The organism is Corynebacterium timonense (assembly GCF_900105305.1).
In the GTDB taxonomy this organism is placed as follows: domain Bacteria; phylum Actinomycetota; class Actinomycetes; order Mycobacteriales; family Mycobacteriaceae; genus Corynebacterium; species Corynebacterium timonense.
The window spans coordinates 1139275-1254617 of record NZ_LT629765.1; the positions used below are offsets into that span (position 1 = coordinate 1139275).

General features: G+C 66.7%; 95 protein-coding genes, 1 tRNA gene and 4 pseudogenes (2 of these 100 only partly in view). 30 read left to right on the forward strand and 70 right to left on the reverse strand.

The genetic code is table 11. The features are described 5' to 3' along the window. The 3 genes in view from BLT81_RS05430 to BLT81_RS05440 are tightly spaced (at most 11 nt apart) and all read left to right on the forward strand, a layout consistent with a single transcriptional unit that may run on beyond the window. Nucleotides 1-683, forward strand: the 3' portion of a protein-coding gene (locus BLT81_RS05430; RefSeq protein ID WP_019194978.1) for an anchored repeat-type ABC transporter permease subunit. It extends 166 nt beyond the left edge of the window; the window shows 683 of its 849 coding nt (coding positions 167-849); the start codon falls outside the window, past its left edge; its stop codon occupies nucleotides 681-683. After that, nucleotides 680-2023: a choice-of-anchor M domain-containing protein gene (locus BLT81_RS05435; RefSeq protein ID WP_083337251.1), complete on the forward strand. Its 1344-nt coding sequence runs from the start codon at nucleotides 680-682 to the stop codon at nucleotides 2021-2023. Before BLT81_RS05430 ends, BLT81_RS05435 begins: the two co-directional genes overlap by 4 nt. Nucleotides 2024-2034: 11 nt before the next feature. Next, nucleotides 2035-3150 carry an isochorismate synthase gene (locus BLT81_RS05440; protein ID WP_019194980.1) on the forward strand — a complete coding sequence of 372 codons (1116 nt, stop codon included), beginning with the start codon at nucleotides 2035-2037 and terminating at the stop codon, nucleotides 3148-3150. Here BLT81_RS05440 and BLT81_RS05445 read toward each other — a convergent pair. From BLT81_RS05445 to BLT81_RS05500, 12 genes are all read right to left on the reverse strand, one after another. After that, a complete protein-coding gene (locus BLT81_RS05445; RefSeq protein ID WP_081583008.1) occupies nucleotides 3147-3938 on the reverse strand; it encodes a fumarylacetoacetate hydrolase family protein in 792 nt (263 codons plus the stop codon). The genes BLT81_RS05440 and BLT81_RS05445 overlap by 4 nt on opposite strands. A gap of 27 nt (nucleotides 3939-3965) precedes the next feature. After that, nucleotides 3966-4529: an exonuclease domain-containing protein gene (locus BLT81_RS05450; RefSeq protein ID WP_019194982.1), complete on the reverse strand. Its 564-nt coding sequence runs from the start codon at nucleotides 4527-4529 to the stop codon at nucleotides 3966-3968. Beyond that, a complete protein-coding gene (locus BLT81_RS05455) occupies nucleotides 4530-6392 on the reverse strand; it encodes a DUF294 nucleotidyltransferase-like domain-containing protein (RefSeq protein WP_019194983.1) in 1863 nt (620 codons plus the stop codon). A gap of 39 nt (nucleotides 6393-6431) precedes the next feature. Next, on the reverse strand, nucleotides 6432-7895 hold the full coding sequence (locus BLT81_RS05460; protein WP_231286685.1) for a cell wall-binding repeat-containing protein: 1464 nt from the start codon (nucleotides 7893-7895) through the stop codon (nucleotides 6432-6434). A 95-nt stretch (nucleotides 7896-7990) separates the two neighbouring features. After that, on the reverse strand, nucleotides 7991-9007 hold the full coding sequence (locus tag BLT81_RS05465; protein ID WP_019194985.1) for a 3-isopropylmalate dehydrogenase: 1017 nt from the start codon (nucleotides 9005-9007) through the stop codon (nucleotides 7991-7993). A 199-nt stretch (nucleotides 9008-9206) separates the two neighbouring features. After that, entirely contained in the window at nucleotides 9207-10790 is a 1584-nt protein-coding gene (gene serA, locus BLT81_RS05470; protein ID WP_019194986.1) for a phosphoglycerate dehydrogenase, read from the reverse strand. A 108-nt stretch (nucleotides 10791-10898) separates the two neighbouring features. Then, complete coding sequence (locus tag BLT81_RS05475; RefSeq protein ID WP_019194987.1) at nucleotides 10899-11747, reverse strand: hypothetical protein; 849 nt, start codon at nucleotides 11745-11747, stop codon at nucleotides 10899-10901. Then, a complete protein-coding gene (locus BLT81_RS05480) occupies nucleotides 11734-13572 on the reverse strand; it encodes a DUF262 domain-containing protein (protein ID WP_019194988.1) in 1839 nt (612 codons plus the stop codon). Before BLT81_RS05480 ends, BLT81_RS05475 begins: the two co-directional genes overlap by 14 nt. A gap of 21 nt (nucleotides 13573-13593) precedes the next feature. After that, a complete protein-coding gene (locus tag BLT81_RS05485; RefSeq protein WP_040421797.1) occupies nucleotides 13594-14499 on the reverse strand; it encodes a cation diffusion facilitator family transporter in 906 nt (301 codons plus the stop codon). 318 nt (nucleotides 14500-14817) lie between these two features. Next, a complete protein-coding gene (gene ilvC, locus BLT81_RS05490) occupies nucleotides 14818-15834 on the reverse strand; it encodes a ketol-acid reductoisomerase (protein WP_019194990.1) in 1017 nt (338 codons plus the stop codon). 132 nt (nucleotides 15835-15966) lie between these two features. Next, nucleotides 15967-16485, reverse strand: coding sequence for an acetolactate synthase small subunit (gene ilvN / locus BLT81_RS05495; RefSeq protein WP_019194991.1), 519 nt, complete (start codon nucleotides 16483-16485; stop codon nucleotides 15967-15969). A gap of 3 nt (nucleotides 16486-16488) precedes the next feature. After that, nucleotides 16489-18345, reverse strand: a complete 1857-nt coding sequence (locus BLT81_RS05500; RefSeq protein ID WP_019194992.1) for an acetolactate synthase large subunit — start codon at nucleotides 18343-18345, stop codon at nucleotides 16489-16491. 240 nt (nucleotides 18346-18585) lie between these two features. Here BLT81_RS05500 and BLT81_RS13070 point away from each other — a divergent pair, with 240 nt between their 5' ends. Genes BLT81_RS13070 through ilvD form a run of 3 tightly spaced genes read left to right on the forward strand, consistent with a single transcriptional unit; the run spans nucleotide 18586 to nucleotide 22663 of the window. Then, on the forward strand, nucleotides 18586-20259 hold the full coding sequence (locus BLT81_RS13070; protein ID WP_019194993.1) for a mechanosensitive ion channel domain-containing protein: 1674 nt from the start codon (nucleotides 18586-18588) through the stop codon (nucleotides 20257-20259). A 28-nt stretch (nucleotides 20260-20287) separates the two neighbouring features. Then, complete coding sequence (locus BLT81_RS05510; RefSeq protein ID WP_019194994.1) at nucleotides 20288-20821, forward strand: PH domain-containing protein; 534 nt, start codon at nucleotides 20288-20290, stop codon at nucleotides 20819-20821. 3 nt (nucleotides 20822-20824) lie between these two features. Beyond that, the gene (ilvD, locus tag BLT81_RS05515; protein ID WP_040421800.1) at nucleotides 20825-22663 is read left to right on the forward strand and encodes a dihydroxy-acid dehydratase; all 1839 of its coding nucleotides are present in this window, start codon (nucleotides 20825-20827) and stop codon (nucleotides 22661-22663) included. Between the two features lie 18 nt (nucleotides 22664-22681). Here ilvD and BLT81_RS05520 read toward each other — a convergent pair whose 3' ends face one another. Further along, nucleotides 22682-23488, reverse strand: a complete 807-nt coding sequence (locus tag BLT81_RS05520; protein ID WP_019194996.1) for a DoxX family protein — start codon at nucleotides 23486-23488, stop codon at nucleotides 22682-22684. A gap of 164 nt (nucleotides 23489-23652) precedes the next feature. On the opposite strand from BLT81_RS05520, the gene BLT81_RS05525 reads away from it, so the two are divergent. After that, on the forward strand, nucleotides 23653-25065 hold the full coding sequence (locus tag BLT81_RS05525; protein ID WP_019194997.1) for a YkvI family membrane protein: 1413 nt from the start codon (nucleotides 23653-23655) through the stop codon (nucleotides 25063-25065). A 66-nt stretch (nucleotides 25066-25131) separates the two neighbouring features. Here BLT81_RS05525 and gatB read toward each other — a convergent pair whose 3' ends face one another. The 5 genes from gatB to gatC all read right to left on the reverse strand — a co-directional run bounded on the left by gatB (nucleotide 25132) and on the right by gatC (nucleotide 30248). Next, complete coding sequence (gatB, locus tag BLT81_RS05530) at nucleotides 25132-26631, reverse strand: Asp-tRNA(Asn)/Glu-tRNA(Gln) amidotransferase subunit GatB (protein ID WP_019194998.1); 1500 nt, start codon at nucleotides 26629-26631, stop codon at nucleotides 25132-25134. A 70-nt stretch (nucleotides 26632-26701) separates the two neighbouring features. Further along, nucleotides 26702-27325 carry a GNAT family N-acetyltransferase gene (locus BLT81_RS05535; RefSeq protein ID WP_231286686.1) on the reverse strand — a complete coding sequence of 208 codons (624 nt, stop codon included), beginning with the start codon at nucleotides 27323-27325 and terminating at the stop codon, nucleotides 26702-26704. A gap of 43 nt (nucleotides 27326-27368) precedes the next feature. Next, nucleotides 27369-28400 carry an ATP-dependent 6-phosphofructokinase gene (locus BLT81_RS05540; protein WP_019195000.1) on the reverse strand — a complete coding sequence of 344 codons (1032 nt, stop codon included), beginning with the start codon at nucleotides 28398-28400 and terminating at the stop codon, nucleotides 27369-27371. Nucleotides 28401-28438: 38 nt separating this feature from the next. Next, nucleotides 28439-29938 (reverse strand): Asp-tRNA(Asn)/Glu-tRNA(Gln) amidotransferase subunit GatA, encoded by a 1500-nt coding sequence (gene gatA, locus BLT81_RS05545; protein WP_019195001.1) that lies wholly within the window; start codon nucleotides 29936-29938, stop codon nucleotides 28439-28441. A 1-nt stretch (nucleotide 29939) separates the two neighbouring features. Next, a complete protein-coding gene (gatC, locus tag BLT81_RS05550; RefSeq protein ID WP_019195002.1) occupies nucleotides 29940-30248 on the reverse strand; it encodes an Asp-tRNA(Asn)/Glu-tRNA(Gln) amidotransferase subunit GatC in 309 nt (102 codons plus the stop codon). 126 nt (nucleotides 30249-30374) lie between these two features. Between gatC and BLT81_RS05555 the strand changes: the two genes are divergently transcribed. Genes BLT81_RS05555 through BLT81_RS05570 form a run of 4 tightly spaced genes read left to right on the forward strand, consistent with a single transcriptional unit; the run spans nucleotide 30375 to nucleotide 32909 of the window. Continuing rightward, nucleotides 30375-31043, forward strand: coding sequence for an ACT domain-containing protein (locus tag BLT81_RS05555; protein WP_019195003.1), 669 nt, complete (start codon nucleotides 30375-30377; stop codon nucleotides 31041-31043). Nucleotides 31044-31087: 44 nt separating this feature from the next. Beyond that, entirely contained in the window at nucleotides 31088-31624 is a 537-nt protein-coding gene (locus BLT81_RS05560; protein ID WP_019195004.1) for a winged helix-turn-helix domain-containing protein, read from the forward strand. Beyond that, nucleotides 31624-32643 carry a serine hydrolase domain-containing protein gene (locus BLT81_RS05565; RefSeq protein ID WP_019195005.1) on the forward strand — a complete coding sequence of 340 codons (1020 nt, stop codon included), beginning with the start codon at nucleotides 31624-31626 and terminating at the stop codon, nucleotides 32641-32643. Before BLT81_RS05560 ends, BLT81_RS05565 begins: the two co-directional genes overlap by 1 nt. Continuing rightward, complete coding sequence (locus tag BLT81_RS05570; protein ID WP_019195006.1) at nucleotides 32643-32909, forward strand: hypothetical protein; 267 nt, start codon at nucleotides 32643-32645, stop codon at nucleotides 32907-32909. Before BLT81_RS05565 ends, BLT81_RS05570 begins: the two co-directional genes overlap by 1 nt. On the opposite strand, the gene ligA is transcribed toward BLT81_RS05570, so the two are convergent. After that, nucleotides 32878-34926, reverse strand: a complete 2049-nt coding sequence (gene ligA, locus BLT81_RS05575) for an NAD-dependent DNA ligase LigA (protein WP_081583009.1) — start codon at nucleotides 34924-34926, stop codon at nucleotides 32878-32880. The two genes, BLT81_RS05570 and ligA, sit on opposite strands and share 32 nt — an antisense overlap. 40 nt (nucleotides 34927-34966) lie before the next feature. Between ligA and BLT81_RS05580 the strand changes: the two genes are divergently transcribed. Beyond that, entirely contained in the window at nucleotides 34967-35638 is a 672-nt protein-coding gene (locus BLT81_RS05580) for a 3'-5' exonuclease (protein WP_019195008.1), read from the forward strand. Nucleotides 35639-35644: 6 nt separating this feature from the next. Here the strand turns inward: BLT81_RS05580 and BLT81_RS05585 are convergent, their stop codons facing one another. Together BLT81_RS05585 and mnmA are read right to left on the reverse strand one after the other, a co-directional pair. Beyond that, nucleotides 35645-36493, reverse strand: coding sequence for a uroporphyrinogen decarboxylase/cobalamine-independent methonine synthase family protein (locus tag BLT81_RS05585; RefSeq protein ID WP_019195009.1), 849 nt, complete (start codon nucleotides 36491-36493; stop codon nucleotides 35645-35647). Nucleotides 36494-36504: 11 nt separating this feature from the next. Beyond that, nucleotides 36505-37584, reverse strand: coding sequence for a tRNA 2-thiouridine(34) synthase MnmA (gene mnmA, locus BLT81_RS05590; protein ID WP_040421801.1), 1080 nt, complete (start codon nucleotides 37582-37584; stop codon nucleotides 36505-36507). Nucleotides 37585-37609: 25 nt separating this feature from the next. Between mnmA and BLT81_RS05595 the strand changes: the two genes are divergently transcribed. Further along, the gene (locus BLT81_RS05595) at nucleotides 37610-38386 is read left to right on the forward strand and encodes a spermidine synthase (RefSeq protein WP_019195011.1); all 777 of its coding nucleotides are present in this window, start codon (nucleotides 37610-37612) and stop codon (nucleotides 38384-38386) included. Here BLT81_RS05595 and BLT81_RS05600 read toward each other — a convergent pair. Both BLT81_RS05600 and BLT81_RS05605 read right to left on the reverse strand, forming a co-directional pair. Further along, nucleotides 38298-40853, reverse strand: a complete 2556-nt coding sequence (locus BLT81_RS05600) for a bifunctional lysylphosphatidylglycerol flippase/synthetase MprF (protein ID WP_019195012.1) — start codon at nucleotides 40851-40853, stop codon at nucleotides 38298-38300. The two genes, BLT81_RS05595 and BLT81_RS05600, sit on opposite strands and share 89 nt — an antisense overlap. Next, nucleotides 40850-41998, reverse strand: a complete 1149-nt coding sequence (locus BLT81_RS05605) for an alpha/beta hydrolase (RefSeq protein WP_231908968.1) — start codon at nucleotides 41996-41998, stop codon at nucleotides 40850-40852. The genes BLT81_RS05600 and BLT81_RS05605 overlap by 4 nt, the downstream gene beginning before the upstream one ends. Before the next feature lie 88 nt (nucleotides 41999-42086). Here BLT81_RS05605 and BLT81_RS05610 point away from each other — a divergent pair, with 88 nt between their 5' ends. Then, nucleotides 42087-42716, forward strand: a complete 630-nt coding sequence (locus tag BLT81_RS05610) for an esterase/lipase family protein (protein ID WP_019195014.1) — start codon at nucleotides 42087-42089, stop codon at nucleotides 42714-42716. 11 nt (nucleotides 42717-42727) lie between these two features. On the opposite strand, the gene BLT81_RS05615 is transcribed toward BLT81_RS05610, so the two are convergent. From BLT81_RS05615 to BLT81_RS05635, 5 genes are all read right to left on the reverse strand, one after another. After that, a complete protein-coding gene (locus tag BLT81_RS05615) occupies nucleotides 42728-43768 on the reverse strand; it encodes a glycoside hydrolase family 25 protein (protein WP_019195015.1) in 1041 nt (346 codons plus the stop codon). A gap of 64 nt (nucleotides 43769-43832) precedes the next feature. Beyond that, the gene (locus BLT81_RS05620) at nucleotides 43833-45032 is read right to left on the reverse strand and encodes a cysteine desulfurase family protein (RefSeq protein ID WP_019195016.1); all 1200 of its coding nucleotides are present in this window, start codon (nucleotides 45030-45032) and stop codon (nucleotides 43833-43835) included. A 304-nt stretch (nucleotides 45033-45336) separates the two neighbouring features. After that, nucleotides 45337-46488: a THUMP-like domain-containing protein gene (locus BLT81_RS05625; RefSeq protein WP_019195017.1), complete on the reverse strand. Its 1152-nt coding sequence runs from the start codon at nucleotides 46486-46488 to the stop codon at nucleotides 45337-45339. Further along, on the reverse strand, nucleotides 46478-47305 hold the full coding sequence (locus tag BLT81_RS05630) for an NUDIX hydrolase (RefSeq protein ID WP_019195018.1): 828 nt from the start codon (nucleotides 47303-47305) through the stop codon (nucleotides 46478-46480). Before BLT81_RS05630 ends, BLT81_RS05625 begins: the two co-directional genes overlap by 11 nt. 55 nt (nucleotides 47306-47360) lie before the next feature. Next, nucleotides 47361-48260 (reverse strand): ABC transporter ATP-binding protein, encoded by a 900-nt coding sequence (locus BLT81_RS05635; RefSeq protein ID WP_040421804.1) that lies wholly within the window; start codon nucleotides 48258-48260, stop codon nucleotides 47361-47363. Between the two features lie 137 nt (nucleotides 48261-48397). Here BLT81_RS05635 and BLT81_RS05640 point away from each other — a divergent pair, with 137 nt between their 5' ends. Both BLT81_RS05640 and glgB read left to right on the forward strand, forming a co-directional pair. Beyond that, nucleotides 48398-50428: a maltotransferase domain-containing protein gene (locus BLT81_RS05640; protein WP_019195020.1), complete on the forward strand. Its 2031-nt coding sequence runs from the start codon at nucleotides 48398-48400 to the stop codon at nucleotides 50426-50428. 67 nt (nucleotides 50429-50495) lie between these two features. Next, nucleotides 50496-52691, forward strand: coding sequence for a 1,4-alpha-glucan branching protein GlgB (gene glgB / locus BLT81_RS05645; RefSeq protein WP_019195021.1), 2196 nt, complete (start codon nucleotides 50496-50498; stop codon nucleotides 52689-52691). Here glgB and BLT81_RS05650 read toward each other — a convergent pair. From BLT81_RS05650 to BLT81_RS05725, 15 genes and pseudogenes are all read right to left on the reverse strand, one after another. Beyond that, a complete protein-coding gene (locus BLT81_RS05650; protein ID WP_019195022.1) occupies nucleotides 52688-53548 on the reverse strand; it encodes a tetratricopeptide repeat protein in 861 nt (286 codons plus the stop codon). The genes glgB and BLT81_RS05650 overlap by 4 nt on opposite strands. Nucleotides 53549-53553: 5 nt before the next feature. Beyond that, on the reverse strand, nucleotides 53554-53862 hold the full coding sequence (locus BLT81_RS05655) for a thiamine-binding protein (protein ID WP_019195023.1): 309 nt from the start codon (nucleotides 53860-53862) through the stop codon (nucleotides 53554-53556). 10 nt (nucleotides 53863-53872) lie between these two features. Beyond that, nucleotides 53873-54160: a hypothetical protein gene (locus BLT81_RS05660; RefSeq protein WP_019195024.1), complete on the reverse strand. Its 288-nt coding sequence runs from the start codon at nucleotides 54158-54160 to the stop codon at nucleotides 53873-53875. 3 nt (nucleotides 54161-54163) lie between these two features. After that, a complete protein-coding gene (gene nucS, locus BLT81_RS05665; protein ID WP_019195025.1) occupies nucleotides 54164-54856 on the reverse strand; it encodes an endonuclease NucS in 693 nt (230 codons plus the stop codon). Between the two features lie 29 nt (nucleotides 54857-54885). Then, a complete protein-coding gene (locus BLT81_RS05670; RefSeq protein ID WP_155860892.1) occupies nucleotides 54886-55350 on the reverse strand; it encodes a DUF2550 domain-containing protein in 465 nt (154 codons plus the stop codon). A 245-nt stretch (nucleotides 55351-55595) separates the two neighbouring features. Continuing rightward, nucleotides 55596-56883 (reverse strand): annotated as a pseudogene (locus BLT81_RS05675) (IS3 family transposase). Nucleotides 56884-57040: 157 nt separating this feature from the next. Then, nucleotides 57041-57412, reverse strand: a complete 372-nt coding sequence (locus tag BLT81_RS05685) for a F0F1 ATP synthase subunit epsilon (RefSeq protein WP_019195027.1) — start codon at nucleotides 57410-57412, stop codon at nucleotides 57041-57043. 10 nt (nucleotides 57413-57422) lie between these two features. Next, nucleotides 57423-58898 (reverse strand): F0F1 ATP synthase subunit beta, encoded by a 1476-nt coding sequence (atpD, locus tag BLT81_RS05690; RefSeq protein ID WP_019195028.1) that lies wholly within the window; start codon nucleotides 58896-58898, stop codon nucleotides 57423-57425. 3 nt (nucleotides 58899-58901) lie between these two features. Then, nucleotides 58902-59876, reverse strand: a complete 975-nt coding sequence (locus BLT81_RS05695; protein WP_019195029.1) for a F0F1 ATP synthase subunit gamma — start codon at nucleotides 59874-59876, stop codon at nucleotides 58902-58904. 48 nt (nucleotides 59877-59924) lie between these two features. Continuing rightward, complete coding sequence (gene atpA / locus BLT81_RS05700; protein ID WP_040421805.1) at nucleotides 59925-61592, reverse strand: F0F1 ATP synthase subunit alpha; 1668 nt, start codon at nucleotides 61590-61592, stop codon at nucleotides 59925-59927. Between the two features lie 8 nt (nucleotides 61593-61600). Then, nucleotides 61601-62434 carry a F0F1 ATP synthase subunit delta gene (locus BLT81_RS05705; RefSeq protein WP_040421807.1) on the reverse strand — a complete coding sequence of 278 codons (834 nt, stop codon included), beginning with the start codon at nucleotides 62432-62434 and terminating at the stop codon, nucleotides 61601-61603. Nucleotides 62435-62439: 5 nt separating this feature from the next. Next, a complete protein-coding gene (locus tag BLT81_RS05710) occupies nucleotides 62440-63009 on the reverse strand; it encodes a F0F1 ATP synthase subunit B (protein WP_019195032.1) in 570 nt (189 codons plus the stop codon). 47 nt (nucleotides 63010-63056) lie between these two features. Further along, nucleotides 63057-63302 carry an ATP synthase F0 subunit C gene (locus BLT81_RS05715; RefSeq protein ID WP_019195033.1) on the reverse strand — a complete coding sequence of 82 codons (246 nt, stop codon included), beginning with the start codon at nucleotides 63300-63302 and terminating at the stop codon, nucleotides 63057-63059. Nucleotides 63303-63410: 108 nt separating this feature from the next. Next, on the reverse strand, nucleotides 63411-64205 hold the full coding sequence (gene atpB / locus BLT81_RS05720) for a F0F1 ATP synthase subunit A (RefSeq protein WP_019195034.1): 795 nt from the start codon (nucleotides 64203-64205) through the stop codon (nucleotides 63411-63413). Nucleotides 64206-64493: 288 nt separating this feature from the next. Then, the gene (locus tag BLT81_RS05725; RefSeq protein WP_040421854.1) at nucleotides 64494-64871 is read right to left on the reverse strand and encodes a hypothetical protein; all 378 of its coding nucleotides are present in this window, start codon (nucleotides 64869-64871) and stop codon (nucleotides 64494-64496) included. A gap of 207 nt (nucleotides 64872-65078) precedes the next feature. Here BLT81_RS05725 and BLT81_RS05730 point away from each other — a divergent pair, with 207 nt between their 5' ends. Then, nucleotides 65079-65744, forward strand: a complete 666-nt coding sequence (locus BLT81_RS05730) for an SDR family oxidoreductase (RefSeq protein WP_019195036.1) — start codon at nucleotides 65079-65081, stop codon at nucleotides 65742-65744. Here BLT81_RS05730 and BLT81_RS05735 read toward each other — a convergent pair. The 5 genes from BLT81_RS05735 to rho are packed head-to-tail and all read right to left on the reverse strand — an operon-like array spanning nucleotide 65741 to nucleotide 71428. Beyond that, nucleotides 65741-66904: an MraY family glycosyltransferase gene (locus tag BLT81_RS05735; RefSeq protein ID WP_019195037.1), complete on the reverse strand. Its 1164-nt coding sequence runs from the start codon at nucleotides 66902-66904 to the stop codon at nucleotides 65741-65743. The genes BLT81_RS05730 and BLT81_RS05735 overlap by 4 nt on opposite strands. Then, a complete protein-coding gene (locus tag BLT81_RS05740; RefSeq protein WP_019195038.1) occupies nucleotides 66905-67564 on the reverse strand; it encodes an L-threonylcarbamoyladenylate synthase in 660 nt (219 codons plus the stop codon). A gap of 30 nt (nucleotides 67565-67594) precedes the next feature. Continuing rightward, a complete protein-coding gene (gene prmC, locus BLT81_RS05745) occupies nucleotides 67595-68446 on the reverse strand; it encodes a peptide chain release factor N(5)-glutamine methyltransferase (RefSeq protein WP_019195039.1) in 852 nt (283 codons plus the stop codon). Beyond that, nucleotides 68433-69527, reverse strand: coding sequence for a peptide chain release factor 1 (prfA, locus tag BLT81_RS05750; protein WP_019195040.1), 1095 nt, complete (start codon nucleotides 69525-69527; stop codon nucleotides 68433-68435). The genes prmC and prfA overlap by 14 nt, the downstream gene beginning before the upstream one ends. Next, nucleotides 69527-71428 carry a transcription termination factor Rho gene (gene rho, locus BLT81_RS05755; protein WP_019195041.1) on the reverse strand — a complete coding sequence of 634 codons (1902 nt, stop codon included), beginning with the start codon at nucleotides 71426-71428 and terminating at the stop codon, nucleotides 69527-69529. Before rho ends, prfA begins: the two co-directional genes overlap by 1 nt. Before the next feature lie 397 nt (nucleotides 71429-71825). Here rho and BLT81_RS05760 point away from each other — a divergent pair, with 397 nt between their 5' ends. Next, complete coding sequence (locus BLT81_RS05760) at nucleotides 71826-73613, forward strand: long-chain fatty-acid--CoA ligase (protein WP_019195042.1); 1788 nt, start codon at nucleotides 71826-71828, stop codon at nucleotides 73611-73613. On the opposite strand, the gene thrB is transcribed toward BLT81_RS05760, so the two are convergent. The 4 genes from thrB to argS all read right to left on the reverse strand — a co-directional run bounded on the left by thrB (nucleotide 73610) and on the right by argS (nucleotide 79015). Beyond that, on the reverse strand, nucleotides 73610-74539 hold the full coding sequence (gene thrB / locus BLT81_RS05765; protein ID WP_019195043.1) for a homoserine kinase: 930 nt from the start codon (nucleotides 74537-74539) through the stop codon (nucleotides 73610-73612). The two genes, BLT81_RS05760 and thrB, sit on opposite strands and share 4 nt — an antisense overlap. Further along, nucleotides 74540-75892, reverse strand: a complete 1353-nt coding sequence (locus tag BLT81_RS05770) for a homoserine dehydrogenase (protein ID WP_019195044.1) — start codon at nucleotides 75890-75892, stop codon at nucleotides 74540-74542. It abuts the gene before it with no gap. A 127-nt stretch (nucleotides 75893-76019) separates the two neighbouring features. Next, nucleotides 76020-77357, reverse strand: coding sequence for a diaminopimelate decarboxylase (gene lysA, locus BLT81_RS05775; protein WP_019195045.1), 1338 nt, complete (start codon nucleotides 77355-77357; stop codon nucleotides 76020-76022). A gap of 5 nt (nucleotides 77358-77362) precedes the next feature. Next, on the reverse strand, nucleotides 77363-79015 hold the full coding sequence (argS, locus tag BLT81_RS05780) for an arginine--tRNA ligase (protein ID WP_019195046.1): 1653 nt from the start codon (nucleotides 79013-79015) through the stop codon (nucleotides 77363-77365). A 145-nt stretch (nucleotides 79016-79160) separates the two neighbouring features. Here argS and BLT81_RS05785 point away from each other — a divergent pair, with 145 nt between their 5' ends. From BLT81_RS05785 to BLT81_RS05805, 5 genes are all read left to right on the forward strand, one after another. Further along, complete coding sequence (locus BLT81_RS05785) at nucleotides 79161-79946, forward strand: (Fe-S)-binding protein (RefSeq protein WP_019195047.1); 786 nt, start codon at nucleotides 79161-79163, stop codon at nucleotides 79944-79946. A 5-nt stretch (nucleotides 79947-79951) separates the two neighbouring features. Then, nucleotides 79952-81460 (forward strand): LutB/LldF family L-lactate oxidation iron-sulfur protein, encoded by a 1509-nt coding sequence (locus BLT81_RS05790; RefSeq protein ID WP_040421856.1) that lies wholly within the window; start codon nucleotides 79952-79954, stop codon nucleotides 81458-81460. Between the two features lies 1 nt (nucleotide 81461). Beyond that, nucleotides 81462-82094, forward strand: a complete 633-nt coding sequence (locus tag BLT81_RS05795; protein WP_019195049.1) for a LutC/YkgG family protein — start codon at nucleotides 81462-81464, stop codon at nucleotides 82092-82094. A gap of 155 nt (nucleotides 82095-82249) precedes the next feature. Beyond that, nucleotides 82250-83863 (forward strand): alpha/beta fold hydrolase, encoded by a 1614-nt coding sequence (locus BLT81_RS05800; protein ID WP_019195050.1) that lies wholly within the window; start codon nucleotides 82250-82252, stop codon nucleotides 83861-83863. Between the two features lie 80 nt (nucleotides 83864-83943). Then, nucleotides 83944-84017 (forward strand) — tRNA-Arg (locus tag BLT81_RS05805). 274 nt (nucleotides 84018-84291) lie between these two features. Here BLT81_RS05805 and BLT81_RS13075 read toward each other — a convergent pair. From BLT81_RS13075 to BLT81_RS05865, 15 genes and pseudogenes are all read right to left on the reverse strand, one after another. Beyond that, the gene (locus BLT81_RS13075) at nucleotides 84292-84690 is read right to left on the reverse strand and encodes a transposase (RefSeq protein WP_231908970.1); all 399 of its coding nucleotides are present in this window, start codon (nucleotides 84688-84690) and stop codon (nucleotides 84292-84294) included. Nucleotides 84691-84826: 136 nt separating this feature from the next. Further along, a pseudogene (locus tag BLT81_RS13255) lies at nucleotides 84827-84913 on the reverse strand (transposase); the annotation flags it as partial. Then, on the reverse strand, nucleotides 84889-85158 hold the full coding sequence (locus BLT81_RS13080) for a transposase (RefSeq protein ID WP_269457059.1): 270 nt from the start codon (nucleotides 85156-85158) through the stop codon (nucleotides 84889-84891). The pseudogene BLT81_RS13255 and the gene BLT81_RS13080, both read right to left, overlap by 25 nt. A 95-nt stretch (nucleotides 85159-85253) precedes the next feature. Continuing rightward, on the reverse strand, nucleotides 85254-86492 hold the full coding sequence (locus BLT81_RS05815) for an IS256 family transposase (protein ID WP_083337246.1): 1239 nt from the start codon (nucleotides 86490-86492) through the stop codon (nucleotides 85254-85256). A 104-nt stretch (nucleotides 86493-86596) separates the two neighbouring features. After that, nucleotides 86597-86823 (reverse strand): annotated as a pseudogene (locus tag BLT81_RS12635) (transposase); the annotation flags it as partial. A 169-nt stretch (nucleotides 86824-86992) separates the two neighbouring features. Beyond that, nucleotides 86993-87661, reverse strand: coding sequence for an ATP-binding protein (locus BLT81_RS05820; protein ID WP_083337252.1), 669 nt, complete (start codon nucleotides 87659-87661; stop codon nucleotides 86993-86995). Continuing rightward, nucleotides 87658-88864, reverse strand: a pseudogene (locus BLT81_RS05825) (IS3 family transposase). The gene BLT81_RS05820 and the pseudogene BLT81_RS05825 overlap by 4 nt, the downstream one beginning before the upstream one ends. A 217-nt stretch (nucleotides 88865-89081) precedes the next feature. After that, entirely contained in the window at nucleotides 89082-90722 is a 1641-nt protein-coding gene (istA, locus tag BLT81_RS05830) for an IS21 family transposase (protein WP_083337253.1), read from the reverse strand. Nucleotides 90723-91041: 319 nt separating this feature from the next. Then, entirely contained in the window at nucleotides 91042-91644 is a 603-nt protein-coding gene (locus tag BLT81_RS05835; RefSeq protein ID WP_019194027.1) for a cadmium resistance transporter, read from the reverse strand. Beyond that, nucleotides 91641-92000, reverse strand: coding sequence for a Cd(II)/Pb(II)-sensing metalloregulatory transcriptional regulator CmtR (cmtR, locus tag BLT81_RS05840; protein WP_019194028.1), 360 nt, complete (start codon nucleotides 91998-92000; stop codon nucleotides 91641-91643). Before cmtR ends, BLT81_RS05835 begins: the two co-directional genes overlap by 4 nt. A gap of 177 nt (nucleotides 92001-92177) precedes the next feature. Continuing rightward, entirely contained in the window at nucleotides 92178-92972 is a 795-nt protein-coding gene (locus BLT81_RS13345) for a MarR family winged helix-turn-helix transcriptional regulator (protein ID WP_407918954.1), read from the reverse strand. Between the two features lie 31 nt (nucleotides 92973-93003). Next, complete coding sequence (locus tag BLT81_RS05850; protein ID WP_019194029.1) at nucleotides 93004-95664, reverse strand: AAA family ATPase; 2661 nt, start codon at nucleotides 95662-95664, stop codon at nucleotides 93004-93006. A 3-nt stretch (nucleotides 95665-95667) separates the two neighbouring features. After that, nucleotides 95668-96801 (reverse strand): metallophosphoesterase family protein, encoded by a 1134-nt coding sequence (locus BLT81_RS05855; RefSeq protein ID WP_019194030.1) that lies wholly within the window; start codon nucleotides 96799-96801, stop codon nucleotides 95668-95670. Between the two features lie 35 nt (nucleotides 96802-96836). Next, a complete protein-coding gene (locus BLT81_RS05860) occupies nucleotides 96837-97643 on the reverse strand; it encodes an SWIM zinc finger family protein (RefSeq protein WP_019194031.1) in 807 nt (268 codons plus the stop codon). Then, on the reverse strand, nucleotides 97643-100609 hold the full coding sequence (locus BLT81_RS05865) for a DEAD/DEAH box helicase (RefSeq protein ID WP_019194032.1): 2967 nt from the start codon (nucleotides 100607-100609) through the stop codon (nucleotides 97643-97645). The genes BLT81_RS05860 and BLT81_RS05865 overlap by 1 nt, the downstream gene beginning before the upstream one ends. 103 nt (nucleotides 100610-100712) lie before the next feature. Between BLT81_RS05865 and putP the strand changes: the two genes are divergently transcribed. Genes putP through BLT81_RS05880 form a run of 3 tightly spaced genes read left to right on the forward strand, consistent with a single transcriptional unit; the run spans nucleotide 100713 to nucleotide 103449 of the window. Further along, nucleotides 100713-102311, forward strand: coding sequence for a sodium/proline symporter PutP (putP, locus tag BLT81_RS05870; RefSeq protein WP_019194033.1), 1599 nt, complete (start codon nucleotides 100713-100715; stop codon nucleotides 102309-102311). 6 nt (nucleotides 102312-102317) lie between these two features. After that, nucleotides 102318-102953, forward strand: a complete 636-nt coding sequence (locus tag BLT81_RS05875; protein WP_019194034.1) for a GmrSD restriction endonuclease domain-containing protein — start codon at nucleotides 102318-102320, stop codon at nucleotides 102951-102953. A gap of 10 nt (nucleotides 102954-102963) precedes the next feature. Continuing rightward, nucleotides 102964-103449, forward strand: coding sequence for a hypothetical protein (locus tag BLT81_RS05880; protein ID WP_019194035.1), 486 nt, complete (start codon nucleotides 102964-102966; stop codon nucleotides 103447-103449). A 978-nt stretch (nucleotides 103450-104427) separates the two neighbouring features. Here BLT81_RS05880 and BLT81_RS05885 read toward each other — a convergent pair. Beyond that, nucleotides 104428-105252: a trypsin-like serine protease gene (locus BLT81_RS05885; RefSeq protein WP_019194036.1), complete on the reverse strand. Its 825-nt coding sequence runs from the start codon at nucleotides 105250-105252 to the stop codon at nucleotides 104428-104430. Nucleotides 105253-105295: 43 nt separating this feature from the next. After that, nucleotides 105296-107314, reverse strand: a complete 2019-nt coding sequence (locus BLT81_RS05890; protein ID WP_019194037.1) for a DEAD/DEAH box helicase — start codon at nucleotides 107312-107314, stop codon at nucleotides 105296-105298. Nucleotides 107315-107447: 133 nt separating this feature from the next. On the opposite strand from BLT81_RS05890, the gene BLT81_RS05895 reads away from it, so the two are divergent. From BLT81_RS05895 to BLT81_RS05910, 4 genes are all read left to right on the forward strand, one after another. Continuing rightward, entirely contained in the window at nucleotides 107448-108797 is a 1350-nt protein-coding gene (locus BLT81_RS05895) for a CitMHS family transporter (RefSeq protein ID WP_019194038.1), read from the forward strand. Nucleotides 108798-108846: 49 nt separating this feature from the next. After that, nucleotides 108847-109254, forward strand: coding sequence for a (deoxy)nucleoside triphosphate pyrophosphohydrolase (locus BLT81_RS05900; RefSeq protein ID WP_040421248.1), 408 nt, complete (start codon nucleotides 108847-108849; stop codon nucleotides 109252-109254). Continuing rightward, nucleotides 109244-112369 (forward strand): DUF3427 domain-containing protein, encoded by a 3126-nt coding sequence (locus tag BLT81_RS05905; protein ID WP_019194040.1) that lies wholly within the window; start codon nucleotides 109244-109246, stop codon nucleotides 112367-112369. The genes BLT81_RS05900 and BLT81_RS05905 overlap by 11 nt, the downstream gene beginning before the upstream one ends. Nucleotides 112370-112539: 170 nt before the next feature. Then, nucleotides 112540-114561 (forward strand): bifunctional metallophosphatase/5'-nucleotidase, encoded by a 2022-nt coding sequence (locus tag BLT81_RS05910; RefSeq protein WP_019194041.1) that lies wholly within the window; start codon nucleotides 112540-112542, stop codon nucleotides 114559-114561. On the opposite strand, the gene BLT81_RS05915 is transcribed toward BLT81_RS05910, so the two are convergent. After that, nucleotides 114558-115343 carry the 3' portion of an ATP-binding cassette domain-containing protein gene (locus BLT81_RS05915; RefSeq protein WP_019194042.1) on the reverse strand. 363 nt of this gene lie beyond the right edge of the window, so 786 of the gene's 1149 nt are visible here — the last part of the coding sequence; its start codon lies beyond the right edge, outside the window — the gene reads right to left on this strand; the stop codon is at nucleotides 114558-114560. The two genes, BLT81_RS05910 and BLT81_RS05915, sit on opposite strands and share 4 nt — an antisense overlap.

The window sequence follows — 115343 nt, forward strand, 5'->3', positions numbered from 1 at the left end:
TCTTCCCCGGGATCGCGATCGCTTTCGCCCTCGAGGTGTCCATCCTGGCGGGCGGGGCCGTCGCCGGTGCGACGGTGGCGCTGCTCATCGCCGTGTTTTCCCAACGCCGCCGGGTGAAAGAAGACACGCTCATCGGCATCTTCTTCGCCGCCTCCTTCGCCCTCGGTCTGGTCATCATCTCGCGGGTGCAGGGCTACACCGGTTCGCTAACCAGCATCCTTTTCGGCTCCATCACGGGCGTGTCCGAGGCCGATATTCTGGTGGCCTTCGTCGTCGGGGTGGGCGTCGTCACGCTGCTCATCGCCCTGACCCCGCAGCTGACCGCCCTGGCCCTCGACCGCGAAACCGCGCGGGCGATGAACCTGCCTGTCTTGCTGCTCGATGTGATCCTCTATTTGGCTGTGACGGCCGCGGTGGTGATCTCGCTGCGCACCATCGGCAACATCCTCGTGCTTGCGCTGCTCATCACACCGGCCGCTACCGCGCGGCTGCTCACCAACCGACTGCCGTCGATGATGGCGCTCGCCGCCCTCATCGGCGTCGGCGGGTCTGTGCTCGGGCTGTATCTGTCCTGGGCCCTCGATGCGCCGGCCGGCGCGACGATCGTGCTCACCTTGACCGCCGTCTTTCTGCTCACCTGGGTTGCCAACCCCGTCCGATTCCGATCGAAAGTACCCGCATGAAACGACTCGCTTCCGTACTCCTCGCCACATCTTTCGCCGTCTCTCCCCTGCTTATGGCCCCGCCGTCCTTTGCCGCCGAGTCAACGGTGTGCGACACGGCCGTCGACGTCGGCCACATTATCCGCAACGGGCACCAGGACCTGCGCCCCCAGCCGAACGGCACCGTCGTCGTGCGTGACGAAGGCACCGACCGCGCCTCGGGCACCTTCTCCTTCGCGGTGCCGGAGTCAACGCACCGGAAGATCCCCGACTCCGCCCTGCCCTCACCCATGTACTTCCTGAGCGCCACGCAGGCGCCCGATCTGCCGTGGTTCGGGTTTTCTGCCGAAGAGATCGACACCACCGCGACGGTCTCCTTCGCCTCCGTGGAAGGCCCCGGGCGCGTCCTCGCGTGGACCTCCTCTCTCGGCGAGACGACGAAGGTTCTGCTCGACAGCGCCTCGCCGAGCTCCAGGATCGACCTCAACGTACGCCAGCACCTCCACGTCAACTGGGGCTTCACCGAGCCAGGCGCCTACTCCGTCACGTTTGAGGTTGCCTTCGGCGGCCACACCGACACCCTGACCACGCTGTTCCTCGTCGGCGACAAGACCCTCGCTGAGGCAGACGGGGGCAGCGTCACCGTCAGGTGCGTGGAGCAGGACACACTCCCCCCGAGCACCGGCGCATCTCGCCCCGACGAGATCGCCCGCAGCCTCAACGGCATCACCAGGGAATTCACCGCGCTGGATAAGGCATGGGGTGGCTTTACCTCCCAGGTGCTCAAGGAGATCTACCCCTCGACGACCGCGACAGCGCCCTCAACGGCGCCCACCCAGGCGCGGCGCGCCCCCGCCGGGGAGCCCACGAGCCAGTCCGGCCGCGCTCCGGCCGCACCGGCGAGCGGGCAGGCGCAGTCTGCCGGCGCACCTGCCCGCGCGGCGTCCACGGCGAACGGGGCCGGCGGTAATACGGCCAGCGGGAACGGGGCCAGCGGGAATACGGCCAGCAACGCTAAACCTGCGTCCAACGCGGCGAAGCCCGCTGCGAAGCCCGCCGCGTCCCAGGCCACCGCGGCCGCCCCCTCTACCGCGGAGCCCATCCCCGACGCCCCCCAGGCGCAGGGGCAGGCCCCGCCCAGCCGGTGGCCTACGCCGCGCCGGACACCGAGACCACCGCGGCCGCCGCGTGGCGCCAGGGCCCGTGGTGGTCCGGCCTGGTCATGGGGCTTGGCATCTCGTCCCTCTTCGCGGGCGTGCTGTTCTTCTTCAGCGCCCGCCGGGTGCTCGCCCACCTCAACGACCGCGGCTGACAGCCGCCAAGCTGAGAGCCCGATTAGGCACAACCGCGTCGGCGGGTAAGATTTGCCTCCATGCGCGCGAACCGACCAACCACCGCCCCGGACTTCTTGTTGTCCCGGGCGCACGGCTCGGTACGCACCCAGGGGCGCCGGGGCACCTTCACGGATTCCTGGGCCGCCATCGACGCGCTGAAGAGCGGCGCCGTCGAGATGGTCGTCGGCGCACTGCCCTTTGACGCCGACGCCCCCGCCGCCCTCACCGTGCCGGAGCGCATCATCTGCGAGCCCGGGCCGCTCGAGCCCCCTGCGTACTACAGGTTCGGCGAGGGGGCGCGCCTGCACGCCGTCGTGTCCGGGCTCGACCCGGAGCGCGGCGAGCACCTGCGCCGCGTCGAGGCGGCGATAGGCACCATCCGCGAGTCCACGCTGGAAAAGGTCGTGCTCGCCCGCGCCGTCGACATCGCCTTTGATCCGCCGGTCGACCCCCTTCTCGTGGCCGCCCGTCTCATCGACAACTCCTCCAACAAAGACGGCTTCATCGCCGACCTCAGCCCCGCCGGGCGCAACTCCGTGCTCGTCGGCTCCTCCCCCGAGGTACTGGTCCGGCGCTCGGGGGACATCGTCAGCGCCTACCCGCTGGCGGGCTCCGCGCCGCGTCACCCAGACCCTGCCGAGGACGCCGCGCGCGGTGAGCACCTCGCCGCGTCCGCGAAAGACCTGCGGGAGCACGCGTTCGTCGTGGAGCATTTGCGGCAGACGCTCGCCCCGCTCTGCAGCGAGCTTGCGATCCCCGGCACGCCGGAGCTGACCAAGACGAATGAGATGTGGCATTTGGCCACTCCGGTCGTCGGCACGCTTCGCGCGCCGCTGTCGGCGCTGGATCTGGCCGTGCGCGTGCACCCGACGCCCGCGATCTGCGGGACTCCCACGCACGCGGCGGAAACCCTCATCGGCACCGCCGAGTCCGACCGAGGCTTCTACGCAGGTGCGGTCGGCTACACGTCGCGCTCGGGCGATGGGGAGTACATGGTGGCCATCCGCTGCGCCGAGGTTAACGCGGAGGGCACGGCGGCGCGCGCGTGGGCGGGCGGCGGCCTCGTCGCAGACTCCGACCCCCAGGCCGAGCTCGACGAAACGACGGCCAAGCTGCGCACCATCATGCGCGCGCTCGGCCTGGACGCGCCCTAAGCGCGCTCGATCGGGTTGCCCAACGAACCGATACCCGGGATCTCCACCTCAATGTAGTCCCCCGGAACCATCTCCGCGGTCCCGGCCGGGGAACCCGTGCAGATCACGTCGCCCGGCAGCAAGGTGAACGAGGAGGAGATGAACTCGATGATCTCTCCGAGGTTCATGATCATCTGGTTTGAGTTGGAGTCCTGCTTGGTCTCGGTCACGCCGTCGTGCGTGAGGTGAGCCTTGATCGGAGTGTTGGTGAAATCGAACTTCTCCAGGTCCGTCTCGATCCACGGCCCCAGCGGGCAGAAGGTATCGATGCCCTTTCCGCGGGCCCACTGACCGTCGGCGAACTGCAGGTCACGGGAGGAAACGTCGTTGACGACGGTCACCCCGCGCACGACCGACTTCCAGTCCTTGGCCTTGACGTTCTTGCAGGGGGTGCCGATGACAAGCGCCATCTCTCCCTCGAACTCAACCTTGGTGGCGAACTCCGGGATGCGGATCGGCGCCTCGGGGCCGATGACCGATGTCGGCGGCTTAAGAAACAGCGTCGGCGGCAGGTGCTCAGCGGACTGCTTGAACACCTCCGCGACGTGGTCCGCGTAGTTCCGGCCGATGGCCACAACCTTCGAGGGCAGCATCGGCGCCAAGAGCCGCACCTCGTCGAGCCGCCACTCCTTGCCGGTGTATTCGGGCTCCGTAAACGGGGTGCCGGAGATGGCCTTCGCGGTGGTAGCTTCTTCGTCGATAACGGCGAAGGTCATACCTTCGGGTGTTGCAATTCGTCCAAAGCGCATGGGGCACAGCTTACCCGCAACATACCGCTACGACGCGGTGAGCGCGAGGTAGAGCTCCGCGCAGGCAATCGCATCCGTCACCGCGTCGTGGTTGCGGTAGGCGGGCAGCCCGTAGCGCTCGCGCACCCGGGCGAGTCGCAGATCCTCCCCTCGGGGGTACGTGCCCATGCGCTCCATGTGCCGCCGCTCGAGAGCAAAGGTATCGACCACCTCCGCGGGGTGGAACCTCCGGCGCACCCCGAGGGCGCGCCGGAGCGCGTGGCTGATAAACCCAGTCTCCATCTGCGCGAAGTGCGCGAGGAGGTAGCGGCCGTCGAGGGCGCGCTGGAGCTCCTCGAGGATGACCGCGAGGTCAACGCCCCGGGCGGCGATGTCCTGGTCCGTCACCCCGTGCAGGGTGGCGGAATCCCCCACCTGCGCGCCCGCGACGAGGAAGTCGCGCGCCCCCGACAAGTCGATGACGCGGTTGGTCACAGGCACCCACCCCACGGCGACGAGCTGGTCGCGGCCCGGTGTGAGCCCGGTCGTTTCCACGTCGACCGCAAGCAGGTGGCCCTGCGTGAGCTCGCGCGGGCGGCGTCGGCCAAACATCTACACGGCCCTCACGGGATACGCGCTGGTCAGCGCGGATTGCAGCGACTTGATCACGCCGAAGGCGTCGCGCAGGGCGTCGCGGTCGCGGCTGGGCAGCTGCTTCGGGTCGATGCGGTAGTCGGGGCGCTCACCCGCGCGCAGCTGGCGGGCTTGGTGGCGCAGAGCCAGGGTGGACAAGTACTCGTACGCGCCGATGAGGTCCTCCGCGCCCCGCGTCGACAGGCTGTCCCCCGCCGCTGCTCGCATCCGCCCGAGTGTGTCCACCTCCTCAACGCCGGCGACGATGGCATAGAGGCGCGCCATCTGCACGACGGCCGCGGTGCCACCCTTTTTCACGTCGAGGGTGGAGGCGTAGTCACCGCTGCGCTCGACAACGAAGCCGCGGAACAGCCCCAGCGGCGGCTCGCGGCGCGTGGCTAGCGCGGCGAGGTGGGTGTGCAGGCGTGTCGAGCCGCGCGCGGCCGCCACGGCGTTGGTGTGCACGCGCTGCGCCAAAAAAGCGTCGCCGGCGATGCACCGGAAATCGAAAAAGACCTGGGTGTGCAACAGCGCATCCGGCTCGGGGGCTGTGATCCAGCCGTTGAAGGTGCGGTTCCACTCCGATTCCGTCATCCGCCACTGGGGGTTCATGGCCATCATCTCGCCCGGGCACAGCGCTTGCCCCGCCGCCGCCAGTCCCGTGCAGACGAACTCGCTGAGCTGCGCGAAGTACCGCGCCTGCTCGGGGTGGGCGGCAGGATCGTACGCGTCGTCAAGGATGAGCGCGTTGTCCTGGTCGGAGGCCGGGCCCATCTCCCGGCGCGCCTGCGAGCCCACCGCGACGAAGGCGAAGGGGACGGGGGCGGGCCCGTATTTCTCGGTGGCCAGGGTGACGAGCCGGCGGGCGATGTTGTCGGCGATGCTGGTCAGTAGCCTCTGCGCCTCGGCTGCCCAGGCGCCGCGTTCGAGGAAGCGCGCCGCGACTGCGGCCGCGCGCACAAAGGCGCCCTCGAGTTCGTCCTCGTCGGCTCGGTCCACCGCGCCGGCGAGGTAGATCGGGTCGTTGTGCAGCGGGCGCATGATGTCGGCGCTGCTGGCGACGCCCATGATCCCCTCCGGCCCCTCGACCGGCAAGTGGTTGAAGCCGAGCTCGCTCATGATGAGCATCGCCTCGAACACCATCGTGTCGGCGCTGATCGTGCGCACGGGGGATGTCGTCACCTCGGCGACCGGCCGCTCGGGATCATACAGCTGCGCCACGACGCGCGAGCGCAGGTCGCGGTCTGTGAGGATCCCCGTCTCCCCCTCTGCCTCCACGAGAATGTAGGACGAACGGTTGGCCACCATCGCCCGCGCCGCGTCCGCAATGCTTGCCGACGCCTGAATCACCGCCGCCGGCCGGCCCGCCACGAGCTCCCCCATCGGCGTGCGCAACACGTTCGCCGCAGGGTTGTCCTCGCGCAGCTCGTTGGCGACAGCCCGGATGCGCCGCGACTGCGAGGCGAAGTAGCGCTCGCTGTCCGGGTGCGCCGCGACGAGTTCGACGAACGCCTCGCGCGGGAGCATGAGCAGGACGGAGTCCTCCACGGCTTCCATGGTGTAGCGGGAGGTGGGGGCGTCGACAAGCGTGCTGTAGCCAAAGTTGCGCCCGGCGTCTCTGCGGTCGAGGAGGGTTCCCTCGCCGTCCATGACGTCGACGGCGCCGGAGCGGATGATGTAGAGCGTGTCGTTGACCTCGCCCGCGGAAATGATGCGGGCGCCGCGCCGGACGTAGGTGATGGACATCCGGGACGGCAGGCCGCGCACGGTGGACTCGGGCAGGTGCGCGAACGGCTCATGCTGGGCGAGGAAGCCCGCGATCTCCTCGAGCTCGACAGTCATGCACCCACTGTAGCGGCGGGCCAGCCACCGGGGCGCGGGTTACTGGTAGCTCACGAACCAGGGACGCGGGTCGACATCCTGGTAGGTCTGCTCCGGGGTGAACATCGGCGTGTCCTCGTCGATGAAGTTCTTCCAGGCCATGAAGAAGTTCGGGTCGAGGTCCTGGCGGAGCACGTTCCAGGTATCGAACTTCTCGCCCGGGGTGCCGTGGCCGTCGGCGTGCAGGATGTAGGACAGCTCGGGGTGGTCGGTACGGATGTTTTCGCGGTCCGGGAACATGGTCACCTTGAACTGGTGCAGGATAAACGCCTTTTGGGGCAGGTTGTTGGCGCGTGTGAGCTCCGCGAGCCAGTCCGCGACCGCGTTGATTTCCTCCGCCGTCGCCGAACCGACGCGCGACAGTGGCGCCTCGCCCGGGTTGAGCTTCCACTCCGCGTCGAGGGCGAGGCCGACGTTCGGGCGCTTCAGCAAGTCCTCGTAGAGCTTCGCCTGGCGCAGGAAGTCGCCCTGCCCGGGCTGGAGGTCGAGCACGGCGTAGCCGCCGGCCTCGGTGATCGCGTCGATGTAGGGAACGACCTCGGCCGGCTCCGTCTCGTTGGAGTAGTCCCCGTCATCGCCCGGCGAATCGGAGGCGACGGTGACGATGATCTCGAACGCCGGGATAATCGGCTGCGGGTCCAGCGGGCGGTACTGCTGCGCGTACTGCTCCGCCAGCTGCGCGGCTTCGGCCGGGCCCTGTTCGCCCATCACCCCGAGCGCCGGGCCGGAGGGGTGGCCGTAGAGCGCGATCATGCGGCGCCCGGGGAAGACAAGGCCGCCCCCGCCCGGCAGCTCGCCGTTGTCGGCCAGCTCGACGCGGGCGCGGTAGTCCTCAGTGGTACCCCACTGCGCGCCGAGGGCGATCGTGTCCTGGCCAGTCACCGCCTGCATCGACTCGGTCGTGGCGCGCGGGTCCGCGACATCGACGAGCGTGAGCTCTGCTCCGGCCGCGCGGGCGGTCGCTGCGGCCGCGCGCGAGGTCTCAGGGGTGACGAGCATGGGCGGCAGGATGAGCTCGAGCGGGGCCGCAGGCTCCTGCGCGATGATCGACGCCACGTCCTCGCCTGGGTTCGGCGAGCTGACCGGCTCACCCTCCCCGGCTGCGCTGGCCTCGATGACGTTGTCGGCACCGAGTCGTTCGATCTCGGCGTCGACGGCGGCGTCGGTGCCCGGCAGGCGGGTGAGCATCGGGGCGCCGTGCCTATTGGCTTCGGCGGCCGCGGCCAGCTGTGACTCCCGATCGGAGGTGGCCACGACCACGGTGTCCGACTCCTCGAACAGCCGCTGCGACACCTCTACACCCGTGCCGTCCGGGTCGGTGAGGACTTCGGGCCCGTTCGTTTCCAGCTGCGGTGTCTCCTGTTCGCCCGCGCCGGTATTCTCCGCGTTCTCCCCGCATGCGGTCAACACCGCTGCGGCGCACGCGAGCGCTGTTATTCGTGTGAGTGCGGGGGGCATATTCATGCGGTTCTTCCTCTCCTGGGCGCTCACTGCCCGGGTGTCGTCGTCGAGTTTCCAGCGGCGCGCGACCCATTAGCGTCTGCGCACTGGTGCTTACCCTACTTCAGGGCCGCGACGATGCGGTCACCCACCTCGGCAGTGCGCACCTGCCCTTCGCCACGCTTTGCGACGTCTTCCTCAACCGCCGTCTCAATCCTCCCCGCCCCGGCGTCGTCGCCGAGCCAGCGCAGCATCATGGCAACCGACAGGATCATGGCCGTCGGGTCCGCCACGCCGCGCCCGGCGATGTCGGGCGCCGAGCCGTGCACCGGTTCAAACATCGAGGGATTCTGGCGGCTGGCGTCGATGTTGCCCGAGCAGGCAAGGCCCACTCCCCCGGTGATCGCGCCGGCGAGGTCGGTGAGGATGTCCCCAAAGAGGTTGTCGGTCACGATGACGTCGTAACGCTGCGGGTCCGTCACCATGTAGATCGTCGCGGCGTCAATGTGGTTGTAGTCCACCTCGACGTCCGGGAACTCGCGCGCGACCTCGTCGACGGTGCGCTGCCACAGTCCTCCCGCATTGACCAGCACGTTCGTCTTGTGCACGAGGGTGAGCTTGCCGCGCCGCGCCGCCGCCTGGGCGAAGCCGTGGCGCACGAGGCGCTCCACCCCGTAGCGCGTATTCTGCGAGACCTCGCAGGCGACCTCATGCGGGGTGTGCTCGCGCAGCGTGCCGCCGTTGCCCGCGTACAGGCTCTCCGTGCCCTCGCGCACGACGACGAAGTCGACCTCGCCCGGGTTCGCCAACGGGCTCACCGCGTTCGGGAACAGGCGCGAGGGGCGCAGGTTCACAAAGTGATCCAGTGTGAAGCGCAGCGGCAGCAGCAGCCCGCGCTCCAGCACGCCAGCGGGGACCTGGCGTGGGTCGCCGATCGCGCCGAGCAGGATCGCGTCGTGCTCGCGCAGGCTGGCCAGGTCCTCCTCCGTGAGCAGCTCGCCGTTGCGCAGGTAGCGGCGCGCACCCAGGTCGTAGTCCGTCGTCTCCACGTCCGAGTAGAGCGCGCGCAGAACCTTCAGCCCCTCGACCATAACCTCGGTTCCGATGCCGTCGCCGGCGATGACAGCGATCTTCATTTGTGGGATTCCTTTCTCACCTAATGGACATCGCGCTCAGCCTAGCAGGTCCCCGACTTCCGAGGTTCTCCGAGCGGGTGCGACTCCCGGACGCGATAACGCCAGTGCCGGTTGACGCCTAGCCAGAACGCCCGCGCTCACGACGCGGCAGCCCCCAACGCACCACAGGCCGTGAACAACACGCGACCTCTAGGCGGTATCAGTCCAGGTCGATTTGGGCGGTCACGGCGCCGACGGAGGCGGCGATGCGCTCTTCGAGGTCGGCCGGGATCTCCTTTTCCACGCGGAGGATCAGCACGGCGCCGTCTCCCTTTGTGGCCTGGGTCAGGGCGGCGGCCTCGATGTTGATGTCGGCCTCGCCGAGCTGGCTGCCCACCTTGCCCAGGGCGCCGGGGACGTCGGTGTAACGGAGGAAGAAGTTGCGGCCCTCGGCGCGCAGGTCGAGGCCGCGGCCGTCGATGCGCACGATCTTTTCCACGCCGTCGAGGCCGGTCAGCGCGCCGGTCACGGCGCAGACGTCGCCGGCGGCGGAGACGGCTCGAACCTCAAGGGTACTGCGGTGGCTGCGGGCCTCGGTGACGGTGTCGACGCTGTATTCCAGCCCGCGGCTTTCGGCGATCTGCGGGGCGTTGACGAAGGTCACGGGCTCGCTCGTGATGCCGGAGAACAGCCCGCGCACGGCGGACAGCCCGAGCGTGTCGACGTCCTCGGTGGACAGCTCACCTGCGGCGGTGACTTTGAGGGAGACGGGGGCGTCGCCCAGCAGCTTGCCCGCGATGAGGCCGAGCTTGCGGGCCAGCTCGAGCCAGCGCGCGACCTCCTCGCCGACCCTCCCGCCGGTGACGTTCACGGCGTCCGCGACGAACTCGCCCGCCAGCGCCTTCAGCACGGAGCCGGCGACGTCGGTGCCGGCACGGTCCTGCGCCTCAACGGTAGAGGCGCCCAAGTGCGGGGTGACCACGACCTGGTCGAGCCCGAACAGCGGCGAGTCCGTGCAGGGCTCGGTGGCGTAGACGTCGACACCCGCGCCGCGGATCGCGCCGGAGGCGATGGCGTCGGCGAGGGCCTGCTCGTCGACAAGCCCGCCGCGGGCGGCGTTGATGATAATTTGCCCCTGCTTGGCCTTCGAGAGGAGGTCGGCGTTGAACATGCCGGCCGTCTCCTTCGTCTTCGGCAGGTGGATCGTGACAAAGTCCGCGCGCCCCATGAGCTCGTCCAGGCCCACGAGCTCCACGCCGAGCTGCGCGGCCCGAGCCGGGTTGGCGTAGGGGTCGTAGGCGATGATGGTGGTCTCGAAGGCCGCGAGGCGCTGGGCGAACAGCTGGCCGATGTGGCCGAATCCGACGATCCCGACGGTTTTGCCGAAGACCTCCACGCCCGTGAAGGAGGAGCGCTTCCATTCGGCGTCGCGCAGCGTCGCGTCTGCCGCGGGGATCTGGCGAGCCGTGGCCAGCAGGAGAGCAATCGCGTGCTCGCAGGCGGAGTGGATGTTGGAGGTCGGGGCGTTGACCACCATGACGCCGCGGTCGGTGGCGGCCGCGATGTCCACGTTGTCGAGGCCGACCCCGGCGCGGCCGATAATCTTCAGGTTCGGGGCGGCGTCGATGACCTCCTTGTCCACGGTTGTCGCGGAGCGCACGAGGAGGGCGTCCGCCTCCGGCACTGCCGCGAGCAGCTCGGCGCGGTTCGGGCCGTCGACCCAGCGCACCTCCACGGAAGTGCCGAGTGCATCGACGGTGGACGGGGCAAGCTTGTCAGCGATGAGCACGACGGGGCGAGTCACAGCGGTTGTCTCCTGAGGGTAGGCGTAACACGAACGCGCGGCGGGCAGCGTCCGCCCGCCACCAGGAGTAGGATAACCCGCCGCGCCCGGCCATTCCCCTCCCTTGGGCTAATAATTTTCCTCTGCTCGCATAATCCTCGCGCTCAGCTGCTCGGCGGTGCCGAACTGGGTGCCAAGGGCGATGAGAGGCTCCTCGGCAAGACCGGCCATCGCCAGCAGCGTCGTCTCGGATTCCCGCGGGTCCGGCTCGTCCACCATGGTTACCCGCGCGCCAAAGCTACGCAGGTTGGCCACGGCTGGCAGCGAGCTCTCGCTCGTCGCCACCACCATGGGCGCCATGTCGGCGTCGCGGCGCGAGTTCACTGGGAAGGGGCGCGCCTGCGCCCCCGGCATCACCGTCGGTTCGGCCCACGCTGCGCGCAACCACGTCGGCTGCTCCGCGTTCAGGTGCGCCACGCGCTGCACCGCCTGCTCCGGGTCGTCGACCTCTTCCTCGTCAAAACGCAGGGTGGTCATGTCCGCCAGCGCGCCGAAACCGCCTGGGTCACGCGACAGGCGCACCGCCCCCGAGGAACTCGCCAGGGCGACGTCGCCGACAGTGAGCACCGTGTGCGCTTTCATCCGCTGGATCTCCCGGATGACCTCGTCGTGCCGGGTGCGGTTGTACACGATCATCGGAGCGTGCGCCACCACGGCGATCGACGCCCCCCGCAGCTGCGCCTCCAGCGTGCCGTCGGTGACCACCAGGGTCTCGGAGACGTCGAAAAGCAATTGCGCCGTCTCGATGCCGACGGGGTCGTCGATCACCACCGGGTGGTCGTTGAAGCGCTCGGAGACGTGGCGGGACTGGTTGGTGCTGCGTGCCTGGCTGAGCTGGTCTGGCTCCGGCGGGGCGGCGCACCCGGTCAGGGCCACCGTCGCGGCGGCGAGGAGTGCGGCGAGCTTAGCTGCTCGCATCCGGGCCGGGTGTCGCATGCGTGTCGCCTCCGCGGGGGTCGATTGAGCTCAACGTTGCCATCGTATCCTCTCCCTGCCCCAGGTCACGGATGACCGGTGTGCCCATCGAATACTCCACGATATCGGTGAAGCGACTCAGCCGGTCCGCGAAGAAACGCTCGTGGTCGGAAGACCGCGCCAGCGCCGGGTCGAGCTGGTGGCCTGCGAGCATGGCGTCGAACTCCGCGTCGTCCATCAAGCTCTTCGATTGCAGCCGCGGCAGGTAGCGTTTCGGCCCGTTGTTTTCCACGAGCACCTTCGTGCGGATGCCCATCGGGGTGCGGTTGAGCACAGACTCGGCCAGCTGCTGCGACACACCGTGGGCCTCGCAGAACCCGCGCGGAAACACCTCGTAGAACCCGGGCTCCAGCTGCGCACGGGTCTCGGCGTTGAACTCCTCGCCGGTCCGCCAGTCGCGGGCGCCTCGCGCCATCACCAGCGCGTACAGGCCCCGGTACACCCCCGATGATGGCCCCGCCGTGAGCAGCCGCGACTGGCGCAGCCTCGCGTTCTCGACGGTGCGCGGCAGCTCCTCCGTCGCCCCGCGGACCCAGGGGACTACCTCGTCAACGTCGGCGCCGGAGCGCGTCGTCGGGGCGTGGCCTCCGTACAGCTCGCCGAACAGCCCGCACCACAGCCACCGGTTCAGCCGGTCGACGGCCTCGCCCCCCGGCTCCTCCCCGCCTTCGCCGAGTCGCGCCATGATCGCGGCGAGCGAGACAATCTGCGCCGGGTACGGCACCTGCTCGGGGGTGATAAAGCAGCGTTCCTCGAGAAACTCCGCCGCCCGCTCGAACGCCGCGACAAGCTCCGCGACGTGCTCACGGTAGTCTTCGAGACTGATGTTGAGGATGTCCCCGCGGTGCCCCGCCGCCGCGCCGCGCCGCGCCGTGAGCAACAGCGCCATCGCGCGAAGGAACTCGATCCGGCCAATCCCATCGAGCGCAGGGTGCTCACGCAATTGCTTCTCGACGCCCCGCCACTGCGCCCCCACATCAAAACCGGGATCCTGCATAGCGAACAGCGCCCCGAGCAAGTCGAAAACATCCATCTGCACACCGGCCACATTGGCGTACGCGAAGATCTGCCCCACCCCGGCGAGCGACGTCTCCCGGTCGATTCGCACCACCGGCACGGCGTAGGCCACGATCTGCGACAACACGGCGCGGTGGAACGCCCTGACCGCGGACAGGCGCTGCGGCGATTCCGCCTGGGCCGCCATGTCCACGAGCAGGTTGGCACCCTCGGCGCCGAGAAGCCACGACACGGGGATCACCCCGTGGGCCACCATCTGCTCGCGGCTGGTGATCGGCCCGCCTACGTCCGGGCCGAAGTGCGAGCGGACGGTGCCGTCCGTATCAACGGCGAAGATCGCCTCGATCGGCAGCGGGGCCGCGCCGCCCACGGCTGCAGCCTCGACGTCGACGAAGAAGCGGCGCTCGATGAGCCTGCCGCGAAAGTCGAGCGCCGGGACTACACCGTTGCCCCGCAGCGCATGGTAGAGGGAGGTGAGGCGCTGTTGGCCGTCGAGAAGCACAAGGCCCGGCTCCCTGCCTGTATCGGGCGCACCCCGCAATGGCCGGGCGCGAAAACGCATGGGGACGTTCCGGGTGTCAAGGGCCAGCAGGGAACCAATCGGGTGCCCGCGCAGCACCGACGCGACGAGCGAGCGGACGCGGTCGACGTCCCAGACATAGTCCCGCTGAAAGTCCGGGAGCTGCAGCTCCCCCCTCTCAGCGCGGGCGAACAATTCGGGCAGTGGGTAGCTCGGCGTGGTGAAGCCCATGGCCCTTACTCTAAAGCAGAATCAGCACACATTCTCGGGACCTTCGACGCGCGCGTGACCCGGCCGCTCGATCTGAATCGTTGAATGGCCCACCCCGCACTCGCGCAGCACTCGGTGCGCCTGCCGCAGTGTGGGCTCCGCGGGCACGCCCCCGCCTATCACGAGGTGCGCGGTACACAACAGGCTCGTGCCGTCAAGCGACCACACATGCACATCGTGGATTGTGTCCACCCCGGGCAGGCTGCGCAGCTTCGCGGAGATCACCCCTGGGTCGACCCCCTGCGGCACCTGCTCCAGCAATACCCGCCCCGAGCGGCGCATCAGCTGCCAGGCCCGCGGTACCACTAGGCCGGCGATGACCAGCGACGCCACGACGTCCGCCCCCTGCCAGCCCGTCAGCATCACCACCGCCCCGGCCGCCAGCACCGCGACGGAGCCCAGCGCATCCACCAGGACGTGCAAGAATGCCCCCTCGACGTTGATGGAGGCCCCACGCTGCGCGCGCAGCAACAACGCCGACGCAGCGTTGGCCGCGAGACCAATGAGCGCGATGACCATCATCGGTCCGGCCATGACCTCCACTGGGTCGCGCACGCGGCGCACGGCCTCGACGACGATCCACACGGAAATGGCCATCACGGTAACCGCGTTCACCAGCGCGGCCAGAACTTCGACGCGCCGGTACCCGTACGTCGCCGCCGCGGTGACCGCCCTTCTGCCCACCAGCACCGCCACCACAGCGATGATCAGCCCCGCCGCGTCCGACAGCATGTGCATCGCGTCCGCCACCAGCGACACGGAGCCCGTCGCCAGCCCGCCAACCAGTTCCGCGACGAACACCGTGGCGGTGATCATCAGCGCACACGCAAGGGCGCGCAGCGGCGCCCCTGGGTGAGCGTGCGCGTGAGAGTGTTCTCGCTGTGTCATAGCTGCAGGCTAACCCCACGAGCCCCTTATTGGCAATCTATTGAAAATGCGTTGCGGGTAGGATGCGCCCCGTCGCCCTTGTGGTCAACCAGGGCACCGGGCGTAGTCGACCTCAACGCATTCAGACCACACGCGTCCCGCTGATGCGCCTAGGCCCGTGTGCCACGCGACCAACAGATGAGAGCACGAAAATGCGCGTCCCGGTCGACTAGCCCCCTCCCTCTAGTCGACCGGAACGCGCTCACACGCTAAACATCCGGTGATCCCCTGACGCCCGACCAACCCCCCAGCCGGCCGAGTGCCAGTACCACCGAAGGATTAGTGCGCGGTGTCCGTCAACGGGTTTTTCACCCAGCTCATCATGTCGCGCAGCTGCGCGCCTGTCTTCTCGATCGGGTGCGACGACACCTCGCCGCGAAGCCCCTCGAGCTCAGTGTTGCCGTTGTCAACGTTGGCCACCAGGCGGCGGGTGAACTCGCCGGACTGGATGTCCGTGAGGATCTCGCGCATGCGCTCCTTCGCCCCGTCATCGACGACGCGGGGGCCGGAGAGGTAGCCGCCAAATTCGGCAGTGTCGGAGACCGAGTAGTTCATGTTGGCAAGGCCACCCTCGTAGATGAGGTCGACGATGAGTTTGATCTCGTGCAGGCACTCGAAGTACGCCATCTCCGGCTCGTAGCCAGCCTCGGTGAGCACCTCGAAGCCCTTCATGATCAGCTGCTCGAGGCCACCGCAGAGCACGGCCTGCTCACCGAAGAGGTCGGTGACGGTCTCGGCTTCGAAGGTGGTCGGGATAACGCCGGCGCGCGCGGCGCCAATTGCTGCCGCGTAGGACAGGGCGAGATCGCGGCCGTTGCCGGCCGGATCCTGCTCGACGGCGATCAGCGCGGGCACACCCTTGCCGTCGGCGAAGGTGCGGCGCACGAGGTGGCCCGGGCCCTTCGGGGCGACCATGGCGACAGTGATGTTCGATGCCGGCTCGATGAGCTTGAAGTGGATGTTAAGGCCGTGCCCGAAAAACAGCGCGTCGCCATCCTTGAGGTTCGGCTCGATGTCGCGCGTAAAGATCTCAGCCTGGGAGGTATCCGGAGCAAGCAGCATGATGACGTCGGCCCACTCGGCCGCCTCAGCGTTGCTCTTGACCTCAAATCCGGCCTCGCGGGCCTTCTCCGCAGACTTGGACCCCTCGCGCAGGCCGATGACGACCTCGACGCCGGATTCGCGCAAGTTTTGAGCGTGGGCGTGGCCCTGGGAGCCGTAGCCAATGACGGCAACCTTCTTCTGCTGGATCAGGGAGACGTCGGCATCCTTGTCATAAAAGACGTCAATCGCCATGTGGTAGACACTCACCTTTCTTAGTGTGTGGAATTAATGTTTCACATTATGACACAGCGGCGGCCGCCGCGTTGCCATTAGGCGGACTTTTTCGCCGGGTTTTTACTGAGTTTTCCGCGAGGTTTCCGCGAGCTACTTCGACGGGGCGAAGGTCTTCGCGCCGCGGTTGAGCGCCACCTGGCCGGACTGCACCAGCTCGCGGACGCCGAAGCCCTCCATGACGTCGAGGAACGCTCGCAACTTCGAGGGCACTCCGGTGGCCTCGATGACGACGGAGTCGGGCGAGACGTCCACGACGCGGGCGCGGAAGATAGAGGCAGCGTCGACGACCTGGGTGCGGTTGGAGTTCGTCGCGTTCACCTTCACCAGCATGAGGGAGCGCGCGATCGTTGTGTCGTCGTCAAGCCGCACGACCTTGAGCACCTGCACGAGCTTGTGCAGCTGCTTCGTGATCTGCTCGATGTGGTACTCGGACGCGTCGACCACGATGGTGAGGCGGTTGATGCCCTCCGTCTCCGTCTTCGCGGAGACCAACGAGATTAGGTTGTAGCCACGCCGGGTGAACAGGGCGGTGACGCGAGTGATGATGCCATCGAGGTCAAGCACCAATACCGACAGGATGTTGCGGGTGGGTTCGTCGTTGTTCAGCATGGTTTACTTTCCCCTCTCGTGGATGGCCGCCGGGGACTCCGCCGCGGACTCCTCCATGTCGAAGAACGGGCGGATGTTCAAGGCGTACTGGATGTCCGAATTGTTGCTTCCCGCCTCGATCATCGGCCACACCTGGGCGTCCTCGCCGACGATGAACTCGACGACGACGGGGCGGTCGTTGATCTCGCGAGCCCGCTGGATCGCGGGGACGACCTCGTCCTCGGAGGTCACGCGAATGGCTTCGGCGCCGAGCGCCTCAGACAGCTTGACAAAGTCCGGCACGTACACCTCGCCACCCAGCTTGGTGTGCGAGTAGTGGCCCGCGTAAAACAGCGTCTGCCACTGGCGGACCATGCCGAGATTGCCGTTGTTGATCAGCGCGATCTTGATGGGGAACCCCTCGAGCGCGGCGGTGGTGATCTCCTGATTGGTCATCTGGAAACAGCCATCACCGTCGATCGCCCACACTTCCTTGTCGGGCCGACCTGCCTTCGCGCCGAGCGCGGCGGGAACGGCGTAGCCCATGGTGCCCAAGCCACCGGAGTTGATCCAGGTGCGGGGGTTTTCGAAGTCGAGGAACTGCGCCGCCCACATCTGGTGCTGGCCCACGCCCGCGACGTAGATCGCCTCGGGCCCCACCTCGCGCGACAGCGTTTCGATGACAAACTGCGGCGCAAGCTTGCCGTCCGACTGCGGCTCATAGCCGCGGGGGAAGCGCTTCTTCAGGTCGTCGAGACGCTCGACCCACTCGCTAATCGACGGCACATCCATCCCCTTCGCCACAAAAGCGTCCGTCAGCCCCGACAGGACGCGCTTCGCGTCACCAACGATGGGCACGTCGACGTCGCGGATCTTGCCCACCTCTGCGGGGTCGATGTCCGCGTGGATTGTCTTCGCCCCCGGCGCGAAGGTCTCGGTGTTGCCGGTGACTCGGTCGTCGAAACGCGTGCCGATGGCGATCAACAGATCCGACTCCTGCAACGCGCCGACGGCGGGAACCGACCCGTGCATGCCGGGCATGCCCATGTGCAGCGGATGGCTCTCCGGGAACGCACCGAGCGCCATGAGGGTGGTCACGACGGGCACACCTGTCGCCTCAACGAACTCCATGAGCTCGGCGTGCGCCTCGGACTTGATCACGCCGCCGCCGATGTACAAGACGGGGCGCTCGGACCTCGAGATCAGCTTGGCGGCCTGCGTGATCTGCCGGTTGTGCGGCTTCACGTTGGGCTTATAGCCCGGCAGGTCAAGCGCGGGCGGCCAGGTGAACTCGATCTCCTCGGCCTGCACATCCTTCGGGATGTCCACGAGCACGGGGCCGGGCCGACCTGTCGTGGCGATGTGGACGGCCGTGGCAATCGCCTGCGGGATCTCCTGCGGGTTGGTCACCATGAGGTTGTGTTTGGTGATCGGCATGGTGATGCCTCGGATGTCGGCCTCTTGGAAGGCGTCGGTGCCAATCAGTGGAGAGCCGACCTGGCCCGTGATGGCCACGATCGGCACCGAGTCGAGGTAAGCGTCCGCGAGCGGAGTCACCAGGTTCGTCGCGCCCGGGCCGGAGGTCGCAAGACACACCCCCACCTTCCCGCTCGACTGGGCGTAGCCCGTAGCCGCATGACCCGCGCCCTGCTCGTGGCGGACGAGCACGTGGCGCAACTTCTGGGCGGCAAACAGCGCATCGTACAGCGGTAGCACTGCCCCTCCGGGCAGGCCGAAAACAACCTCTACGCCGAGCTCTTCAAGGCTGCGGACGACGGCGTCCGCGCCGTTCATGCGCTCAGCGGCGCGGGTGGGGTCCGCGTCCGCGGCCCGTTTTTGCTTCGATGGGGCCTTCTTCGAAGACTTCTGGGAACCAGCCACGCTGGAAAGCTCCTTTGGGGTCAGGGACAGGTGCAGGTGACCAAAAACAAAGCCCCCGGGCAGCGTGAGTGCTGTGCGGGGGCGCTTGTTGTGGCGACTGAGTAGGAATTCAGGCCGCTACGGCAAGCGCCGCACCGGAATGAGTACCACTAGTCGAAAATTGGTCATGCGATAGATCATACACAGAACACAGGAATCTGTCGGCCTAACGGTAGGAAAATGTGTCTAGGGTGGGGTGTCATGCCGATTGCCCGTATTGCTGAAGAACTCTGGCGTTGGTTCGCCGAAACAGGCATTAACCTCGCCCTCCTCGTCGTCGTAGCACTGCTCATCCCCCGCGCCGCGCGCTTTGCCAACCGCGTCGTGGAGAGGCAGGTAAGCAACACCAGAGACGCGGACGAGGTGAAGACGCGCCTCGCCATCGCCGGCGTGGGCATCAACATCGCGCAGATCATCGCCTTTTTCCTGCTCCTGGTGTTCTTGCTTCAACAGATGGGCTTCTCGCTCGCAGGCGCAGCCATCCCCGCGACCGTCGTCTCCGCCGCCGTCGGTTTCGGCGCCCAGAACATCATCGCCGACTTCCTCGCCGGCTTCTTTATCCTGACGGAAAAGCAGTTCGGCGTGGGCGACCACGTCTCCTTCGAAGGCGGCGGCCTGGACGTGAGCGGCACCGTCATTCAGATCACGATGCGCTCGACGCACATCAGGACGCTCGAGCAGGCCACCGTCTCTATCCCGAACTCCGCGGCGCGCATCGCCGTCAACTACTCCAACTACTGGTCCTCGGCACTCGTGGTGATGCCGGTGCCGCTACTGGGGTCGGACAGCGCGGAGGAAGCCATCGAGCGCGCGGAAAAAGCAGCCCGGAAGACCCTGGCCACGCCTGAAATCGCCCCCACCATCATGGGCGATCTCGAGGTCCACCCCGCCGTGGATGTCAACCCCCCGGCCACGGTGGGCATGCCGTGGACGATGGACGTGCGCCTCATGATCCGCGTCGAGCCGCTGAGCCAGTGGATGGTGGAGCGCGCCCTGCGCGTGGCTCTGCTCAACGAGTTCTGGGACGAATACGGATCCGCCCCCACCACCGTGGGCACGCGCATGGACCACGTCATCGACCACACGGAGGCCGCCGAGGCCTTCCCCGTCACCGGGCGGGTCGACCCAGCGCAGGTCGACCCAGCGCAGGCCGCCCCCGCCCGCACTCGCCCGACCGCCTCGGCCCACCCGGGCGAGGACGATTCCCTCGCCGGGTCCGAGTCCCCGACGGAGGCGCTCTCGTCGCGCCCCGCCGCCGCGTCGGCTGCCGCCTCCGCGCAGGGCGGCGACACCACGGAAGCCGCACAGGGTGCGGGTGACGCAGACGACACAGCCGCCGGGGAGCAGACCGACTCAAGCAACGACCCCGAAACCGAGCTGATCACCCACCCGGACGACGACCCCGCTTCCGACATGCTGGCGGACGAAGCCCACAAGCAGACCAAGCTTGCCTTTGGCGGGCGGATGCGCATGTCCACCGCGGTCCTGCTCGGCGTCTTCCTCGTCTTACTCGTCGTGCGGGGGCTCACGATTGGGCCCACCGAGGATGACCCGGATCGCTCCGGCGTCCTCGCCCCCCCGCCGCGCACGACCCCCGCTGCTACGACCTCGCAGACCCCCGCCCCGGCGACGCAGTCGACGCCAGCCCCGTCCCCCACACAGCAGCCGTCTCAGCCCGCCGAGACCTCTCAGGCGCCCGCGACGGGCACGCCCCAACAGCAACCCTCGAGCGAGCAGCAGCCGTCGCCCCAGCAGCAGCCCTCGAACGAGCAACAGCCGGCACCGACCAGCGCTCAGCAGGCGCCTTCGGCTCCCAGCGAGGGGGCGCCCGGCAACGAGAACGCTCCCCAATCCCCGGCCCCCACTGAGGGCTAGCGCGCCACCGGTGACTAGCATTGCACCCATGACTGAGCCGTCGCAGGTCTTCCGCCCCAGCCGTGAGCACGTCGTCGCGATCGTGCTTATGATCGGAATCGCGCTCATCGGGATTGGCTGGGCGCCGCTCGCGCTTGGGTGGCTGCTCATTTTCCCCGTCGGCGCCCTCGCGTGGGTGCTCACCGTCTCCACGACGGTAGGCGAGCAGGGAATCTCGCTGAAGTACCTGTTCAAACGAGACGCCACGATCGCCTGGGACGACCTCGACGGCATCGCGTTCAAGGGTGCCCGCGCCCTCGCGACGACGACCGACGGCAACACGCTGTACATGCCCGGCGTCACCTTCAACTCCCTGCCCGAGCTTTCTGCGGCCTCGCGGGGCCGGATCACCGACGTGATTACCGGCAGTGCCGAGGCTGCGGACGGAAAGTACGAGATTATTAACCGCGAGGGCAACAAGGTACTTCTCACTCGCGAGGAGTACGACGTATACCTCCGCGAACACCCCGACACCCCGGGCCCGCGCCCGGCTCCATCAACCACCACCAACGACAAGGAGTAGGCCGTGATCCCCCTTCGCTCACGAGTGACAACCGTCGGCCGCCAGGCCGCAGGCGCCCGCGCCCTGTGGCGCGCCACGGGCACGCAAGAAAACGAGTTTGGCAAACCGATCGTGGCCATCGTGAACTCCTACACGCAGTTCGTCCCCGGCCACGTCCACCTCAAAGACGTCGGCGACATCGTGGCCAAGGCAGTGCGCGCCGCTGGCGGCATCCCGAAAGAGTTCAACACGATCGCCGTCGACGACGGCATCGCCATGGGCCACTCCGGCATGCTGTACTCCCTGCCGTCGCGGGAGATCATCTCCGACTCCGTGGAGTACATGATCAACGCGCACACCGTCGACGCGATGGTGTGCATCTCCAACTGCGACAAGATCACCCCCGGCATGCTCAACGCCGCGATGCGCCTCAACATCCCCGCCGTGTTCGTCTCCGGCGGGCCCATGGAGGCCGGCAAGGCAATCGCCGTCGGCGGCGTGACCAAGCCGAAGTCGGATCTGATCGACGCAATCGCGCTGTCCGCCGACGACAGCGTCAGCGACGACCAGCTCGACGAGGTTGCCAACAACGCCTGCCCCACCTGCGGCTCGTGCTCGGGCATGTTCACCGCCAACTCGATGAACTGCCTGACCGAGGCCCTCGGCCTGTCGCTGCCGGGCAACGGCACGACGCTGGCGACGCACACCGCGCGCCGCGCGCTGTTTGAGAAGGCCGGGGAGACCATCGTCGAGCTGTGCAACCGCTACTACGGCGAGGGCGATGAGTCCGTCTTGCCGCGCTCAATCGCCTCCGAGCACGCCTTCCGCAACGCGATGGCGCTGGACATGGCCATGGGCGGGTCCACCAACACGATCCTGCACATCCTCGCCGCGGCACAGGAGGGCGAGGTCGACTTCGACCTCAGCGACATCGACGACCTCTCACACCGCATCCCCTGCCTCTCCAAGGTCGCCCCCAACGGCGACGCCCACGTCGAGGACGTGCACCGCGCCGGCGGCATCCCGGCCATCCTGGGCGAGCTCAACCGCGCGGGCCTGTTGCACTCGGACGTCCACACCGTGGCTTACCCCAGCCTCGACGCGTGGTTGTCCGACTGGGACATCCGCTCCGACGCCCCCCTCGATGAGGCCGTCGAACTCTACCACGCCGCCCCCGGCGGCCAGCGCACCACGGAGGCTTTCTCGCAGTCCGCGCGGTGGTCGTCCCTGGACACGGACTCGGCCACCGGCGTTATCCACGACGTCGACCACCCCTTCACCTCCGACGGCGGGCTCGTCGTCCTGCGCGGCAATCTTGCGCCGGACGGGGCGATCCTGAAGACCGCGGGCGTCGAGGAAGGGCTGTGGGAGTTCTCCGGCCCAGCCCGCGTCGTCGATTCGCAGGAGCAGGCCGTTTCCACCATCCTGGCCCGCGAGGTGCAGGAGGGCGAGGTCGTGGTCATCCGCTACGAGGGCCCCGCCGGCGGCCCGGGCATGCAGGAGATGCTGCACCCGACGTCCTTCCTTAAGGGCGCGGGCCTAGGTAAGAAGTGCGCGCTCATCACCGACGGCCGCTTCTCCGGCGGCACCTCCGGACTGTCCATCGGCCACATCTCCCCCGAGGCGGCGCACGGCGGCCTCATCGGTCTGATCGAAGACGGAGACACCATCTCGATCTCCGTGTCGCGCCGCGAGCTGACCCTCGACGTCGACGCCGAGGTTCTCGCCGAGCGCCGGGCCGCGATGGAGGCCTCGGACGCGCCGTGGACGCCGAACCGCACCCGCACGGTGACGAAGGCACTGCGCGCCTACGCCAAGATGGCGACGAGCGCGGACAAGGGCGCCGTGCGGCGCGTCGATTAGCGGCGTGCTTATCGGCGCCTAGGCCAGCGGGTTGATGCCGGTGCCAAACCACCACATCACGCCCGCGGCGGCGACGCCAAGCGCCGCGCAGATCCACGAGCTGGCCAGGGGGCGTCGGGCCCAGCTGCGTCCCGCGTCCACGCCGTAGAGGCCTGGGCCCGTGAACTGCAGCACGAGGCTCGCGGCGAACACAAACACGGCCAGCCACACGGCCGCGTCCCACGTGAACGGGTTTGCCCCCGCGGGGGAGGCGGCCACCACGTGGGCCAGCAGGAAGCCCGTGACCGCAAGCGCGACCAACGCCGCGACAGGGGCGAGTAGGCCGAGCACGAGGAACACTCCGGCGGCGAGCTCAAGGGTGGGGACAACGACGGCGAGCGCCTCTCCGTACGGGTACGCAGCAAACTCCCCTTCGAGCCCAGCGATCCCGGCGGAACCGCCGAGGCCAAAGAAGACCTTCAGAGCGTCGAGGATGAGGTAGCCGCCGACCAGTACCCGCAGCAGAAGCAGGCCGAAGTCGGTGGTGCCGCGCCGCGCGAGGGGCTCGGCGACGACCTCCTCGCCGAGCGGGCCCGCCTCGCCCGGGGCCAGGTACTCGGTGGGCTCCCCGGCAAAAGGCACGGCCGCTGGCGCTGCGGCGGGCGCTGGCGCGGGCGTGGGGCTCGCCGGGAACACCTCGGTCGGGGCGGCTTTTCCAGTGCGCTGGTAAATATCCTGCGGGGGCGTGGGAACTTTTGTGCTCCCTGTCTCGCCCGTGTAGGTGGGAACCTCCGGCAGGTCGTCGAAGTCCTCGGAGGTTACGTCACGCCGTGTGTTGTCACTCATGCACCCGACAGTATGCGAGTCTGCCCCCCGTCCCGGAGAGCGCGCGCGGCGTGGCCCCAAAGTTTTTCGCAGCGCCGAACAGCCGAAATCGCGATATCAGGATTACCCCAGACGTTTGGTAGGCTTATTCGCCGCTAGTTTCTCCACTATTTCTAGGAAGTGACATGAGAAAATCGGTAACGGTCGCCCTCGCCTTCGTTGGTCTCCTCGTCGGCGCTGGGTTCGCCTCGGGCCAGGAGACCATGCAGTATTTCCTTGCGTACGGATACTGGGGCATCGTCGGGGCAATCGTCGCCGGCATCACCATCGTCGTGGTCGGCGCGACCCTGTTCCAGCTCGGATCCTACTACCTCGCTGACGACCACAGCGCCGTGTTCCGCCACGTGTCCTACCCGGCCGTGTCCGCCTTCATGGATGTCGCGACCATGCTGACGCTGTTTTCCATCGGCTTCGTCATGATCGCCGGCGCGGGCTCCAACTTGGACCAGCAGTTCGGCTTCCCCACCTGGGTCGGCGCCGCCATCATGACGGTGTTCCTTCTCCTGTCGGGCTTTTTGGACGTCGATAAGCTGACGCGGGTTATTTCGGCGATCACGCCCTTCCTCATCCTTGCCGTGCTCGCCGCCCTGGTGGTGACCATCCTCAACATGCCCGAGCACATCGGCGGACTCAACGAACTGGCCCTGCAGAACGAGCCGACCGCTGGCGTGTTCAACAACTGGCTGGTCTCGGCGTTGAACTACGCCGCGCTGTGCATCATCATGGCCGTATCCATGATCCTCGTCATCGCCGGCTCCCAGCTCAACCCGCGCGAGGCGGGCGTCGGCGGCCTGATCGGCGGCATGCTCTACGCCGCGCTGCTCGTCGTCCTCGTCTTCATCATCTTCCTCAACATGGAGTCGGCGGTCGGCGCGGACTTCCCGCTGCTCATGGTGTTTAACACGATGCACCCGGCGGTGGGCGTGATCGTGGCCATCGTCATTTACATGATGGTCTACAACACTGCGGTGGGAATGTTCTACGCCATGGCGCGGCGCATCACCGCCTCGCACCCGGAGCGCTTCCGCCCGGTGTACTTCACGGTGGTGCTCATCGGGTTTGCCCTCTCCTTTATCGGCTTCGCCGACCTGGTCAGCTGGGTCTACCCGGTGCTGGGCTACCTCGGCATGGTGCTCATCGTGGTCATGGTCGTCTCGTGGCTCAAGGGTCGGGCTGGCATCAACGCGGAGACCCGTCGCCGCGAGCGCCTCACCAGCCTGGCCACCAGCGCGCTCGACCCCGGCGAGGACGACCTCACGCCGGACCAACGCCGCGAGGTGGAAAGCCTTGTCGACGCCTCCAACGTCCACGATTCGCGCCTGTGGCAGTCGGTGCAGGAGGAGGTCGCCGCGGACCTTGACGCCGACCCCTCGAGCGAGTTCTCGCTCGAGGACAACCCGGCGCTTAACCCCGAGGCCGACTCCTACGACGGCGCCCCCGCGGCCGAGGACGCCCCGATCAACTGGGCGGCCTACGAGGAGATGTACGAGACCGGGTCCTTCCCGGCCGTCTCCCCGCACGACGACAACAAGCGCTAAGCGAAACGACCGACGCCCCCGGCTCACCGTTCACTGTGAGCCGGGGGCGTTCTCGTTCACCGCTCGTTACTTCAGCTTGTCGGCGATGAGCTTGTTCACCTGGCCAGGGTCCGCCTTGCCCTGCGTCGCCTTCATCACCGCGCCGACGATCGCACCGGTAACCTTTGTGTTTCCGGCCCGGTACTTCTCCACGATGTCGGGGTTCGCGGCGAGCGCGTCGTCGACAGCCTTCTCGATGGCGCCGTCGTCGCGCACGACCTCAAGGCCTCGCTTATCGACGACCTCGTCGACGCTGCCCTCCCCCTCGATGACGCCGTCGATGGCCTGGCGCCCGAGCTTCGTCGTGAGCTTGCCTTCCTTGACCAGCTCAACGACCCGGGCGACGTCTGTCGGCTCCACCCCGACCGCATCGAGGTCGCGGCCGAGCTCGTTCGCCTTGGACATGATGTAGGACACCCACCATGCGCGCGCTTCGTCCGGCGTGGTCCCGGCCTCGACGGTGTCCGCCACGAGGTCGAGCGCGCCGGCGTTGACAAGGTCGCGGAACTCCTTTTCCGGCAGTTGCCACTCCTCCTGGATGCGCGCGCGGCGCACCCACGGCAGCTCCGGCAGCGTCGCGCGGATCTCCTCGACCCACTCCGGGGTGGCCACCACCGGCGGCAAGTCTGGGTCGTTGAAGTAGCGGTAGTCGCTCGCCTCCTCCTTCGGGCGCCCCTTCGAGGTGGTCCCGTCCTTCTCCTGATAGTGGCGGGTCTCTTGGACGATCTCCTCCCCCTTATCGAGCGCTGCGCCCTGGCGCATCATCTCGAAGCGCACGGCCTGCTCCACCGACTTCAGCGAGTTGATGTTCTTCGTCTCGGTGCGGGTGCCAAACGCCTCCTGGCCGATCGGGCGCAGGGACACGTTGGCGTCGCAACGCATGCTGCCCTGGTCCATGCGGGCGTCGGAGACGCCGAGCGCCTTGACCAGCTCGCGCAGCGCCCCGACGTACGCCTTGGCCACCTCGGGGGCGCGCTCTCCTGCTCCGATGATGGGCTTGGTCACGATCTCGATCAAGGGGATGCCCGCGCGGTTGCAGTCCACGAGGGAGGCGGTGGCGCCCGTGATCCGGCCCGACGCCGAGCCGAGGTGCGTCAGCTTGCCGGTGTCCTCTTCCATGTGCGCACGCTCGATCTCCACGCGCCATTCGGTCCCGTCCTCAAGGACGACGTCGAGGTATCCGTCGTAGGCAATCGGCTCGTCGTACTGCGAGATCTGGTAGTTTTTCGGCTGGTCCGGGTAGAAGTAGTTCTTGCGTGCGAAGCGCGAGCGCTCCGCGATTGTGCAGTTGAGCGCCAGGCCAATCTTGATGGCCCACTCGACGCCCTTGGCGTTGACGACCGGAAGCGCCCCCGGCAAGCCCAGCGACACGGGGTCAATGTTGGTATTGGGCTCAGCGCCGAAGTGCGCCGAGGCGGTGGAGAACATCTTCGTCTCGGTGGCGAGCTCGACGTGCACCTCGAGCCCCATCACCGGGTCGTATTTCTCCAGCACCTCGCTGTAATCCATCAGGTCGTAGGCAGTCATGCGCACCAGTCTAGTTCGCGCCCTCCCCCGGCGGCGGCAGGGTGCGGGTTTGCGCGCGAGCGGGCAGGGCCTACGCCAGGCGCGCCTCCAGCCCGCACTTCACCATGGGCCACTCGTAGTCGAGGATGGAGTAAATGCGCGAATCGCGCACCGTGCCGTTGTTCATGATGCGGTAGCGGCGCAGCTCTCCCTCGAACTTGGCGCCGAGCCGCTCCAGCGCGCGGCGGGACTGGAAATTCATGGTATGGCACCGGAACTCGGCGCGCATGAAGCGAAGATCCTCGAAGACGTGGGTGAGCAGCAGGAGCTTGGCCGCCGGGTTGACGTAGCTGCCTTGGACGTCGGCGGAAATCCAGGTGTGGCCGAGCTCGCAGTGCTTGTTGTGCTCGTCGACGTTGTAGATGCAGGTGATGCCGACGGCGCGGTTCGCTGCGGCGTCGATAATGGCCCACGGGCGGTAGTTGTCGCTCGCCACGAGGAAGGCAATCTGCTCACCGACGCCCTCGGGGGCGGGCACGTGGTCGACGTACCAAATGTCGGGCAGGGTGGCGGCGGCGCGGGCAAGGTCCTCGGCGTGCGTGGACGAGAGTGGTTCGAGGCGAACCGGGGAGCTGCCGAGGACCATGCCACCGTCCTGTGCGGACCCCGAGCTCATGAGCGGTACGACCGCTGCGGCGCGCTGCGCGTTCATCATGGGAAGGATAGTAGCGGCTGGCCCCCCGAAACGAAATATAATTTTATGTGAACATCGTGCGCGCCGTGGCGTAGCGGCCCGCCGGCACCGTCTTGAGGTGAGCGACGGCATCTGCGAGGCCGACAAGCTCGATGTCTTCGCCGTGCAGGGCCACGCAGGTGCCGAAGTTTCCCTCGTGGGCCGCGCGGGCGGCGTGGACCCCGTAACGGGTGGCCAGCACGCGGTCGAAGGCGGTCGGGGTGCCTCCGCGCTGGATGTGGCCGAGGACGGTGGTGCGTACGTCGTAGCCGAGGCGGTTTTTCACCTCGTCTGCGATGATCTGGCCCATGCCGTTGAAGGTGATGTGGCCGAACTCGTCCTCCTCACCGAGGTCCCCGTCCATGGTGCCTTCTTTGGGTACGGCGCCCTCGGCGACGACGATGATGCCGTATTTCTCGCCCATCTGGAAGCGTCGCTCCATGGCCTTGCAGATGTCGGCGATGTCGAAGGGTTCCTCGGGGATGACGGTGTAGTGCGCCCCTCCCGCCATGCCGGCGTGCAGGGCGATCCAGCCGACGTGCCGTCCCATGACCTCGACGATGAGGATGCGGTTGTGCGACTCCGCGGTGGTGTGGAGCCTGTCGATGGCGTCGGTGGCCACGGACACGGCGGTGTCGAAGCCGAAGGTGTAGTCGGTGGACGCGACGTCGTTGTCGATTGTCTTGGGCACCCCGACGACGGGGATGCCGTTGTCGGACAGCCACTGTGCGCCCTTGAGGGTGCCCTCGCCGCCGATCGCGATGAGCGCGTCGACCCCGGCGTCGCTCAGGTTCTCCTTGATCTGGTCCAGCCCCGCCTTGAACTTATCCGGGTGGAGGCGCCCAGTCCCGAGGATGGTGCCGCCGCGCAGGAGGATGGAATCGATAAAGGCGTCGTCGTACAGGTCCTCGCGCCGGTCCTCCATGAGGCCGACCCAGCCGTCGCGGTAGCCTACGACGGTGGAGCCGTACTCGGCGTTCGCTGTGCGGACGATACCGCGGATGACGGCGTTGAGGCCCGGGCAGTCACCGCCGGAGGTGAGTGTGGCGAGTCGCATACACCCCACCCTAGCCAGCTTTGCTTTGCGACGCCCGACTAGCCGTTGCGCTCGGCCTCGAGCCCAGCCTCAAACGCAGCGCCGACGCGGTAGAGCCGGTCGTCCTCGAACGCGGGGGCGATCAGCTGCAACCCCACCGGCAGGCCGGTGTCGGGGGCGGTACCCGCGGGCACGGACATGCCGGGCAGGCCGGCGAGGTTGAGCGGCAGGGTGAACAGGTCGAAGTTGTACATTGCCAGCGGGTCGTCGACCTTGTCGCCGAGCCTGAAGGCGGTCTGTGGGACCGCGGGGCCGGCGATGACGTCGACGCGCTCGAAGGCACGCCGGAAGTCCTCGGCGATGAGGGTGCGCACGCGCTGCGCCTGCAGGTAGTAGGCGTCGTAGTAGCCGACGGACAGGGCGTAGGTGCCCAGCAGGATGCGGCGCTTGACCTCGGGGCCGAAGCCGGCCCCGCGGGTCGCCGCCATGACCTCTTCCGCGGAGCGGGTGCCGTCGTCACCCTCCCGCAGGCCGTAGCGCATGCCGTCGAAGCGCGCGAGGTTGGAGGAGACCTCGGACATCTGGATGAGGTAGTAGGCGCCCATGACGTCGTCGAAGGCCGGGCAGTCCACCTCGATGATCTCGGCGCCCTGCTTCTCTAGCTGGGCGTAGGCGGCCTCGACGACGTCGGTGACGCCCTGTTGGGTGCCCGGGCGATCGAACTGCGCGACTCGGCCGATGCGCAGGCCGTTCAGGTCGCCGGACGCGCCCTCGCGCGCTGCGGCGACGACATCGGCGACCTCACGCTCGACGGAGGTGGCGTCGAACTCGTCGTGGCCGGCGATGATCTCGTGCAGCAGCGCCGTGTCCAGGACATTGTTGGCGCACGGGCCAACCTGGTCGAGCGAGGAGGCACAGGCGATGACGCCGTAGCGCGAGACGGCGCCGTACGTGGGTTTGACGCCGACGGTGCCGGTCAGGGAGGCGGGCTGGCGGATCGACCCGCCCGTGTCGGTGCCGATGCCGAGCGGGGCCTGGCCCGCGGCGAGCGCCGCGGCCGTGCCGCCGCCGGAGCCGCCGGGCACGCGCTCGAGGTCGTGAGGGTTCTTCGTGTGCTTGTACGCGGAGTTCTCGGTCGACGAGCCCATAGCGAACTCGTCGAGGTTGGTCTTGCCCAAAATCGGGATGCCGGCCTCACGCAGCTTGGCCACCACGGTGGCGTCGTAGGGGCTCATGTAGCCCTCGAGGATTTTGGACGCCGCGGTGGTCGGAGCGTCGGTGGTAACCAGCAGGTCTTTGAGCGCCAGCGGCACGCCGGCCAGGGCCGAGGCGGGCTGCTCTCCCGCGGCGACCTGCGCGTCGACGGCGTCCGCGGCGGCGAGCGCCTCGTCGGCGCCCACGTGGAGGAAGGCGCCAAGTTCGTCGTCGGTTTCCGCGATGCGGGCGAGGAAGGCCTCAGTGACCGCGCGGGAGGTCAGCTCGCCGGACTGGATCTTCTGCGCCAGTTCGTGGGCGGGCAGGCTGGTAATGCCGTCTGCCGGCAGGGTGTACTCGGTCATTTTACTCACCTTCCCCGAGGATCTGCGGAACGACAAAACGCTCGTCCTCCACCGCGGGCGCCTGGTCGAGCGCCTGCTGCTGGGTGAGGGTCTTCTTTTCCACGTCGGGGCGCATGCCCGCCTCGAGCGAGTGCGGGTGGCTCATCGGCTCGACGCCCTCGGTGTCGACTTTTTGCACCTTGGACACTGCATCGACGATGGTATCGAGCTGCACGGCGATGTCGTCGAGCTCCTCCTCGCTCATGGCGATGCGGGCGAGCTTGGCAATGTGGGAGACTTCGTCGCGTGAGATCCCTGAGGTTTCAGACAAAGCGTCAGACAAAGACAAAGTAGGTCCAATCTTTCGTGGTCGGGCTACGTAAAACGCCACTATCTTAGCAGCCGCGGTGTTCGATTCACGCCTGTCTCACATGCCCGCGGTGCTATAAATGTGAGCATGTCCTACCTCATCCGCGTGACCCTTCCCGACCAGCCGGGCAGCCTCGGCCAACTCGCGGAGGCGTTCGGGATGATCGATGCCGACATCCGTTCCGTGGATATCGTGGAGACCGACGCCAGCGGCGCCGTCACCGACGACATCGTCGTCGACCTTCCCACGGGCACGCTTGTCGACGCCCTCATCACCGCCGCCGCCAGCCTGGACGACGTCGAGGTCGACGGCATCCGCCCGTTCACCGGCCGGGTAGACCGCCGCGGCCAGGTGGAAATGCTCGCGCGGATTGCCTCCCGGACGAACGACGTCACCGCAGCGATGGAGGAGCTCGTCTCCGTCATGCCGCAGGCCTTGACCTCCTCGTGGGCCGTCGTCCTCGAGGACACCGGCGGCGGCCTGCGCCGGATCGCGGCGTCGCAAGCAGCCCCCTCCGACGACGGCTCCTCCCCAGCCGCTATCGGGGTCGACTCGGCGCGGATCCTGCACCAGGAGTCCGACGTGTGGGTGCCGGAGCCGTGGTGGCTGCTGGAGACGACGGTCGCGGCCTGCCCCCTGACGGGCACGGACCTGCTGCTCGTCATCGGGCGCGTCGGCGGGCCGGACTTTCTCGCCTCAGAGGTCTCGCAGATCGGAGACTTAGGCACGATCATCGGGGCATTGTTGCGCTGCTAAATTCGCCCTTGCGGCGGTTCTATAGTTTTGGAATTATAGATTCCATGACATCCACTGACTCCGACCGCACCGCTTCCCACCTCACGGACCGCATCACCGACCTCGAACAACGCGTCGCCGCGCTCGAAGACGCCTCCGCACCCGCCTCGGACACGCCTCCCCCGCTCGTCCCGGGCACCTCCCTGCCCGACATCGTCGCCGCCGTCAAGAACTCCCCCGATCTGACCGACGGCGCCGTCATGTTCGGCGGCTCCGTCACCTCCGGCAGCCGCACCTTCGACTACCAGTGGGTCCGTCCCACGCACTGGGTCGCCGACAACGAGTGGGACGATCAGATCGAGCGTCTTGCGGCGCTTGCCCACCCGATCCGCGGCGAGATCCTGCGCCGCCTCCTGTGTGCTCCCGGCACGGCCGCCGAGCTCGTGAGCGAAGGCGTCGTCTCCTCCGCCGGCACGGCCTACCACCACCTCAACGCCCTCCAGTCCGCCGGGTGGGTGGCCAAGACCTCCGGCTCCTACTCCGTCCCCGCCAGCCGGGTCATCCCCCTCATGACCATCATTACTGCTGCGGAGGCCCACTGATGACCACCGCACACCGCCTCATCGGCGTCGCGGTGGGAATCGCCGTGCTCGCCGTGTTCCTCCTCCTCGGCCCGCGCCCGGTCAGCCTGAGCGAGGAACGCACCGGCGATGAGCAGATCGCGGCCATCCTCCGCGACAACGCGGAGCGCGGCCACCGCACCCTGACCGCCTTCGTCTACGACAACGGCGAGGTCACCTACGGCGGCCTTGGGGCCGACGAGTACACCGAGGTCGAGATCGGCTCCGCCACCAAGACCTTTAACGCCGAGCTCGTACGCCAGCAGATTGAGGAGGGCGCCCTCAGCCTCGAGACGACGGTGGGCGAGCTTATCGACGTCCCCGGCGCGCCCGTTGCCGACGTGCGCATCGAGGAGCTGCTCAACCACACCTCTGGACTCGACTCCATGGAGGGCCTCGGCACCGGCGAGCTCCTGCTCGCCAACCTGCGCGAGGGCGGAAACCCCTACCGCGACGACACCCCGGAGGACATCCTCGCTGCGGCCGCTGAGGCCTCCGTGGAGGGCAGAGGCGACAGGAGCTACTCCAACTTCGGTCACGCCCTGCTGGGGCAGCTGTTGGCCCGGAACGCCGGCACCACCTACGAGGAGCTCGTGCGCACGAGAATTTTTGAGCCGGCCGGGATGACGCAGACGTATCTTGCCACCCCCGCTGCGACAGCTGACGATCCGGCGCGCGGGGTGGGCTCGAGCGGTCGCCGCGCTGAGCCGTGGGTCATGGACGGATGGGCCCCCGCTGGCGCGATCCGCTCCACCGCCGCCGACATGGCCGCCTACGCCGCGTGGGTTGCCGAGCACGGCCGCCCCGACTACGCGTGGTCCGTGTATGACGCAGAAGGGGCGGCCTACCCCTACCACAACGGAGGCACGGGCGGGTACCGCACCATGTTCGTGTGGGACCCGGACGACGAGGCGCGGGCCGCCTTCGTGGTCAACTCGAGCCCGGCCGACACCGAGGATCTCGGCGTGGCCCTGCTCACCTCAACGAAGGAGGCACAGTGATGACGTTCGCCCTGCTCATCACCATTGTTTTGCTGCTCGCCGGGGCGCTCTACGACGCCGTGCGGGGCACGGGGCGCCCAGTGGCGGGCGTCGCCGCCGTCGCCGTGTCCGTGGCCCTGACGTTGCCGCTCTCCCGCGGCGTCGACTGGGTCAGCACCATCCCCTACTGGGTGTGGCCGGTGCTCGCGGCGCTCGGCGCACTCGCCGTCGGTATCCGCACAGCGCGGCTCGCGGCTACACCTCGCCGGTCTCGAGAAGACGCATAAACTCCTCCTCAGTGAGGATGCGCACGCCCAGCTCCTCGGCTTTGGTGGCCTTGGAGCCGGCGTTCTCGCCCGCCACGACGTAGTCCGTCTTCTTCGACACCGAGCCAGACGCCTTGCCGCCGCGCGAGAGGATCGCCTCTTTCACCTCGTCGCGGGTGAAGTTCTCCAGGCTGCCTGTGGCCACCACGGTCAGCCCCGCCAGGGTCTGCGGCACGTCCTCGGAGGAGGTGTCCTCCATGCTCACGCCGGCCTCGCGCCACTTGCGCACGATCTCGCGGTGCCAGTCCACCTCGAACCAGTCCTTAAAAGACTCGGCGATGGTGGCTCCGACACCGTCGGTTTCAGCCAGGTCGGCGACGGGGGCGTCGATAAGCGCGTCCATGCTCTTGTACCTCGCCGCGAGAGCGCGGGCGGCTGTAGGGCCGACGTAGCGGATGGACAGGGCGACGAGCACGCGCCACAGCTCAGTCTCGCGCGCCGAATCGAGGTTGTTCAGCAGCTTGCGCCCGTTCGCACTGACCTCTCCCTTCTTCGTGGTGTACGCAGCGGAGCGCTTCAGGTCCTCGTCCGTGAGCGCAAACAGGTCGCCCTCGTCGGTGAGGATGCCGCGGGAGGTCAGGTCAATCGCCCCCTTCTCTCCGAGGGCCTCAATGTCGAACGCACCACGGCCGGCAAGATACTCCAGGCGCTGGGCCAGCTGCGCCGGGCACGACCGCGTGTTGGGGCAGCGCCAGTCGGCGTCGCCCTCCTTGGCGGGCGCGAGCGTCGTGCCGCAGCTCGGGCAGTGCTCCGGGTAGACGAACTCCCGCTCGGTGCCGTCGCGCAGGTCGGCGACGGGGCCGAGTACCTCCGGGATAATCTCGCCGGCCTTGCGGATCACCACCGTGTCCCCGATGAGCACGCCCTTGCGTTTGACCTCCTCCTGGTTGTGCAGGGTGGCCATCGACACCGTGGACCCGGACACGAGGACCGGCTCCATCACGGCGAACGGGGTGGCACGCCCGGTCCGCCCCACAGAAACCTGGATGTCGAGCAGCTTCGTGGTCACCTCCTCCGGCGGGTACTTGTAGGCAATAGCCCAGCGCGGCGCGCGCGACGTCGTGCCCAGGGCGCGCTGGGCAGAGACGCTGTCGACCTTGACCACCAGCCCGTCCATCTCGTGGATCGCGTCGTGGCGGTGCTCGGCCCAGTAGTCCACCGCCTCCTGCACCTGCGCGGCGGTCTCGGCGCGGCGCGTGTACTCGGAGACAGGCAGACCCCACTCAGCCATCTTCCGGTACGCCTCGTGCTGGGTCTTCGGGGCGAAGCCCTCGCGGGCGCCGATGCCGTGGCAGATCATGCGCAGCTTGCGCTTCTTCACGTCCTCCGGGTTTTTCTGCCGCAAGGCACCGGCCGCGGTGTTGCGGGGGTTCGCGAAGGGCTTGCCCCCCTCGGCGATGCGCTGCTCGTTGAGCTCGGGGAAGTCCTCGGGGCGGATGAAGACCTCGCCGCGGACCTCGAGAAGCGGCGGGACGTCGCCAGTAAGTTTCTTGGGGATGTCCTCGATCACCCGCGCGTTGGCGGTGATGTCTTCGCCCACTCGGCCGTCGCCACGCGTGGCGGCCCTGGTGAGCTCGCCGTTTTCGTACACCAAGTCAATGCTCAGCCCGTCGATCTTCAGCTCGGTGAGGTACGGGCCTGGCGTCTTGGCCAGCCACTCGGCGAGTTCCTCGGCGGAGAAGACGTTGTCGAGGCTCATCATCCGCTCGAGGTGGGTCACGTCCGCAAACGCGCTCGAGGTGGGCGCGCCGACCTGCTTCGTCGGCGAGTCCGGCACCGCCAGCTCGGGGTGCTCGCGCTCGAGCTGTTCGAGGGCCCGGTAGAGCTCGTCGAACTCACCGTCGGAGATCACCGGCTGGCCGTTGTAATACAGGTCGCGATGGTGGCGCACCTGCGAGGCCAGCTCCTCCCACCTCCGGCGTGTATCGGCATCGGCAGAGAGAGCAGTTTCATCAGTCACCCATCCAAGCTTAGCCATCGTTGTCTCCGTGTCCGGATCGCCCGCTAGAGTAAGGCGCATGGCCACGTTCGACGCCTCCCGCATGCTCTCCTTCGACCTGGAGACCACCTCGACCGACACCTCCACCGCGCGCATTGTCACCTCCGCGCTCGTGCGTATCGACGGCACGGAGGTCACCGCCACCGAGGAGCTCGCCGACCCAGGCGTGGAAATCCCCGAGGACGCCGCTTCGGTGCACGGCATCACCACCGAGAAGGCCCGCGCCGAGGGGCGACCCCACGACGAGGTGCTGCGCGAGACGGTGGACGCCATCAAGCGCGGCTGGGACGAGGGGCTGACGCTCATCGTGTTCAACGCCCCCTACGACCTCTCCGTGCTGCGCGCGCTGACGGGGGATTTCACCGTCACCGGCCCCGTCTTCGACCCGCTGCTCATCGACCGCGCGCGTGATCGCTACCGCAAGGGCAAGCGCAACCTGGGCGCGCTGTGCGAGTTTTACGGCGTCAAGCTCGACAACGCCCACGAGGCTACCTCCGACGCCATGGCCGCGGCCCGCATCGCGTGGAAGCAGGTGCGCATGTGGCCGGAGCTGTCCCAGATGGACCCCGGCGAGCTCATGGAATACCAAGCCGTGGAGTTTTACACCCTGCAGTCCGATTTCAAGAGCTACCTCGAGTCCCGCGGGCGCGACGCCTCGCAGGTGACGGTGAGCTGGCCGATGGCGGGCTAAGCGCGCTCACTCCAGCCCCTCCCACATCTCGCGCGCCGCGCGGTAGTTCGCGGCCGCCGCCGCGACCGTATCGGCTGGGCGCGCCCACACGTCGATCTCCACCTCCGCGGGGTCGATGCCCAGCTCGTCGAAAAAGCGCCACACCGTCGTCGGCGCCTCCGGGGCGAGAGCGATGCGGGTTCCTCCCTCGACGAGCGCGGCGAGGGCGTCCTTGTCCGCGGCGCCGCGCAGCCGGGCGATGTCGACGGTGAGCCACGGCACGTTCACGAGGGCGGTTGTGTGCAGCAGGTGGGCGTCAAACAGCGCCAGCCGCTCCTCCGGCTCCGGCACCGCAGGGATCGTCTCGTAGTCGGTCGCCCCCGCAAGGGTGCCCGCCATGACCTGCGGCAACGAGGGTTCGTCGAGCTGCAGGATGGTGCCCACGCCGAAGCGCCTTTCCACGTCCGCCCGGTGCGTCCGCGCTGCCTCGTAAAGAGCGTCGGTGACATCGCGCAGCGCGCCGCTGTCCGTGATCATGCGATGGCCGTTCGCCATCTCGATCTCGGCGGCTAGGGTCCACGGCCCCACCAGCTGGACCTTGAGCTCGGAGACCTGCCCCGCCCACAGTTCCTCGAGCCGGTCGAGGTCTCGCGCCATCTGATCCCGCGCCGCACGGTGGTGGGTGGACGCCCGCCAGCCGCGAGGCCCGAGGTCAATGGGGATGTCCAGAAGGGCGGCGGTGCGGCCGACGAGGTCGGAGCCTGCTCCCCGGGCGGGCAGCTGCGGGACGTGCGGGGTGGGGCTTTCGCCCAGCACGATCTCGGCGGCCGCCGCCAAGTCCGTGCCGGGAAGCTCCCCGAGGCCGAACGCGGTCATGGGTGCGGTACCTACGCCGTCTCGCAGATGGTCCCGGAGCCGAGCACCACGTCGCCCAGCCCGTCGGGGTCGGGCCGGTAGAGCACCGCCGCCTGGCCCGGCGCGACCCCCTCCAACGATGAGTGCAGCGCGAGAGTCATCGCGTCTCCGTCGACCGTGGCGTGGCACCCCACGACCCCGCCGTGGGCCCGGACCTGGACCAGCGCCTCGAAGCTGCCGGTCATTCCCGGGTGCAGCACCTTAAGGCGGTCCGCGGTGATCGCGTGCACCTTGAGCGCCTCGCGCGGGCCGACGGTGACGTCGCCCGTTGCGGCGTCGATGCCCGTGACGTAGCGCGGCTTGCCGTCCGCGGCGGGAACGCGCAGGTCTAGGCCGCGGCGCTGACCGATCGTGTACTGGAAAGCCCCGTCGTGTTCCTTGAGCGCCGTGCCGTCCTGGTCGCGGATCATGCCGGGGCGCAGGCCAATGCTCGAGCCCAAAAAGGCCTGAGTGTTGCCGTCGGGGATGAAGCAAATGTCGTAGGAGTCGGGCTTGGTGGCCGTCGAAAAGCCGTAGCGGGCAGCCTCCTCGCGGATAAGCGGCTTCTCCGTGTCGCCGACGGGAAACAGGCACTTGTCCAGCTCGCGGCGGGTGAGCACACCGAGCACGTAGGACTGATCCTTTGCCGGGTCCGCGCTGCGGCGCAGGTTTCCCTCATCGTCGACGATGGCGTAGTGGCCGGTGGCCACGGCGTCGAAGCCGAGGGCGAGGGCACGCTCGAGCAGCGCGGCGAACTTGATCTTCTCGTTGCAGCGCAGGCACGGGTTCGGGGTCTCGCCGTGCTCGTAGGACCAGACGAAGTTGTCAATGACCTCTTCTTTGAAGCGGTCCGAAAAGTCCCACACGTAGAAGGGAATGCCCAGCTTGTCGCACACGCGGCGCGCGTCGGCGGAGTCTTCGAGCGAGCAGCACCCGCGCGCCGATTCGCGGGTGGCTTGCGGGTCGCGCGACAAGGCCAAGTGCACGCCGACCACGTCGTGGCCCGCCTCGACAAGGCGCGCCGCCGCCACAGAGCTGTCCACTCCCCCGCTCATCGCCGCCAAAACTCGCATGGCCCGGAGTGTACCCTCGCAGGACATGCCCCCAAAAAGCGAGCGCTACGACATCGACACCGGCGAGGCCCGCGTCGTCCACGAGCACGACGGTTCGCTCACGCTCGAGGTCAACGGCGTGCCCAGCTCCTCGATCGTGCCCGGAGATCCGCTGCGCCTCGACTTCGAATACATGCGCTGGATCGCCGCCTTCCTCGACGACATCCGCCGCTGGGACGCCCCCCGCCTGACCCATCTCGGCGGCGGTGCGTGCTCGCTGGCCCGCTACTTCGCCGCCGCATGGCCGGGCAGCCGCAATACCGTCGTCGAGGTCGACGCCGAGCTCGCGCGTCTCGCCCGCACGCTTTTCGACGTCCCCCGGGCGCCCGCCGTCGCCATCCGCGTCGGCGACGCCCTCGCAGAGACGGAGCGCTTCAAGCCGGCCACCCGCGATGTCATCATCCGCGACGTTTTCGCTGGGTCGACGACCCCGCGGGAGCTGACAACGGTGGGGTTCTACGCGGCGGCGCGGGCGTCGCTGCGCGAGCGCGGCGTCTACGTGGCCAACTGCGGCTCCCGGTCCGACCTGCGTGAAGCCCGTGAGGAGCTGGCGGGGATGGCCGAGGTGTGGCCGCACCTGGCAGCGATCGCGGACCCGCCGATGCTCAAGGGCCGCCGCTACGGCAACATCGTGCTCATCGGGGCGAACGAGCCCCTCGAGGGGTCACCGCAGCTCACGCGCGCTTTGCTCGGAGGGGCCGTGCCCGCGCAGTTGAAGGGGAACCAGTGGGCGCGGAGGCTGGCGACGACTCCGCGGCACTGACCGCGTGGCGGCTGGCTAAGAACTCCTTCACCACCCCGACGTAGTCGGCAGGCTTCAACGTTGGAAGGTAGCAGCTGACCACCGCGACGGCGATGGCGCCGAGCGCGAGTTCGTCGTCGTACGCCAGGTACCATCCGGAATGCGTCGGGTGGAACTTATATTTCGACGCCGCCAACGAGCGGAACCCGTAGAGAGGCTCGATGCTCGCACCTGCCCGGTCGAGGATGACCTCGGGCAGCGACTCCGGTGCACCGGAGCGCGCCAGAGGCGCCCCCGACAAGGAGACCCACGCCAGCCCCTCCGACCCCGCGATCACCGCGGCCTCAGCGAGCAGGAACTCTACCGTGGGCCGGAAGCCGTCCGGGTCGCGGCGCATGAAGTCCAGGGTGTAGCCGACGAGTTCGCCGCCCTCGTAGACGGGCAACCAACTTGTCACCCCGTGCACGCGCGTGTCGTCTCCCACGGCCAGGAGTAGCTTCGTCCCCTCAACCTGCAGCTCGTCGAGGCTGCCGAGGGTAAAGCCCATCTCGGGCAGCGCTTTTTCCGCCATCCACTGCTCGGACAGCGCCGCAATCTTCTCCCGGGTTTCAACATCGAGCTCCGACCAGTCCGTCCACACCGCGCGTATCCCATCCTTGGCGGCGCGGTTGCGCGCGGTGCGGATGTTCTGGAACTTCTTTCCCTTGAACTCCAAGTTGTCGGTGGACATGAGCGCCTCTTCGGCGACGCGCACCGTACGAAAACCGGGCCGGGCGAAATCCTCAGGCACCGAGTACCACGCCACGCGCCACCCCTGCTCGGCCGCGTAGTCCTCGAAGGCCGCGGCGACCGCGTCGCGGCTGGCGCCGTTGGTGTACACGGGAGCGCCGAGAGTCACCGCGACGCCGCGCGCCACTCGGTAGGCGACGTAACCCTCGTAGCCCTCGCCACTGCCGTCGCTGCCGTCGCTGCCGTCGCTTCCGTGGAAGAAGTACCTGGTGCCGTTCCACAGTCCCATCCAGGCCAAGTGGTCGCCCGTGCCGCGGGTGAGGATGCCGCGGGCGCGTTCCCTCTCCGTTGCCCGCGTCGCCGACGGCACGGAGACCAGCGCGCGGTGGACGCCAACAATGAGCGCGGCCCAGAACGCAATTCCCACCCACTCGTACAGGATCCACGATGCGGCGCTGAGCGGGACGACAGCATGGGGGAACAAGTGGGCCACAACGGGCGGGAGGAACCGGAGCGGCGTCTCTGCCAGGGCGGCGCCGAACGAGGGCGGCTGAACGAAACCCGGGTCGAGCAGAGCCCCGACCACCCACACCAGAGCGCACACCGCGAGCGCGGCCGCTGCCGGGCCGACGGCGAGGGCCGACTGCGAGCGAACCCGGAAGCGCGACCTCGTCGCCGCAAGCACGCACACCACGGCCAACCAGGGCACAAGCACGACAACGACGGTGAACACCACAAGCGGCGCCGCGGCGTCGACTCCGGCACCGCCGACACCGGCACTTACACCGGCACCGACACGGCCGATCTGCGCGACAATCACGGCGCACGCCACCAACGCGCCCGTCATCGCTAGCACCCACGCCAGCCGTCGGCCGCGGGCCAGGCCGCGAGCCACGACGAGCGAGAAGAGTAGCGGGGCGATGTTGAGAAGGAACGGGCCAAGGCCGCTTTGCCGGTTGACCATCAGCGCTTCTAAGCACGCGTGAGATGTCGCGTTGGCACACCGGACGGCGACCTCCTCTGCCGCCACGGCCGGCTCCCACATCAGCATGCTGGACTGCGCAAAGGGCCCGTGGGCGGCGGGGTTGAGCGCTGTCAACGCGGGCCCGAACGCGACAACCGCGAACAGGACAGCCACCAGCACGCGCGACTCGCGGAGGGAGACCCGAAGCGGAGCCAGCGTGCGTAAGCCGCCGTGCACCATGATGCCGGCGGCGCAGCCGAGCAGGACCGCCGACAGGGATACCACGGAGGTCAACGAGCCGTCGTACAGCACGAGCGTGCCCGTCAACGCGAACAGGACCAGCCGTAACCGACGGCGCCACAGCACCCCGAGCTCGGCTGTGGCGTAGGCAAGCGACCCGACGATCCATGCCATGGGCGACGCGTATGTCGCGGTGGCAGCGTCTGCGCCCCACGGGTTGAGGCCCCCGGCCTCGACCACGCTCGCTGCGACGGCCCCGACAGGAACGGCGACAGCGTGGACGGCCAGCGCCACGACGACAAACACGCGCGTGCCGAGGATCACCTCGCCGGGCACCGCGAATAGGAGCAGGGCACACGTGGCATAGAGCATCCCCGCGAGGTGCCAACTGGTGAGGCCGGAGGTGAGGACAGACGCGGCGTTTCCCCCTCCCCCACGGCTGTAGCCCGCAACGCGGAGAGCGTCGGCACCGAGCAACGCGTAGGCCCCCCACATCACGACCAGCATGACGAGGCTCGCGGGCACCCTCGTCGCGATCGACCTCACGGTGTTCATTGGATCCCTCCACGTGCGGCAACAAAATCGAGGCTATCGCGCAGCGCCACGCGCCACACGTGGTAGCTGTGGCTGCCAGGGACAGTGTCGTATGTCGAGTCGATGTCGGCCGCCTGAGCGAGATCATTGAGGTGCGGCAGGGCTGCGGTGGACATGTGGTCATCCGCCCCGGAGACAAAGCGGCCGGCGATCCCCGCGTACGTCTGGCCCCCGTGCGCACGGGCGAGCATGTCGGCTGCGTTGACCTGTGTGAAAGCGTCCTCGTCCCCGCCGTAGAACTGCTGAACCGTCTTCTCCCTGCTGCCCACGTTCGGCTCCGCCTCGCCGGAGAAATCGAGGAAGGTGCGGTACACGTCGGGCCGGTTCGTGATCGCCTGCATCGCGCACGTCCCGCCGTAGCTCAACCCCCCGACCGTCCACGCAGCTGGGTCGTCGGAGACGCGAAAGTTTTCGCGCACGAGGGTGGGGATCTCGTCTGTGACGTAGCTCAGTACTTGCAGATCCGGTCCGTCGGCGCACGCCGGGTTGCCTGTCTCGGAGCCGGTGGCGTCGACGCTGATCATCACAGGCGAGGCGCCGTTGTGGCTGGCCTGGAAGGCATCCAGGGAGTCGGCGGCTTCGCCTTTGGTAAACCAGTCCATCGGCGAACCCGGACTACCCGCCATCATCACCATGACGGGAAGATTCGGGGTGGACCAGTAGGCCGGCGGGACGTAGGCCACGGCGTCGCGCATCGGCCCCGCAGGAATGGTGACAAGCGCGCCGACCTCTCGGCCGTGGTCTGTCGGCGGCTTCTTCAAAGCCCTGAACTGGTCCAGCGTCACGCTTGCGGCGACGGGGACGGGATAGAACGACCCAACGGCTGGGTACTCCTGGTACGTCAGGTTGGACACGAGGTACGCGTTCGCCACCGCCACCACAGCGACCGGGGCGAGCATGGCCCGGCGTCCGTGTTGCAGGAGCGCACTGACCACAACGAAGATCGCGGCGGCGCCGGCCGCGTAGATTACCCACGGCACGGCGTCGGGGAACGGTTTCGGCCAGACCTGCAAGGCAAAGACGACGGCGGCGAGAATCGCCAGCGCGATGAGCGCCGAGAGCCGGGTGCGGCGGTTGGCCCCCGCTAGCGCGACAAGCGTCGTCACAATCGCGATGGCGAAAATGGCGATGTGTGCGCCCGGCGACACCAAAGAAACGGCACGGATAGATTCCACGGAAGTAACCTAATCCTCCGTGTCCGTGCTTTCCTACCTCCCGCCGTTATTTCCCGACCCCTCCACAGTGACTTCCCAGTCCCGCGGGCGCGTCGTCGTGGCCGTCCACGGAACGCTGTCCGAGCCAGCAGCATTCCGCTCGTTGGCGCGCGCTCTGGCCGCCCGCGGGGTGGACATGCGCGCACCCGCTCACGGACGGAGGGCAACGGCGCCTCTCGACGTCTCTGCTCGCGACGTCGCCCGCGCCATTACCTCCCTCCCAGGCGGGGTTGACCGCGTCGACGTCGTGGGCCACTCCAGCGGCGCCCTCGTGGCGCTGCGGGCGCTGAGGTGCGATCCCGCCGCCGCGCGCCGGGTAGACCGCCTCGTCGGCCTCGGCGCGGCGTGGCGCGGCACGGATCACCGCAGCTGGTACCGCCCGGACTGGCTGGTGCGCCGCCTCGCCGGAGATTCCTTCGTCGAGCTCGAGGACGTGGGCGAGCCTGTCATCCCCGCCGGGGTCCGCGTGACGTCGATCGTCTCCGATGCAGATACCGTCGTCCCCGGCGCGTCCGCCCGGCTTGGCAGCGTCATTGAGGTGTCGGGAGTCGCGCACGCGGCGCTTCCTCGCCTCACCGAGACCGTTCTGTCGGCCCTTGACATTGCGTGAGGGCGGGGTGCTTACTTCAGGGCGTTGTCGAGAAGGATGAGCAGGTCGCCCACCGAGTAGTCCCCGACCATCATGGTGCGCAGGTCGTCGACCGGGAGCTGGCCGTTGTTGACCAGGTCGAGCACGGCGCCGGCAATGTTACTGGCGTCGACGTTGTCGAAGCCGAAGGTGCGCGCCGCCTCCGCGATGTGGGGAACAGCAAGAATACCGGTCGCCAGCCCGAGGATCGCCACGACGAGCGCGGTCGAGTTCTGCTCCAACACCGCGAGCTCACCCTGCTCCGGGGCCTGGATCGCCTCGAGCAGGCCGCCGCCGGCCGTGAGGTCGCCGCCCACAAAGCGGTTGAAGGCGCCGCTATCCCCGTTGAACACGTTCTGGTCCACCGGCGTGGACACGCCCGCGACGCGCCCGTTGTCGGAGCGCTGCCAGATGGAGACCTTGTCCCAGCCGCCGACCGGGCGCGGCGCCTGGTTTTGGTAGGCCGCCAGCCACAGCGGATAATCCGTGAACGCGTTGGTGTTGTCCATGCGCTCGTACCAGAAGTAGCGGTAGGTGTAGATCATCGGCTTCGTGCCGGTAGCGCGCTCAAGCTCGGTGAGGAAGGCCTGAGTCCACACTGCGAGCGCGGCAGGGTTGCGCCCCTCGTCAACCTCGAGGTCGAGCACCGGGGGAAGGTCGAGCTCCGGGCCTGCGTTGATGACGCTGGCGAAGTACTCCGCCTGCGCCTTCGGATCGCCAGCGGGTCGGGCGTAGTGGTAGGCGCCGACGGCGAGGCCCGCCTCCTTCGCGGCGGCGGCGTCCTCGTCGTAAAAGACGTTCTTCCAACCGTCGCCCTCGGAGGCTTTGATGAAGGCGAAGCTCTGGCCCCCGGGCCCGGCGACGCTCCGCCACTCAATCGGGTGGCCGCCGGGTCGTTGGTGGCCGGCGACGTCGACTCCTTGGACAAGGCCGGGAATGTCGAGGGCGCGGGCCGGGGCTGCGGCGAGGCCAAGCGCCGTGGCGAGGGCGACAAGGCAGGCGGTGAGGGGACGGAGGCTCCGAGACACGTGCATGCTCAGCACCCTACTGCATTTTCGTCCCATCTTTCACACGCGACACACCTGCACCACGGTCCCCTTAGGGCCACAACAATGCCCCCGCGGCCCGAGCCCGCTTCACGACGTCCGCAATCACCCCCACGACCACGTCAACGTCTTCCTCGGTGGTCGTGCGACCCAGCGTCAAACGCAGCGCCCCCGCGGCGTCGCGCGGGGCGACCCCCATAGCTTCGAGAACGTGGCTGGACCTGTTAACTCCGGCGGCGCAGGCGGAGCCAAGGGAGGCTTCGACCCCGTTGGCGTCGAGAAGCATGAGCAGCGAGTCCCCGTTCGCCCCGGAAAAAAGCACGTGGACGTGGCCGGGCAGCGTGGGAGCGGTGGTGGTCAGCTGCGCGTCTGGTACCTCCCGGAAAATCCCGCTCACCAGCCTGTCGCCGAGCGCGATGAGCCTGTCGTGCTCGCGTTCCATCTCCGCGATCGCCTCCCGCAGCGCCGCGGCCGTTGCCGCTGCTGAGGCGACGTCCACCGTCCCCGAGCGCAGCCCGCGCTCCTGCCCCCCGCCCGTGATTACGGGAAGCGGCGCCGGGGAGCGCCGTGCCAGGAGGATGCCCGTCCCGCGCGGCCCGCCGAACTTGTGCGCGCTGGCCGCCAGCGTCGTCGCGCCGAGCGCATGAAAATCGACGGGCACCTTTCCTACGGCCTGCACCGCGTCCACGTGCAGCGGCGTGCCCGCCTCCGCGGCCGCGCGGGCCACCTGCTCGACCGGCTGGATCACGCCGGTCTCGTTGTTGACCCACATCACGGTCGCCAGCGCCGCTGGGGCGGCAAGCGCCGCGAGGCCCTCAACCGTGCCGGCGCGGCCGACGGGCAACCATTCCACCTCGGCGCCCTCGTGAGCTGCAAGCGCCTTCACCGTCTCAAGCACGGCCGAGTGCTCGATCGGGCTCGCCACGATGCGGTTGTTCGGCGAGGCGTGGTAGAGGCCGCGGACCGCGATATTGTCGGCCTCCGTGCCGGATCCGGTGAAAATCACCTCAGCCGGATCCGCCCCGAGGAGCTCGGCGATCTCCTCTCGGGCGTCGGCAAGCGCGGCCGCCGCCTGGCGCCCCGACCTGTACTGCCCGCCCGGGTTGAGCAGTGCCGCGTGACGCGCCCACTCCTCGACCGCGCTCTGGCGGATCGGTGTCGTGGCGGCGTGGTCGAAGTACGCCGCGGCCGAACGTGGCGCGGCAGCCGAACCCTTCTCGGCGACATCGCGCGCAGCAACTTCTGCCCTCATTCCGCACCCCCCGCAAACTCCCGGGTGATGGGCGTGGCCCACGTACAGACGGTCCTTTCCTGCACAGCGCGTTCCTTCTTTCGCAACTTCGATGACAAGCATGTACGGCTTTCACGTAACCGTACGCACCGCTGTTGTGCGCGCCGACAATACTATTCAGGATTCATTCACGCCGAATACGAACTCCTTGCACCGGAGGGCGACGCGAAACAGCGCCGGACACCGGCCAGCCGCGCCGCTCGCCAGTGCCCGTTCCTGTCCCCGCCCCCACACGACGCCACCCCATCACGCGGCCCGCTCGGGCTCAGGCGCCAGGACGCTCTCGCGGCCCACAGATGTGGGCAACCGCCGTCTCTCCCACGCGGGCAATGACGACCCCCATCTGCCGCGATCCTTTCAACCGGAGTTTCCCCCTCAACCGGTCCGGGTCCACGTCGACACCGCGCACGAGGATCTCGACGGATCCAGCGTCGTACGACTGCAACGCGGCCTTGAGTTTGCGCAGCGGCACATCCTCGAGGAAGGCAAACCCGCTGTAATTGGCCGGAATGCGGTCCCCAGTAAGGAAGGCAATGTAGGGGTCGAGCATCCACAGCCCGTGCCGCGCGGCCCACGCGCGGACCAGCCCGGCCCGCACGACCGCACCGTCAGGTTCCACGATGTACGTCCCGGGGCGGCCGACGGGAACCTCGTCTGGGTCCGCGGAGGTCACCGCCTCCAGAAAGCCGTCGCTACGCGCAACGACGGCCTCTCGGCTCAGCCCCTCGGAAAGGTCGGGGGTGTACAAGCACGCTTCTTTGACCCCACCGTCGACCGAGACCACGCTGACTAGGCCCTCCCACTCGGAGTAGTCGATGCCGGGCGCGCATTTCACCGCCATCGGCGCCCCCTGGTGGGTATGCACAAGCCGGGGAAGGGGCGGACGGAGTTTGGCGGGATCGGTGATCCGGCGTCCGTTGACACGGCGGGCCGGGTCGGCCACGATGACGGTCCCCGGGGCGCGCACCACCGGCTCGAGCGCATCCGCCCGCACCAGCCAGGCTTTATCCCCCAGGTTGTAGCGCGCCATGAGCAGCCGCGCGTGGTCCAGATCCGAGCCGAGCCAGCGCACTTGGTCGTAGGCGTGGGCCTCGGTGCCGACGGAACAGGTGACATCGCACACCAGGCGCGGGGAGGCCGCCTGCACCCGCCGCGCCCTCACGCGGGCGACGAGCGTCGGGGTGGCTTGCTGGGCGGCGTCGATATCGGCGAGCCAGCCAGGTGGTAGCTTTCCTTCACTCAGCCGCCGGGCGTAGATCGCCTCCATCGCGGCTCGGGCGTAGCCGCCGAAGTGCGCATCCAATAGCTTTCTGTCCGCGAACACGGTGGCTGAGGTGAGCGCCACCTGCGGGGCAACCTCGTCGATCTCGGCGGCGTGGGCAGTGAGGAAACGAACCTCGTCCGGGCTAAAGCTCAAAAGGGCGTCCAATCCTGTCTTCGGGGCGGAGGGCGAAAAACTCCGCGTATCGGGGATTATCGTCCACCTCCGCCAGGTTCGGGGCCATGCTGGCCCCTCTGGAGGCGCGCCACAGCGACTCGGTGGAATCGTAGCGCGAGACGTCGATAAGCTGTGCCCAGGTCGCGTGGGCGAAGCGGACCAGCCCGGCGCGCCAGCCCTCGAGGAGAAGCTGCGGGGTGAACCAGTTGGCGTCGTCGGCCTCGCCCGTCGCACCGTCTGGCTCCTGCCCCGCCGGCAGGCGGGCGAGCCAGGTGAAGGTGTCGTACAAGGTGCCGCGGCCCGAGCGTCCGACCCAGCGGGCGAAGGGCGCCAACATATCGGCGGAGACGCTGAGGCCATTGTCGCGCAAAAAGTCGGTCAGCGACAGCGCGTGGGTTTCCAGCGCGAGGCGTTGCCCGTGGAAGGGGCGCGCGTCAGCGGGCAACTCGCCTTTGTCGTCCACGGCGAGCAGGGTGCCGGTCTCTTCGAACAACTCGCGAACCGCGGCGAACAAGAGCGCGTTGGCCGTCTCCGCGTCCACGCCGAGGCGCTGCCCAAGATCTGCCGCGGACTGGCCGTGCCACAGCTCGCCGGCGCGGTCGCGGGCCGGGAAGTCGCGGCTGTCTACGCCGCCGCCGGGAAAGACCGTCATACCCGGGTAATTTGGCAGTGTCAGCACGCGCTCGAAGACCCACACCTCCAGCCCCTCAGAGCCGTCGCGCGTCAGGATGACGGTGCTGGCTAGGCGGGCGCCGTTGATCCCGCGTATCGCGTTGTGCTCGCGCTCGAGGGCCACGGACCGCTCACCTCCTTACTCGGCTACTCCGCCAATTGTGCCCGTTCGTGCCGCGTCAGTGCTCTCGCGCGGCGGCGCGGTGAGCTCCACCGCGGCGCGCCCGTCGCGCGGAAAACCGCCCGTCGGAGTGCGTCACGTCGATCGGCTGGTGGTAGGCGCGCGAGACGTTATCCGAGGTGATGACGTCTTCAATGAGCCCCTGGGCGACGACTTCTCCTTCGTCGAGGAGCAGAGCGTGCGTGAAACCGTAGGGGATCTCTTCAAGGTGGTGCGTGATCATCACAATCGCGGGGGCGTCCGGGTCGAGCGCGAGGTCGCCGAGGTAGGTCACCAGGTCCTCGCGCCCGCCGAGGTCCATCCCGGCGGCGGGCTCGTCCATAATGAGCAGCTCCGGGTTGGTCATGATCGCGCGGGCGATGAGGACGCGCTTCTTTTCGCCGTCGGAAAGCGTGCCCCACGTCCTGTCCATGAGGTGAAGAGCGCCGACCTGCTCGAGCACCTCGAGGGCTTGCTCGTAATCCATCTCGTCGTAGTCCTCGCGCCATCGGCCCAAGATGGCGTAACCCGCCGAGACGACGAGGTCTTTGACCTTTTCGTTCTGGGGCACGCGGTGGGCGATGGCAGAGGAGGTCACGCCTATCGACGCCCGAAGGTCCCGCATATCCGTGCGGCCCAGCCGCTCCCCCAACACGAACGCCACGCCCGAGGAGGGAAACTCCTGCGCCGAGGCGACCCGGATCAGGGTCGTCTTGCCGGCGCCGTTCGGGCCAACGACCACCCACCGTTCGTCGAGTTCGACCTGCCAGTCCACCGGGCCGACGAGCCTCTGGCCGTCGCGGACGACGTCCACGCCACGAAAGTCGATCATGAGGTCGGGGTCGGTCACGGGTTCTATGCCAGAGCCAGAGCCAAATTCGAGGCCAGGATTCGTCGTTGCGTCAGTCACGCCCTCCATTTTGTCGTAAAACGCGCGCCAGTGGCAGACCCGGCGCGCGCCACGGCGAGTGGCTACTGTGGGGCGGGTACACGGCGTCGCGGCCCCGCGGCCGCGCACCAGACCTTCTGAGCAGCACGCGAGTAAGGACGGCACCCATGATTGGACGCTTTGGTATCGACGACGTTCGCCCCCAGGTTTCCGGGCGGGCCCTTCCCGCGAAAGCAGTCGTGGGCGAGGTTGTCCCGGTTTCTGCCCTCGTCTGGCGCGAGGGCCACGACGCCGTCGCCGCCACGCTCGTGCTCACCCGGCCGGACGGCGAGCAGCTCACCGTGGCCATGCAGCCGGAGACGTACCGCCCCGACTACGTCCACGCCGTGTTCGTTCCCGGCACGGAAGGGCTGTGGCGCTTCCGCATCGACGCCTGGAGCGACGTCATGGCCACATGGCGCAATGCGGTGACAAAGAAGTTCAACGCTGGCCAGGGCGCGGACGAGCTGGCCAACGACATCGCCCACGGCATCGAGTTGTTCGAGGCGGCCGCGGCGCAGACCCCCGCCCCGGGCCGCGAGGTGCTCGAGGGCGCCGCCCGCGCACTCGCCGACGACACCCTCCCCCTCGCCCGGCGGCTCGCGCCGGGCGTGAGCGACGACGTGCGTGAGGTGCTCGAGGCCCACCCGCTGCGCGAGATGCTCACCCGCGGCCCGGTGTGCGACGTCCTCGTCGAGCGCCGCGAGGCCCTGGTTAACTCGTGGTACGAGCTGTTTCCGCGCTCCACCGGTGGCGTCGACGAGGCGGGCCGTCCTGTCCACGGGACGTGGGCCACGACCGCCGAGCACCTCGAACGCGTCGCGGCCATGGGCTTCGACACCGTCTACTTCCCGCCCATCCACCCCATCGGCGAGGTCAACCGCAAGGGCCGCAACAACACCCTCGTGGCGGAGGAGGGAGACGTCGGCTCCCCGTGGGCCATCGGCTCCGCCGCGGGCGGACACGACGCCTTCCACCCGTTGCTCGGCGGGGAACAAGAGTTTATGGCGATGAAGGCCCGCGCCGACGAGCTGGGCCTCGAGATCGCCCTCGACTTCGCGCTGCAGGCCGCTCCGGATCACCCCTGGGCCGCCGAACACCCCGAGTTTTTCACCGTGCTCGCCGACGGCACCATCGCCTACGCCGAAAACCCGCCGAAGAAGTACCAGGACATCTACCCGATCAACTTCGACAACGCCCCCGACGCCCTCTACGCGGAAATCTACCGCGTCCTCATGTACTGGGTGGGCTTGGGCATTACCACCTTCCGTGTGGACAACCCCCACACCAAGCCGGTGAACTTCTGGCACTGGCTCATCACGAAGGTCCACGAGACCCACCCGCAGGTCATCTTCCTCGCTGAGGCCTTCACTCGCCCGCCGCGCATGTACGGCCTGTCGAAGGCGGGCTTCTCGCAGTCCTACACCCACTTCACGTGGAAGACGACGAAAGCCGAGCTCACCGACTTCGCAGGTCTGCTTGTCGACGTCTCCGACGTCTCCCGCCCCAACCTCTTCGTCAACACCCCCGACATCCTCCACTCCTCGCTGCAGACCGGCGGGCGCGCCGCCTTCGCCATCCGCGCCACCCTCGCCGCGACCATGAGCCCCCTGTGGGGCGTCTACTCGGGCTTCGAGCTCTACGAAAGCGTGCCCGTGCACGACGGCAGCGAGGAGTACCTCGACTCGGAGAAGTACGAGCTGCGCCCGCGCGACTTCGCTGCCGCTCTCGCGCGCGGCGACTCGCTCGAGCCCTATCTCACCTTGCTCAACCGCATCCGGCGTGACAACCCTGCCTTGCAGCAGCTGCGCCAGATCCGCTTCCATGAGGCCGCCAACGAGCAGATCATCGCCTACTCCAAGGTCGACGCCGTCACCGGCAACGCCGTCCTCGTCGTGGTCAACCTCGACCCACACGTCACCCAAGAATCCACGGTGCTCGTCGACGCCGAGGCCATCGGTCTAAACCAAGGCGACAGCTTCGAGGTTCACGACCTCATCAGCGGCGAAAACTACACGTGGCGCGCCGGCGGCGACAACTTCGTGCGCTTGGCCCCCGAAGGCAACGTGGCTCACATCTTCCGCCTGCCGGACGTCGCCACGCAGCGCCGCGACGCGCTCGCCTACCGCCGGATTTCTGACCACGACTACCGGCCCTAAGCCTGTCGGCTTTCCGGTAGCGTCAATTCCACACACCCCGCACAAACACCACACCCGAAGGACCACTATGACGGGCATCGACCCCTCGCTTCTCATCCCCGAGCACGATAAAGAGCGCCTGTTAGCATGTACGCACCACGCGCCGCACGACTTCTACGGCTGGCACCCCACCGCCTCGGGATCGGTCGTGCGCACGCGGATGCTTGGGGCACGCCGCGTCGAGCTGCTCATCCACAACACCCACGTGGACATGGTCGACGCCGGTGACGACATCTGGGTCGCCGCCCTCGACGACGAGCACGCGCCCGACTACCGCCTGCGCGTGACCTATCCCGAGGGCGAGCCCGTCCTCGTGGCGGACCCATACCATTTCCTGCCCACGCTCGGCCAGCTCGACCTGCACCTTATCGGCGAGGGCCGCCATGAGCGCCTCTGGGAGGTGCTGGGCGCCAACGTGCGCACCTACACCACCACCCTCGGCGAGGTCTCGGGCACCTCGTTTGCCGTGTGGGCCCCCAACGCGCGCGGCGTAGCCGTGGTGGGAGAGTTCTGCACGTGGAACCCCAGCCAGTACCCGATGCGTGCCCTCGGCTCCTCCGGCGTGTGGGAGATCTTCATCCCCGGCATCGGCCCCGGCACCACCTACAAGTTCGCAGTGCACAACGCCGACGGCGAGCGCGTGGATAAGGCCGACCCGCTGGCCAAACAGACGCTCGCGCCGCCAGAGACGGTCTCCGTCGTCGCCGACGCCTCCGCCTACGAGTGGGGCGACGGCGAATGGATGAGCGCGCGCCCCGGCATCGACCCGACAAACGCGCCGATGAGCGTTTACGAGTGCCACATCGGCTCCTGGAAGCAGGGGGCGAACTACCGCACCCTCACCGAGGAGCTCGTGCCCTACCTCGTCGACAACGGATTCACCCACGTCGAGTTCCTGCCCGTCGCCGAGCACCCCTTCGGAGGCTCGTGGGGCTACCAAGTCTCGGGCTACTACGCCCCCACCGCCCGCTGGGGCACCCCCGACGACTTCCGCGCCCTCGTCGACGCCCTCCACGCCCACGGCATCGGCGTCATCGTGGACTGGGTCCCGGCCCACTTTCCCAAGGATGCCTGGGCGCTTGCCCGCTTCGACGGCACGGCGCTCTACGAGCACCCCGACTGGCGCCGCGGCGAACAGAAAGAATGGGGCACCTATGTCTTTGACTTCGGCCGCAACGAGGTGCGCAACTTCCTCGTCGCCAACGCGCTGTACTGGTGCGAGGAGTTCCACCTCGACGGCCTACGCGTCGACGCAGTCGCCTCCATGCTCTACCTCGACTACTCCCGCCAGCCCGGAGAGTGGCTGCCCAACCAGCAGGGCGGGCGCGAAAACTGGGACGCCGTCCAGTTCCTCCAGGAGATGAACGCCACGGTCCACCGCACTCACCCCGGCGTACTCACCATCGCCGAGGAGTCCACCGCCTGGCCGGGGGTGACCGCCCAAACCAGCTCCGACGGCTTGGGCTTCAGCCTGAAATGGAACATGGGGTGGATGAACGACACCCTTGAGTACTTTTCCCTCGACCCAGTGCATCGCTCCCACCACCACAACGAGATCACCTTCTCCCTCGTCTACGCCTTTTCCGAGCGCTACGTCCTGCCCTTCTCCCACGACGAGGTCGTGCACGGGAAAGGCTCTCTGTGGGGCCGCATGCCCGGCGACGACTGGAACAAGGCCGCCGGGTTGCGCGCCCTCTTCGGCTACATGTACTCCCACCCCGGCAAACAGCTGATGTTCATGGGCTGCGAGTGGGGCCAGACCACGGAGTGGGACGAAGCGCACTCCATCAACTGGGACAACGTCTCCGGCGGCTGGGGCCACGAGTACCACCGCGGCATCCAGCGCCTCGTTCGCGACCTCAACCTGGTCTACCGCGACACCCCCGCCCTATTCTCTCAGGACAACACGCCGATGGGTTTCCAATGGGTCAAGGGCGACGACGCCAACCACAACGTCCTCGCCTACGTGCGCTGGGGCGTCGACGCTGCCCCCCTCCTCGCCGTGGTCAACCTCTCGGGGACCTCGCATGCCGGCTACCGCCTCGGTTTTCCAGAGCCGGGCTCGTGGGAGCTGGTGATCAACACCGACGACTCCATCTACGGCGGCGCCGGCAACGACATCCCGCGCCACGTGCACACCGAGCCGACCCCGTGGGACAACCTCGATCAGTCGGTCGCCCTGCACCTGCCCGCCCTCAGCGTGCAGTACTACCGGCTGGTTTAGAACAGCGCGGACGCCAGGTTCGTGCGTGCGGTGATGACGCGCGGATCTGAGGCGTCGAAAAGCGTGAAAAGCTCAAGAAGGCGTTCCTTGGCGCGCGGCTCGGCCGTAACCAGCTCGGTCAGCCGCGCGAACGCCTTTTCTGGGGCCCCGGCCACGACCTCGGCGTCGGCCGCCGCAAGCTGCTTATCGACGTCCCCGGGGGCCGCCTCGGCCTCCGCAATCGGGTCTGTTTCGCGGTTGTCCGGGTCGAGGCGCTTGAGCACCCCGACCGTGGCCTTCGCCTGCGCGATCTCGGGGTTGTTCGGCTCCTCGGCGAGCAGCGCGTCGTAGACCTCGATCGCCGCGTCGAAGTCCCCCCTGTTCAGCGCCTCGGTCGCCGCGTCCAAGCGCGGGTCTTCGTGCGGCTGCTCCTGACCGGGTTCCTCGTCTCCCAGCCCCTCGAGCTGCGGGCCGATCTGCGCAACAAGCGCTGCCACCCACTGCTCGAGCTGCGCGCGCGGCTGCCCACCCTCGAAACTGGTCACGGGGCGGCCCGCCGCGAGCGCGAGCGTCGTGGGCACGCTGCGCACCCCGAGCATCTGCGCGAGCATCGGGTGGGCGTCCGCGTCGACGTAGGCCACCCGGAACGCCCGCTGGCCGTCCGCCAGCTCCCGGAAGGTGGCCTTGAGCTCGTCCGATTGCGGCGAGCGCGCGGAGCCCACCACGACGATGACGGGCACCTGCACAGAACGCTTGAGCACCTCCTCCTCGAGGTTGTCCTGGGTGGCCTCGATAAAGGCCTGAAAACCCGCGTGCGCCCCGCTGCCCTGCTGCGCCAGCCCCGGCAGGTCGACCGCTCCTGCTTCAAAGTCCGCCATGTGCTTTACTCCTCGCTTTCAAAGTGCTTGTTTAACGATTCCATCTTCTGGTGCAGCATGTCCGAGTACCCAGGCCGGATGTCCGCCTTGACCACGAGCGACACCCGCGGAGAGACCTCGACCACGGCCTGCGTGGCCCGCTTGATCACGTCCATGACCTCGTCCCACTCGCCCTCCACGGTGGTAAACATCGCGGTGGTCTCGTGCGGCAATCCGGACTCACGTACCACACGCACCGCCCGTGCCACCGCCGCGGACATCTCCGCGTGCGCGTTGTCCGTCACGGTGGGGGCAACCGAAAAAGCAGCAATCATGGGCTCTAGCTTAGCGACGCCCCCAGCACCCCTTATGCCAGTGCCGCCGGTCCTCGGCCCCGCGCCCCGTCTCCTTCGGCCACGCCACCACGTGCGCGACCCCGGGCGGGATGTTCTGGTTGCACCCCGGGCACACGTAGTACTTCGTCGCAGCCGCGGCGCCGATCGCGCGCACGAGGTAGGGCTCCCCGCGTGTCCACGACGGCCCCTCCACCTCCTGCGTGCCCAGAAACGTCGACCCGTCGCGGGGGAGGATATACGCGGGCGTCGTGCGGGCCCTCCTGTTGCGCCGCGGCATGGCCTAGAACAACCTCAGCTCGTTCGACTGGATCCCCCGCAGCTCGTCGTAGTCGAGGACAAGGCAGCGAAAGCCCCGATCCTCCGCGAGCGTCCGGGCCTGGGGTTTGATCTCCTGGGCGGCAAAAACCCCGGTGACGGGCGCGAGCAGGTCGTCCCGGTTGAGCAACTCAACGTAACGGCTTAGCTGCTCCACGCCGTCAATGCCACCGCGGCGCTTGACCTCCACCGCAACCGTGTGCCCGCAGGAGTCGCGCGCCAGCAGGTCCACCGGCCCGATCGCCGTCGGGTATTCCCTCCTGATGAGCGAGTAGCCCTCGCCGAGAGTCGTGATGTGCTCCGCGAGCAGCTTTTGCAGGTGCGCCTCCACCCCGTCTTTGACCAGTCCCGGGTCCACTCCGAGCTCCACAGACGTGTCGTGGATAACCTCCTCCAGCGTGATCCGCAACTGCTCGCCTCCCGCGTTTTCCACGATCCACATCGTCTCGCCCGTGTCCGCCCCGTCCACGTCGAGGACCGTTTCCTCCGTCAAGGTGCACGGGGACGTCATCCAGTTCAGGGGCTTATATGCGCGGTCGTCCGCGTGGATGGAGACGGACCCGTCGGCCTTGACCATGATCAGTCGCTTCGCTGAGGGCAGATGCGCGTCGAGGCGCCCCACGTAGTCAACCGAGCACTGGGCAATGATCAAACGCATGCACCCAGCGTACCGCCCTCCGGCGGAGCCTAGGCCTTGCCCCTCCCCCGGTGCGCTAGGTAGGCCTTGTAGGCACTTCCGCGCTGCTGCTGGCGCCGGTCCGGCGCCGACTCAACCCAAGATACGAGCGCCATCTGGGCGTGTCGCTCGCCGGCAAACTCGAAGTTGCCGGACGAGCTGGTGATCTCCATGACCACCGCGACCTCCGGCATGAAGTCGCGCTCCTGCTCCGTGAGCTCGCGGAAGCCCGTGATCGTGATTTCCCGCCGATCCAGCACGAGGTCGTGGCAGAACGACAGCGAGCGAAGCTTGAAAAACTCCAGCTCCTCCCCCGAGTAGCGCAACACCCCGTGGCGCCAGCCGTGAAGCCCGCTCGCGGGGAGCTTTCGAAAAAGTCCTTGGGCGCCAGAGTTGCGGAACCTGAGGAAGCGCCACGCCGCGGCAACCCCCGCTACGACGCAGACGAGCAGCACCGCAACAAACGCAAACTTCATCTGCCGCCCCTTCCTCTTCACCGGTCCGTCTCCTTCTCGTACAGCCGGCACATATAAACCCGACGTCGACGCGTTGAAGGGAATTGTAATTCTCCCCGGTACAGAAGCAAACCGACAAAAGTCGGAGTCCCGCGGCAACGCGACCGGCGCGGAACCGGGCTGAGTCGAGGCTTGTCACCAGCGCACACGAGACGCGAAAATCCCCCGCCGTTGAACTAGCCCCCGAAAGTTGGACTGGTTTAATTCTAGGCGGTTAGGGTTTCCAGGGTCTGATTCCGGTATTGCATCGGGGTCAGGCCCTTGAGTCGTTGTTGGAGTCGTTGCGTGTTGTACCACTGGATGTACTCGTCGAGCGCGGCGGTGAATTGCTCAATGGTGTCGAAGACTTCTCCGTGGAACATTTCGGTTTTCAGGTGGCCGAAGAAGTTCTCCATGACTGCGTTGTCGTAGCAATTGCCTTTGCGTGACATTGACTGGACTCCATGGTGCTGGCTAATCAGGGTGCGCCAGGATGAGTGCTGGTACTGGAATCCTTGATCGGTGTGGATCATCCAGCCCGGCTCTGGAGCACACGCTTCGATCGCCTGCGCCAACGAGGCCGAGGTCAACGCTGTGGTTGGCGATGTGGCCACTGTGTGGGCGACGATTGCGCGGTCGAACAGGTCCATCACCGGTGAGAGATACACCTTGCGGCCGGCGACCTTGAACTCGGTGACGTCGCTGACGAAAACAGAGTTGGGCTTATCCGGGGTGAAGTTGCGCTCGAGTGTGTTCTCGGCGATGTGACTGGTTGTGCCTGTGTAGGAGATGTAGGGCCTGCGCTGGCGGATCTTGGCCTTCAAGCCCATCTCACGCATGAGCTTTAAGACAAGTTTGTGGTTAACTATCCAGCCCTGGTTACGAAGGTCGAGCAGTACCCGCCGGTAGCCGTAGCGGTGTTTGTTGCGCTCGAAACTGTCCCGGATCGCCTGTTTGAGCTCGGCATGTTTATCCGGTGCGGTGAGTCGTTTCTGGTGGTAGAAGAATGTCGAGCGTGCCATACCGGCCGCATCCAGGAGGTACTCCAAGCGGTGGTGTGACTTGAGGATGACGATCGCCTGGGCTTTTAGGCGTGTCCCTGGTTCCTCAAGTCCCGCAATTTTTTTAAGTAGGCGATTTCCGCTTCCAGCCGTTCAACCTGGCAGCGAAGCTTTTCTTCCTCAGAAAGCACCTTCGGTTTGCCTGAACCTTTCGGCCTGCCCTTCGGCTTCGGGCGCAGAGCCTCGTCGCCGCCTTTGCGCCACTTAATCACCCAGTCCTTGACGAGTTGATCGGATGAAAGATTGAACTCTCGGGCAAGATCCATCTTCGACTCACCGGCCAGATGACGTTCCACAACCTCCTTCTTCGTCTCGAAGGAGTAGCGCTGCTTGTTCGGTTTCTCCACGAGACATAGCCTGCCACGCAGTTGGAAACGGCGATAGAGGCAGCGCGCTGCATCCCTCGAGACACCGACAACACGAGAAGCGGCGTGGGAACCCATTCCCTGCTCAAAAAGGTCGACTAACTGCTCACGCTGAACTTCACTCAGCGAACTACGTGCTCTCAAAGAACATGCTCCCCACTAGTTGTTAGCAACTGATTTCTCAGTCCAACTAATGGGGAGCAGTTCACGTCAGGCGGGGGATGCGCTCCGAGCGGTACCGGATGCCTAGCTCCCGGAGTTCCGGCGCACGGCCGCGAGCTCGGCCTCGGCGCGGGCCTTGGCCTGGTCGTCGTCAGCGTCGAGCTCGCTCTTCGCGGAGGCGGAGTCGACCTCGTCGGCGAAAATGGCGTAGTCCGCAAGGACGGTCACCTTATCGCCCTGCACGGAGAGGAACCCGCCCTGCACGGCGGCGACGACGCGGTCGCCGTCGACGGGACGGATCGTCACCACACCGTTTTCCTTGAGCTGTCCAAGAAGCGGCTCGTGGCCGGGCAGGATACCGATCTCACCCTCGGTGGTCTGAGCCGTGAGGATGCTGGCCTGACCCGACCAGAGCATGCGGTCGACCGAGACCAGTTGCACGGTGATGTCAGCCATGTCGGCCCTCCTACTTGTCCTGCAGCTTCTTGTACTGAGCCTCGACGTCGTCCAGACCGCCAAGGTTGTTGAAGGCCTGCTCCGGGTAGGCGTCGAACTCGCCCTCGCAGAGCTTGTCGAAGGCCTCGATGGTCTCCTCGAGCGGCACGTAGGAGCCCTCGTCGCCGGTGAACTTCTTCGCCACGAAGAAGTTCTGACCGAGGAAGCGCTGGATCTTACGCGCGCGCATGACGGTGACCTTGTCCTCTTCGGACAGCTCGTCCATACCCAGGATGGCGATGATGTCCTGCAGCTCCTTGTTCTTCTGCAGGATACCGATGACCTTTTGGGCAACCGAGTAGTGGCGCTCGCCGACAATGCCAGGCTCGAGGATACGAGAGGTCGACGTCAGCGGGTCCACGGCGGGGTAAATACCCTTCGACGCGATGGAACGGGACAGCTCCGTCGTGGCATCGAGGTGGGCGAAGGTCGTCGCCGGGGCCGGGTCGGTGTAGTCGTCGGCAGGCACGTACACGGCCTGCAGCGAGGTGATCGAGCGGCCCTTGGTCGAGGTAATGCGCTCCTGGAGCACACCCATCTCGTCGGCAAGCGTGGGCTGGTAGCCCACCGCCGACGGCATGCGGCCGAGGAGGGTGGACACCTCGGAACCGGCCTGGGTGAAGCGGAAGATGTTGTCGATGAAGAGCAGCACGTCCTGGTTCTGCTCGTCACGGAAGTACTCCGCCATGGTCAGGCCGGACAGGGCCACGCGCATACGCACCCCGGGCGGCTCGTCCATCTGGCCGAAGACAAGGGCGGTGTCCTGGAGCACGCCCATGTCTTCCATCTCGAGGAACAAGTCGGTGCCCTCACGGGTACGCTCGCCGACGCCGGCGAACACGGAGGTGCCGGAGAACTCGCGAGCGATACGGGTAATCATCTCCTGGATGAGGACCGTCTTGCCCACGCCGGCGCCGCCGAAGAGGCCGATCTTGCCGCCCTTGACGTAGGGGGTGAGAAGGTCAATGACCTTAATGCCGGTCTCGAGGATCTCGGTCTTGCCCTCGAGGTCCTTGAATGCCGGCGGGTCGCGGTGGATGCCCCAGCGCTCGCCCTCCTCGCCCACGGACGGGTCGTCCAGGCACTCACCAAGCGCGTTGAACACGTGGCCCTTGACCTGGTCGCCGACCGGTACGCTAATCGGCTTGCCGGAGTCACGCACCTGGGCGCCGCGGACCAGACCGTCGGTCGGAGCCATGGCGATGGTACGAACGAGGTGGTCGCCCAGGAACTGCGCCACCTCGAGGGTGATGGTCCTGGACATCTTGTCTAGGTCGATGTCGACCTGAAGAGCGTTGTAGAGCTCGGGCAGTTCGCCGCGCGGGAACTCCACGTCGACGACTGCACCGATGACGCGCACGACGCGGCCTTCGCCGGAGCCAGCCTGGGACTCGGCTCCGCCCGACGGCTCGTCGGTGCGCTCCTCAATCGAGTGAGCAGTAGTCATGTTTTAGTCACTTTCTCCGCTACCCGACAGCGCGCCAGCGCCGCCGATAATTTCGGTGATTTCCTGGGTGATTTTAGCCTGACGGGCTTGGTTTGCCTCACGCGACAGGTTGTTGGCCAGGTCCGTCGCGTTGTCCGTTGCGTTCTTCATGGCGGTCCTGCGCGACGCGGACTCCGACGCGGACGACTCCAGAAAGATCGAGTACAGGCTCCTAGAGACGTACGCCGGCAGCAGCTTGTCCATCAGCGTGTCGGGGTCCGGCTCGAAATCCATGTCCGGCTGGAGCTCGCCGCTTGTCGACGCCTCCTGCTCCTGCTCCTGCCCGGAACCGTTGATATTCGTCTCAATGGGGAGCAGCTGATGAACGCGGGCCTCCTGGGCGAGCATGGACACGAACTCCGTGTAGACCACGTGCACTCGGTCGAACCCGGGGACGGCTTCTCCTTCGGGGGCGTTGAGCCCCTCGCGCCACTTCACTTCGCCCTCGGAACCGGCGAGGAAGCCGTCGACGATGTGACGGCGCACGTCGTGAGTTTCTTCCCACGTCGGCTTCTGGGACCACCCAGTCCACGCCCCGGCGATGTCCATGTCGCGGAACCTAAAGTGCGTGACGCCCTTGCCACCTGTGACGTAGCGAACCACGTCGTAGCCAGACTCCCTGAGCATGCGCTCCAGGCTTGCCGCCTTCTTTAGCACGTTGTGGTTGTAACCGCCAGCCATACCGCGGTCGGAGGTGACCACGAGGATTGCTGCGACCCGACCGTTCTCACGCTCGCGGAGCATGGGATGGTCGAGGGAGCTCGCAGCGGCGAGGCGTTCCATGACGTTAGTCATTTCGTCGGCGTAGGGCTTTGCCGCCGCGACGCGTTGCTGGGCCTTCGTGATCTGCGAGGTCGCGATCAGCTCCTGGGCCTTGGTGATCTTCTTCGTGGAGTTGACGGACCTGATGCGGTCACGCAGTTCGCGAAGAGTTGCCATGGTGTACTTCCCTCCCTTCCTTAAGTAGTGGTTTTTTCCAAGTAGCGGCTACTTGGAGCGGTTAACGTTGAGCTTGTTCTTCGACACCTCGTTGGAGTCGAGGGCTTCGGCTTCCTCCTCGCGGACGATGCGCTTGCCCTCGCTGGTCTTGAAGGTGCGAGCGAAGTCGGCGTTCACGCGGGTGAGAGTCTCCTTGGACTGGTCGTCTAGGGCAGCCCCGCCGGCGATCTGCTCGTAGACCTCGGGCGCCTTGGAGCGCAGGTGGTCGTGCAGCTCGAATTCGTAGCGGCGGACATCTTCGACGGGAACGACGTCGAAAGCACCCTCGTTGGCGAGCCAGATGGAGATGATCTGGAATTCCACGGCCTGCGGCGAGTTCTCCGGCTGCTTGAGCAGCTCAACGAGGCGCTGGCCGCGCTCGAGCTGGCGCTTTGACGCGGAGTCGAGGTCGGAGGCGAACGCCGCGAAGGCCTCGAGGTCGCGGTAGGCCGCGAGGTCGAGACGCAGGTTACCGGCGACCTTCTTCATGCCCTTCGTCTGTGCGGCGCCACCGACACGGGACACCGAGATACCGACGTCGATGGCCGGACGGACGCCCTGGTTGAACAGGTCGGACTGGAGGAAGACCTGGCCGTCGGTGATGGAGATCACGTTCGTCGGGATGAAGGCGCCCACGTCGTTCGCCTTCGTCTCGATGATCGGCAGCGCGGTCAGGGAGCCGCCACCCAGCTCGTCGTTGAGCTTTGCGGCGCGCTCGAGGAGGCGGGAGTGCAGGTAGAACACGTCACCCGGGTAGGCCTCGCGGCCCGGCGGGCGGCGCAGCAGAAGCGAAATCGCGCGGTACGCCTCGGCCTGCTTGGTCAAGTCGTCGTAAATGACCAGGACGTGCTTGCCCTGGTACATCCAGTGCTGGCCGAGGGCTGCGCCGGAGAAGGGCGCAAGCCACTTGAAGCCAGCGGAGTCGGACGCGGGAGCAGCCACGATCGTGGTGTACTCGAGCGCGCCGTGCTCCTCCAGGGTGGCGCGAACGCCAGCGATGGTCGAGCCCTTCTGGCCGATGGCCACGTAGATGCAGCGCACCTGCTTCGAGGGGTCGCCCGTCTCCCAGAAGGACTTCTGGTTCAAGATGGTGTCGATGCAGACCGCGGTCTTGCCGGTCTTGCGGTCGCCGATGATCAGCTGGCGCTGGCCCCGGCCGATGGGGGTCATGGCGTCGATCGCCTTCATACCCGTCGCCATCGGCTCCTCCACCGGCTGGCGGTCGAGAACGCCCGCGGCCTGCAGCTCGAGGGCACGCTCTTCGTCGGACTCGATGGCGCCGAGGCCGTCGATCGGCTGGCCTAGGGGGTTAATAACGCGGCCGAGGAACTTCTCCCCGACCGGGATGGACAGGACCTCTCCGGTCCTCTTGACTGTGTCGCCTTCGGTGAGGGACTCGAAGTTGCCCAGGACAACGACACCGATGGTGTCGGTGTCTAGGTTCTGTGCAACGCCGATGACACCGTTGGGGAACTCGAGCAGCTCGTTCGTCATGCAGCTCGGCAGCCCAGAAACCTGGGCGATGCCGTCTGCAGCCGAAGTCACCACGCCGACCTCCTCACGGGAGGCCTCCGCAGAGTAGCTCGAGGTGTAGTTCGCTATCGCGCTACGGATCTCATCGGAGGAGATCGTCAGCTCCGCCATGTTCTTCCTGCTCTCGGTAGTTGGTTCCAGCATATTTTTGTCTAGTAGGCCATCTCTGCCGCGAGGTCGGCGCGAAGACGCGCGAGCTTGCCGCGCGTCGACCCATCGATCTCCTCGTGGCCGACGCGGATGATCATCCCGCCGAGGAGGCTGGGGTCAACCTCGGTGTGGATGGCCATCTCCCGGCCGTAAATGGTTTCAAGCTTGCCGGCGAGCGCCTCGCGCTGGGAGGCATCGAGAGCCTCGGCGGAGGTGACGCGAGCGACGGCCTTGCCGCGCATGTCCGCGACCAACGCCGCCACAGCGGCGAGATCGTCGACCGGGTTGTGCTCAGGGCGCCCGATCACCTGGAGCGCGAGGGCCTCGGTGAACATCGTCACTTTGCCGTAGATCACGTTGGCCAGCAGGCCGCGCTTTTGTTGTGCACCAGCAGTGCGGTCAGCAAGAAGCTGGGTGAGCTGCTTCTCCTGCTCCAGCAGCACCGAGAGCTGGAAGAGCTCGTCTTCCACCTCTTCGAGCGTGCCCTGGTTCTCGGCACCCAGCAGAAGTGCTCGGCGGCCGAGCCAGACCAGGCCCGTGCGCAGGTCTCGGCTCGAGGACCACTCCTCTCGCGCGACAGCACGAAGGATCTGGGCGGTGGGCTCAGCCACCTTCTCACCAAAGACCGTCAGCAGGATGCCCTCCCGCTGGTCAGCGTCGAGGGCGTTGTCTGCGACCGCGACACGCAAAGAGCGGTCGAGGTCCAGCTGGTCCACGACGAGGAACAGCTCGGTGCCGATCTGCGCTGCGACAGCGACGGTGTCGCCGGAGGTGCGGATGAGCTCGTCGAGCTTCTCCGCCACATTGTTTCGTGCTTCGCGACTAGCTGCCTTCATCTCGCCTACTTCCTCGTCGAAACGCTGTCGAGCTCAGCCAGGAAGTCGTCGATCGTCGACGAGCGACGGGTGGTGTCCGACAGCTCGGTGCCGAGCAGGCGCTCGGCGAGGGTGATCGAGTTCTGGCCCATCTCGGTGCGCAGTTCGGAGACAACCTGCTCGCGGGAGGCAAGCAGCTGCTTCTCACCGGCTTCGACAATGCGGCGGGACTCCGCTTCGGCGTTGGCGCGGGCCTCGGCCTCGATTTCCTTACCGCGGGCGCGCGCGGCCTCGCGGATCTCGGCGGCTTCGGCGCGGGCCTCGGCGAGCTCGGCGTTGTTCTTCTCCAGGGCAGCCTTGGCCTCCGCCTGGGCGACCTCGGCACGTTCAATGCCGCCCTTAATGCGGTCTTCGCGCTCCGCAAGAACCTCTTGGAACTTAGGAAGCACAAACTTCCAGAAGAGGATGAAGACGACGACGAAGACGACCAGAGACCACACCACGTCGTACATGGGGGGAAGAAGGATCGAGGGCTCGCCCTCCAAGGGGAGCTCAGCGCCTTCTGCCGCCACGATAAATTCGGTGACGTTCGTCATAGGTTGCTCCTGCTCTAAAAAGGTGTACGTGGTTGCGCTGGTTCTTTTTAGAACAGGAAGCCGGCGACGAGGCCGATCAGGGCGAGCGCCTCAACGAAGGCGATACCCAGGAACATGGTGGTGCGCAGCTGGCCGGCCATCTCGGGCTGGCGAGCCATGCCCTCGACGGTCTTGCCGACGAGCATGCCGATACCAATGCCGGGGCCGATGGTGGCGATGCCGTAGCCGATGGACTGCAGGCCGTCGAAAGCGGTGACGGTCTCTTCTGCCTGAGCGAGGATGATGTCGTTCATGTGAAAGTCGTTCCCTTTCTTGGTGCCCCAGCCGCGAGGTGTGTGCGGCGGGGCGTGTGACGAAATGTGGAGGGGGTATTCAGTTTGGCCTGGGTGTTCGCGCCGTTGTTAGTGCGAATCCGCGTGCAGCGATAGTTCGATGTACACCGCCGTCAGGAGGGCGAAGATGTACGCCTGCAGGAAGATAATGATCAGCTCGTACAGGGTGAACAGCAGCGCCGCGATAATCGTCAGACCACTCAGGGCCGTCCATGCGTTGAGCTGCCAGAAGAAGAAGTTCGTGGCGGAGTACAACAGGACGAGAATGATGTGGCCGGCCAGGAAATTCGCCATGAGACGAAGAGCTAGTGTGACCGGACGCAGAATGAAGGTCGAGAAAATCTCGATCGGCACCACGAGGATGTGGAGGAAGGGCGGCAAGCCGGGGATCACGACCGAGTGCTTGAAGTAGCTTGCGCCGTAGCGCTTCACGCCAGCGTAGATCATCGCAATGTAGGCCACAACGGCGAGCACGATCGGCATACCGATACGCGCGTTCGGGGAAATGTTGAGGCCCGGGATGATCGTGGCTGCATTCATGAACAGGATCGTGAAGAAGATGGTGGCAATAACCGGCAGGAACCGCTTGCCGTCCTTCTTCCCCAACGTGTCTTCCGCGATCTGGACACGGACAAAGTCCACGCCCAGCTCCGCGACATTCTGCAGGCCTTTAGGAACCAGCTGCGGCTTCCTAAACGCAATGACAAAGAGGAGCACCAAGACAGCCGCCACGAAGAGGCGGACGATCATGATGCGATCCAGCGCGAACCACCCATTGGCGAAGTCCTCACCAATGATGTGGCCATACGTCTGCCCCGGGAAAAATTCTGGACCAAGTGCGGGCGGGTGGAAGGTACCCTTCATGCCCTCGGCCAAAGTTGTAACGCTCAGCGTTCTCTCCCGTTCTCGGGCCGCACCCGTTGCCGGGCACGGTGCGATGGACGTCTTCAAGTGGGCTGCAACCGCGGCGGACTCCGTCGCACATCAGCAACCGCGGTGCAGGGGATGTTCCTTCAGGCAGTTTCACGCCAACTCGCAAGCAGGCCCATGTCCACCTCAAGCAAACCCAGCGGCTAGCCTAACAGGTTCCGTAGCATTTAGTCGCGTCAGGGGGCGTGGTCTCCACCCCCAGGCCAATACGCCGGGGATTCGTCACCTATCGACGTATACGACGCGCGTGGTGATGACCCCCCAGGCCTCCACCGCAAGTACCACCACGAGGGCGAGAATCGTCGTCACGCCAAAAGCGACGTGGTCGTAAAACTGCAGGTCGCGGATGAGCGCGAGGACGATAATCAAGACCACCATCTTGACTAGCCACCCACCGAGGACGATCGCCATCGTCGTCGACGGCGACGTGCCCGAGGACACGAGGACCGACAGCGCGGTCAGGAGCACGAAACCGCCGCCAATCGCGGCGCCCATGATCACGGCCCACAACCCCGGCAGCCCTCGGGTCGCACCCCACGCCATGAGAGAGACGATGGTCAGCGCGAGCAAAACCCAGCCGCCGAGTCGCAGCGCCCGCACGAGAGGGGCGCGGGGGTCGTCGAAGCCCGCCTCAGCGTCGTTGACCGCGAGGTCGCCTTCGCTTGCCGACGCCCCATGGGCGTCGCCGGCACCGTTTCCCTGCCCGTTTTCATGTGTAGTCACAGCTTCGCATCCTACCCGCGGCGCAAAAGTGTCTACGGTGGGGAGGTGTACGCGATTTCTTATGGAACCACACGAGGAGGAATCATGGCTCACAACGTTGCAATCATCGGCGCACACGGCAAGGTCGCCCGTCTGGCGGTGCCGCGCCTTCGCGAACAGGGACACACCGTCGTCGGACTGATCCGCAAGCAGGAGCAGGTCTCGGACGTCGAGGCGGACGGCGCGACGCCGGTCGTCTTCGACATCCAGGACAACGACACCGCCGCGATCGAAAAGCTTTTGCGCGAGCGCGAGATCGACACTGTCGTCTGGTCTGCGGGCGCCGGCGGTGGTAACCCGGAGCGGACCTACGCCGTCGACCGCGACGCTGCCAAGCGCGCGATCGACGCCGCGGTAGCGGCGGGCGTTGGCCACTTCATCATGGTCTCGTACTTCGGTGCCGGCCTCGACCACGGAGTGGACAAGGACAACGACTTCTACCCCTACGCGCAGGCGAAGGGCGAGGCGGACGACCACCTGGAGCGCTCCGGCCTCAACTTCACCCTGGTGCGCCCAAGCATGCTCACCCTGGAGGAGGGCACGGGCCGGATCGACGCCTCCGCCGACGAGCCCACCGAGACCAGCCGTGCCAACGTGGCCCGCGTCGTTGCCGCCGCTGTGGACAACGGCCCGGCAGGCGACGCCACGCTGAACCGCGTCATCGAGTTCAACGACGGCGAAACCCGCATCGAGGACGTTCTGGGCAACTAGCCGGGCCCAGCAGTCGGGTCCGTGTGTACCGGCCCGATCTTGCCCCGCATGAGCGGCACGGCCGTTAGCGCCGCCGCCGCGAGGAGCGCGGCGACGGTAAAGCCGGTGGCCCAGGTGACCGGGACGATGGAATAGCTCACCGCTCCGAAAGCGACGGCCGAGACCCACAGGTAGAGCACGAGCACCGTGCGGCGGTGGGTGTGGCCGAGCCGCAGGAGACGGTGGTGGATGTGCCCGGCATCGGCGGCAAACGGGCTCTGGCCGCGGGCGGTACGCCGGATCACCGCCCAGACGAGGTCGAGCACGGGTAGCGCGACGGCGGCGAGCACGACCACGATGGGGCTGATGAGCGCGACGAAGTCGGCCGCGCCGTAGAGGGACATGTTGATTTTTCCAGAGGCCGAGATCGAGGCGGCGGCGAGCAGAAGGCCGATGAGCATCGCGCCAGAGTCCCCCATGAAGATCCGCGCCGGCTCGAAGTTGTGGGGCAAAAACCCAGCGCAGATGCCCACAAGCGCCGCGCAGATGATCGCTGGCGGGTAGGCGGAAACGGCGCCGCCTTGGTCGTGGAGCACCGTCAGGGAAAAGACGAGGATGGCCCCGCCCGCGATCATTCCCAGCCCTGCGGCTAGGCCGTCAATACCGTCGACGAAGTTCACCGCGTTGATGAGCACAACGGTGAAGATCGCGCTCACCGTCACGCCCTGCACCTGGTCGAAGATGAGGGTGGTCCCTCCCCCGACCGGCAGGTAGAAAACAGTGAAGACGAGGCCGAGCAAGCTCATGAGCACGGCGGCGAAGAACTGGCCGATGAGTTTGGTCAACGCCCCGAGCTCGTACAGGTCGTCGACGATGCCAACGATGACAATTGCCCCCGCACCCGCGAGCACCGCCGTCATCTCAGGTGTGACGGGCGCGAAGCCGCGGGTCAGCGCTGGTAGCTGCTGGGCGAGGAAGACCGCGGCGACGAACCCGGCGAACATGGCCAGACCGCCGACGGAGGGCGTCGGCTGCGTGTGTACGTCGCGCTGCCGGATCTCGGCGACGCGCCCCGTGCGCACGAGGAGCGAGCGAAGCGGCCCGGTTGCCAGGTACGTAATGGCGGCCGCGACGAGCAGCACGAGGGCGAGCTCGCGCAGCGGCACTCCCGCTCCGCTCATTTACGTCCTCCGCAGTTGCTCCGCGTCCAGGCCGAGGACCTCGCCGATGCGCTCGGCGGGAATGGCCCCCTCGCGCAGAATGACGGGCTGCGGCCCCGAGATGTCGATGATGGTGGACGCCTGCCCCACCTCTGACTCGCCGCCGTCGAGGTAGACGGAGACCGCGTCGCCGAATTGCTGCTTCGCCCCGGCCGCTGTGACGGGCGCGGGGCTTCCCGAGATGTTGGCGCTAGATACCGCCATCGGCCCGACCTCCCGCAGCAGCTCGATGGCGAGCGGCTGGTTGGGCATGCGGACGAGGACGGTGCCGCGCGTATCCCCGAGGTTCCACGGCAGGCTGGGCGCCTCGGGCACCACGATCGACAGCCCGCCGGGCCAGAAAGCCTCGACGAGGGTTTTCGCCGTCTCGGAAAACTCCCGCACGAGCCCCTGGATGGTCATCCAGGAGCCGACGAGGACGGGCACGGGCATGTCTGGGCCACGGCGCTTGGTGGCCAGCAGCCTGGCTACGGCGTCGTTGTTGAAGGCGTCGGCGCCGATGCCGTAGACCGTGTCCGTGGGCAGGACCACGCACTGCCCGGCCCGCAGGGCCTCCACCGCGGCCTTGAGGCCCTTTTCCCGCCCCTCAGGGTCCAGACAGTTGTGGATCGTGCTCGGCATAGCTCTCCCTCGTCTTCTCCTCGGCTCGTGTCAGCCGTTTAGCTTACTCGCCGTGACAAAGCGGGCCCGACCCGTCAGGTCGTGCAGTACGGCTGGCTCTGCGAAGCGGCCCGCCGCTCGCACGGCCTCACACACCGCGCGCGAGGTGGTGTCGTCGTGCTCTATCCCCACGCTCCCGCCGGGGGAAAGGAGACGGGCGGCGACGGGCACGAGCCCGCGGATCGCGTCCATCCCCTCGGCGCCGGAAAAGACCGCCTCAGCGGGGTCGAAGTACACCTCCGGGGCAAGGTCGGGGTCCTCGGGCACATACGGCGGGTTCGCCACAACGAGGTCGATGCGGCCCGCGAGATCCTCAAGCAGCTCCGGGTCCGTCATGTCCCCCGCCAGCACGCTTATCGACGCCCCATTCGCCGCCGCGTTCTCCCGCGCGTAGCCGCGGGCCGTCGCGGAGCGCTCCACCGCGATGACACGGGCGTCCGGGCGGGCGCGCGCGATAAAGATCGCCAGCGCGCCCGAACCCGTGCCCAGGTCCACCACCAGCGGGTCCTCGGTATCGGCCAGCGCGTCCACCGCCCACTGCGCCAGCACCTCCGTTTCCGGGCGCGGGATGAACACCCCCGGGCCAACCGCGAGCTCCAGCGGGCCGAACTGCGCGCTGCCTGTGATGTGTTGCAGCGGCTCCCGCGCCGCGCGGCGGGCAATCGCGTCCGCGTAATCGCGGGCAAACCCTGCCGGCGCGTCGGTGAAGGAGAGGTACAGGGGCGGGACGTCGAGAAGCGACGCGGCGATAAGGCGTGCGTCGACCTCGGGCGTGGGCACGCCCGCGTCCCCCAGGGTGCGGGAGGCGCGGGCGATCACGTCGCGCAGGCTACTCGGCTTCAAGGCGCTCCTGGCGCTCGTGATTCTGGAGGGCTGTGATGAGCTCGTCCATGTTCCCGTCGAGCACGGAGTCGAGGTTGTTGGCCTTGTAGTTGATGCGGTGGTCCGAGATACGGTTTTCCGGCCAGTTGTAGGTGCGGATGCGCTCGGAGCGGTCCATCGTGCGCACCTGGGAGGCGCGACCCTGCGCGGCCTCCTCCTCCGCCTTCTCTCGCTCGATCTGGTCCAAACGCGCCTGCAGCACCTGCATGGCGCGGGCGCGGTTCTGGATCTGCGAGCGCTCGTTTTGGCAGGTCACCACGATGTTCGTGGGCAGGTGGGTGATGCGCACGGCCGAGTCGGTCGTGTTCACGCCCTGGCCGCCCTTGCCAGAGGAGCGGTAGACGTCGATGCGCAGGTCCTTCTCGTCGATCTCCACGGAGCCGACCTCCTCCGGCTCCGGGTAGACGAGCACGCCCGCGGCAGAGGTCTGGATGCGCCCCTGCGACTCAGTCACCGGGATGCGCTGGACGCGGTGCACGCCGCCTTCGAACTTCAGCTTGCTCCACGCCCCGTCGCGCGAGGGGTTCTTGGACTTAATGGCCACCGTCATGTCCTTCGCCCCGCCCAGGTCGGACTCGGCAAGATCGAGGACGTCCCAGGTCAAGCCGTTCTTTTCGCAGTACTTCTGGTACATGCGGGCGAGGTCGCCGGCGAACAGGGCCGCCTCCTCGCCGCCCGCGCCGGCCTTGATCTCCATGATGATGTCGTCCCCGTCGTGCTCGTCGCGCGGGGCGAGCAGGTCGGCCAGCTCCTCCTCCAGGCGGACAATCTCGCCCTCGAGGCGGGAAGCCTCCTCGGCGAAGTCCTTGTCCTCCGCGGCCATCTCGGCGGCGGCCTCGTGGTCCTCGCGGGCCTGCACCAACTCGTCGTTGACCTTGATGATCGGCTGCAGCTCCGCGTAGCGCTTCGAGAGCTTGCGGAAGCGCTCTTGGTCCCCCGCGATGTCCGGGTCGCCCATCTGGGCCTGGATGCCCTGGTACTCGGAGACGTAGTCGTCGACTAGCGAGACGTGCGAAGCGCCTTCGCTCGTGCCCTTGGCCATTAGATGTACTCCTCCTCCGACTGGGCCGCCGCCATCGGCGCGGACTGCGCGACGCCCATGAGGAACTCGCCGTTGGACTTCGTCTTCTTCAGCTGCTTGATCAGCATGTCGATCGACTGCTGCGGGTCGAGCGCGGACAGGACGCGGCGCAGCTTGTGCATGACGCGCGCCTCCTCCGGGCTCATGAGCAGCTCGTCCTTGCGGGTGCCCGAGGGGTTCACGTCCACGGCCGGGAAGACGCGGCGCTCCGCGATCTTGCGGTCCAGCTTCAGCTCAGCGTTGCCGGTGCCCTTGAACTCCTCGAAGATGACCGTGTCGCCCGCGGAGCCCGTCTCCACCATCGCGGTGGCGATGATCGTCAGCGAACCGCCCTCCTCAATGTTGCGGGCGGCGCCCAAGAAGCGCTTCGGCGGGTAGAGCGCGTTCGAGTCCACGCCGCCGGAAAGGATGCGCCCGGAGGCCGGCGAGGAGTTGTTGTAGGCGCGGCCGAGGCGCGTGATCGAGTCGAGCAGGACCACCACGTCCTGGCCCATCTCCACCAGGCGCTTCGCTCGCTCGATCGCGAGCTCCGCCACGGCGGTGTGCTCGCTCGGCGGGCGGTCAAAGGTGGAGGCGATGACCTCACCCTTGACGCTGCGCTGCATGTCGGTAACTTCCTCGGGGCGCTCGTCGACGAGGACGACCATGAGGTAGCACTCCGGGTTGTTTGTCGCGATCGCGTTCGCGATGTTCTGCAAGATGGTCGTCTTGCCCGCCTTGGGCGGGGAGACGATCAGCGCGCGCTGGCCCTTGCCGATGGGCATGACCAAGTCGATGACGCGCGTGGTCAGGATGTTCGGCTCCGTCTCCAGGCGCAGACGCCGGTTCGGGTACAGCGGCGTGAGCTTGTGGAACTCCTTGCGCTGGCGCGACTCCTCCGGGCTCATGCCGTTGACGGAATCAACCCGAACCAGCTGGTTGTAGCGCTGGCGGTTGCGCCCGGAGCCGTGGGAGTGGCCCTGCCCGTTCGCGCGCACCTGTCCGATCACGGCGTCGCCCGCACGAAGGCCGTTGGAGCGCACCAGCTTGTTGTTGACAAAGACGTCCGCGGAGTTCTGGCGGTAGCCGGTGGTGCGGATGAAGGCGGAGTTGTTGTCCACCACGTCGACAATCCCGGCAACCTCCTGCAGGTCGGCCGGGTCGACGTCCTGCTGGTTTTGGTTGTTGTTACCGCCATCGTTGTGGCCGTCGCCCCGGCCACGGTTGCGGTTGCGGCGATTGCGGCGCCCGCGGCGGTTACCGCCCTCGTTATCGTCCCGGTTTTTGTCCCGGTTTTTGTCCCGGTTGTTGTTGCGGCCACCGTTGTTGCCGTTGCCGCCGTTGCCGCCGTTGCCTGCGTCGCCCTGCTGGTCCCCTGAACCACCATCGTGGGAGTTGTTCTGGGAATTCCCGTGGGAGTTGTCGTGCTGCTGACGGGCGCGGTTGCGGCGGGCCCGGCGGGCGGCGGAGCGCGACTCGTAGTGCTGCCCGTCGCCGTTGCCGGAAGTGCCGTCGGTGGAACCGCCGTCGTGGGAGCCGCCGTCGGACGCGTTCTGCGCGTCCCGCTGCTCGGGCTGGTCGGGCCTCCCGGACTTCTCGGACGCGTCTGGCGTGGACGCCTTCCCCGTCTTCAGCGCGGCGCCTTCCCCGTCCGCGGGTGCGGAGGCGCGGCGAGCGGAGCGCCGGCGGGGAGCGTCCTCGCCAGCCTCCGCCTTTGCGGCGTCCTTGCGCGGGACGACCCCGGTGGTGATCGCCTGGATCAGTTCGCCTTTGCGGAGCCCGGACAGCCCCTTCAGGCCCTTGTCGGCCGCAATCTTGCGCAGTTCTGGGATCTTGAGCGCAGCCAGGTTCTCGCCTGCTGCGTTGGTGCCCGATTCGGTCACGGATGTCCTTTCGTCGCTCGCCCGGTTCGGTCGTGCTTTTCGCAATCGTTCTGCGCGTATACGCCGGGCAGCTTTCGTGTCCAATTTCTTCGTTGTGTTGCTCGCGCGGACAGCGCCGAAGCGTTTCTCATCCGCTCGCTCCCCCGCACTCGCGCGGCGCTCAGCCCGTGTCAGCGAGCCCTGCGCGGCGCCGAAAAAAAAGGGGGTGGAACCGCAGCCCGCGCTCTCACGCCCTGCGCGGGTGCGCGGGGATCGCTCATGAAGGTTCCGTGGATGAAAATTTCCGGGTCTGAAAATCCATGAGGAAGATTCATTGGCGGCCCAGCTGACATTGTAACGCACGACGCGGGAAGAACGCATACACGGGGCGTCGACAAGCGGGGCTAGAGTAGAACACATGCTCTCGACCATGCAGGAAGTGCCTTTTTCCGTCGGACGGATCCTCGAGTACGGCGAGACAATCCACGGTACGACGAAGGTGACGACGTGGCGCGCCGGGCAGGCCGAGGAGTCGAGCTTCGCGCAGGTCGGCGCCCGCGCTGCTGCCTTTGCTCACGCCCTCCACGACGAGCTCGGGATTGACGACGACCAGCGGGTGTCCACCCTCATGTACAACTGCGCGGAGCACCTCGAAGTGATGTTCGCCGTCGCCGCGAAGGGCGCCGTCTTTACGCCCTTAAACGTGCAGCTGCTCGAGGACCAGATCGCCTATGTTGTCAACCACTCCGAGGCCGAGGTCATCGTGGCCGACCCGCGCCTAGCGCCGAAGCTCGGCCGGATCCTCGCCCTGTGCTCCACGGTCCGCGCCGTCGTCTTCACCGGCGTCGAGCCGATCCAGGGCCCCGCCCGCGAGATGCCGGAACGCGTCGAGGTCTACAGCTACGAATCGCTTCTCGACGGCCGCCCGACGATCTACGAATGGCCCCAGCTTTCGGAAAACACCGCCGCTGCCCTCGTCTACTCCACCGCGACGACCGGCGCGCCGAAGGGAGTGGCCTACTCCCACCGCTCCATCTGGCTCGAGGCGATGAGCCTGCGCGCCACCGACTCGCTCGCGGTCAGCCACGGCGAGTCCTTCCTCTGCTGCATCCCCGTCTACCACGTGCTCAGCTGGGGCGTGCCCTTCGCGGCCTTCCTCGTGGGGGCCCCCCTGGTGCTGCCGGATTCGGACGTGTCGGCCCCGACGCTGGCCAAGCTCATCGCCAGCACCCACCCGCGTGTCGCGCACGGGGTGCCCACGCTGTGGATCCAGCTCATGGTCCACTACGTCCACAACCCGCCGGAGCGGATGAGCCTGACCGAGATCTACGTCGGCGGCTCCCCTGCCCCGCCGGCGCTAATCAAGGTGTGGGAGGAGCGCTACGGCGTCGACGTCGTCCACGTCTGGGGCATGACGGAGACCTCGACCGTGGGCACGATCGCCCGCCCGCCCTCGGGCGTGTCCGGCGAGGCGCGCTGGGCGTACCGCGTTTCCCAGGGGCGTTTCGCGCCGTGGCTCGAGTACCGCGTGGTCAACGACGGCGAGGTGATGGCCGCAACCGACCGTTCCCAGGGCGAGATCCAGGTGCGCGGGAACATGGTCGCCGCCTCCTACTACCACTCGCCGACGCAGGAGCCCGGCGAAGCAGCCAGCACGTTCCGCGGCGAGGACGTCTCTGACGCGCGCGATTTCTTTACCGCCGACGGCTGGCTGCGCACGGGCGACGTGGGCACAGTGACCAACGACGGCTTCATGACGCTCTACGACCGCGCCCGCGACGTCATCCGCTCCGGCGGCGAGTGGATTTACTCCGCGCAAGTGGAAAACCTCATCATGGAATCCCCTGTCGTCGTCGAATGCGCCGTCATCGGCTACCCCGACCGCAAGTGGGGCGAGCGGCCCTTGGCCATCACCGTCCTCTACGAGGGCATCGAGCCCACGAAAGAAACGGCGGAGAAGCTGCGCGCGTCCCTCCAAGGCACGCTACCGAGTTGGATGGCGCCGGAGTACTGGGCCTTCGTCCAGGCGATTGATAAGACGTCGGTGGGCAAGTTTGACAAGAAAGACCTGCGCAAGCACCTGGCCAACGACAAGTACGACATCATCTCGCTGCCCGGGCCGGGCAACCGCTCGCACGGTAACCCGACCTCGCAGCAGGTGGAGGACGCCTCCGAGGAGACGCGCGGGACGAGCCCCGGGGTCTAGCTCCGAGTCAGTTCCGCCGTGACGGGCCCGGCGATCGCCAGGTCGATGACGCGCAGGCCCGCCTCGCGGGCGGAATCGAGGGTCTTCTCCGGGACCGGCTCGGTGCTGAGCACCAGCACGGTCGGCCCGGCCCCCGACAGGAACGCGGCGTACCCGCGGTTACGTAGGTGGTTGACCCACTCCGCGGTCACCGGCAGCACGTCCGCCCGGTAGGGCTGGTGCAGGCGGTCGCGGGTGCCCTCCCACAAGAGTTCCGGGTGGTGCTGGATCGCCACCGTCATCACCGCGGCGCGCGAAACGTTGAAGCGGGCGTCGGTGTGGGTGACGTGGCTGGGCAGCACGTTGCGCACCGCGTTCGTGGAGGCGTGGAAGTCCGGCACGAGGGCGGTGGCCCGGATCGAGGGGTGGACGTCGAGACGCACTGCGCGATACGCGGGGTGCGACACCCCGTCGACGGGCACGTCGGTCCACGACACGACCGCCCCGCCGAGCACGGAGGCCGCCGCGTTGTCCGGGTGGCCCTCGAAGGCGGAGGACAGCTGGACCACGGCCTCGGTGTCGAGCGGACCGCCCGCCAGGGTGTTCGCCGCGACCACCCCGGCCACGGCGGCGGAGGCGGAGGAGCCCAGGCCGCGCGACTGGGGGATGGAGTTCGTGCACGTGACCTTGAGGCCCGGCGCCTCGACGTCGGCGGCCTTGAGCGCGGTGCGGATCGCCTTAACCACGAGGTGGGAGGAATCGCGGGGCAGCTCGCCGGCGCCCTCGCCGAAGATCTCGATCTGAAGGCCCGAGCGGGTGACCTCGACCTCGACGGTGTCGTAGATGCCTAGGGCGAGGCCGAGGGTGTCAAAGCCGGGGCCGAGGTTGGCGGAGGAACCGGGGACGGTGACGGTGGCTTTCAAGCCCGCGGGTAGTTCGATCGCCATTTACGCGTCCAGACGGATCACGGAGTTCACGGACCGCACGTCGTCGTGTTTCGCCAGGGTGTCCACGATCACCTGGAGGTCTTTCTCCCGCGCCTGGTGGGTGACCACGATGAGGTGAGCCTCGTCGCCCGACTCCTCCTGACGCACCGCGGACAGGGACACGCCCGCGTCGGCGAAGGTGCGCGCGAGGTCCGCGAGAACGCCCACGCGGTCGTTGACCGTCATGTTGATGTGGTAGCGGGTGCTCACTTCGCCGAAGTCGACGACCGGGTAGTCGGCGTACGGGTTGTCGGCGGGCGCGCGCCCGCCGTGGACCTTGTTGCGGGCCGCGCCGACGAGGTCGCCGAGTACCGCAGAGGCGGTCGGGGCGCCTCCGGCGCCGTTGCCGTAGAACATCAAACGCCCGGCGGCCTCGGCCTCGACGAAGATGGCGTTGTAGGACTTGTCCACGGCGGCAAGCGGGTGCTCGTTGGGCACGAGAGTCGGGTGCACCCGGGCGTTGACGCCGACGGTGGCGCCGTTGTCGTCGGTCAGCCGCTCGCAGATGGCGAGGAGCTTGATCGTCTCGTCCGACTTCTTCGCCGCCTCAATGTCGGCCGGGGTGATCTGGGTGATGCCCTCGCAGTGCACGTCGCCGTACGTGACACGGGTGTGGAAGCCCATCGAGGCGAGGATGGCGGCCTTGGAGGCCGCGTCGTGGCCCTCGACGTCCGCGGTCGGGTCCGCCTCGGCGTAACCCAGCCGCGTCGCCTCGGCGAGGGCGTCCTCGTAGCTCATGCCCGTGGTGGTCATCGCGTCGAGGATGTAGTTCGTCGTGCCGTTGACGATGCCGGAGATGCGCTGGACCTGGTCGCCGGCCAGGGAACGGCGCAGCATACCCACGACGGGGATCGCGGCGGCGACGGCGGCCTCATAGTAGAGGTCCACGCCGGCCTCGTTGGCTGCCTGCGAGAGCTCGTCGGCGTGCGCAGCGACGAGAGCCTTGTTGGCCGTCACCACAGATTTTCCGTTCTTCAGGGACTCCAGGACCAGCTCGCGCGGGTAGTCGATGCCACCGATGAGCTCGACGACAACGTCGACGTCGTCGCGGGTGATGAGGCTGCGGGCGTCGTCAGTCAGCGTGAGGCCCTGCACCTCGGGGGCATCCTTGTGTTTGTCCAGGTTGGACACTGCGACCCCGCGCACCTCGATCCGCCCGCCGATGCGCTGCTCCAGGTTGTCGGAGAATTCGCCGAGCAGGCGCAGGACCTCGGTGCCGACGGTGCCCTTTCCAAGGATGGCCACGCCTACGGCACCGCCCACTCCCTTGCCCGGGTAGTTCCCGTTGCGGTTTTCGGCATGTGTCGTCGTCATGTTCCTCGCGTTCTCCTGTCCTGCCCCTCACGCGCTGAACGCGCTGGGGCCTGGCTGGTAATGGCTATCAGTACACCTAACAAAAAAGTAGTGTACCGCTTAGTCTATATCTCGCACGCTCGGACTTCTAGTACTCGCGGGCGAGGATGTCCTCCACGCTCTCGCGCCGCACCATGGGGGTGATGTGTCCGTTGCGCACGGACACGACCGCCGGGCGGCCGAACGAGTTGTAATTCGACGACATGGAGTAGCAGTAGGCTCCGGTCGCGGCGAGCGCGACCAGGTCGCCGGAGGTGATGTCCGCGGGCCACGAGGCCTCGGCGACGAGGATGTCGCCGGATTCGCAGTGCGAGCCGACCAGCCGCGTGTCCACTGGGGCCCCGTCGAGGAAGCGGTTGACCACGCGGGCGTCATACTCCGACGCGTAGAGCGCCGGGCGGATGTTGTCGCTCATCCCGCCGTCGACGGCGATGTAGCGGCGCGTGTCCGTATACGAGGTGTGTACGTCCTTGATCGTGCCCGCGGTGTAGACAGTCACCGTCGACGGGCCCGCGATGGCCCGGCCCGGCTCGACCAGCACGGTCGGCGCGGGGATCTCTAGGTCGGCGGCGACGTCGTCGACCTCGCGCAGAAGGTCGGCGGCCACGGTGGTGACGTCGAGCGGCGCCTCGTCGGGCGTGTAGGCGATACCGTAGCCGCCGCCCAGGTCCAAGTACGTCAGCGCGACGCCGCGCTCCTGCCAGATCTGACGGTACAGGTTGAGCACGCGCTCGGCCGCGAGCTTGAAGCCCTCGGCGTCGAAGACCTGCGAGCCGACGTGGCAGTGCAGACCGGACAGCGAAAGATGCTCGGCCTCGAGCGCGTTCACTGCGGCGCGAAAGGCCGAGCCGGAGGCCAGCGAGAGGCCGAACTTCTGGTCCTCGTGGCTCGTGGCAACGAACTCGTGGGTGTGCGCGTCGACGCCGGGCTTGACGCGCACGAAGACCTCCTGGACGCGGCCGAGCTGGCCCGCCAGCTCGTTGAGCTCGGCAAGCTCCTGGTGGGAGTCGATGACGACGTGGCCGACCCCGGCCTCCAAGCACAGGCGCAGGTAGCTGGCCGCCTTGTTGTTGCCGTGCGCGGTGACGCGGTCGGCCGGAAAGCCGGCGGCCAACGCGATGCGCAGCTCGTTTTCGCTGGCCACGTCGAGCGCCAGCCCCTCCTCGTCGACCCATGCAGCGATCCGCCGTGTGAGGAAGGCCTTGGAGGCGTAGTGCACGTTGTGTGCTCCGCCGAAGGCGCGCGCCATGTCGCGGCAGCGGGAGCGGAAGTCGTCCTCGTCGACCACCATGACGGGCGTGCCGTACTCCTCCGCAATCTCGGTCAGCGGCACCCCGCCGATGGTGACCACGCCGTCTTCCTGCCGCGCCGCCCCGCGCGGCCAGACGTGGGCAGGTAGGTCGTTGAAGCTGTCGGTTGCGGCCACGAGCGCTACATCCTCTCCGGCGCGGTGACGCCGACGAGGCGCAGCGCGTTCGCCAGCACGTGGCGCGTGGCGGTGGCCAGAGCGAGGCGCGCGGCGTGGATCGGCTCCGGATCCTCGCCCGCCTTGGGCAGGATCTGGCAGGCGTCGTAGAACTTGTGGAAGGAGCTGGCCAGCTCCTCGGCGTAGCGGGCGATGCGGTGCGGCTCGCGCAGTTCGGCGGCGGCTCGGACAACCGCCGGGAACTCGCCGAGGGTGCGGATGAGGTCGCCCTCCTTCTCATGCGACAGCAGCGCGACGTCGGCCCCGGCGTGGTCAACCCCCGCCTCGGCCGCTTTGCGCTGGAGAGAGCGCAGGCGCGCGTGCCCGTACTGCACGTAATAAACGGGGTTGTCCGAGGACTGCTTCGTCCACAGGTCGAGGTCGATGTCGAGGGTCTGGTCCGCCGACGAACGCACGAGCGCGTAGCGCGCGCCGTCGACACCGATGGCGTCGACGAGGTCGTCGAGGGTGATGATCGTCCCGGCGCGCTTGGACATCTTCACCGGTTTGCCGTCGCGCACGAGGTTGACCATCTGCCCGATGAGCACCTCGACGGTCTCCGGGTCGTAGCCGAGCGCCTGCGCCGCCGCGCGCAGACGCGCGATGTAGCCGTGGTGGTCGGCGCCGAGCATGTAAATGGCCAGGGTGTGGCTGCGCTCGAACTTGTCCGCCACGTAGGCGATGTCGCCGGCGATGTAGGCGGCGTCGCCGTCGGACTTGATCACCACCCGGTCCTTGTCGTCGCCGAAGTCGGTGGAGCGCAGCCACCACGCGCCCTCGGACTCGTAGAGGGTGCCGTTGTCCTTGAGCGTCTGGATGGCCGCGTCCACGGCCCCCGATTCGAACAGGGAGTTTTCGTGGAAGTAGACGTCGAAGTCCACGCCGAACTCGTGCAGCGACTGCTTGATGTGGGCGAACATCATGTCCACGCCCTCGGCGCGGAAGAGTTCCTGCACGTCGGCGGGCTCGCCAGCGAGGGCATCGGGATGCTTGTCGACGACCCGCGCGGCGATCTCCGCAATGTAGTCACCGCCGTAGCCGTCGTCCGGGGTTGGCTCGCCCTTCGCCGCGGCCACCAGCGAGCGGGCGAAGCGGTCGATCTGCCCGCCGTGGTCGTTGAAGTAGTACTCGCGCGTGACCTGGGCACCGGAGGCCTCGAGCACGCGGCCGAGGGAGTCGCCGACGGCGGCCCACCGGGTCCCGCCCAGGTGGATCGGCCCGGTGGGGTTGGCGGAGACGAACTCGAGGTTGATCTTGTGGTCCGCATACGCGGCGGAGCGCCCGTAGTCGGCGCCCGCGGTGAGGATGTCGCTGACGATCTTGCCCTGGGCGCCGGTGGCCAGGCGTAGGTTGATAAAGCCGGGGCCAGCAGCCTCGGCGGTAGCGATGTCAGGGTCGGCCGAGAGGGCGTCGACAAGCCAGCCAGCGAGCTCGCGCGGGTTGGCGCCAGCCTTTTTGGCGACCTGGAGGGCGATGTTGGTGGCGTAATCGCCGTGCTCCGGGTTGCGCGGGCGCTCGACGGTAACCGTGTCGGGGACAACGGTGGCGTCGAGCTCGTGGGCCGTGAGAACATCGGTGGTGGCCCTCTTGATCGTGGCGGCAAGGTCTGCTGGCGTCATGGGCTAACAGTGTAATTGAGGCAGCGTACATCCTCTCTGTCGGGCCGCAGGCTCATAATTGTGGCGGATTCCGCCCCGCGCGCCGCGTCGGAAACGTACCATCTATCTGTCCACCATCCACCTGAGAAAACAAAAGGAAACACCCATGCGAGTAGCGCTGTTTTCTACGTGTATCGGTGATGCCCTGTTCCCGGACGCGCACAAGGCGTCCGCGCTGGTGCTGACCCGCCTCGGTTTCGACGTCGTCGTGCCCGAGGGGCAGACCTGCTGCGGCCAGATGCACGTCAACACCGGGTACCAGCGCCAGGCGGTGCCAATCATCGAGACTTACGTCGACGCTTTTTCCGACCCCTCCATCGACTACGTCGTGGCGCCGTCTGGCTCCTGCGCCGGCGCCGTGCGCCACCAGCACGAACGCCTCGCTTCGCGCTACGGCTCCCCCGGCCTCGCCCAGGCCGCCGCCGCCACCGCGAAGAAGACCTACGAGCTCACCGAGTTCATCGTCGACGTCGCCGGGACCACCGAGCTCGGCGCCTTCTTCCCTCACCGCGTCACCTACCACGAGTCCTGCCACTCCAAGCGCATCCTCGGCGTAGGCGAGCGCCCCTACCAGCTGCTGCGCAACGTCGACGGCCTCGAGCTCGTCGACCTGCCGTTGAAGGAAGAGTGCTGCGGCTTCGGCGGCACCTTCGCACTGAAGATGTCGGAGGTCTCCGCGGCGATGGTCGCCGACAAGGCCCGCCACATCAAGGAGTCCGAGGCGGAATACGTCACCGCCGGTGATTCCTCGTGCCTCATGAACATCGCCGGCGCGCTGAGCCGCCAGCACCTCGGCGTGCGCGCGCTTCATATCGCGGAGATCCTCGCCTCAACCAAGGACCACCCCTGGACCCCGACGTCCGCCGCATATTCGAGGGAGGCAATGCTGTGAAAGTCATGCTGGGCCGGCCCACCATGCCGCCGCGCGCACAGGGCCCGAGCAACCTGCGCGGGGACACAGCGTTCCAAAAGAGAGCCCACATCGAGCTTGACGACGTCACAAAGAGGCGCAACCTCGCCTACGCCACCACCTCCATCCGGCGCAAGCGCCAGGGCGTCGTCGACGAGCTGGACGACTGGGAGCAGCTGCGCGAGGCTGGCTCCACCATCAAGCGCGACGTGCTGGCGCGGCTTCCCGAGCTCCTCGAACAGTTCGAGGAGCAGGTCACCGCGCGCGGCGGCCACGTCCACTGGGCGCGGGATTCGCGCGAGGCCAACGACATCATCCGCTCCCTCGTCGAGGACACCGGCGAGACGGAGGTGGTGAAGATCAAGTCGATGGCCACCCAGGAGATCGCGCTCAACGAGGAGCTGGAAAAAGCCGGCATCCACGCCCAAGAAACGGACCTGGCTGAGCTCATCGTGCAGCTGGGCGACGACTTCCCCTCCCACATCGTGGTGCCCGCCATCCACCGCAACCGCGCCGAGATCCGCGACACGTTCGTGGAGAAGATGCCCACCGCCGACGAGTCGCTCACCAACGATCCAAAAGATCTGGCCGAGGCCGCCCGCATCTTCCTGCGCGAGCAGTTCATGAAGGCGAAGGTGGCCATCTCCGGCGCCAACTTCGGCATCGCGGAGACCGGCACTGTCTCCATCGTCGAGTCCGAGGGCAACGGGCGGATGTGCCTGACGCTTCCGGAGACCCTGATCAGCGTCATGGGCGTCGAAAAGCTCCTGCCCTCCTTTGCCGACCTAGGGGTGTTCCTGCAGCTTCTGCCCCGCTCGTCAACCGGCGAGAGGATGAACCCCTACACCTCGCTGTGGTCGGGCGTGACGGAGGGCGACGGCCCGCGCAACTTCCACATCGTGCTGCTCGACAACGGCCGCACCGCCGCGCTCGCCGACGACATCGGCCGCGAGGCCCTGAAGTGCATCCGCTGCTCCGCGTGCCTCAACGTCTGCCCCGTCTACGAGCGCGCAGGCGGCCACTCCTACGGCTCGACCTACCCCGGCCCGATCGGGGCGATCCTTACCCCGCAGCTGACCGGCATGGACTCGGCGAGCGACCCGAACGCCACCCTGCCCTACGCCTCCTCGCTGTGCGGGCGCTGCGACGAGGTCTGCCCCGTGAAGATCCCCATCTCCGACATCCTCCTCGAGCTGCGCCACCGCAAGGTCGAGGACCACACCCCTTTCGTCGAGTCGAAGGCGTTTTCCGCCATCAGCCTCCTGTGGAGCACCCCAGCGCTGTGGGACAAGGCCGTGCGCGCGGTCGCGCTCGGGCGGGTGCTCGGCGGTTTCAACCGGCAGATCTCCACCCTGCCCGCCCCCATGTCGGCGTGGACGAACTACCGCGACGTCGCCGTCCCGCCGAAGAAACCGTTCCGCGCCTGGTGGGACAGCGAGGAAGCCCGCACGTTGCTCGACAGCGCCCGCCCCAGCAACACGAACGAGGAGAACTAGCATGGCACGCACCGCAAAGCAGGAGATCCTCTCCCGGGTCCGCGACGCGCTCGCGCTGTCCCACGCCCCCGCCCACGTCACCCCCGTCCGCGAGTACCGCACCGACTCCGCGCACGGCCCCGACGAGCTGCGCGAGATCCTCGTCGACCGGCTCGTGGACTACAAGGCCGAGGTGGTCGAGACCAGCGAGTCCGAGCTCGCCTCCGCGCTCGCCGAGGTGCTCCACGGCCGCGAGTGCTCCGACGTCGTCTACGCCCCGGGCCTAGACAGCTCGCTTTTCGACGCCTTCACCGGCGCCCCTCGCCCCGACGACCCCACCTCCGACCCGCGCGATCTCGGCGACGTCGACGCGGTGGTCACCGATTCCCACGTCACCTGCGCCCAGACCGGCACCATCACGCTGCAGGCCAACGACGTCTGCGGGCGCCGGGCTCTGAGCCTCGTGCCGGACCGCCACGTGGTCATCGTGCGCGCGGATACCGTCGTCTACGGCGTGCCAGAGATGATAGAGCGCATCGACCCCGCGCGACCTGCCACGATGATCTCAGGCCCGTCCGCCACTTCGGACATCGAGCTCGTGCGCGTCGAGGGCGTCCACGGCCCGCGCGACCTCATTGTGCTGGTGGTGTCCTAGGCGCGTCCGACACAAAGTGGCCGGCCACCCCCGCGGGGGCGACCGACCACTTTGCTGTCATTGTTTCCCGTGCCACGCTTTTCCAGCGCGCGCACTATAAGTATGAGACACTGTTCCTAAAAAACAATGGAACAAACCTGGAAAGGCCCGGCGCGTTGTCCACGAAACCCCCCGTAAAAACCTCCGTCTTCCTTCTCACCGCCACCGCGGTCGTCGCCGGCGCCCTCGCGCCGGCGGCCGCGGCAGACCCCGCGCCCCAGATCCGCTGGGAAGAATGCCCGGCCACCGTCACCGCCCCCGGCGCCCAGTGCGGCAGCTTTGACACGCCAATGCGTTACGACGACCCCGACGGCCCCACCGTCTCCATCGGCGTGATGAAGATCCCCGCCGCCAACCAGGCCGCGAAGCGCGGCGTTCTCTTCGGCAACCCCGGCGGGCCCGGCGGTGACGGCTACACCTACTTCGGCTCCCCCGAGGCCGGGTTCCAGTGGCCGCAAGAGATCATCGACGAGTGGGACCGCGTCATCGTCCAACCGCGCGGCCTGCTGCACTCCACCCCGCTCGAGTGCAGCGCCCCGGAGCTGAACGACCTCTCCTCCGTCGCCCGCTTCCAGGCCGAGGGGCTGCTCAGCTCCGGCGCCCAGAGCCGCGCCGCCTGCCAGGGCCCCGTGCCCGGCTACGCGGAGACCATCACCACCGACACCAACGCCCGCGACTGGGAGGCCGCCCGCCGCGCGCTGGGCTACGACTCCATCTCCATTATGGGCCTGTCCTACGGCACCTACCTCGGCGCCGCCTACGCCACGCTCTTCCCCGCCACCACCGACCGCGTGGTGCTCGACTCCGCCATGGACCCCAACGCCCAGTGGCAGCAGCTCATGCGCGACCAGCAGGCCGGCTACGAGTCCGTGCTCAACGAGTACTTCGCGTGGGTCGCCGCCAACAACGCCACCTACGGCATGGGCGACACCCCGCTCAAGGCCTACCAGTACTGGTCGCGCCGCGTTGTGGAAGAGACCGGCACCAACCCGACCGTGACGCCGCCGCCCGCCCGCGTTGGCGACCTGCCTCCCGGGCTCGAGTTCGCAGGGCAGGCCGGCGCCGACGTGCTCACCGCCACCGGCAAGGCGCGCGTCGAGGCCGAGGGCATTGTCAGCCGCCTGCTCAACCCCGGCGCCAACCAAGCCGCCTCCCCGCTGCTGACCAACACGCGCCTCATGCTCCCGCAGGCGGCCGCCTGGGACACCCTCGCGCGCATGACCAACGGCACCTTCGAGGCTCCGCAGGCCAGTGAGCCGCCCCAGGGGTTTGTTGACGAGCTCGCCGCCTCCAGCCTCGCCCTCATCAAGCTTCAGTCCGTGCAGATGTGCAACGAGAACGTCACTCCCGCCGACTACTCGCTCATCCCCGTAGCGCTGTGGAGCAACTTCGTCTCCGGCGACATCTTCACCGCCCCGAGCGCGCTCATCGGCTCGGGCGCCTACTGTTCCGGCGCCCAGCCCGTGACCGGCACAATCCCCCTCAGCGGCGCCGGGCTCAAAGTGCGCCCACTGCAGATCAACGCCACCAACGACCCGCAGACGCCCTACCACGGCCGCGGAACCATCGCCAACGCCATGGGCTCCCACCTAGTCACCGTTCACGGCCCCGGGCACGGCCACGTCGGCTTGGGCAACAAGGCCGTCGACCGCATCGTCGTGGACTACCTGCGCTCCGGCGAGGTCACCGTCTCGGACGCCCCCGGTTACTTCGAGGCCCTTGGCCAGTAACAACAACCCGTTTTCGCCCCGCCGACGCGGGGTGCTAGGGTTGTAATCCGTTGACCGCCTCAGCGAGGCGGACAGCGAATGTCTTCGTAGCTCAGTGGATGAGAGCATCGGTTTCCGGTACCGAAGGTCGCAGGTTCGAATCCTGTCGGGGACACGGTTGTCATGAGTCTCGTCATGCTTGACGCATGAGTCGCGACATGCTGGACGGACCGGCATCCCAGTTGGGTCAAGTCCACGGTGGTGGTGTATCTGCCTTTCGATAAGAACAAGCAGGATGACGGTGTCAGGGGCCGTCACGAGCTCGGTGCTGGCGTGGGCTCATGCAACCTCCTGAGTGGATTCGCCGGCATCAATGACGGTGGCTGTCATCATCGTTGTGGTCTGTTCCAGGCTGGTGAGCGACATGTAGCGTTTCTGTTGGATCCTTCTCACTCGTGTTGCTCGGCGAGTACCGCCCCGACCAGACGCACGACGGCGTCGCGGTTGGGGGCAATCCCCACGACGTCGGTGCGACGTCTGATCTCCCGGTTGAGCCTTTCAGTGGGGTTGTGTGACCACACCTTCGTCCACACCGCTTTCGGCGCGTTCGTAAACGCCAGCAGGTCGTCTAAGGATTCCTCCAGGTGAATGCGCCACATGGGGGAATTTCTGTTGGCAAAACTCGACAACGTCTCGGGCCTGGTCCCACACGGTGTGGGCGTCGGGTTGTTGGAAGATCGTGTGAAACATCGCCGACAATGTCGGCCACTTAAGTTTTCGGCACCATCGATGATGAGGTTCTTCGCGAAATGGGTGCGGCACCGCTGCCAGGACGCATTGGCAAGCAATCACCCACAGCGGCCTGGATGCCCAGGTGGGCGTCACTGGTGACCAGGTACACCTGATCCAGGCTGGAGTGGGCGGGGCTTTCAGGTCGCGGAAAAACCCGGTCCACGACGCGGCCGATTCGGCGGTGGCGACCTGCATACCACACAACTCCCGGTACCCGTCGGCGTTAACCCCGGTGGCCAGCAGCACGCTGGTTTTCACGACGCGCCCACCTTCACGCACTTCTCACTCGTCAGCGCGTCGCAGGAAACATAGAGGTAGGGGCCGGTGTCCAACGGGCGGGTGCGGAAGTTGTCGACCATCACGTCGAGTTCTTTGGCCATGTCAGACACCTGCGACTTCGATAGGTTGGTGATCCCGAGGGTGGCGACAAGGTCGTTCATGCGGCGGGTGGAGACCCCCTTGAGGTAGCAGGTGGCTACGACGGTAGCCAGGGCGCGTTCTGCTCTTAAGCGGCGCGGGGGCAACGGTCAAGTCCACGGTGGTGGTGTATCTGCCTTCCGATATGAACAAGCAGGATGACGGTGTCAGGGGCCGTCACGAGCTCGGTGCTGGCGTGGGCTCATGCAACCTCCTGAGTGGATTCGCCGGCATCAATGACGGTGGCTGTCATCATCGTCTTGGTCTGTTCCAGGCTGGTTAGCGACATGTAGCGTTTCTGCTGGATCCAATCATCGTGTTGCTCGGCGAGTACCGCCCCGACCAGACGCACGACGGCGTCGCGGTTGGGGAAGATCCCCACGACGTCGGTGCGACGTCTGATCTCCCGGTTGAGCCTTTCAGTGGGGTTGTTTGACCACACCTTCGTCCACACCGCTTTCGGCGCGTTCGTAAACGCCAGCAGGTCGTCCAAGGATTCCTCCAGGTAATCCGCCACATGGGGGAACTTCTGCTGGCAAAACTCAATGACGTCTCGGGCCTGGTCCCACACGGCCTGGGCGTCGGGTTGTTGGAAGATCGTGTGAAACATCGCCGACAATGTCGGCCACTGGGTTTTCGGCACCATCGATGACAGATTCTTCGCGAAATGGGTGCGGCACCGCTGCCAGGATGCGTTGGGTAGGCAGTCACCCACAGCGGCTTGGATGCCTAGGTGGGCGTCGCTGGTGACCAGGTACACCTGATCCAGGCCCCGGGCTTTCAGGTCGCGGAAGAACCCGGTCCACGACGCGGCCGATTCGGCGGTGGCGACCTGCATACCAAGCAACTCCCGGTACCCGTCGGCGTTAACCCCGGTGGCCAGCAGCACGCTGGTTTTGACGACGCGCCCGCCTTCACGCACCTTCATCGTCAGCGCGTCGCAGGAAACATAGAGGTAGGGGCCGGTGTCCAACGGGCGGGTGCGGAAGTCTTCGACCATCACGTCGAGTTCTTTGGCCATGGTAGACACCTGTGACTTCGACAGGTTGGTGATCCCGAGGGTGGCGACAAGGTCGTTCATGCGGCGGGTGGAGACCCCCTTGAGGTAGCAGGTGGCTACGACGGTGGCCAGGGCGCGTTCTGCTCGTGAGCGGCGCTCCAACAACCAGTCGGGGAAGAATGATCCGTGGCGAAGTTTCGGGATTCTCACGTCGATGGTGCCCACGCGTGTGTCCAGGTCGCGGTGGCGGTAGCCGTTTCGGTGGTTGGTGCGGGTGTCGCTGACTGTGGCGTAGTCGGCCCCGCAGATGCTGTCTGCTTGGGTGGAGAGGATCTGGTTGATGAAGTCCTGCAGCATCTGACGCATCAGATCCGGGGATGCTTGGGCGAGCAGCTCATCAAGGTAGGCGGTCGGGTCGATATGATTGGGTCCAGCGGTCATCGCGTTGGTTCCTTTCGAGGAGATGTTGGAATTGATTCGAAAGGTACTGCGGTGGCCGCCTCACACGTTCATGAGGTCCCTCACCGACAGTCACAGGTACACCACGCTAGCGGACGCAACCGGGGCAACCAGTCGGGGAAGAATGATCCGCGGCGAAGTTTCGGGATTTTTCACGCAGGTGGTGCCCACACGAAGGTCCAGGTCGCGGTGGCGGTAGCCGTTTCGGTGGTTGGTGCGGGTGTCGCTGACTGTGGCGTAGTCGGCCCCGCAGATGCTGTCTGCCTGGGTGGATAAGGATCTGGTTGATGACATCCTGCAGCATCTGACGCATCAGATCCGGGGATGTGTGGGCGAGCAGCTCATCAAGGTAGGCGGTCGGGTCGATATGATTGGGTCCAGCGTGTTAGGACCACGTGTTTAGTAACGGTGTGGTGAGTATCGAGTAACGCCCGGGTGAGTATCGAGTAACACCCGGGCGTTTTGGGGTTTTGGTGGGGTTATTAGGCCAGTCGCATGTTGGTGCCTTCGAGTGTGATGATTTCGGCGCCGGCGACGAGTCGGTTGAGGATGGATTCGGCGATGACGGCATCCGGGATGGATTTGTACCACTCGTCGGGTGTGAACTGGGATGTCACGATGGTGGATCCGCGGGGTTCGCGCTCTGCGAGGATGTTGAGCAGTTGGTGTGCGGTAGCGGCATCGATTGGGGTGGTCAGGAAGTCGTCGAGGACTAACACGTCTGTGTGGTGGAGGTCTTCGAGGAATGTGATGCGGGCTGGGTCGTCGTGTTTGAGCACGGCGAGGTGGTTGGAGAGTGTGTCGGTGCGGAAGAAGCGTGCGGAGTAGTCGTTTCGGCACGCCGCGGTGAGCAGTGCTTGGGCGAGGTAGGTCTTGCCGACGGAGGATTTGCCCAGGATGACAATGTTTTGTGCGCTTTGGCACCATCGGCAGTAAGCGAGTCGGGTGATTTGCTCTTTGTTGATGGTGCGGCCGGGCGTGTAAGTGATGTCTTCGATACAAGCATCGGGATTTGGCGATCGGGATGCTTTGAGCAGTTTGTTGACTCGCCTCTCACGCTTGGCCGCTACCTCTTTGTCGAGTGCGTAGAGCACTTTGTCGGAGAAGCTGGGCCCGACCCCTGGAAAGTGGACACAGGGAATTGAACTTATGCGGTCAGGGTGAGTTTACCGCAGGTGCGGTTTTCGTACTCGATGGGCGAGAGATAATCGCACCATGAGTGTCTGCGTTTCTGGTTGTAGCGCACACACCAGGCGAAGACGTCCCGTCTGGCGTGCAGCATCGAGTCGAAGCATTTCCGGTTGTGCAGCACCTCGCGTTTCAATGTCGCGTTGAACGACTCCGCCAGCGCGTTGTCTGCGCTGGTTCCCACCGCCCCCATCGATTGGGTCACCCCTAGCATCGTGCATCGTGAGCGAAATGCCTTCGAGGTATAGACACTGCCGTGATCTGAATGAAAAATCGCTCCTTTCAGACTGCCCCGGGCGCGCCGCGCTGAGTCCAGCGCATCGATAACCAGATCGACGCGCATGTGGCAAGCAATAGAAAATCCCACCAGCCTGCGGGAATAACAATCGATCACGGTGGCAAGATACATATTGCCGCCACCGGATACCGGCAGGTAGGTAATGTCGCCGACGAGCACGCGGTTCGGCGCCGGGGCATGAAACTGCCTGCGAACAAGATCCGAAAAAGACACTGCGGCCAGCATCTGCCACGGTGGTGCGCACGCGGCGTTTCTTCGTCAAACCCCTGGATGCCCATGGCCTTCATGATGCGTGCAACGCGTTTGTGATTGACCACCGCATGCGCCCTCCGAATCAGGATCGTTCAACACCGCGGCGATGCGTTTGGCTCCGTAGAGTCCGTGTTCGTCGGTGAACACAGTGCGGATACGAGCACCAAGAACAGCATCGTCAACAACCTTTTGACGGCGCGCGGCCTGCGTGTTTTTCCACTTGTCATAGGAAGATCGCTGCACCTTCAGCACGTCGCACATCCGTGTGAGCGAAAACTCGGTGCGATGGTCCCAGATGAACGTGAAGCGGATCACAAGCCCATCTCTTTCGCCAAATACTGCGCCGCGGTGCGAAGGATATCTCGCTGTTGTTGAAGAAGCCGGTTGTGCTTCTCGAGTTGTCGGATCCGCTCTGAATCCGATGCTTTTCGGGCTCGAGCTGCGGCATCAATCGCGCGGGCTTTTTGCCCGTGCCATAGCGCTTGACCCAGGCAGCGAGACTGCCACGGTTAACACCGAGATCATGAGCAACCGAGTTAAGAGACACACCGTCTGTGTCTTCATACATCGCGACCGCGTCGCGCTTGAACTCCTCAGAGTAGGACTTACGAGGCATGGACTGAGACTACCTTCCTCCGGCTATCAACCGGGGCTAGCCTATGTCCACCAACAGGGGGTCAGGTCCGCTCCAGTCGTCGAATGCGGGATCGGCGGCGATGTCTGTTAGTGACGCTTTGTCCGAAGGCGGTCATGCGCAGGTCGGTAAAGACCGGCAGGACTGATTCGTCGAGGAAGCGGGCAGATGCTGATGCTGGTTGTGGGTGGGGCATGGGTTATGCAGATCCCTTCTTGGTGAGGTTTTCGAGGCTGAACTGGGCAGCACCACCGAGGTAGGCGCCGCGTGTGTCACGCGCTGTCGGCGCAGGTACGTCTTGGGTGGGTCTGCTTGTTGGCAGATCGGTTGAAAGGTCAGTGCCTGTAGGCCGTGTGGAGGTGTCTTTGCGCACGGCGGACATCATGTTTTTCACCGCGGTATACGACACAGCACGCCTGGCGCCGTCGGTGGACACCAACCGTCTGCAGGCTTCTTCGAGGATTGGCTTGTTGGTGTGTTTGCCCATGTTGAGCACGTTGCGGCACGCTTGGTACGCCTGGGCAGGGATCGCTTTGGCTTCGATGAGCTCGGCAATCACCTGGCGGGTGGCCGGCCCGATTTTGGCGGCTTCGCGCAGGAAGTACTCGCTTGTCCACAACCCACGGGTCTCACCCATGTTCGCCGGGATGTGGTCGGTGTCGGTGACATACACCCCGCGGGCACGTGCGAGTTGGTGGGTGGCCACACGCTGCCCGGCGTCGAAGACGGCGAGACTGTCACCGGTGATACGCACATCCACGGTGCGGCCCACCAGCTGGTGCGGCACCGAGTAATGCACGTTGTGCACTCTGATGTGGAAATTGGGCGCGACTTTGGCGCGTTTCCATTCGGTACGCTGCCACGGTGTTTCAGGCAGCGCGGTGAGCACGTCGCATTCGAACTGAGCAAACAATGCGCGCCTGCTCGTCGCATTGCCGCGAAACGGTTCGGCAGCGTTGATCCCATCGACCAGGACGATAATTTTTGCGTTGAGCTCGTCTATTCCGGCGCACTGATGACCATCGAGTGCGTGGACAACGTTCTGGGTGACAATCTTGACTGCAGCTTCAACGCTGGCCTTATCCTTGGGACGTTTCGCCCGAGCCGGCAACGCGGCGGTGTTGTAGTGCTCCAAAAACTCCTCGTAGGTGGAGTTGACCCGGCGATTCCTGTCCGCGACACTAATCGCATTCGAAGCCGTCGAGGCATTATCCGGCACGATGACCTCGGCAACCCCGCCGAAGTACTCGAACGCGCGGATATGGGCTGCAAGCCACGCGTCCTGGCGCTCATTAGCGCACGCGCAGGCGAACACCATGCCCGAATACGGCAGCGAGGCGACAAAGATGCTGACCTTCGAGCCTTGTCCGCCGGTGGGGTCAAACAACCGCATCTTCGTGCCTGCCCAGTCCACCTGCATCGTATGGCCCGGGGCATGGGTGATCCTGGCGCTCAGCCCGGCTGCATCAACGTGTTGAGCCACAAGTTGACGAAACCGCTCGTAGCTGTAGTACCGCTGGCCTGTGCCCCCAGGCTGTGCGGTGTAGCGGCCCCACAGCACCTGCAAGGTCACCTTGTTGCGCCCGATGCGCGCTTTGGCGACAGCGTCGAAATCGATCGGGACGAAATCCCCCTGAGCATGGCTGCGCCCGTCGACGAACCAGCCCGCCAGCTCATGATCCGCAACCCCACGAAGTTGCTCACGGGTTGTGATGTTGTGTTCCACCAGCGAATCGCGAGCCTTTTGCACGGTGGTGTGCGAGCACCGCGAACTCGAACAGATTTGGCGGACAGACCAGCCTTTCAACACTTGATCCATTACCGCCCGGTAGTCAGTCACAATCAGACTCCTCTGGTAACGCCGCGTGCCCTGAAGTCACGCGGTCACCAGAATCCTCCCCCGAACTGTTACTGGATACTCACCAATGCGTTACTCGATACTCACCACGGTGTTACTAGATACGACCGCGCAACACCAGCGCCCACTCGCGTTGGTTCCTTTCGAGGAGATGTTGGAATTGATTCGAAAGGTACTGCGGTGGCCGCCTCACACGTTCATGAGGCCCCTCACCGACAGTCACAGATACACCACGCTAACGGACACAACCGAACCGAGAGGGGTGCGCCCGGTCGGGGCCGTTTGGAACGCTGCTGCTACGTCAGAGCCCGAAGGCTCCGCCGCTGACGAGGATCACGATGCCGAGGCCGATGAGAACGATGGGAAAGAGGATGCTCTCCCAGCGTTCGAGCATTTCCGCGATCGGGGGGCGGGTGGCGACGAACTTTGCCAGGGCCACCAGGACCGCAACGAGCGCGAGGAAGATAACGCAGTAGGCGACTACTGCGAGAGGTTCCACGCTGAGGAATACAGGGGTGTAGACGCCGATGTTGTCGCCACCGTTGGCAAAGGTGACGCCTGCGACTGTCCCCACGCCGACCTTCTTGTCGGCAACCTTGGCCTCGTCGTCATCGTCGTCATCGTCTCCGCGCCAGGCCTGCCATGCGGCCCAGAGGCCGAGGCCCAGAGGGATGAGACCGAAGTACGGGATGGCTGTCGAGGGCAGGAATGCTCCGGCGCCGATGGTCACCAGAACCGCGGCACCGAGGATGCCCGCGAATCCGAGGTACTGGCCGGCCAGAATGCGGGCGGTAGTGCCGCGCTGGCCTGCCCCTCGCGCGAAGAAGAGGGAGAGCACGATGATGTCGTCGATGTTGGTAGCTGCGAACAGGCCTATCGCCTGCAAGACCGAGGTGAGAATCATGCGTCCTTCCCAGCTACGTAGCACCCGGGAAGCGAGCAGGCGGGATCGATGCACGGGGCGTCTTCGTCTACTGCCAAGGTGACATCGATCAATGTAGTCAGCGCCTGCGCCAGGTGCGGATCGGCGATCTCGTATCGCGTCCGACGCCCCTCGGGCTCGGAGACGACGATCCCACAATCGCGCAAGCATGTCAGGTGGTTGGACACGTTCGGGCGTGTCAGGTCCAGATCTCGGGACAGTTCCGCCGGGTAAGCGGGATGGTCGAGCAGGGTCAAGATGATCCGGGATCGAGTGGGGTCGGCCAGTGCACGACCCAGGCGGTTCATCACGTCGAGGCGCGAAGCAAAAGTCAGCATGCACTGAACTGTACAGCGAGCACTGAACTAGTCAAGTTCCGGGTAGCGGTGCAATGGAGGAAAGAAAACACAACCGCAGCCACTCAAGCCACACGGTCCTAATCCTCAGCCCACACCAACTGGTCAGGAAGTTTCATAAAAGCCCCATGGGGATTTCGGAAAACTTTTTGAAAGTGTTCAGAGAACCCCAGCGGTGCGAGAGCCGGGACCTCGAAATGAGGTTCCGGCTCTCATTTTGCACTGAAACTGGCTGCTGCCCCAAGAAAACAAGCTCCGGCGCTGGTCTTCGGCGACCAATTCCGGGGCTTTACAAGTTTTCGGGCATGGCTTCTGGACCGAAGGGTCTTCGCTCGATGAAGCCCTGCGGTCTAGCGGGTTTACGAGGCCACGGATGGCGCGTTCGGGAACGTGCCGGCCAGGGTGTTCGCGCTCTAAGCGCGGTCGTGGGTGTAGCGGGTGGTGTGGCGCTTCGGCTCGGCCGGCTCCTTGTCGAACCACTCGGAGTCGGAGTCCAGGAGCAGGACATTGGCCGCGACTCAACTCACGGCAGATGCTAGCAGTTGGCCGGCCCAACCCCGAGCCGGGCCCTGACAACAAACCCCCAAACATCACCACAATTCGAAACCAGATACACCACCACCCAGGACGTGACCTGACAAAGACACCGCGGGCGTCGCTCGAGCACTTTCCCTTGGCCACCAGGCCGCGTCGCTGCATGCGCGTGACCTGGTGGGACGTGCGCGAACGGTCCCACCCCAACGCAACGCACAGGTCACGCAGCCGGAGGCGGTTGCCCTCGGCGTCACTCAACACCCCTAATACCGACAGCTCGGGCACCGAGAGGTCCGCTACCTTTTGCAGATTTTCCTCGATAATCCTAGTGACCTTCCGCTGTGCAACGACCAGTTTCATCCACAGCTCTTGTTCCTCTTCGGTGAGCCACCGCGATGTTGCCATCATGGTTCGCACCATACTACGGCTCACGGTAACTTTTGAATTATTCTTATCTTTCCGGTACCCCCGTGATCGTATGCTGGTTCTTCAGCTCGCTGATCGACGCCCGCACTGCCGGCACCACCCTGTCGAAGCGCCGCGGGAAACACGTGAGCACGACAACCTGGGCGTCGCGGCCGACAGTGTCGAACAAGGTGTTCATCCGGGCGAGCCGGTCGGGGTCCGTGGCGCCGAGCGCGTCGTCGATGACCACCGGCACCGGGACGGCCCCGTTCTCCCCGTTTCCGGCGAGGTCGGCGACAGCGAAGCGCGTCAGCAGCGCCATCTGCTCCTTCGCCCCTCCCGAGAGCTGGTCGAGCGGGACCGTGGTTTCACCCACCGTACGGGCCTCCACACCCAAGTCCTCGCCGAGGGTGAACTCGACATCGGGGCCGAAGATGACCGCGGCGTAGCGGTTGAGGGCCTGCGCGAAGGGCTGGGCATAGCGGGCGCGGGCCGCGTCCCGGTGCGCGCGCATCGTGTGCCACAGCAGCTCCACGGCCTCGGCGCGGCGCCGGCTGCGCGCCAGCTTCTGTTCGGCCGCCTCGAGCGCGGCCTCCGCGCGGTCCGCCTGCTCCGCGGCGCCCGTGGCTACGTCGATGTGGCTGCTCAGCCTGGCAATGCGCTCCTGGGCCTCGGCGCGGCGCTGCTTCAGGTTGTCTACCCGCGCCCGCGCCCCCGCGTGCAGCTGCGCAGCCAAGGCCGGGTCCAGTGCGGCGACCTCCTGGGCGAGCTTTTCCTCCTCAGCCCTCAGCGCGGCGGCACGCTCGGTGGCCTCCCCGTGGGCCGTGAGCAGTGCGCTCAGCGGGGTCGCGTGTTCCGCCGCCTCAAGCACGCTCTCCTGCCGAGCAATCTCCTCCTCCTTGAGGTCTTTTTTCGTGCGCAGCGTGGTGGCTTCGGCGGCGGCGGTCTTGCCCTCCCACGGCACCAGCGCCGCCTCTGCCTGAGCGGCCTCCTCCGCGGCGGCGTCGACGGCGTCGCCCGCCGCCCGGTAAGCGGCATCGGCCTCGTCGTCGTCGAGCTGCTCGTCAGAATCGCCGTCCTTGTCCTCGTCCTCCTGCAGCCGCGCCAGCTCCGCGCGAAGCTCGTCGGCATCGCGCCCCTCCGTCAGCTGCGCCCGTCGTTCGCGGGCCGCCTCGACGGCCGCCGCGAGCGTGGCGTGCTCGTCGCGGGCCACGCGCGCCTCGTCGACGTCGGCGCACCCGACGGCCGCCAGCGCCTCGGCCAGCGCGCGTTCTGCTTCGTCCAGCGCCGCGGTGGACCCGGCGGCGCCGGCGCCAGCTCGGTAGACGGCAGTGATGTCGCCGATCTCCACCGTCGTGCCGTCGGCCAGGCGGATCTCGTCGCCGGTGCCCTCGTCGAGGTCGACGGCGCGGCCGTCGACGCGGAGGGAAGCAGCAGCGGAAGCTGTGACCTCGAGCTTCGCGGAGGCGGCGTCGGCAAGCCGGCGCTGCACCGCCGCCTCGCTCGCAGCCTTGTCGATCTCGCGCACGTCGGCGTCGGTGACAGGGCGCTCGGGCGTTTTCTGCAGCAGCTCCGTGAGCTGGGCGTCGACGGCGTCGAGCGTGTCTGCGAGTTCCGTCAGCTCCCGTCGGCGGCGTTGCCGGCGGGCTCGCTCGCTGGCGCGCCGCGCCTCCTGCGCTTTCTCTCGCGCCTCGGCGAGTCGGGCGCGGGCCTCATCGCGCTCCTTTGTGAGGCGAGCGATGGTCTCTTCCTCGTCCGTCGCTTTCTGCGCGGCGGGCCCCAGCAGCTTGTCGAGCTCGGCGGCCTCGCTGCGCAGCGTTTCCAGCTGCTGCCTGGCCTCCCGGCGCGCCTCGAGGTCGGCGGCCGCGCGCTCGAGGTCGACGTCGGCACGCTCTCGGCGCTCACGCGCCTCGGTCGCCTTGGCCTCGGCCTGTTTGGCGGCGGCCTCTTCTTTCTCGCGCTGGGCACTCTCCGCAACCGCCTCGGGCAGCTCCGCGTCGATCTCCGTGACCTCTGCGGTGAGCCGCCCCACCTCGTCGACGGCGCCTGAGAGCTCATCCACCGCGGCGCGCCGCGCCGCCAGCTCGGCCTGAGCGTCCTCGACCGCCTTCTCTAACTCGGTGTACGTGCTCTTCTTTTTGCCTTGGGGCGTGAAGTACCGCGCGTATTCGTCGGTGATGCGCCCCATGAGCGCCGTGTCTTCGGTGCCGGCGAGGGTGTCCTCGCCGCCGGCGTCGAGGGCCCGAGTCACCGAGGGGATGCCGGCCGCGCTGATGCCCGGGTCGGTATCGCCCTGGCGCACAAACAGAATGTCGGCGAGGTCGCCGTCGAGGTGCTCTGCCACTATCGCCTCGAGCTTGTCGTCGGCCGCCCGTCCGCTGAGCTGCTCCGACTTCGGTGCTGTGATGGTCAGCTCGGACTCAGCGCTCTTGAGAAAGCGCTTGCGGGCGGTGAAGGTGTAGGGGCCGACGGTGGCGGTGAGACGCACCTCGGGGCCGACGTCGCGCCCCACGGGCTGGAGGGCCCTGATGCTGTTCTTCTTGGCGCTGTAGCGCTCCGTGAGCACCGCATCCAGGGCGTCAAGGATGGTCGACTTGCCGGACTCGTTGTCGCCGTGGATGAGGATCACGCCGGTGTCGGGCAGGTCGCGCAGCTCGAGGTGCTCGACGGCGCGGACGTTGTCAATGATCAGGTCGTGGATACGCATGGATTAGGCCTCCGTGGACAGGCGAAACAGCAGGTTGACCGCGTCGCGCGCGGTGGGGTCGTCGGCGGACAGCTCGATGAGCTCCTCCATCGCGGCGTGGGCGAAGCCGCTCACGGGGAGGTTGGCCAGCTCGTCGGGGCCGGGCTCAAGGTGGAGGTCCATGAGGCGCGTGCGCTCGTAGAGCGCTGCGAAGACGGGCTCGAGCTCGCCAATTCCCTGCTCCAGCGCCCGCGTCGCTTCCAGCCCCAGGGTGCCCACGATCGAGTACTTGACCACCGTGCGGGCCTTGTCGGGGTAGGCAGCGAGCTGGTCAAGCAGCGCAGAAACGTCGCCGTCGTCCGTCACCTCCCAGTGCAGCGCATCGAAGGTCCACTCCCCCACGCGCACCGTCTCGACCTCAGCGTTGCCCTTGGTCACCGTGACCACCAGCGCGTTGCCGGAGTCTGTCTCCCCGCCGGTGGCCCCGGGGGCGTGGTCGTGGAAGTCCGTGGTCTCCGGCGCGCCCGAGAACCACACCCGCCCACTCGTGCCCAGCGAGCGGGTGGAATGCGTGTCCCCGAGGGCCAGGTAGTCGATGGTGCCGTCCGCCAGCTTGGCCTCCACGGCGGCGAGGTCGATCAGGTCGGCGCCCGCCTCGCTCGTGCGCGCCTCGACCTGCCCGTGGCCGACGGCGATGCGCAGCGCGTCAGTCGGGCCCAGCGGGCGCAGAGCCTTGGCCACCAGGTCCTCCGAGGCGTGCTTGGCCATCAGGGGCGCGCCGACGATCTCGACGCCTCCGCGTACCTCGACAGGTTCGAACGAGTCGAGGACGCGCACGTTGTCGAGTTCGCGGGTTGTGCTAAACATCGAGTCCGCCACCAGCGGGTCGTGGTTGCCGGGCAGCAGGTACACGGGGACGGGCAGGGCCTTGAGCGCCTCGAAGGCCCGCCCGCGCGTCTGCTTTTCCAGGGCGTTGTGCTCGAAGACGTCGCCGGCGACGACGATGAACTCGGCGCCGCGCTCCGTGGCGATCTCGCCGAGGCGGGCGATGGCGGCGAGCCGCGAGGCGTCAAAACGCGCTTGGGCCTCGGGAGGCAAGAACGCGCGGGTCATGCCCAGCTGCAGGTCAGAGGTGTGGACGAAGGTCGTGGAAGCCATGCATCAAGCAATAGCACGGCGCCCCGACACGACGTTTACTGTCGCGTCAGCTCGTCGTACAGGTCTTCGATATCGGCCACGGCGCGCATCTGGTCGATGTTGGTAAAAGACACCGTCTGCATGGCCTTGTGCAACAGGTCGATGTCCGACTCGTCCACCATGGACGCGACCTTGGGCTGCGGCAGGTCGGGCAGGCTGCGCCCCGCCCAGAAGTATTCCGAGCCCTCGGTCGAGTTCTCCCGCGCCACGGCCGCGGCTTGGTTGCGCACGGTCTGCTCGATCATGGGCAGGCTCAGTCCACGCAGGGCGAAGAGGACGGAAGCGTCGGCGTCGATCAGCTCGGCCGCCTTGTACGCGACCGCCACGGAGTGTTTGCACACGGCGGCGTTGTCGGGGCACGTGCAGTAGAACCGGATGCTGCCGTCGTCGTCGGCGAGCAGGAGCTCGAGCACCTCCCCACTCACAACGCCCCGGCGCGCCTTGTCCACCGCGCCGGGCGCCCTAGTGAGCAGCTCCACCGCGCGCTGGATATCCTCCGGGCCGCGGCGCGGCAGTTGCACGGCGACGGTGAAGGGCTCGTTCTGGCTGCCGGAGACCACCCCGTCGAAGCCGGAGGCGCGGGCCTCCACGTCGAGGACCCGGCCGTCGGCCGCGTACGCCCGGCCCCGCTTGGCGCGCCCCTCGTCCGTGCCGCGCAGCGCGGCCAAGAGCAACCGCGCCGCCACGGGGGACACACCCGGCGGAACGTCCGGGGTGGCGCGCACCTCCTCGGGGCCCGACACGCGCCGACGCGCCCCAAAGTTGGCGTAGATGACGTTGTCTTCGCTCGGCCGCCGTGCCATTAGCCCCGCCCCCTGTAGCTCATCAGCCTCGTCAGATCCTCCGTGTCCAGCTCCGTGATCCAGCCCTCGCCTTCGCCCACAACGGCCCCCGCCAAGTGCATTTTTCCGTCGAGAACATCCTGGATGGACTCCTCGAGCGTGCCCTTCGTGATCATCTTGTACACCGAGACGTTTTTGTCCTGCCCGATGCGGAAGGCGCGGTCGGTCGCCTGGTTTTCCACCGCCGGGTTCCACCACCGGTCCATGTGGATGACCACCGAGGCGGCCGTGAGGTTCAGTCCGGTCCCGCCGGCCTTGAGCGACAAGATCATCGCGCGCGGCCCGTCGGGCGCCTGGAAGCGCTCCACCATGGTATCGCGCGCCGCCTTTCCCACCCCGCCGTGCAGGAAGGGCACGATCTCTCCCAGCCGGGCCGAGACGTAAGGCTGCAAGATGTCGCCGAAGGCCTTGTACTGGGTAAAGATGAGCACCCGCTGGTCGGACTCGACGGCCTCGCCAAGGAGCTGCATGAGAGCCTCGACCTTGCCCGAGCGGTGCTTGCCCTTCGCCGTTACCGGCGAGCCGTCTCCGAGGTAGTGGGCCGGGTGGTTGCAGATCTGTTTGATGCGCGTGATCGAGGCCAGCACGAGGCCCTTGCGGGCCATGCCCTCGCGATGCTCCAGGGCGGCCTTCATGTCGTCGACAAGCGCTGTGTACAGCGCCGCCTGCTCGGCCGTCATATCCACCGTGAGCACGGTTTCCTGTTTCTCCGGCAGGTCGTCGATGATCGCTGGGTCTGTCTTCAGCCGCCGCAGGATGAAGGGCGAGGTGAGCTTGCGCAGCCGCTCGCTCATCTCGTCGGCGAGCTCGACGTTGCGGCGGGTCTCGATCACCCGCGCGAAGTGGTTACGGAAGAACTGCTGCGAGCCCAGCAGCCCCGGGTTCACGAAGTCGAGGATGTTGCGCAGCTCGCTCAGCTTGTTCTCGATCGGCGTGCCCGTCAGCGCGATGCGGTGCCTCGCGGGCACCGCCCGCACGCTTTTCGACGCCCGAGTGCCCGCATTCTTAATCGCCTGCGCCTCGTCGAGCACCACGTGGTCCCACTGCACCCGCGCCAGCTCCTCGACGTCGCGGGAGGCGACGCCGTAGGAGGTGATGAACACGTCCGTGTCCGCGATCTTCTCCGCCAGCCGCTCCCCTTTGAGCCTGGCGCTGCCGTGGTGGACCGCCACGCGCAGGTCCGGCACGAAGCGCTGCGCCTCGCGCGCCCAGTTGCCCACCACCGAGGTCGGCGCGACCACGAGCGTCGGCCCCGCCGCGCGGCCCTCGGCGTGCTCGACCGCGATGAGGGTGAGCAGCTGCAGGGTCTTGCCCAGACCCATGTCGTCGGCGAGCACGGCCCCCAGGTTGTTGCGCGACATGAAGGTCAGCCAGTCCACGCCGCGGCGCTGGTACTCGCGCAGCTGCGCTTTGACGGCGCCCGGGATGGCAACGCGCTCCGGCGCCGGGCGGTCCGTCCCACCCATGAGGGAGGTAAACCAGGGCGATCCGGTGAACTCCACCGGGGAATCCCCGAGCGTCTCCAGCGCGAGCGCGCGCAGCTCGGCCGCTGTGGCCACGCCGGAGGTCACGTCCGCGTCGTCCTCATCGTCTTTGTCACCGGCGAGGGCGGCCATGTAGCGCTTCGTCTTGGTCACGGCCGCGCGGTCCGCCAGTACCCACTCGCCGCGGAGCTTCACCAACCCCGACTTCGACTCGACCAGACTGCGCATCTCCTCGTCCGTCAGGTCGACACCGCCGACGGACAGGCGCCAGTCGTAGCTGACCAAGGTGTCGAAGCCGAAGGCCGTCCTCGTCGACGAGTCGTGCGCGTTCTCCTCGCGGCTGACGTGCAGCTTCGCCGTGGTCTCCGCCTGCGACCACGCCCGCGGCAGCATGACGGCGAAGTTACGGGCGCGCAGCACGACCGAATCGACGGTGACGAAGCGGACGATCTCCTCACTGTCGAGAAAGACGTCCCACTCCCCCTCGTGGTCGCTCAACGGGGTCCACGACTGGCGCCGGTGCAGGGCCGGGTTGAGCAGCTCAGACACCTGGGCGGCACGCTGAAAGTCCTTGCGCAACGTCTGCACCGTCTGCGCGTCATAGTCCGCCAGGCGCACCGGACGCGGGGCGTCCGACCCGGCGCGCACCTGTACGCGCACCGGCCACTGCAGCTCCGCCGGGTTATCGGCGTCCGCCGGCTGCTCCACGATGAACACCAGCTGCAGGTTGACCGCGGTGATCGAGCCGTTCCACTCGCTGACCCGCTGCGACAGCTGGCCGCCGCCACGGCGCAGCGGCTCCGCGGTCAGCAGCGAGCGGACGAAATCGTGCCAGGGGTAGGGGCGTTGCTCGTCCTGCACCTCGCGCAGGTGGGCGGTAGCCACCCAATGCACGAGCGTCTGGGCGATGTTCTCCCCGAGGTTCGGGTTGTTCACCGTGAGCACCCCCGGCGCCGCAGCGACCATCTCGGCGAGCCAGCCGCGCTCCTCGACGCCCGTGCCCAGCTGCCACTCCGCGTACCACAGCCCGTCGCGGTAGGGCACGTGGATGTTCACCCGGCCGGCGCGCACGAACTGGCTCACACCCGTGTAGGCGCGCACGAGCCAGTACACGTCCGGGGCGATCGCCTCGCGCTGGGCCGCGGAGGCGGCGGGGCTGCGCGCGTCCAGAAACGACAGGGCCGCCAACAGGGAGACGGCCTCCTCCGGCGCGTAGGCGGCGGTGGGCACCCGCAGCTCCACGTGGCGCCCGCGCGGCGTTTGCAGGCGGATGCGGGCGCGGTGGTGAAATGTGGCGTCGCCAAGCAAGGCTTCGACCGAGGGCGGAAACGTGCCGGACGGGACCTGCGAGGGCAGCACAATCCTGTGGCCTTCCACCTGTTCAACCCACAGGTTGAGGCCGGACTCAGCCAGCCAGAGACCATGCAGGAGGAATGAAGGCATAACGTTCCTTATACCACGCCGAGGTGACTTCTCCGGTTGTGCGCGTGTGCGCGACGCCTGTGCACTAGTCTCAGTTCATTAGTTTCCCGCACATGGAGGACCCATGACCGACAGCTTCTGGCTCGTGCTCGCCATCGTTTTGTACTTCGGCCTCATGGTGGCCATCGGCTTCTACTCATGGCTGCGCACGAAGAAATATGACGACTATGTCCTCGCAGACCGCGGACTCAGCCCCTTCGTCGCCGGGCTGTCCGCCGGGGCCTCCGACATGTCCGGTTGGCTGCTCATGGGCCTGCCCGGCGCCCTCTTCGTCGCGGGCATGAGCGAGCTGTGGATCGTCATCGGCCTGTTCGTAGGCACGTGGGCCAACTGGAAGTGGGTCGCACCGCGGCTGCGCTCCTACACCGAGGTGGCGAACAACTCGATCACGCTGCCGTCCTTCTTCGAAAACCGCACGCACGACCGCTCCCGGCTGTTGCGCGTCACCGCAGCGCTCATCATCATCTTCTTCTTCACCTTCTACGTCTCCTCCGGCATGGTCTCCGGCGGGCGCTACTTCGAGTCGACCTTCCAGGGCGACTACATGACGGGCATGCTCATCGTCGGCTCCATCACGGTCCTCTACACCTTCATCGGCGGATTCCTTGCCGTCTCCTACACCGACGTGGTGCAAGGCGCCCTGATGTTCCTGGCGCTGGCCATCGTCCCGGTCATGGCGCTCGTCTCCCTCGACGAGCCCTCCCAGATCTTCTCCTTCGCCGCCGAGAACTCCTACGGGCCGTGGGAGGACGGCAACCCCACGTACTTCACCATGATCGCCGGGGTGTCCGCCGCAACCATCATCGGCAACCTCGCGTGGGGCCTTGGCTACGTGGGCCAGCCGCACATCGTCACCCGCTTCATGGCGCTGCGCTCCCCCGCGCAGGCCGCCTCGGCGCGACGCACCGGCACGTTCTGGGTGCTCGTTTGCTACATCGGCGCCGTGTTCACCGCCCTCGTCTCCACGGTGTTCTTCGCCCAGAGCCCGCACAGCGTCACCGATCAGGCTGGGTTTGAGACGATCTTCCTCGACCTCGCGCGCATTCTCTTCCACCCCTTCGTCGCCGGGGTCATCCTCACCGCCGTCCTCGCCGCCATCATGTCCACGATGTCCTCGCAGCTGCTCATCGCCTCGTCCGCGCTTATCGAGGACCTCTACCGGGCAGTCTCGAAGAAAGATCCCTCCTCCACGGCCCTCCTTGTGCTCTCGCGCGTCATGGTCGTCGCCGTCGCGGTAATCGCCATGGTGCTCGCCGTCAACCCCTCCGACACCATCCTCGGGCTCGTCGGCTTCGCGTGGGCCGGTTTCGGCGCGGCCTTCGGGCCCGTCGTCGTCGCGGCGCTCTACTGGCGGCGCCTCACCGCCCCCGGCGCACTCGCCGGCATGGTCGTCGGCGCGCTCACGGTCTTCATCTGGGGCTCGTCAACCTACCTGTCCGACATCATCTACGAGATCGTGCCCGGCGTCCTTGTCGCCACCGCCATCATGGTCGCGGTCTCCCTGCTCACCCAGCCCGCCGCTGAGGTCGACGCGGAGTTCGACGCCGCGGTCGCCGTCACCGAGCACGCCTCCCGGCACCCGGAGGCCACCTTCGACGAGGCGCTCGAGGCTGTGCGACGCGGCGACACCCCAGGGAACCACCAGACCACCCGCCCCGTCTAAAAGGGTATGCGCCCCTCCCCGTTCGCCTTCTACCTGGCCGCCCTGAGCGTGCTCACGGTGCTCGTCGTGCCGTTTCCCACGCCGGCCTCCCGCATCGAGGCGTCTGCCGCTCCCCCGCGGGCGGCTGTTGTGGGCTACGCACGCGAGGAGTTCGGCCCCGGGTGGGCGCGGCTCGGCGCGGGCTGCACTACCCGGACCGCGGCGATGGCCTCGGCTTTCGACGCCCCGAGCTGCGCAGACCCCCCGCACGACTGGCACGTCGCCCCCATCACCGACCCCTACACCGGGGCGGAGATTTCCCCCGCCGACGTCGAACTTGACCACCTCCTACCGCTGGCCGCGGCGTGGGACCTCGGCGCCCACGCGTGGACGGCGCAGCGCCGCGTCGCCTTCGCCAATGACCCTCGCAACCTCGTGGTCACCTCCGCCGCCGCGAACCAGGACAAGTCGGACAAGCTTCCCAGCGAGTGGCTACCGCCCGACTGGCGAGCCCGCTGCCCGTACGCGCGCCGCCTCGTCGCGGTGGCACGCGCCTACGAGCTCGCCGTCCCAGCCCCCGACCTCCGCGCCAGCCGACGCGCCTGTTCCGGAATCGCGGGCCTCGCGTCACGTCGCACCCTGGTAACCGATACCGTGCCGTAAGGTGTGGGACATGACTACACTCCTGATTTTTATCCACGTCGCTGCCGCAGTGCTGCTCATCGGCCCCACCATGGTGGCCACCTCCATGTTCCCGGGCCAGGCGGCCACCGCCCGCAAGGGCGGACCGGACGATATCGGGAGGGCCTCGATCCTCCACACGATCACCAACCGTTACGGGCTTTTGTCGCTCCTCGTTCCCCTCCTCGGTGTCGTCGTCATGGTCGCCGACTGGGACAGCTACAGCACGAACTACTGGCTGCACACCGCCATCATCGTCTCTCTCCTCGCGTGGGGCATCCTGTTGTTCATGGTCATCCCCCAGCAGCGCAAGATCATTGGCACCCTTGGTGCCCTAGACCCCGCTGACGCGGACGCCGAGGATCGCACCGCCGACTTCGAAGGGGCCAAGGCCAAGGCCGCTGCAGGTGCCGGCCTGTTCAACCTGCTCTGGTTCATCGTCCTCATCCTGATGTTCCTGCCCCACCCCGGGATGTAGCGCGGCGTCAACGCGGTCGGCGCGGCTGAGCGCCTAGCTGGCCGTTTTTTGTGCGCAAGGTTTAGCTGAGGTCGACCAGGACGCCAGGCGTAGCCGACCTCAACGCATTCAGCGGTCACACGACCTGGGGTTTTCTGCGCAGGGTTTCCTTGAGGTCGACCAGGACGCCAGGCGTAGCCGACCTCAACGCATTCAGCGGTCACACGACCAGGCATTTTACGCGCAGGATTTCCTTGAGGTCGACCAGAACACCGGACGTAGTCGACCTCAACGCTTTTCGGGGTCACGCGACCAAGGGATTTACACAAGGTTTTTCCTTGAGGTCGACCAGGGTACCAGACGCAGTCGACCTCAACGCATTCAGCGGTCACGCGACCAAGGGATTTACACGCGGAATTTCCTTGAGGTCGACCGGGGCGCCAGACGTAGTCGACCTCAGCGCATTCAGCGGTCACACGACCTGGGGATTTACACGCGGAATTTCCTTGAGGTCGACCAGGACGCCAGACGTAGTCGACCTCAACGCATTCAGCGGTCACACGACCAGGGGATTTACACGCGGAATTTCCTTGAGGTCGACCAGGGCGCCAGACGCAGTCGACCTCAACGCATTCAGCGGTCACACGACCAGGGGATTTACACGCGAAATTTCCTTGAGGTCGACCAGGAGGCCAGGCGTAGTCGACCTCAGCGCGTTGAGGATTTACACGACCTGGGGATTTACACGCGGAATTTCCTTGAGGTCGACCAGGGCGCCAGACGTAGTCGACCTCAACGCGTTCAGCGGTCACGCGACCTGGGGATTTACACGCGGAATTTCCTTGAGGTCGACCAGGACGCCAGACGTAGTCGACCTCAACGCATATCAAGGCCACACGACCTGGGGTTTTACGCGCAGCATTTCCTTGAGGTCGACCAAGGCGCCAGGCGTAGCCGACCTCACCACAACACACCCCTGCTGATGCCGGGGCAGAGTGCCTAGTTGTACGAGATGATCCCCGGAATCGCGATCGGGAGGGTGGCAACAAAGCTGAAGAACTGCGCGAACGCAGTGCGCAGAAAGTCGGCCACTGGGGCGGGCAGTGCCCCGCCGACCGGAAGCAGCGCGTTTTGCGCGTACAGGCCGAGCAGCTCGACGTCGGACACCGCAGGCCCGTCCTCGGGAAGCACTCCTACGACGTAGTTGGACGAGCCGGGCAGAGAGCTCGAATTGGCCGCCCACACGCTAGAGACGACACCGACGAAGCCTCGGCCCGGTACCCACATGGGGCCGCCGGAGTCGCCGGGCCTGGTCAGCGGCGCATCGACGAAGAACGTGTTGCCCACGTTGCCGCTGTAAGTGCCGCAGGTGACGTGGGTGTTGACGCGGTTGGTGGACTGCCCGAAGTAGCACACGCGCTCCCCGGGGGTGACCTGGTGGGGGCGCACCCAGGGGTCACCGGAGATGCTGTTGGGGCCGATGGTGACGTTGTCGTCCCATTGGATCGCCGCCCAATCGTTGCCCAGGCGGTTGTCGTAGGACTTGGAGCGATAGAAGGTGCCCACGATCGCGGAGCTGGTGCCGTTACGGCGGTCCGCGATGCGCACGCGGGCCCCCTCGTGGCCGCAGTGCGCGGCGATGAGGCTGCGCCGGTTGTGCGGGTCGTTGTACCCGACTGTGCAGTAGCCTGTGCCTTCCACATAGACGGCGCCGCCTTGATTGATGCGGTTGACGTCGTGGGCGTGGGCAGGCGATACGCCCACGGTGCCCAGCGTGATCGTCAACGCTGCGCTGACGGCGGCGACGGTGCGGAAAGCTGTCATTTCGCTCCTCGGTTCATGTCAAATGGGTCAAACTACCCTGATCTTAGTCACGCCAGTCGCGCCGTCCGCGACCGCCCCGGCCGCCCTTATCGCGCTGCCCGTATCCGCCGCGCCCACGCGGCGCGCCCTTGTCGCGCTGGATGTTGATCAGCTGACCGGAAATCCGCGTGTCTGACAGCTTGTCCAGGACGCTGCGGTCAAGGTTCTTCGGCAGCTCCACCAGTGTAAAGTCGCCGCCGATGGTGATGCGGCCGAAGTCGCGCGAGTTCAGGCCGCCCTCGTTCGCCAGGGCGCCGACGATGGCGCCGGGGCGCACGTGCTGACGCTTACCGACGTCAAGACGGTACGTATCGAAGTTCTCACTGTCGTCGAAGCGCCGCCGCCCTCCACGCTCGCCGCGGTCTCCGCGGTCGCGTCGATCCCGGCCGAAGCGCCCGCCCCGGTCGTCGCGGTCAAAGCGATCCCGGCGGTCTTTGCGGTCCCTGTGGTCGCGCTTGTCCTTCGGCGGCTCCTTCATGAGGAACTCGTCGCCGGCCTGCGCCTGGGTGGCCAAAGCCGCGGCAATCTCGTCCATGGCCACGTTGTTGGTCGCGGAGTACTCGCGCACCATGTCCTTGAACACCTGCAGGTCCTTGGCATCGAGCGAGGCGGTGATGGACTCCATGAACCGCTTCTTGCGGGCTTCGTTGACCTCGTCCACGGTGGGCAGGTCCATCTCGTCGATCCTCGCGTTGGTCACGCGCTCGATGGAGCGCAGCATCCGGCGCTCGCGCGGGGTGACAAACAGGATCGCTTCGCCCGAGCGGCCTGCGCGGCCAGTGCGGCCGATGCGGTGGACGTAGCTTTCCGTGTCGTTCGGGATGTCGTAGTTGAGGACGTGGCTGATGCGCTCGACGTCGAGGCCGCGCGCCGCGACGTCGGTGGCCACCAGGATGTCGAGTCGGCCGTCGCGAAGCTGATCGACTGTCCTCTCGCGCTGCTGCTGGGCGATGTCACCGTTGATGGCGGCCGCGGAGAAGCCGCGGGTGCGCAGCTGCTCGGCGAGCTCCTCGGTTTCCTGCTTGGTGCGCACGAAGACGATCATCGCCTCGAACTCGGCCACCTCGAGAATGCGAGTGATCGCGTCGAGCTTGTTGCGGTGTGCGGTGAACAGGTAGCGCTGCGTGATGTTCGTGTTGGTGCGCGTCTCCGACTTGACGGTGACCTCGGCGGGGTCGTTGAGGTACTGCTTGGAGATGCGCCGGATGCCGTTCGGCATCGTCGCCGAAAACAGCGCGACCTGCTTGTCCTCCGGGGTGTCCTCGAGGATGCGCTCGACGTCCTCCTGGAAGCCCATGTTGAGCATCTCGTCCGCCTCGTCGAGAACGAGGAAGCGCAGGTTGGAGATGTCCAGTGAGCCCTTCTCCAGGTGGTCGATGACGCGGCCCGGCGTGCCCACAATAATCTGCGCGCCGCGGCGCAGGCCCGACAGCTGGATGCCGTAGGCCTGACCACCGTAGATCGGCAGCACAGAAATGCCGCCGAGGTGGTCGACGAAGGACTGGAAGGAGTCCGACACCTGCAGTGCCAGCTCACGCGTCGGTGCAAGCACGAGGGCCTGCGGGTAGCGTTCCTCGGGGTCGATCTGCGACAGAACCGGCAGCGCGAACGCCGCCGTCTTTCCCGTACCCGTCTGCGCGAGGCCGACCACGTCGCGCCCCTCCATCAGCAGCGGGATCGTCTCCGCCTGGATCGGCGACGGATTTTCGAAGCCGACCTTCTTGACCGCCTCGATCACCCGCTCGGGCAGCGGGAGCTTTTCAAACCCGTTCTCGGGCTCCGGCGAGGCGGCAGGGGTGCTCGCGGGCTCAGCGGTGTCAGGGGTCTCAGCGGTGTCAGGGGTCTCAGTGGCTTCGGGGGAGTCAACATCCGCCGAAGCGCCGGCGCCCTCAGAAGTACCCGCATCCCCGGCGCCGTCGGCTGCGGCCTGGTCGGCCGCGGCAGCCTGCGGGTTTTCCTGAGTTTCCGACAAGTTCATATCCGGCTCAAGCTCGCCGCCGGTGGCGTTTTCGGAAGTGCTCATTGTCCCATCACCCTACGCCACACGGGGCTGTAACACTATTCGTCAGCATTTCGCTTGTCGACGCCACAGGCAGCGTTTCCACCAAGTAACCTCTCCGCCATATCTCTACTCTTTCCCAAGAAAGGCCGCACTTATGAATTCCCCGCTCGCCCTCACGCTCCTCGGCCTCGTGATCATCGGCGCGACGGTGGGAGTTCTTCTCAGAGGCAAAACCCACCCTGTCGTCGCTATGACCCTCATCCCGTTTGCCGGTGCTCTCCTCGCCGGCAGCGGCCTCGCTGAGATCAGTGAGTACTACGGCGCCGGCCTCGACCGCGTGATCAACGTCGTGGTGATGTTCATCTTTGCCATCATCTATTTCGGAATCCTCGCGGACGTCGGCCTTTTCGAGCCTGTCATCACCGCCCTCATCCGTGCCACTCGAGGAAAAATCGTGTTGGTCACCGTCGGAACCGCAGCCATCGCTGTCGTCGCCCACCTCGACGGCTCCGGGTCAACCACGTTCCTGCTGACAATCCCCGCGCTGCTGCCCCTCTACCAGGCGCTGGGGATGTCACGCTACGTGCTGCTGACGATCGTCGCGCTGTCCGCGTCCGTAATGAACATGGTGCCGTGGGCCGGGCCCGTCGGACGCGCCGCAACGGTCATCGACTCGACCCCCAACGAGATCTGGCAGCACCTCCTGCCCGCCCAAGCGATCGCCCTCGTCTCCGTCCTGATCGTCAGCGCTATTCTGGGCGTGACGGAGCGACGGCGCCTCGCTAAGACTGGGGTGGGATCCACCACCGTCGACGTGCATGCAATTGCCGACGACTTCGCTTCCGCGCAGCGCAAGGAGCGCGCGTCGCTGAACCTCACCCCGCGCGCGGGGACGTGGACGGTGTGGGCCAACGCGGCAATCACCATCGCGCTCATCGGCGTTTTGGTCTCTGGAGTCGTGACACCCGCCCCGGCCTTTTTGGTCGGCACGGCAATCCTCCTTGTGATTAACTTTCCTTCCCTCGACGCCCAGTCCGACATCCTCCGCCGCCACGCCCCCACGGCGTTGTCCATGGCTGGGGTCATCCTCGCGGCCGCCATGTTCCTCGGCGTCTTGGACGGCACGGGCATGCTCGAGCAGATTGCACTCTCTCTCATCTCAATTCTGCCCGCGGCTGTTGGCCCGTACGTCCACATCATCATCGGCCTGCTCGGTGTGCCGCTAGACCTGGCAACATCCACCGACGCCTACTACTTTTCGCTCCTGCCCATCGTCCAAAGCACCGCGGAAGCGTTCGGCGTTTCGGGCATGGGCGCGGCGGCCGCCATGATCATCGGCAACGTCATCGGCACCTTCGTCAGCCCGTTCTCTCCCGCGCTATGGCTCGCGATTGGTCTTGCCGGAGCAAACATGGGCAAGTACATCCGCTTCGCGTTCCCGATCGCGTGGGTATTCTCCGGGGTCCTCGTGCTCGCCTCCTGGGCCATGGGCCTGCTGGTGTAGGGCGGCCAGCTCGGTCGTTCGTGTCCGGCTCATCCCTAAAATGCATTGCATGGGAAGAAGGATCGAGGTCGTCGGAGCCGTGTTCACGTCCGGGGACAAGGTATTTGCTGCCCGACGTGGACCTAATAAGTCGATGCCAGGGAAATGGGAGTTTCCCGGGGGAAAAATTGAAGCCGGGGAAACTGCCGCCCAGGCTCTTCGACGCGAACTCCGCGAGGAGCTGAGCGTCGAGGCGACAGTCGGCACACACGTCACCACGACCCAGCATGAGACCGATGGCACGACCATTGTCCTATCGACCTACATCTGCGAGCTGGCCGAAGGCACTCCGGTGAAGACAGAGCACATTGAGCTAAGGTGGGTTCCCCGCGGCGAGCTCCATCTTTTGGACTGGACCCCTGCGGATATTCCTACGGTCGATATTCTGCAGCGGGAGGACGCTGAGAATGTCTCGTAAAGATTCCGCGCTGCCCCTCGGCGCCTACGAAACCGCGCTCACTCGGAGAGTGCACGAGCGGCTCGCAGCCACCGCGTCCGCGAACCCCGACGCCCGTTTTGCCATTGCGCAGGTGGACGAAGAGTTGCGGGAGCGCTACACCGATGCCATCGTTCGCACCCTGAGCGACCACCTCGCACGCTCCTTACTCTCCACCCACGATCCCGAGCAGCGTGTCACCGTGATTAACTCCCTCGCGGCTCTCATCGACCCCGACGACCGGATCGAGACCGAACAACTCCTCCACGCTGTCTACGAGGCTTCCTTGGGGGAGCCGCCGTCAATTCACCCGACTCCCATCACCGCCGCGAATCTGCTGACAAACGCGAGTAATGAACACAGCATGTCGGCGGAAATTAAACGGGAAATCCAGACCGCGGACCGTGTCGACCTCGTGTGCGCCTTCATCAAAAACTCTGGCATTTCCGCCATCCGGGAAGAACTCGAGTATCTTCGCGATCATTCCATACCCCTGCGCGTGATCACGTCGACCTACTGCGGGGCATCAGACGTACAAGCAATTGACCGGCTGGTAGAGGAGTTCGGCGCCGACGTGAAAATCGGGTACGAATCTCAACAAACGCGGCTGCACGCAAAAGCGTGGCTGTTTCGGCGAAAATCTGGTTTCGACTCGGCGTTTATCGGCAGCTCCAACCTCTCAAATTCTGCACTTATCGACGGCATCGAGTGGAACGTTCGGACCTCCCGGCGCGCCACCCCGGTGATCATCTCCAAGTTTGAGGCGGTCTTTGATACCTACTGGAACGACGTACACTTCGTCCCCTACACCCCCAGCCAGGATAGGAGGCGGCTAGAAGTATCGCTTCAGCGCGCCAGCAACTTCGGGAAAGACTCTCGCACCGAGCTCGAGCTTTCCGGCCTCCGCGTCGAGCCGTACCCCTACCAAGAGTCCATGCTCGACGCCCTTGAAGCGGAACGGGCAATCCACGACAGGCACCGGAATTTGCTTATCGCCGCGACCGGCACCGGCAAGACAGTCGTCGCCGCCCTCGACTACCGGCGGCTCGCGGAATCGTGGAAGAAAAAGCCCACGCTTCTTTTCGTGGCGCACCGGACGCAACTCCTCCGCCAGGCAATGCGGACCTACCGCGAGGTACTCCGCGACCCCACGTTTGGCGAGCTCTTTGACGGCCACCACGCGCCGAGGATTGGCACCCATGTCTTCGCCACTATTCAGAGCCTGAGCCGCGTCCTGGACGGCTTCAGCTCCGAGCACTTTGAAGTTGTGGTGATCGACGAGTTCCACCACGCGCAGGCTTCGACCTACCAGCATCTCCTCGACCATGTATCGCCGCGCGAACTTCTGGGCCTTACCGCCACACCCGAGCGTGGCGACGGCGTCAACGTACAAAAGTTTTTCGACTACCGGGTGGCGTACGAGCTGCGGCTATGGGACGCACTCGCGCTCGGCCTTGTCGCGCCGATGCATTACTACGGCATCAACGACGAAACAGACCTGACCGGAATCACCTGGTCGCGATCGAGCAAGGCGTACAACACGGCAGAGCTCAGCGAGTTCTACATCAACCAAGGAGATTCACGTGTCCGGCTCATCCTCAACGAACTCGAGCGGCGTGTATTCGATCTGAGTTCCCTCAAGGCTTTGGGGTTCTGTGTCAGCATCGACCACGCCAATTATATGGCCGAGCGCTTTCGTGCTCACGGCCTGCCTGCCGCCGCGATCACTTCACGCACCCCCGACCACGAACGCGATGCTCTCATCGACGACCTCCGCGACGGGACGCTCAAGGTTCTTTTCACCGTCGATTTATTCAACGAAGGCGTCGACATCCCCGAGGTCAACGCCCTGCTCCTTCTCCGCCCCACGGAGAGTCCCATCGTCTATCTCCAGCAACTAGGCCGTGGTCTTCGTAAGCAGCCAGGCAAAGTGTGCACGGTTCTTGATTTCCTGGGAATGCAGCACAAGGAGTTCAGCTTCGAAGCTCGTTTCCTCGCACTTACAGGAAAGCGCGGCAAGCACCTCGAGAGGGAAATCGACCAAGGGTTTCCCTCGCTTCCCGGAGGCACTCAGATACGACTCGATCGAGTCACCCACGAGCGAGTGCTTCATAACGTCAAACGCCTTGCGACGCCCACAATCACGCGCATTCGTTCACTCGCCCAGCAGGAACAGACCACGGACCTTTCCGCGTTTCTCGCAAACACCGGGCTCGACTTGCACGACCTCTATCGCTCTAAGAACGGCGGATGGACTCGGATTCTGCGCAGCCAAAACCTCATTCCCGCCCCGGATCCTGCCCCAGCAGACGAAGATTTCTTGCTCAGGCGGCTGCGTTCCCTTCTCCACGTCAACGACGAAGAACGTGCACGCATGTACCTTGCCCTTGCAGACCCGGATGGGCGGGATCCCGCCAACTTCTCGCGAATCGAGGAATCCTTCTCCCAGATGCTCGTTACTCACATCTGGGGCAACCAAAATACTGTCAGGGCCCCATCCTCGGTCGCCGACGGCATTGTCCGCATTCGGCGGGTCCCCTCGTTCGTGAGCGAGCTGCGTCAGGTTTTCCGCTACAACCTTGACCGAACGCGTAACAAACCCGAACCTGTCGCAGGCCACGAGGATCTTGTGCTGCGCACCCATGCGGATTACTCGATAGCCGAACTGACCGCCGCCCTCCGTCGAGCACCTTTGCCGGCCTTGCTTAACATCCCCAGGGAGGGCGTCAAGCACATCCCCGAAGCGCACGCAGACATTTTCTTTGTCACCTTGGTCAAAGACCACGGTTTCACAGAAACGACCAGCTACAAAGATTTTCCTATTACTCGGGATTTGTTCCAATGGGAGTCGCAGTCAACGACCTCGTTGAGCTCGAAAACGGGACAGCGATACATTCATCACAAGGACATGGGCAGCACGGTGTTCTTGTGCGTACGCAACCTGGCCTCAAGCTCGATCGATACAGCAAACGCGTTTACCTTTCTGGGCAACGTTGTCTACGCCGACCACAGTGGAGAAAAGCCCATCCGGTTCGAATGGAAGTTGACACGCCCGATGCCTGCGACCTTGTACCAGCAAGGACGGGCCGTGGTGTAGGACACTTCTTAGCGCCCCAGTGCGCAGCCCTTCCTTTTCGCAGTCCCGGTCAGCGTTACGTACCCGGGCCCGTTTTCACCGACTGTTCACCTTACCCTTTCCTGGGCGAAGCATAGGAAGAATATCGTCACAATCGCACAACCACCTGCATGCCTTCGAAAGGATCTCCCGTGCGATTCCGCTCTCACCTGACCGCCGTCGCTGTGACGTCGATAAGCGCCCTGGCCCTGACCGGCCTCCCCGTTGCTCACGCGCAGACAGAGGTCGAGTTCACCATCTCTAACTTCACCGACTTTCACGGCCGCTGGGCTAAGGATGAAAGCAATAATGTCCCCGGTGCCGTGGCGCTCAAGTGCGCTATCGACAAGGCCGGCCACGGAAAGCACCAGGCTATTACCTCGTCGGGCGACAACATCGGGGCCTCGCCCTTCGAGTCCATGCTGTTGAACGATGAGCCCACCATCGACGTCCTGAATGCGATGGGCCTAGATGTCACGGCCGTCGGCAACCACGAGTTTGACAAGGGTGCCGCGGACCTCACCGACCGTGTGGCGCCCCGTTCTAACTTTCCGCACCTCGCGGCGAACGCGGAGGGGCTGAAGAAGGACGGCGAGAAGATCAAGGACTACCACATCATGGACCTCGCCGGGGTCAAGGTGGCGTTCATTGGCTCGGTCACCGACGATATGCCGAGCCTTGTCTCCCCCGCTGGGATCGCCGGGATCACCTGGCACAACCCGGTTGAGAGCATCAACACCATTGCGGATCAGCTGACAAAAGACGACAAAGCTGACGTCGTGGTCGCCCTGCCCCACGAGGGCAACATCCCCGCCTCTGCATGGTCGGACAACGTCGACGTCGTGTTTATGGGCCACACGCATGAGTACGTCGAGAGCCCTGACTCCTCCCCCATCATTTTCCAGGCGGGCGAGTACTCCAAGGGCCTAGCCAACATTGACCTCACCTACGACACGGCCACCGATACCGTGAAGGTCAAACATGCCGAGCTGCTGGGCGGCGAGCAGATCGCGCAGTGCACCACCCCGTACCCGGAGATCCAAGGCATCATCGACAAAGCGCTGGAGGAGGCAGGAACCGCCGGGCAGCAGGTTATCGGCACCCTCGACGCCCCGATCTACCGCGGCCGCAACGAGGGCGAAGAACCGGGCTCGAACCGCGGCGTGGAGTCGCAGCTGAACAACCTCATCGCCAACTCGTACCGGTGGGGTTTGAGCAAGCGCACCAACGTCACCCCCGACATCGGCGTGATGAACTCCGGCGGTGTGCGGGCCGACCTGAACGCCGGGGACGTCACCCTGAAAGACGCGCACAATGTGCAGCCCTTCGATGGTGACATCACGTACACCACCCTCACCGGCGCCGATTTCATCGAGGCCCTCGAACAGCAGTGGCAGCTGGAAGGAAAACGGCCTTTCCTTGCCCTCGGACTCTCGGACAACGTCGCCTACACCTACGACCCCACCAAGGAGCGCGGCGAGCGCATCACGCACGTCCAGGTCAACGACGAGCCGCTCGACCCGGCGAAGAATTACGTCGTCGCTGGCCCGTCCTTCATTCTCGAAGGCGGAGACGGCTTCACTGCCTTCACCAAGGGCTCTGACCTAGCCCAGCTCGGCGTGAAGGACATCGAGATCTTCACCGAGTACCTCGGCTCCTTCCTCAACGGAGGAGATGCCCCCGGCCCGCGCACGGGGCAGGCCAGCGTGGGCGTGCACATCGAGACACCGCTCGTGCCCGGCCAGACCGCGACCATCAACCTCAGCTCGCTGATCTACACCATGCAAGAAACCGCCACGGAGGTGACCGTCAAATTCGCTGGCGCGACAGAGACGGTAGCCATCGGCCACGATCTCGGCCCCGCGGGCTTCAACGAAGCCGGCACAGCGACAGTCTCGCTCGCCGTTCCCGCCGGCGTTGCCGGCGAGCAAACCCTGCGCATTACCACGGACGCGGGGACCGACGTCGCCCTTCCCGTCACGGTCGGCGGCGCTCAAGAGTCCGGCTCCTCCGCCGGCTTCGCCGCTGGGTCTGCAGCCGGGTCCGCAGCCGGCAGCGTTGCCACCGTCGCCGCGCTCGTCGCCGCCCTGTGCGCCGCTCTCGGCGGGCTGCTTACCCTCCACCCGGTGATCCTCGACACCCTCCGCGCCCACATCCCGGGCTTCCCGGCCTAACCAGCCCCCGACACCACCAGCTCCTCGACCTGCGCGTAGCGCCGCACCTGCGCAACAAACTCGGCGTCGTGGCAGGTGATCACCACGGCGGCGCCGCGGCGCAGGCCAGCGGCGATCTCCGCGTGGGCGGCGGAGCGGCCGGTGGTGTCGAGGCCGACGTCGGGTTCGTCGAGAAGCACGAGCGGGCGGTCCTGCGCGAAAACCTGCGCCAGCTGAGCAAGCCGCAGGTTGCGCGCCGACAGGTCCAAAGGGTGTTCCTCCGGGTCCCACCCGCGCGCCTGCGCGAGCCGCTCCGAGCCGACGAAGCTTCCCACCGTGGCTTCGGCGACCTGGTCGGCGCTGCGCTGCAGCGCCAGCGAGGTGGGCACGCGCGGGGCGGGGGCCCCGTCGAGGCCGGCGAGCGCACGCAGAAGCGATGTCTTGCCGGAGCCGTTGCCGCCTCGAAGCCACAGAACCCGACCGGGGCGGGCGACGACGCGGACGGGCTCAAGGACGAAGCTCGGTTGCGGCCGGGGCTTCCACCAGCGTCGTGTCCCGCCACCGCGAGTCGCGCCAACCTCGCCGAGGTCGATGGCCGCGCCGCTGGCGCTCACCGGTTGCGGCAGCTGAAGGGGTACGCACGGGGGTGTGGAGGTGGTAAGGGTGGCGTCGAGAAGCGAAAGGCGCGTTCCGCCGACCTCCTCGACGTACTCGTGGCCCAGGAGGATGACGCGGGCGGGGATGGAGCACAGGTAGGCGGCGATGCGGGAGGTGGAGTCCGCGTCGAGGCCGGCGAAGGGATC

Coding starts and splice junctions, on each gene's coding strand:
- ilvC (WP_019194990.1), bottom strand. CDS start 15,834: ATGGCGATTGACGTCTTTTATGACAAGGATGCCGACGTCTCCCTGATC.
- BLT81_RS05535 (WP_231286686.1), bottom strand. CDS start 27,325: ATGATGAACGCGCAGCGCGCCGCAGCGGTCGTACCGCTCATGAGCTCG.
- thrB (WP_019195043.1), bottom strand. CDS start 74,539: ATGGCGATCGAACTACCCGCGGGCTTGAAAGCCACCGTCACCGTCCCC.
- BLT81_RS05880 (WP_019194035.1), top strand. CDS start 102,964: ATGACTACACTCCTGATTTTTATCCACGTCGCTGCCGCAGTGCTGCTC.
- BLT81_RS05520 (WP_019194996.1), bottom strand. CDS start 23,488: ATGAGTGACAACACACGGCGTGACGTAACCTCCGAGGACTTCGACGAC.
- BLT81_RS05770 (WP_019195044.1), bottom strand. CDS start 75,892: ATGACGACGACACATGCCGAAAACCGCAACGGGAACTACCCGGGCAAG.
- BLT81_RS05660 (WP_019195024.1), bottom strand. CDS start 54,160: ATGCCGCGGCGCAACAGGAGGGCCCGCACGACGCCCGCGTATATCCTC.
- BLT81_RS05485 (WP_040421797.1), bottom strand. CDS start 14,499: ATGACACAGCGAGAACACTCTCACGCGCACGCTCACCCAGGGGCGCCG.
- putP (WP_019194033.1), top strand. CDS start 100,713: ATGACCGACAGCTTCTGGCTCGTGCTCGCCATCGTTTTGTACTTCGGC.
- BLT81_RS05785 (WP_019195047.1), top strand. CDS start 79,161: ATGCGAGTAGCGCTGTTTTCTACGTGTATCGGTGATGCCCTGTTCCCG.
- BLT81_RS05585 (WP_019195009.1), bottom strand. CDS start 36,493: ATGACCGCGTTCGGCCTCGGGGAGCTTCCCGGCACGGACTTGGCGGCG.
- BLT81_RS05570 (WP_019195006.1), top strand. CDS start 32,643: ATGACGTTCGCCCTGCTCATCACCATTGTTTTGCTGCTCGCCGGGGCG.
- BLT81_RS13345 (WP_407918954.1), bottom strand. CDS start 92,972: ATGGTGCGAACCATGATGGCAACATCGCGGTGGCTCACCGAAGAGGAA.
- BLT81_RS05760 (WP_019195042.1), top strand. CDS start 71,826: ATGCTCTCGACCATGCAGGAAGTGCCTTTTTCCGTCGGACGGATCCTC.
- BLT81_RS05695 (WP_019195029.1), bottom strand. CDS start 59,876: ATGGCAACTCTTCGCGAACTGCGTGACCGCATCAGGTCCGTCAACTCC.
- BLT81_RS05615 (WP_019195015.1), bottom strand. CDS start 43,768: ATGCACGTGTCTCGGAGCCTCCGTCCCCTCACCGCCTGCCTTGTCGCC.
- BLT81_RS05850 (WP_019194029.1), bottom strand. CDS start 95,664: ATGCGTATCCACGACCTGATCATTGACAACGTCCGCGCCGTCGAGCAC.
- BLT81_RS05855 (WP_019194030.1), bottom strand. CDS start 96,801: ATGGCTTCCACGACCTTCGTCCACACCTCTGACCTGCAGCTGGGCATG.
- BLT81_RS05465 (WP_019194985.1), bottom strand. CDS start 9,007: ATGAAGATCGCTGTCATCGCCGGCGACGGCATCGGAACCGAGGTTATG.
- BLT81_RS05560 (WP_019195004.1), top strand. CDS start 31,088: ATGACATCCACTGACTCCGACCGCACCGCTTCCCACCTCACGGACCGC.
- BLT81_RS05715 (WP_019195033.1), bottom strand. CDS start 63,302: ATGAACGACATCATCCTCGCTCAGGCAGAAGAGACCGTCACCGCTTTC.
- BLT81_RS05640 (WP_019195020.1), top strand. CDS start 48,398: ATGATTGGACGCTTTGGTATCGACGACGTTCGCCCCCAGGTTTCCGGG.
- BLT81_RS05650 (WP_019195022.1), bottom strand. CDS start 53,548: ATGGCGGACTTTGAAGCAGGAGCGGTCGACCTGCCGGGGCTGGCGCAG.
- BLT81_RS05705 (WP_040421807.1), bottom strand. CDS start 62,434: ATGAAGGCAGCTAGTCGCGAAGCACGAAACAATGTGGCGGAGAAGCTC.
- BLT81_RS05875 (WP_019194034.1), top strand. CDS start 102,318: ATGCGCCCCTCCCCGTTCGCCTTCTACCTGGCCGCCCTGAGCGTGCTC.
- cmtR (WP_019194028.1), bottom strand. CDS start 92,000: ATGCTGACTTTTGCTTCGCGCCTCGACGTGATGAACCGCCTGGGTCGT.
- BLT81_RS05865 (WP_019194032.1), bottom strand. CDS start 100,609: ATGCCTTCATTCCTCCTGCATGGTCTCTGGCTGGCTGAGTCCGGCCTC.
- BLT81_RS05435 (WP_083337251.1), top strand. CDS start 680: ATGAAACGACTCGCTTCCGTACTCCTCGCCACATCTTTCGCCGTCTCT.
- mnmA (WP_040421801.1), bottom strand. CDS start 37,584: ATGCGAGTTTTGGCGGCGATGAGCGGGGGAGTGGACAGCTCTGTGGCG.
- gatA (WP_019195001.1), bottom strand. CDS start 29,938: ATGACCGAGTACACCCTGCCGGCAGACGGCATTACCAGCCTGCCCGCC.
- BLT81_RS05670 (WP_155860892.1), bottom strand. CDS start 55,350: ATGAAGTTTGCGTTTGTTGCGGTGCTGCTCGTCTGCGTCGTAGCGGGG.
- BLT81_RS05655 (WP_019195023.1), bottom strand. CDS start 53,862: ATGATTGCTGCTTTTTCGGTTGCCCCCACCGTGACGGACAACGCGCAC.
- BLT81_RS05565 (WP_019195005.1), top strand. CDS start 31,624: ATGACCACCGCACACCGCCTCATCGGCGTCGCGGTGGGAATCGCCGTG.
- BLT81_RS05905 (WP_019194040.1), top strand. CDS start 109,244: ATGTCTCGTAAAGATTCCGCGCTGCCCCTCGGCGCCTACGAAACCGCG.
- BLT81_RS05510 (WP_019194994.1), top strand. CDS start 20,288: ATGACTGAGCCGTCGCAGGTCTTCCGCCCCAGCCGTGAGCACGTCGTC.
- BLT81_RS05835 (WP_019194027.1), bottom strand. CDS start 91,644: ATGATTCTCACCTCGGTCTTGCAGGCGATAGGCCTGTTCGCAGCTACC.
- BLT81_RS05460 (WP_231286685.1), bottom strand. CDS start 7,895: ATGAATATGCCCCCCGCACTCACACGAATAACAGCGCTCGCGTGCGCC.
- atpD (WP_019195028.1), bottom strand. CDS start 58,898: ATGACTACTGCTCACTCGATTGAGGAGCGCACCGACGAGCCGTCGGGC.
- BLT81_RS05620 (WP_019195016.1), bottom strand. CDS start 45,032: ATGAGGGCAGAAGTTGCTGCGCGCGATGTCGCCGAGAAGGGTTCGGCT.
- BLT81_RS13070 (WP_019194993.1), top strand. CDS start 18,586: ATGCCGATTGCCCGTATTGCTGAAGAACTCTGGCGTTGGTTCGCCGAA.
- atpB (WP_019195034.1), bottom strand. CDS start 64,205: ATGAAGGGTACCTTCCACCCGCCCGCACTTGGTCCAGAATTTTTCCCG.
- BLT81_RS05635 (WP_040421804.1), bottom strand. CDS start 48,260: ATGGAGGGCGTGACTGACGCAACGACGAATCCTGGCCTCGAATTTGGC.
- BLT81_RS05795 (WP_019195049.1), top strand. CDS start 81,462: ATGGCACGCACCGCAAAGCAGGAGATCCTCTCCCGGGTCCGCGACGCG.
- BLT81_RS05740 (WP_019195038.1), bottom strand. CDS start 67,564: ATGCCGAGCACGATCCACAACTGTCTGGACCCTGAGGGGCGGGAAAAG.
- glgB (WP_019195021.1), top strand. CDS start 50,496: ATGACGGGCATCGACCCCTCGCTTCTCATCCCCGAGCACGATAAAGAG.
- BLT81_RS05685 (WP_019195027.1), bottom strand. CDS start 57,412: ATGGCTGACATCACCGTGCAACTGGTCTCGGTCGACCGCATGCTCTGG.
- BLT81_RS05540 (WP_019195000.1), bottom strand. CDS start 28,400: ATGCGACTCGCCACACTCACCTCCGGCGGTGACTGCCCGGGCCTCAAC.
- argS (WP_019195046.1), bottom strand. CDS start 79,015: ATGACGCCAGCAGACCTTGCCGCCACGATCAAGAGGGCCACCACCGAT.
- BLT81_RS05600 (WP_019195012.1), bottom strand. CDS start 40,853: ATGAACACCGTGAGGTCGATCGCGACGAGGGTGCCCGCGAGCCTCGTC.
- BLT81_RS05900 (WP_040421248.1), top strand. CDS start 108,847: ATGGGAAGAAGGATCGAGGTCGTCGGAGCCGTGTTCACGTCCGGGGAC.
- BLT81_RS05710 (WP_019195032.1), bottom strand. CDS start 63,009: ATGACGAACGTCACCGAATTTATCGTGGCGGCAGAAGGCGCTGAGCTC.
- BLT81_RS05580 (WP_019195008.1), top strand. CDS start 34,967: ATGGCCACGTTCGACGCCTCCCGCATGCTCTCCTTCGACCTGGAGACC.
- BLT81_RS05480 (WP_019194988.1), bottom strand. CDS start 13,572: ATGGGCTTCACCACGCCGAGCTACCCACTGCCCGAATTGTTCGCCCGC.
- BLT81_RS05475 (WP_019194987.1), bottom strand. CDS start 11,747: ATGCGAGCAGCTAAGCTCGCCGCACTCCTCGCCGCCGCGACGGTGGCC.
- BLT81_RS05895 (WP_019194038.1), top strand. CDS start 107,448: ATGAATTCCCCGCTCGCCCTCACGCTCCTCGGCCTCGTGATCATCGGC.
- BLT81_RS05730 (WP_019195036.1), top strand. CDS start 65,079: ATGGCTCACAACGTTGCAATCATCGGCGCACACGGCAAGGTCGCCCGT.
- BLT81_RS05455 (WP_019194983.1), bottom strand. CDS start 6,392: ATGACTGTCGAGCTCGAGGAGATCGCGGGCTTCCTCGCCCAGCATGAG.
- gatB (WP_019194998.1), bottom strand. CDS start 26,631: ATGACTGCCTACGACCTGATGGATTACAGCGAGGTGCTGGAGAAATAC.
- BLT81_RS05525 (WP_019194997.1), top strand. CDS start 23,653: ATGAGAAAATCGGTAACGGTCGCCCTCGCCTTCGTTGGTCTCCTCGTC.
- BLT81_RS05595 (WP_019195011.1), top strand. CDS start 37,610: ATGCCCCCAAAAAGCGAGCGCTACGACATCGACACCGGCGAGGCCCGC.
- BLT81_RS05790 (WP_040421856.1), top strand. CDS start 79,952: ATGCTGGGCCGGCCCACCATGCCGCCGCGCGCACAGGGCCCGAGCAAC.
- nucS (WP_019195025.1), bottom strand. CDS start 54,856: ATGCGTTTGATCATTGCCCAGTGCTCGGTTGACTACGTGGGGCGCCTC.
- prfA (WP_019195040.1), bottom strand. CDS start 69,527: ATGGCCAAGGGCACGAGCGAAGGCGCTTCGCACGTCTCGCTAGTCGAC.
- BLT81_RS05815 (WP_083337246.1), bottom strand. CDS start 86,492: ATGACCGCTGGACCCAATCATATCGACCCGACCGCCTACCTTGATGAG.
- ilvN (WP_019194991.1), bottom strand. CDS start 16,485: ATGCTGAACAACGACGAACCCACCCGCAACATCCTGTCGGTATTGGTG.
- BLT81_RS05440 (WP_019194980.1), top strand. CDS start 2,035: ATGCGCGCGAACCGACCAACCACCGCCCCGGACTTCTTGTTGTCCCGG.
- BLT81_RS05735 (WP_019195037.1), bottom strand. CDS start 66,904: ATGAGCGGAGCGGGAGTGCCGCTGCGCGAGCTCGCCCTCGTGCTGCTC.
- atpA (WP_040421805.1), bottom strand. CDS start 61,592: ATGCTGGAACCAACTACCGAGAGCAGGAAGAACATGGCGGAGCTGACG.
- BLT81_RS05445 (WP_081583008.1), bottom strand. CDS start 3,938: ATGCGCTTTGGACGAATTGCAACACCCGAAGGTATGACCTTCGCCGTT.
- BLT81_RS05860 (WP_019194031.1), bottom strand. CDS start 97,643: ATGGCACGGCGGCCGAGCGAAGACAACGTCATCTACGCCAACTTTGGG.
- BLT81_RS05555 (WP_019195003.1), top strand. CDS start 30,375: ATGTCCTACCTCATCCGCGTGACCCTTCCCGACCAGCCGGGCAGCCTC.
- ligA (WP_081583009.1), bottom strand. CDS start 34,926: ATGGCTAAGCTTGGATGGGTGACTGATGAAACTGCTCTCTCTGCCGAT.
- BLT81_RS05450 (WP_019194982.1), bottom strand. CDS start 4,529: ATGTTTGGCCGACGCCGCCCGCGCGAGCTCACGCAGGGCCACCTGCTT.
- BLT81_RS05885 (WP_019194036.1), bottom strand. CDS start 105,252: ATGACAGCTTTCCGCACCGTCGCCGCCGTCAGCGCAGCGTTGACGATC.
- BLT81_RS05890 (WP_019194037.1), bottom strand. CDS start 107,314: ATGAGCACTTCCGAAAACGCCACCGGCGGCGAGCTTGAGCCGGATATG.